At 39.3% G+C, this 115343-nt stretch carries 106 protein-coding genes, 2 tRNA genes and 8 pseudogenes (2 of these 116 cut by a window edge); 60 read left to right on the forward strand and 56 right to left on the reverse strand.

The genetic code is table 11. The annotated features are described in order from the left end of the window. The 9 genes from prfB to IC572_RS01405 form a co-directional block, all read left to right on the forward strand. On the forward strand, positions 1-968 hold the 3' portion of the coding sequence (prfB, locus tag IC572_RS01365) for a peptide chain release factor 2 (RefSeq protein ID WP_187854812.1). 124 nt of this gene lie to the left of the window's left edge; 968 of the gene's 1092 nt are visible here — the last part of the coding sequence; its start codon lies off the left edge, out of view; it ends in the stop codon at positions 966-968. 69 nt (positions 969-1037) lie between these two features. Continuing rightward, positions 1038-1769: a protein phosphatase CheZ gene (cheZ, locus tag IC572_RS01370; RefSeq protein ID WP_187854813.1), complete on the forward strand. Its 732-nt coding sequence runs from the start codon at positions 1038-1040 to the stop codon at positions 1767-1769. Between the two features lie 2 nt (positions 1770-1771). Further along, positions 1772-3040, forward strand: a complete 1269-nt coding sequence (locus IC572_RS01375; RefSeq protein ID WP_187854814.1) for a peptidase U32 family protein — start codon at positions 1772-1774, stop codon at positions 3038-3040. A gap of 46 nt (positions 3041-3086) precedes the next feature. Next, positions 3087-3350, forward strand: a complete 264-nt coding sequence (locus tag IC572_RS01380; protein WP_187854815.1) for a tetratricopeptide repeat protein — start codon at positions 3087-3089, stop codon at positions 3348-3350. After that, the gene (locus IC572_RS01385; RefSeq protein ID WP_187854896.1) at positions 3341-3817 is read left to right on the forward strand and encodes a CiaD-like domain-containing protein; all 477 of its coding nucleotides are present in this window, start codon (positions 3341-3343) and stop codon (positions 3815-3817) included. Before IC572_RS01380 ends, IC572_RS01385 begins: the two co-directional genes overlap by 10 nt. Before the next feature lie 235 nt (positions 3818-4052). After that, on the forward strand, positions 4053-4730 hold the full coding sequence (arsR, locus tag IC572_RS01390; protein ID WP_000573732.1) for an acid response regulator transcription factor ArsR: 678 nt from the start codon (positions 4053-4055) through the stop codon (positions 4728-4730). 23 nt (positions 4731-4753) lie between these two features. Then, entirely contained in the window at positions 4754-6121 is a 1368-nt protein-coding gene (gene arsS, locus IC572_RS01395; RefSeq protein ID WP_187854816.1) for an acid-sensing histidine kinase ArsS, read from the forward strand. Continuing rightward, the gene (gene hemB / locus IC572_RS01400; RefSeq protein ID WP_187854817.1) at positions 6106-7077 is read left to right on the forward strand and encodes a porphobilinogen synthase; all 972 of its coding nucleotides are present in this window, start codon (positions 6106-6108) and stop codon (positions 7075-7077) included. The genes arsS and hemB overlap by 16 nt, the downstream gene beginning before the upstream one ends. Continuing rightward, on the forward strand, positions 7078-7800 hold the full coding sequence (locus IC572_RS01405; protein ID WP_187854818.1) for a YebC/PmpR family DNA-binding transcriptional regulator: 723 nt from the start codon (positions 7078-7080) through the stop codon (positions 7798-7800). Positions 7801-8327: 527 nt separating this feature from the next. Here the strand turns inward: IC572_RS01405 and IC572_RS01410 are convergent. Further along, positions 8328-9248: a tetratricopeptide repeat protein gene (locus IC572_RS01410; RefSeq protein ID WP_187854819.1), complete on the reverse strand. Its 921-nt coding sequence runs from the start codon at positions 9246-9248 to the stop codon at positions 8328-8330. Positions 9249-9400: 152 nt separating this feature from the next. On the opposite strand from IC572_RS01410, the gene rfaJ reads away from it, so the two are divergent. Further along, the gene (rfaJ, locus tag IC572_RS01415) at positions 9401-10495 is read left to right on the forward strand and encodes an HP0159 family lipopolysaccharide 1,6-glucosyltransferase (protein ID WP_187854820.1); all 1095 of its coding nucleotides are present in this window, start codon (positions 9401-9403) and stop codon (positions 10493-10495) included. A gap of 4 nt (positions 10496-10499) precedes the next feature. On the opposite strand, the gene IC572_RS01420 is transcribed toward rfaJ, so the two are convergent. From IC572_RS01420 to recA, 6 genes are read right to left on the reverse strand one after another with little or no spacing between them, the layout of a single operon-like run. Beyond that, entirely contained in the window at positions 10500-11456 is a 957-nt protein-coding gene (locus tag IC572_RS01420; RefSeq protein ID WP_187854821.1) for a PDC sensor domain-containing protein, read from the reverse strand. A 21-nt stretch (positions 11457-11477) separates the two neighbouring features. Continuing rightward, complete coding sequence (locus IC572_RS01425) at positions 11478-11966, reverse strand: shikimate kinase (protein WP_001164281.1); 489 nt, start codon at positions 11964-11966, stop codon at positions 11478-11480. 4 nt (positions 11967-11970) lie between these two features. After that, a complete protein-coding gene (locus tag IC572_RS01430) occupies positions 11971-12567 on the reverse strand; it encodes an AMIN domain-containing protein (RefSeq protein WP_003014013.1) in 597 nt (198 codons plus the stop codon). A 16-nt stretch (positions 12568-12583) separates the two neighbouring features. Further along, positions 12584-12859 carry a hypothetical protein gene (locus IC572_RS01435; RefSeq protein WP_026938290.1) on the reverse strand — a complete coding sequence of 92 codons (276 nt, stop codon included), beginning with the start codon at positions 12857-12859 and terminating at the stop codon, positions 12584-12586. After that, positions 12852-14132 (reverse strand): phosphopyruvate hydratase, encoded by a 1281-nt coding sequence (gene eno, locus IC572_RS01440; protein WP_187854822.1) that lies wholly within the window; start codon positions 14130-14132, stop codon positions 12852-12854. Before eno ends, IC572_RS01435 begins: the two co-directional genes overlap by 8 nt. Before the next feature lie 11 nt (positions 14133-14143). Continuing rightward, entirely contained in the window at positions 14144-15187 is a 1044-nt protein-coding gene (gene recA, locus IC572_RS01445; RefSeq protein WP_000963114.1) for a recombinase RecA, read from the reverse strand. 97 nt (positions 15188-15284) lie between these two features. Between recA and IC572_RS01450 the strand changes: the two genes are divergently transcribed. Then, complete coding sequence (locus IC572_RS01450; RefSeq protein WP_187854823.1) at positions 15285-16148, forward strand: menaquinone biosynthesis family protein; 864 nt, start codon at positions 15285-15287, stop codon at positions 16146-16148. Here IC572_RS01450 and IC572_RS01455 read toward each other — a convergent pair. The 8 genes from IC572_RS01455 to ccoN all read right to left on the reverse strand — a co-directional run bounded on the left by IC572_RS01455 (position 16145) and on the right by ccoN (position 21782). Further along, entirely contained in the window at positions 16145-16912 is a 768-nt protein-coding gene (locus IC572_RS01455) for a hypothetical protein (RefSeq protein ID WP_187854824.1), read from the reverse strand. The two genes, IC572_RS01450 and IC572_RS01455, sit on opposite strands and share 4 nt — an antisense overlap. An 88-nt stretch (positions 16913-17000) precedes the next feature. After that, positions 17001-17582, reverse strand: a complete 582-nt coding sequence (locus tag IC572_RS01460; protein WP_187854825.1) for a hypothetical protein — start codon at positions 17580-17582, stop codon at positions 17001-17003. Positions 17583-17593: 11 nt separating this feature from the next. Beyond that, on the reverse strand, positions 17594-18178 hold the full coding sequence (locus tag IC572_RS01465) for a hypothetical protein (protein ID WP_187854826.1): 585 nt from the start codon (positions 18176-18178) through the stop codon (positions 17594-17596). A gap of 100 nt (positions 18179-18278) precedes the next feature. Then, the gene (locus IC572_RS01470; RefSeq protein WP_000670506.1) at positions 18279-18485 is read right to left on the reverse strand and encodes a DUF4006 family protein; all 207 of its coding nucleotides are present in this window, start codon (positions 18483-18485) and stop codon (positions 18279-18281) included. A gap of 10 nt (positions 18486-18495) precedes the next feature. Then, on the reverse strand, positions 18496-19374 hold the full coding sequence (gene ccoP, locus IC572_RS01475; protein WP_000346876.1) for a cytochrome-c oxidase, cbb3-type subunit III: 879 nt from the start codon (positions 19372-19374) through the stop codon (positions 18496-18498). A gap of 1 nt (position 19375) precedes the next feature. Beyond that, the gene (locus IC572_RS01480) at positions 19376-19594 is read right to left on the reverse strand and encodes a cytochrome c oxidase, cbb3-type, CcoQ subunit (RefSeq protein WP_001860815.1); all 219 of its coding nucleotides are present in this window, start codon (positions 19592-19594) and stop codon (positions 19376-19378) included. 10 nt (positions 19595-19604) lie between these two features. Then, positions 19605-20303, reverse strand: coding sequence for a cytochrome-c oxidase, cbb3-type subunit II (gene ccoO / locus IC572_RS01485; RefSeq protein ID WP_000490795.1), 699 nt, complete (start codon positions 20301-20303; stop codon positions 19605-19607). Positions 20304-20315: 12 nt separating this feature from the next. Then, the gene (ccoN, locus tag IC572_RS01490; protein ID WP_127966955.1) at positions 20316-21782 is read right to left on the reverse strand and encodes a cytochrome-c oxidase, cbb3-type subunit I; all 1467 of its coding nucleotides are present in this window, start codon (positions 21780-21782) and stop codon (positions 20316-20318) included. A 170-nt stretch (positions 21783-21952) separates the two neighbouring features. On the opposite strand from ccoN, the gene IC572_RS01495 reads away from it, so the two are divergent. Both IC572_RS01495 and IC572_RS01500 read left to right on the forward strand, forming a co-directional pair. Continuing rightward, entirely contained in the window at positions 21953-23401 is a 1449-nt protein-coding gene (locus tag IC572_RS01495) for a DASS family sodium-coupled anion symporter (RefSeq protein ID WP_078293360.1), read from the forward strand. After that, a complete protein-coding gene (locus IC572_RS01500) occupies positions 23402-24388 on the forward strand; it encodes an adenine-specific DNA glycosylase (RefSeq protein WP_187854827.1) in 987 nt (328 codons plus the stop codon). Between the two features lie 23 nt (positions 24389-24411). Here IC572_RS01500 and IC572_RS01505 read toward each other — a convergent pair whose 3' ends face one another. Further along, positions 24412-26067: an L-lactate permease gene (locus tag IC572_RS01505; protein ID WP_187854828.1), complete on the reverse strand. Its 1656-nt coding sequence runs from the start codon at positions 26065-26067 to the stop codon at positions 24412-24414. A gap of 57 nt (positions 26068-26124) precedes the next feature. After that, the gene (locus tag IC572_RS01510) at positions 26125-27774 is read right to left on the reverse strand and encodes an L-lactate permease (protein ID WP_187854829.1); all 1650 of its coding nucleotides are present in this window, start codon (positions 27772-27774) and stop codon (positions 26125-26127) included. A gap of 220 nt (positions 27775-27994) precedes the next feature. Between IC572_RS01510 and IC572_RS01515 the strand changes: the two genes are divergently transcribed. Genes IC572_RS01515 through IC572_RS01530 form a run of 4 tightly spaced genes read left to right on the forward strand, consistent with a single transcriptional unit; the run spans position 27995 to position 31293 of the window. Beyond that, positions 27995-28723 (forward strand): (Fe-S)-binding protein, encoded by a 729-nt coding sequence (locus tag IC572_RS01515; RefSeq protein ID WP_000867258.1) that lies wholly within the window; start codon positions 27995-27997, stop codon positions 28721-28723. Positions 28724-28751: 28 nt separating this feature from the next. Continuing rightward, complete coding sequence (locus IC572_RS01520) at positions 28752-30197, forward strand: LutB/LldF family L-lactate oxidation iron-sulfur protein (protein WP_187854830.1); 1446 nt, start codon at positions 28752-28754, stop codon at positions 30195-30197. Beyond that, positions 30190-30825: a LutC/YkgG family protein gene (locus tag IC572_RS01525; RefSeq protein ID WP_000032032.1), complete on the forward strand. Its 636-nt coding sequence runs from the start codon at positions 30190-30192 to the stop codon at positions 30823-30825. Before IC572_RS01520 ends, IC572_RS01525 begins: the two co-directional genes overlap by 8 nt. Before the next feature lie 9 nt (positions 30826-30834). Further along, complete coding sequence (locus tag IC572_RS01530; RefSeq protein ID WP_000412979.1) at positions 30835-31293, forward strand: peroxiredoxin; 459 nt, start codon at positions 30835-30837, stop codon at positions 31291-31293. Between the two features lie 223 nt (positions 31294-31516). On the opposite strand, the gene IC572_RS07865 is transcribed toward IC572_RS01530, so the two are convergent. Together IC572_RS07865 and IC572_RS01535 are read right to left on the reverse strand one after the other, a co-directional pair. Then, positions 31517-31651, reverse strand: a complete 135-nt coding sequence (locus IC572_RS07865; protein ID WP_001222899.1) for an HP0135 family lipoprotein — start codon at positions 31649-31651, stop codon at positions 31517-31519. Between the two features lie 288 nt (positions 31652-31939). Next, the gene (locus tag IC572_RS01535) at positions 31940-33289 is read right to left on the reverse strand and encodes a class II 3-deoxy-7-phosphoheptulonate synthase (protein ID WP_187854831.1); all 1350 of its coding nucleotides are present in this window, start codon (positions 33287-33289) and stop codon (positions 31940-31942) included. 180 nt (positions 33290-33469) lie between these two features. Here IC572_RS01535 and IC572_RS01540 point away from each other — a divergent pair, with 180 nt between their 5' ends. Then, positions 33470-34711, forward strand: a complete 1242-nt coding sequence (locus tag IC572_RS01540) for a serine/threonine transporter (protein WP_187854832.1) — start codon at positions 33470-33472, stop codon at positions 34709-34711. After that, the gene (locus IC572_RS01545) at positions 34711-36078 is read left to right on the forward strand and encodes an L-serine ammonia-lyase (protein ID WP_187854833.1); all 1368 of its coding nucleotides are present in this window, start codon (positions 34711-34713) and stop codon (positions 36076-36078) included. The genes IC572_RS01540 and IC572_RS01545 overlap by 1 nt, the downstream gene beginning before the upstream one ends. Before the next feature lie 646 nt (positions 36079-36724). Here the strand turns inward: IC572_RS01545 and IC572_RS01550 are convergent. Then, positions 36725-37582 carry a hypothetical protein gene (locus tag IC572_RS01550; protein WP_187854834.1) on the reverse strand — a complete coding sequence of 286 codons (858 nt, stop codon included), beginning with the start codon at positions 37580-37582 and terminating at the stop codon, positions 36725-36727. Here IC572_RS01550 and IC572_RS07980 point away from each other — a divergent pair. Next, positions 37506-37699 (forward strand): annotated as a pseudogene (locus IC572_RS07980) (hypothetical protein). The gene IC572_RS01550 and the pseudogene IC572_RS07980 sit on opposite strands and share 77 nt — an antisense overlap. Positions 37700-37988: 289 nt before the next feature. Here the strand turns inward: IC572_RS07980 and IC572_RS01555 are convergent. From IC572_RS01555 to IC572_RS07870, 7 genes are all read right to left on the reverse strand, one after another. Beyond that, on the reverse strand, positions 37989-38420 hold the full coding sequence (locus IC572_RS01555; RefSeq protein WP_187854835.1) for a DUF1104 domain-containing protein: 432 nt from the start codon (positions 38418-38420) through the stop codon (positions 37989-37991). Positions 38421-38774: 354 nt separating this feature from the next. Then, the gene (locus IC572_RS01560) at positions 38775-39635 is read right to left on the reverse strand and encodes an outer membrane protein (protein WP_000750179.1); all 861 of its coding nucleotides are present in this window, start codon (positions 39633-39635) and stop codon (positions 38775-38777) included. Between the two features lie 199 nt (positions 39636-39834). Further along, positions 39835-40185 carry a 50S ribosomal protein L20 gene (rplT, locus tag IC572_RS01565; protein WP_001264161.1) on the reverse strand — a complete coding sequence of 117 codons (351 nt, stop codon included), beginning with the start codon at positions 40183-40185 and terminating at the stop codon, positions 39835-39837. A gap of 94 nt (positions 40186-40279) precedes the next feature. Then, positions 40280-40474 (reverse strand): 50S ribosomal protein L35, encoded by a 195-nt coding sequence (rpmI, locus tag IC572_RS01570; RefSeq protein ID WP_001125542.1) that lies wholly within the window; start codon positions 40472-40474, stop codon positions 40280-40282. Next, positions 40455-41066, reverse strand: coding sequence for a translation initiation factor IF-3 (infC, locus tag IC572_RS01575; RefSeq protein ID WP_165508784.1), 612 nt, complete (start codon positions 41064-41066; stop codon positions 40455-40457). Before infC ends, rpmI begins: the two co-directional genes overlap by 20 nt. After that, positions 41063-42901 carry a threonine--tRNA ligase gene (thrS, locus tag IC572_RS01580; RefSeq protein ID WP_187854836.1) on the reverse strand — a complete coding sequence of 613 codons (1839 nt, stop codon included), beginning with the start codon at positions 42899-42901 and terminating at the stop codon, positions 41063-41065. The genes infC and thrS overlap by 4 nt, the downstream gene beginning before the upstream one ends. Before the next feature lie 39 nt (positions 42902-42940). Further along, positions 42941-43072, reverse strand: coding sequence for a hypothetical protein (locus tag IC572_RS07870; protein WP_001892720.1), 132 nt, complete (start codon positions 43070-43072; stop codon positions 42941-42943). A 185-nt stretch (positions 43073-43257) separates the two neighbouring features. On the opposite strand from IC572_RS07870, the gene ppsA reads away from it, so the two are divergent. The 3 genes and pseudogenes from ppsA (at position 43258) to IC572_RS01595 (ending at position 48173) form a co-directional block, all read left to right on the forward strand. Further along, complete coding sequence (gene ppsA, locus IC572_RS01585) at positions 43258-45696, forward strand: pyruvate, water dikinase (protein ID WP_187854837.1); 2439 nt, start codon at positions 43258-43260, stop codon at positions 45694-45696. Between the two features lie 96 nt (positions 45697-45792). After that, positions 45793-46809 (forward strand): annotated as a pseudogene (locus IC572_RS01590) (DUF874 family protein); the annotation flags it as partial. Between the two features lie 287 nt (positions 46810-47096). Further along, a complete protein-coding gene (locus IC572_RS01595; RefSeq protein WP_187854838.1) occupies positions 47097-48173 on the forward strand; it encodes a tyrosine-type recombinase/integrase in 1077 nt (358 codons plus the stop codon). Between the two features lie 63 nt (positions 48174-48236). Here IC572_RS01595 and IC572_RS01600 read toward each other — a convergent pair whose 3' ends face one another. The 3 genes and pseudogenes from IC572_RS01600 to IC572_RS01610 all read right to left on the reverse strand — a co-directional run. Next, entirely contained in the window at positions 48237-49439 is a 1203-nt protein-coding gene (locus IC572_RS01600) for a hypothetical protein (protein ID WP_187854839.1), read from the reverse strand. Then, a pseudogene (locus IC572_RS01605) lies at positions 49439-49972 on the reverse strand (hypothetical protein); the annotation flags it as partial. The pseudogene IC572_RS01605 and the gene IC572_RS01600, both read right to left, overlap by 1 nt. Further along, a pseudogene (locus IC572_RS01610) lies at positions 49957-50139 on the reverse strand (relaxase/mobilization nuclease domain-containing protein); the annotation flags it as partial. The pseudogenes IC572_RS01605 and IC572_RS01610, both read right to left, overlap by 16 nt. A 336-nt stretch (positions 50140-50475) precedes the next feature. On the opposite strand from IC572_RS01610, the gene IC572_RS01615 reads away from it, so the two are divergent. Then, positions 50476-50790: a hypothetical protein gene (locus IC572_RS01615; protein ID WP_000065296.1), complete on the forward strand. Its 315-nt coding sequence runs from the start codon at positions 50476-50478 to the stop codon at positions 50788-50790. Beyond that, entirely contained in the window at positions 50783-51064 is a 282-nt protein-coding gene (locus tag IC572_RS01620; protein WP_115044765.1) for a type II toxin-antitoxin system RelE/ParE family toxin, read from the forward strand. The genes IC572_RS01615 and IC572_RS01620 overlap by 8 nt, the downstream gene beginning before the upstream one ends. 224 nt (positions 51065-51288) lie before the next feature. Here the strand turns inward: IC572_RS01620 and IC572_RS01625 are convergent, their stop codons facing one another. After that, positions 51289-53013: a type IV secretory system conjugative DNA transfer family protein gene (locus IC572_RS01625; RefSeq protein ID WP_187854841.1), complete on the reverse strand. Its 1725-nt coding sequence runs from the start codon at positions 53011-53013 to the stop codon at positions 51289-51291. Next, positions 53014-53442: pseudogene (locus tag IC572_RS01630) on the reverse strand (hypothetical protein); the annotation flags it as partial. Here IC572_RS01630 and IC572_RS01635 point away from each other — a divergent pair. After that, positions 53439-53657: pseudogene (locus IC572_RS01635) on the forward strand (DUF874 family protein); the annotation flags it as partial. The pseudogenes IC572_RS01630 and IC572_RS01635 sit on opposite strands and share 4 nt — an antisense overlap. Before the next feature lie 143 nt (positions 53658-53800). Here the strand turns inward: IC572_RS01635 and IC572_RS01640 are convergent. Together IC572_RS01640 and topA are read right to left on the reverse strand one after the other, a co-directional pair. Further along, positions 53801-54727, reverse strand: a complete 927-nt coding sequence (locus tag IC572_RS01640) for a radical SAM protein (protein WP_187854843.1) — start codon at positions 54725-54727, stop codon at positions 53801-53803. Next, entirely contained in the window at positions 54720-56930 is a 2211-nt protein-coding gene (gene topA / locus IC572_RS01645) for a type I DNA topoisomerase (protein ID WP_187854844.1), read from the reverse strand. The genes IC572_RS01640 and topA overlap by 8 nt, the downstream gene beginning before the upstream one ends. 165 nt (positions 56931-57095) lie before the next feature. On the opposite strand from topA, the gene IC572_RS01650 reads away from it, so the two are divergent. Further along, on the forward strand, positions 57096-58640 hold the full coding sequence (locus IC572_RS01650) for a flagellin B (protein ID WP_000010011.1): 1545 nt from the start codon (positions 57096-57098) through the stop codon (positions 58638-58640). Between the two features lie 60 nt (positions 58641-58700). Then, complete coding sequence (locus IC572_RS01655; protein WP_187854845.1) at positions 58701-60584, forward strand: motility associated factor glycosyltransferase family protein; 1884 nt, start codon at positions 58701-58703, stop codon at positions 60582-60584. Between the two features lie 8 nt (positions 60585-60592). On the opposite strand, the gene IC572_RS01660 is transcribed toward IC572_RS01655, so the two are convergent. Then, the gene (locus IC572_RS01660) at positions 60593-60889 is read right to left on the reverse strand and encodes a hypothetical protein (protein ID WP_187854846.1); all 297 of its coding nucleotides are present in this window, start codon (positions 60887-60889) and stop codon (positions 60593-60595) included. A 20-nt stretch (positions 60890-60909) separates the two neighbouring features. Then, positions 60910-61548 carry a class II aldolase and adducin N-terminal domain-containing protein gene (locus tag IC572_RS01665; protein ID WP_050835522.1) on the reverse strand — a complete coding sequence of 213 codons (639 nt, stop codon included), beginning with the start codon at positions 61546-61548 and terminating at the stop codon, positions 60910-60912. 210 nt (positions 61549-61758) lie between these two features. Here IC572_RS01665 and IC572_RS01670 point away from each other — a divergent pair, with 210 nt between their 5' ends. Genes IC572_RS01670 through dnaK form a run of 3 tightly spaced genes read left to right on the forward strand, consistent with a single transcriptional unit; the run spans position 61759 to position 65054 of the window. Next, the gene (locus IC572_RS01670; RefSeq protein ID WP_187854847.1) at positions 61759-62589 is read left to right on the forward strand and encodes an HrcA family transcriptional regulator; all 831 of its coding nucleotides are present in this window, start codon (positions 61759-61761) and stop codon (positions 62587-62589) included. Next, positions 62589-63161, forward strand: coding sequence for a nucleotide exchange factor GrpE (grpE, locus tag IC572_RS01675; RefSeq protein ID WP_187854848.1), 573 nt, complete (start codon positions 62589-62591; stop codon positions 63159-63161). The genes IC572_RS01670 and grpE overlap by 1 nt, the downstream gene beginning before the upstream one ends. 30 nt (positions 63162-63191) lie before the next feature. Continuing rightward, on the forward strand, positions 63192-65054 hold the full coding sequence (gene dnaK, locus IC572_RS01680) for a molecular chaperone DnaK (RefSeq protein ID WP_187854849.1): 1863 nt from the start codon (positions 63192-63194) through the stop codon (positions 65052-65054). Positions 65055-65313: 259 nt separating this feature from the next. Here the strand turns inward: dnaK and IC572_RS01685 are convergent. Continuing rightward, a pseudogene (locus IC572_RS01685) lies at positions 65314-65875 on the reverse strand (hypothetical protein). Positions 65876-65995: 120 nt separating this feature from the next. Between IC572_RS01685 and IC572_RS01690 the strand changes: the two are divergent. The 6 genes from IC572_RS01690 to IC572_RS01715 all read left to right on the forward strand — a co-directional run bounded on the left by IC572_RS01690 (position 65996) and on the right by IC572_RS01715 (position 73177). Continuing rightward, a complete protein-coding gene (locus IC572_RS01690; protein WP_187854850.1) occupies positions 65996-66913 on the forward strand; it encodes a PLP-dependent cysteine synthase family protein in 918 nt (305 codons plus the stop codon). Positions 66914-66933: 20 nt separating this feature from the next. Continuing rightward, positions 66934-68076, forward strand: a complete 1143-nt coding sequence (locus tag IC572_RS01695) for a cystathionine gamma-synthase (RefSeq protein WP_187854851.1) — start codon at positions 66934-66936, stop codon at positions 68074-68076. Between the two features lie 37 nt (positions 68077-68113). After that, positions 68114-68572 carry an S-ribosylhomocysteine lyase gene (locus IC572_RS01700; protein ID WP_187854852.1) on the forward strand — a complete coding sequence of 153 codons (459 nt, stop codon included), beginning with the start codon at positions 68114-68116 and terminating at the stop codon, positions 68570-68572. 208 nt (positions 68573-68780) lie between these two features. Further along, entirely contained in the window at positions 68781-70457 is a 1677-nt protein-coding gene (locus IC572_RS01705; RefSeq protein WP_332246564.1) for a bifunctional metallophosphatase/5'-nucleotidase, read from the forward strand. A gap of 209 nt (positions 70458-70666) precedes the next feature. Further along, complete coding sequence (tlpB, locus tag IC572_RS01710; RefSeq protein ID WP_187854854.1) at positions 70667-72364, forward strand: methyl-accepting chemotaxis protein TlpB; 1698 nt, start codon at positions 70667-70669, stop codon at positions 72362-72364. Positions 72365-72394: 30 nt separating this feature from the next. Next, positions 72395-73177: a glycosyltransferase family 2 protein gene (locus IC572_RS01715; RefSeq protein ID WP_187854855.1), complete on the forward strand. Its 783-nt coding sequence runs from the start codon at positions 72395-72397 to the stop codon at positions 73175-73177. On the opposite strand, the gene IC572_RS01720 is transcribed toward IC572_RS01715, so the two are convergent. The 3 genes from IC572_RS01720 to tlpA all read right to left on the reverse strand — a co-directional run bounded on the left by IC572_RS01720 (position 73160) and on the right by tlpA (position 77265). Beyond that, entirely contained in the window at positions 73160-73921 is a 762-nt protein-coding gene (locus tag IC572_RS01720; protein ID WP_187854856.1) for an outer membrane beta-barrel protein, read from the reverse strand. The genes IC572_RS01715 and IC572_RS01720 overlap by 18 nt on opposite strands. 210 nt (positions 73922-74131) lie before the next feature. Next, on the reverse strand, positions 74132-75238 hold the full coding sequence (locus IC572_RS01725; RefSeq protein ID WP_187854857.1) for an epoxyqueuosine reductase QueH: 1107 nt from the start codon (positions 75236-75238) through the stop codon (positions 74132-74134). Beyond that, positions 75238-77265 (reverse strand): methyl-accepting chemotaxis protein TlpA, encoded by a 2028-nt coding sequence (gene tlpA, locus IC572_RS01730; protein ID WP_187854858.1) that lies wholly within the window; start codon positions 77263-77265, stop codon positions 75238-75240. The genes IC572_RS01725 and tlpA overlap by 1 nt, the downstream gene beginning before the upstream one ends. 200 nt (positions 77266-77465) lie before the next feature. Here tlpA and thrC point away from each other — a divergent pair, with 200 nt between their 5' ends. Then, the gene (thrC, locus tag IC572_RS01735) at positions 77466-78926 is read left to right on the forward strand and encodes a threonine synthase (RefSeq protein WP_187854859.1); all 1461 of its coding nucleotides are present in this window, start codon (positions 77466-77468) and stop codon (positions 78924-78926) included. A gap of 104 nt (positions 78927-79030) precedes the next feature. Next, a complete protein-coding gene (locus IC572_RS01740) occupies positions 79031-79744 on the forward strand; it encodes a hypothetical protein (protein ID WP_000725087.1) in 714 nt (237 codons plus the stop codon). A gap of 209 nt (positions 79745-79953) precedes the next feature. On the opposite strand, the gene IC572_RS01745 is transcribed toward IC572_RS01740, so the two are convergent. Then, entirely contained in the window at positions 79954-80898 is a 945-nt protein-coding gene (locus tag IC572_RS01745) for a D-2-hydroxyacid dehydrogenase (protein ID WP_187854860.1), read from the reverse strand. Positions 80899-80970: 72 nt separating this feature from the next. Between IC572_RS01745 and IC572_RS01750 the strand changes: the two genes are divergently transcribed. Together IC572_RS01750 and IC572_RS01755 are read left to right on the forward strand one after the other, a co-directional pair. After that, positions 80971-81501: a hypothetical protein gene (locus IC572_RS01750; RefSeq protein ID WP_038417147.1), complete on the forward strand. Its 531-nt coding sequence runs from the start codon at positions 80971-80973 to the stop codon at positions 81499-81501. Positions 81502-81586: 85 nt separating this feature from the next. Continuing rightward, positions 81587-82486 carry an alpha-1,2-fucosyltransferase gene (locus IC572_RS01755; RefSeq protein WP_187854861.1) on the forward strand — a complete coding sequence of 300 codons (900 nt, stop codon included), beginning with the start codon at positions 81587-81589 and terminating at the stop codon, positions 82484-82486. A gap of 6 nt (positions 82487-82492) precedes the next feature. On the opposite strand, the gene IC572_RS01760 is transcribed toward IC572_RS01755, so the two are convergent. The 3 genes and pseudogenes from IC572_RS01760 to IC572_RS01770 all read right to left on the reverse strand — a co-directional run bounded on the left by IC572_RS01760 (position 82493) and on the right by IC572_RS01770 (position 84621). After that, the gene (locus tag IC572_RS01760) at positions 82493-83329 is read right to left on the reverse strand and encodes a DNA-methyltransferase (RefSeq protein ID WP_187854862.1); all 837 of its coding nucleotides are present in this window, start codon (positions 83327-83329) and stop codon (positions 82493-82495) included. A gap of 3 nt (positions 83330-83332) precedes the next feature. Next, positions 83333-84311: pseudogene (locus IC572_RS01765) on the reverse strand (HTH domain-containing protein). Between the two features lie 218 nt (positions 84312-84529). Further along, a tRNA-Ser gene (locus tag IC572_RS01770) sits at positions 84530-84621 on the reverse strand. 130 nt (positions 84622-84751) lie between these two features. Between IC572_RS01770 and fabD the strand changes: the two genes are divergently transcribed. The 9 genes from fabD to tlpC all read left to right on the forward strand — a co-directional run bounded on the left by fabD (position 84752) and on the right by tlpC (position 95011). Beyond that, positions 84752-85681, forward strand: coding sequence for an ACP S-malonyltransferase (gene fabD, locus IC572_RS01775; RefSeq protein WP_001199001.1), 930 nt, complete (start codon positions 84752-84754; stop codon positions 85679-85681). Positions 85682-85691: 10 nt separating this feature from the next. Continuing rightward, a complete protein-coding gene (locus IC572_RS01780; protein ID WP_187854863.1) occupies positions 85692-86387 on the forward strand; it encodes a 5'-methylthioadenosine/adenosylhomocysteine nucleosidase in 696 nt (231 codons plus the stop codon). Between the two features lie 190 nt (positions 86388-86577). Next, positions 86578-88668: an RNA polymerase sigma factor RpoD gene (rpoD, locus tag IC572_RS01785; RefSeq protein ID WP_187854864.1), complete on the forward strand. Its 2091-nt coding sequence runs from the start codon at positions 86578-86580 to the stop codon at positions 88666-88668. Positions 88669-88687: 19 nt separating this feature from the next. Next, positions 88688-90061: an SH3 domain-containing C40 family peptidase gene (locus tag IC572_RS01790; protein WP_187854865.1), complete on the forward strand. Its 1374-nt coding sequence runs from the start codon at positions 88688-88690 to the stop codon at positions 90059-90061. A gap of 53 nt (positions 90062-90114) precedes the next feature. Next, positions 90115-91467: an FAD-dependent oxidoreductase gene (locus IC572_RS01795; protein ID WP_001947736.1), complete on the forward strand. Its 1353-nt coding sequence runs from the start codon at positions 90115-90117 to the stop codon at positions 91465-91467. A 6-nt stretch (positions 91468-91473) separates the two neighbouring features. Next, the gene (locus IC572_RS01800; RefSeq protein ID WP_187854866.1) at positions 91474-91662 is read left to right on the forward strand and encodes a DUF5408 family protein; all 189 of its coding nucleotides are present in this window, start codon (positions 91474-91476) and stop codon (positions 91660-91662) included. Between the two features lie 353 nt (positions 91663-92015). Continuing rightward, positions 92016-92441, forward strand: a complete 426-nt coding sequence (rplM, locus tag IC572_RS01805; RefSeq protein WP_000167675.1) for a 50S ribosomal protein L13 — start codon at positions 92016-92018, stop codon at positions 92439-92441. Next, positions 92438-92827 carry a 30S ribosomal protein S9 gene (gene rpsI / locus IC572_RS01810; protein ID WP_001227262.1) on the forward strand — a complete coding sequence of 130 codons (390 nt, stop codon included), beginning with the start codon at positions 92438-92440 and terminating at the stop codon, positions 92825-92827. Before rplM ends, rpsI begins: the two co-directional genes overlap by 4 nt. Positions 92828-92989: 162 nt before the next feature. Next, on the forward strand, positions 92990-95011 hold the full coding sequence (gene tlpC / locus IC572_RS01815; protein ID WP_187854867.1) for a methyl-accepting chemotaxis protein TlpC: 2022 nt from the start codon (positions 92990-92992) through the stop codon (positions 95009-95011). Between the two features lie 379 nt (positions 95012-95390). On the opposite strand, the gene IC572_RS01820 is transcribed toward tlpC, so the two are convergent. From IC572_RS01820 to rpsT, 5 genes are all read right to left on the reverse strand, one after another. Further along, on the reverse strand, positions 95391-97163 hold the full coding sequence (locus IC572_RS01820) for a dentin sialophosphopreproprotein (RefSeq protein WP_187854868.1): 1773 nt from the start codon (positions 97161-97163) through the stop codon (positions 95391-95393). A gap of 253 nt (positions 97164-97416) precedes the next feature. Further along, entirely contained in the window at positions 97417-99117 is a 1701-nt protein-coding gene (locus IC572_RS01825) for an outer membrane beta-barrel protein (RefSeq protein WP_187854869.1), read from the reverse strand. Positions 99118-99129: 12 nt separating this feature from the next. After that, positions 99130-99384, reverse strand: a complete 255-nt coding sequence (locus IC572_RS01830; RefSeq protein WP_187854870.1) for a hypothetical protein — start codon at positions 99382-99384, stop codon at positions 99130-99132. 413 nt (positions 99385-99797) lie between these two features. Beyond that, positions 99798-100856 carry a peptide chain release factor 1 gene (gene prfA, locus IC572_RS01835; protein WP_187854871.1) on the reverse strand — a complete coding sequence of 353 codons (1059 nt, stop codon included), beginning with the start codon at positions 100854-100856 and terminating at the stop codon, positions 99798-99800. 111 nt (positions 100857-100967) lie between these two features. Beyond that, positions 100968-101237 carry a 30S ribosomal protein S20 gene (rpsT, locus tag IC572_RS01840; RefSeq protein ID WP_001273615.1) on the reverse strand — a complete coding sequence of 90 codons (270 nt, stop codon included), beginning with the start codon at positions 101235-101237 and terminating at the stop codon, positions 100968-100970. An 89-nt stretch (positions 101238-101326) separates the two neighbouring features. On the opposite strand from rpsT, the gene glmM reads away from it, so the two are divergent. The 10 genes from glmM (at position 101327) to IC572_RS01890 (ending at position 109417) form a co-directional block, all read left to right on the forward strand. Next, entirely contained in the window at positions 101327-102664 is a 1338-nt protein-coding gene (glmM, locus tag IC572_RS01845; protein ID WP_187854872.1) for a phosphoglucosamine mutase, read from the forward strand. Further along, positions 102658-103131 (forward strand): signal peptidase II, encoded by a 474-nt coding sequence (gene lspA, locus IC572_RS01850; RefSeq protein WP_187854873.1) that lies wholly within the window; start codon positions 102658-102660, stop codon positions 103129-103131. The genes glmM and lspA overlap by 7 nt, the downstream gene beginning before the upstream one ends. 17 nt (positions 103132-103148) lie before the next feature. Further along, positions 103149-103224, forward strand: a tRNA-Val gene (locus IC572_RS01855). A 249-nt stretch (positions 103225-103473) separates the two neighbouring features. After that, complete coding sequence (ureA, locus tag IC572_RS01860; RefSeq protein WP_000779223.1) at positions 103474-104190, forward strand: urease subunit alpha; 717 nt, start codon at positions 103474-103476, stop codon at positions 104188-104190. Between the two features lie 3 nt (positions 104191-104193). After that, on the forward strand, positions 104194-105903 hold the full coding sequence (gene ureB, locus IC572_RS01865) for an urease subunit beta (RefSeq protein ID WP_000724295.1): 1710 nt from the start codon (positions 104194-104196) through the stop codon (positions 105901-105903). Positions 105904-106109: 206 nt separating this feature from the next. After that, entirely contained in the window at positions 106110-106697 is a 588-nt protein-coding gene (gene ureI / locus IC572_RS01870) for an acid-activated urea channel protein UreI (RefSeq protein ID WP_000901267.1), read from the forward strand. A 1-nt stretch (position 106698) separates the two neighbouring features. Further along, positions 106699-107211, forward strand: coding sequence for an urease accessory protein UreE (ureE, locus tag IC572_RS01875; protein ID WP_000583090.1), 513 nt, complete (start codon positions 106699-106701; stop codon positions 107209-107211). Positions 107212-107221: 10 nt separating this feature from the next. Next, the gene (locus tag IC572_RS01880) at positions 107222-107992 is read left to right on the forward strand and encodes an urease accessory protein UreF (protein WP_187854874.1); all 771 of its coding nucleotides are present in this window, start codon (positions 107222-107224) and stop codon (positions 107990-107992) included. A 28-nt stretch (positions 107993-108020) separates the two neighbouring features. After that, positions 108021-108620: an urease accessory protein UreG gene (gene ureG, locus IC572_RS01885; protein ID WP_000238762.1), complete on the forward strand. Its 600-nt coding sequence runs from the start codon at positions 108021-108023 to the stop codon at positions 108618-108620. Next, on the forward strand, positions 108620-109417 hold the full coding sequence (locus IC572_RS01890; protein ID WP_187854875.1) for an urease accessory protein UreD: 798 nt from the start codon (positions 108620-108622) through the stop codon (positions 109415-109417). The genes ureG and IC572_RS01890 overlap by 1 nt, the downstream gene beginning before the upstream one ends. Before the next feature lie 80 nt (positions 109418-109497). Here IC572_RS01890 and IC572_RS01895 read toward each other — a convergent pair whose 3' ends face one another. The 7 genes from IC572_RS01895 to IC572_RS01925 form a co-directional block, all read right to left on the reverse strand. After that, positions 109498-111930 (reverse strand): FtsK/SpoIIIE domain-containing protein, encoded by a 2433-nt coding sequence (locus IC572_RS01895; protein WP_187854897.1) that lies wholly within the window; start codon positions 111928-111930, stop codon positions 109498-109500. Further along, complete coding sequence (locus IC572_RS01900) at positions 111923-112270, reverse strand: hypothetical protein (protein ID WP_187854876.1); 348 nt, start codon at positions 112268-112270, stop codon at positions 111923-111925. Before IC572_RS01900 ends, IC572_RS01895 begins: the two co-directional genes overlap by 8 nt. A gap of 1 nt (position 112271) precedes the next feature. After that, a complete protein-coding gene (locus IC572_RS01905; protein WP_187854877.1) occupies positions 112272-112691 on the reverse strand; it encodes an SMI1/KNR4 family protein in 420 nt (139 codons plus the stop codon). Continuing rightward, positions 112661-113860, reverse strand: a complete 1200-nt coding sequence (locus IC572_RS01910) for an HNH endonuclease (RefSeq protein ID WP_415751471.1) — start codon at positions 113858-113860, stop codon at positions 112661-112663. Before IC572_RS01910 ends, IC572_RS01905 begins: the two co-directional genes overlap by 31 nt. A 166-nt stretch (positions 113861-114026) precedes the next feature. Then, positions 114027-114287 (reverse strand): type VII secretion protein, encoded by a 261-nt coding sequence (locus tag IC572_RS01915; protein WP_187854878.1) that lies wholly within the window; start codon positions 114285-114287, stop codon positions 114027-114029. 15 nt (positions 114288-114302) lie between these two features. Next, entirely contained in the window at positions 114303-114872 is a 570-nt protein-coding gene (locus IC572_RS01920; protein ID WP_165561206.1) for a hypothetical protein, read from the reverse strand. Further along, positions 114869-115343: the 3' end of a hypothetical protein gene (locus IC572_RS01925; RefSeq protein WP_187854879.1), read on the reverse strand. 1946 nt of this gene lie beyond the right edge of the window; only the last 475 of its 2421 coding nucleotides appear in the window; its start codon lies off the right edge, out of view; it ends in the stop codon at positions 114869-114871. Before IC572_RS01925 ends, IC572_RS01920 begins: the two co-directional genes overlap by 4 nt.

Consider the following 115343-nt stretch of genomic DNA (forward strand, 5'->3'; position numbering starts at 1 on the left):
ACCCTAATTTTTGGCAAGATGTCTTAAAGGCTAGAGACACCAATAAAGAAAAAGTACGCTTGAACCGCTTGCTAGAAACCTATCAAAAAACCAAAAATTCTTTAGATGAAAGCGTGGAATTGTTTGAACTCGCTCAAAACGATAACGATGAGGTTACTTTATCCTTACTCTATGAAGAGGCTCCTGTTTTAGAGCACAGCGTCCAAAAAGTAGAAATTGAAATCATGTTAAGCGGTGAAAATGACGCTTCAAACGCTATTATCACCATTCAGCCTGGAGCGGGGGGGACTGAAAGCCAGGATTGGGCGAGTATTTTGTATCGCATGTATTTGAGGTGGGCGGAAAGAAGAGGCTTTAAAAGCGAGATTTTAGATTATCAAGATGGCGAAGAAGCGGGCATTAAAGGGGTCGCCTTTATCATTAAGGGCGAAAACGCTTATGGCTATTTGAAAAATGAAAATGGGGTGCATAGGCTTGTAAGGATTTCGCCCTTTGATGCGAACGCCAAACGGCACACGAGTTTTGCGAGCGTGCAAATTAGCCCTGAATTAGACGATGACATTGATGTAGAAATTGATGAAAAAGATGTCCGTTACGATTATTATAGAGCCAGTGGGGCAGGCGGTCAGCATGTCAATAAAACAGAAAGCGCGGTCAGGATCACGCATTTCCCTACCGGTATTGTGGTGCAATGCCAAAACGACAGGAGCCAGCATAAAAACAAAGCGAGCGCGTTAAAAATGCTTAAATCCAAACTTTATGAATTGGAATTAGAAAAACAGCAAAGCAGCGCCAAAAATGAAGAAAAAAGCGAGATCGGCTGGGGGTATCAAATCAGAAGCTATGTCCTAGCCCCCTACCAGCAAGTCAAAGACGCTCGCTCCAATATTGCTTATAGCAATGTGGAAGCGATATTAGACGGCGATATTGATGCGATTTTAGAGGGCGTTTTGATTGCTAAAGCTTAAGTGCGCTAAAATGACAGCTAGGAATTATGGTTAAAAACGCTTTTTAAAACCAATTGGCAAGGAACAACAATGACACAAGAAGAATTAGACGCTTTGATGAATGGTGGCGATTTAGAAAATTTGGAAGCCTTAGAGGCTAAAGAAGAGGCTAAAGAGCCAACTAAAGAGAAAGAAGAGGCTAAAGAATCCAAAGAAAGCTCTAGCCAAAAAATGACCGTCAAAAAAGAAGACGCTGAAAAATACGGCAAGATTAGCCCTAATGAATGGCCTCCCCCTCCCCCCACTGAAGAGCATAAAGTCGTGCATCAATTAGACGATGTTACAAGAGATTCTGAAGTGAAAGCCACGCAAATTTTTGATCAATTGGATTTGATCGGATCTAGTGCTGAAAAGATCGCTAAAATGGTTAAAAAGATCCAAGAACCTTTGCAAAAACACCAAGAAATTTTTGACAATTTGCATGGCCATTTCCCCCATGTGGAATCTTTTAAAACCGCGCTCAACGAGCAACAAGAAATCCTAAACGCCCTTAAGAGCATTGAAGAAGAAGCCGCTAATTGCTCTGATAGCTCCATGCAAGCGATGGATATTATGCAGTTTCAAGATATTCACCGCCAAAAAATTGAACGAGTGGTCAATGTCATGCGAGCGCTCAGCCAATACATGAATTCGCTTTTTGAAGGCAAAATTGATGATTCTAAGCGCGTGAGTTCAGCGACTTTTATCACCGGCGATGATGATAAAGATTTAGCCAGCGCTGATGATATTGAAGCCTTGATCGCTTCTTTTGGAGCCAAGTAGTTTTGAACCAAGTTGAATTACTCTCTCCAGCCGGTAATTTAAAAAAACTTAAAATCGCTCTCAACTATGGGGCTGATGCGGTTTATGGGGGAGTGAGCCATTTTTCTTTACGCAATCGCGCCAGTAAAGAATTCACTTTAGAGACCTTTAAAGAAGGGATTGACTACGCCCATGCCTTGAATAAAAAAGTCTATGCCACGATCAATGGTTTCCCTTTCAATTCACAGCTCAAACTTTTAGAAGAGCATATTTATAAAATGGCAGAGCTAGAGCCAGACGCTTTCATTATTGCTGCGCCTGGTGTGGTGAAACTCGCTTTAAAAATCGCCCCACATATTCCCATCCATTTATCCACGCAAGCGAATGTCTTAAATTTGCTCGATGCGCAAGTGTTTTATGATTTAGGGGTTAAACGCATTGTGTGCGCTAGGGAATTGAGCCTGAATGATGCGATTGAGATTAAAAAAGCCCTACCTAATTTGGAATTAGAAATCTTTGTGCATGGGAGCATGTGCTTTGCCTTCTCAGGGCGTTGCTTGATTTCAGCGTTGCAAAAGGGGCGCGTGCCTAATAGAGGGAGTTGCGCGAATGATTGCCGGTTTGATTATGAATATTATGTGAAAAACCCTGATAACGGCGTGATGATGAGGTTGGTTGAAGAAGAGGGCGTAGGCACGCATATTTTTAACGCTAAAGATTTGAATCTCTCTGGTCATATCGCTGAAATTTTAAGCTCCAACGCCATTAGCGCGCTTAAGATTGAAGGGCGCACCAAGTCCAGTTACTACGCCGCGCAAACCACGCGCATCTATCGTTTGGCGGTTGATGATTTTTACCATAACACCTTAAAGCCGAGTTTTTATGCTAGCGAATTGAACACGCTTAAAAACAGGGGTTTTACGGACGGCTATTTGATGCGAAGGCCTTTTGAAAGATTGGATACTCAAAACCACCAAACAGCCATTAGCGAAGGGGATTTTCAGGTCAATGGCGAAATAACAGAAGACGGGCGTTTTTTTGCATGCAAATTCACCACTACCACTAACATGGCTTATGAAATTATCGCCCCCAAAAATGCGGCTATCACGCCCGTAGTCAATGAGATTGGCAAAATTTATACCTTTGAAAAACGCTCTTATTTAGTGCTTTATAAAATCCTTTTAGAAAACAACACCGAGCTAGAAACCATCCATAGCGGGAATGTGAATTTAGTGCGATTGCCCGCACCTTTACCAGCTTTTAGTTTTTTGCGCACCCAAGTCAGAGTCTAAAAATGGCGTTTAGAGATTAGGTATTACAAACGATTAAGAGGAACGCATGCCATTAGAAACTGTCACGCTCGCTCATATTTATGAAGAACAAGGGTTTTTTGAAGAAGCGTTGCAAATTTATACTAATATTTTAAAAAAAACCCCTGACCATACAGAGGCGTTAAAGCAAATGAAGCGTTTGGAAAAAATCCAAAAAAATTGCGCTCCTTTCAAACACGATGCATTGTTAGAGCGGCACTATTTAAATTTTATCAAAGGGGATCGTTTGAGCGTTGAGAATTTAGAAAAATGGCTGGTAGAATGGAATTGAAAAACATTATTTCAGAAACCCTTAATGAAATTGAAAAAATGGCTAAAACCATTGACGATGGTTTTAATACGGGGCAAAAAACGCCCTCTTTTTTCAAAACGCCCCCTTATTTGCAAAACACCAAAAACGCTGAAACGCCCCCAATGAGTAACACGGAGCCAAAAAACGCTGCTAAAATAGAAACGCAAGAAAAAATCACAGAAGAAAATACAGAAGAAAAAGAAGAGGCACCAGAAATCATTACAGAAGAAATCACGCCCAAAAACCCCACGCAAGTGTTAATTTCAAACGAGCGGGTTTTTTTAAAAAACTTACTAGAAAGAACCTTAGTGTTATTGAAAGGCATGCAAGCTTTAGAAGAAAAGGAAGCGCTGAAGCGTTTGGATTTAGTGGCGCGTTTCTTGCAATACCAATTGAGCGTGCTTGAAAAACGATTGGAATCTTTGGAGCGAGAAAACACGAAGTGAAAAACGATCAAAGGAATTTTTTAAAAACATTAAAAAATAAGACTTTAATTTTTAATATTCCATGAAAACAAAGCCTTAAATTCCCATTAATAACTATGATAATGTTTTGAATTTTTATTTTTAAGACATCTTTAAGGTATCTTTAGTAATAAAATGCTAAAATCAAGCCCTTAAAACATTAACAGAGTTAATCGTTTTTAAAGTTGTAAAAATCATTGAAGGAGTTAATTGAAGTATGATAGAAGTTTTAATGATAGAAGATGATATAGAATTAGCCGAGTTTTTGAGCGAGTTTTTGCTCCAACATGGCATTCATGTAACCAATTACGATGAGCCATATACCGGTCTTAGTGCGGCTAACACACAAAATTATGATTTGTTGTTGTTGGATTTGACTTTGCCTAATTTAGACGGGCTTGAAGTGTGTAGGCGCATCTCCAAACAAAAACATATCCCTATTATTATTTCTTCAGCAAGAAGCGATGTGGAAGATAAGATTAAAGCACTAGATTATGGGGCTGATGACTACCTCCCTAAACCCTATGATCCTAAAGAATTACTAGCTCGCATCCAATCCTTGCTCAGGCGTTCTCATAAAAAAGAAGAAGTGAGTGAGCCAGGCGATGCGAATATCTTTAGGGTAGATAAGGATAGCCGAGAAGTGTATATGCATGAAAAAAAGCTAGACTTAACTAGGGCTGAATATGAAATCCTTTCGCTTCTCATCAGCAAAAAAGGTTATGTGTTTAGCCGTGAAAGCATTGCGATTGAGAGCGAGAGCATCAACCCTGAAAGCTCTAATAAAAGCATTGATGTGATCATTGGCCGTTTGCGATCTAAGATTGAAAAAAATCCTAAGCAACCGCAATACATCATCTCTGTTAGAGGGATTGGTTATAAATTAGAATACTGATTCTAATGAGGAGTTAAGGGATTTTGCGTTTCTCTATCTTTTTTAAGGTTGTCGCTTTGTTTGTGATAACGCTCTTTAGCTTTGGAGCGTTCGCTTACTATTTCGTGTCTTCTCAAATCAACCACGAAAACTATCAAAACGAAGTGCGCCATTATCAGTTTGTTACCACTATCAATGAAATTTTAAATAACTACTCTGATTATAGAGCCATAGAAGATTACCTCTATAAAATCGGTTTTAGAGAAACCACAATAGAAAATTTAGAAAAGGTTTTAGCCAAAAGACGCCACCAGTTGCACCACAGAAATATTGGGTATGCTGAAGTGTTTAAATTCAGCGATATGGTTTTCATCCTTTTAAAAAAGGATGAGCATTTTGTGCTTTATAAAGATTTGCATTCGGTTTCTTATAGGAATTATTTCTTAGCGATTACGGTGGGTTTATTGTTGATTTTATTCCTCTTTTTATTTGTTTTGCAGAGTTTATTGCCCTTAAGAGAGTTGAGATCTCAAGTGAAGCGATTCGCTCAAGGGGACAAAAGCGTGAGTTGTAAAAGCAAGCAAAAAGATGAAATAGGGGATCTGGCTAACGAATTTGACAATTCCATCCAAAAAATCAATGCGATGAATGAATCTCGGGTTTTATTTTTGCGCTCTATCATGCATGAATTGCGCACCCCTATCACTAAGGGTAAGATACTAAGCTCTATGCTCAAAGAAGAATTGCCACAAAAACGCTTCATTTCCATTTTTGATCACTTGAACATGTTGATTGAGCAATTTGCCCGCATTGAGCAACTCGCTTCCAAAAATTATGGGAGCAATAAAGAAAAATTTTTAATGAGCGATTTGATAGACAAGATTGAAAAAATGCTTTTAATTGATGAGAATAAAGAAAGCCCTATCCATGTATCCTCTTCAAATTACATTATTGAAGCGGATTTTGAATTGTTTGCTATAGCGTTAAAAAACATGGTAGATAATGCGATCAAATACAGCGATGACAAACAGGTGTTTTTGGATTTCGTAGGAAATAATTTAGTGGTGTCCAATAAAAGCAAACCTTTAAAAGAAGATTTTGAAAAGTATTTGCAACCTTATTTTAAATCTTCTAACCCCAGCCAAGCCCATGGTTTTGGGTTAGGCATGTATATCATTAAAAACGCTTTGGAGGCTATGGGATTGAATTTGAGCTATCATTATAGCAATGGAAGAATTTGTTTCACTATCCATGATTGCGTTTTTAATAGTTTTTACGATTTAGAAGCGGATAATGAAGAGCTACCCCCCCCCCCAGAAAATTTGAGAGAGATGAAGGGAATGAAGGGGACAGAAAAAGCCAATTGTGGGGTTAAAGAAAAACAAAAAGAGAGAACATGTTCAAACGATTGAGAAGATTACGAAGCAGCGAAAATTTAAGAGCGATGTTAAGAGAAACGCGTTTAAATATTAATGATTTCATCGCTCCCTTATTTGTCATAGAAAGCGGTAGTTATATTAAAAATGAAATCAGCTCCATGCCTGGCGTTTATCAAATGAGCATGGAGCCTCTTTTAAAAGAATGCGAAGAATTAGTGGGTTTAGGCGTCAAAGCCGTTTTATTGTTTGGCATTCCTAAACATAAGGACGCTACAGGAAGCCATGCGTTAAATAAGGATCACATTGTTGCAAAAGCCACCAAAGAGGTTAAAAAACGATTTAAGGATTTGATCGTTATAGCGGATTTGTGTTTTTGTGAATACACCGACCATGGGCATTGTGGGATTTTAGAAAACGCTTCTGTGTCTAACGATAAAACGCTAGAGATTTTAAATCTTCAAGGGCTTATTTTGGCTGAAAGCGGTGTGGATATTCTAGCCCCAAGCAACATGATGGATGGCAATGTTTTAAGCTTGAGAAAAACGCTAGATAACGCCGGCTATACCCACACGCCCATCATGAGCTATTCCACTAAATTTGCGAGCAGTTACTATGGGCCTTTTAGAGATGCAGCAAACTCTGCACCGAGTTTTGGCGATCGCAAAAGCTATCAAATGGATTACGCTAACCAAAAAGAAGCGCTTTTAGAAAGTTTGGAAGATGAAAAGCAGGGCGCGGATATTTTAATGGTGAAACCGGCTTTAGCGTATTTGGATATTGTTAAAGAAATTAGAGATCACACTTTGCTCCCTTTAGCGCTCTATAATGTGAGCGGGGAATACGCCATGCTCAAACTCGCGCAAAAACACAACCTGATCAACTATGAAAGCGTTTTATTAGAAACGATGACTTGTTTTAAAAGAGCGGGAGCGGATATGATTATTAGCTACCATGCTAAAGAAGTGGCTAACTTATTACAAAGGAATTGAATGGGACGAGCGTTTGAATACAGAAGAGCGGCCAAAGAAAAACGATGGGATAAGATGAGTAAGGTTTTCCCCAAACTCGCTAAAGCGATCACTCTAGCGGCAAAAGATGGCGGGAGCGAGCCGGACACGAACGCCAAACTACGAACAGCGATTTTAAACGCTAAAGCGCAAAACATGCCTAAAGACAACATTGATGCAGCGATTAAAAGAGCGAGCAGTAAAGAGGGGAATTTGAGCGAAATCACTTATGAGGGTAAGGCGAATTTTGGCGTGCTAATCATCATGGAATGCATGACTGATAACCCCACTAGAACGATCGCCAACCTTAAAAGCTATTTCAATAAAACGCAAGGGGCGAGCATCGTGCCTAATGGCTCTTTAGAGTTTATGTTTAATAGAAAAAGCGTGTTTGAATGCTTGAAAAATGAAGTGGAAAATTTAAAACTCAGCCTAGAAGATTTAGAGTTCGCTCTCATTGATTATGGTTTGGAAGAATTAGAAGAAGTGGGAGACAAGGTCATTATTAGAGGGGATTATAACAGCTTCAAGCTCTTAAATGAGGGGTTTGAAAGCTTGAAATTACCCATTTTAAAAGCGGGTTTGCAACGCATCGCCACAACGCCCATTGAATTGAATGACGAACAAATGGAGCTTACCGAAAAATTACTAGACAGGATTGAAGACGATGATGATGTGGTCGCGCTTTATACCAATATTGAGTGAAAGGCTAAAAGGCTCAAAGTATTTTTAACAAAAACAACAAAAAGTTTTGTCGCTATAAGCTTGTAAAATCCTATAAAGAGTTATAAAACTCCTTTTTGATTGGATTTTTAATTTTATTTTGATTGAATAAAGGTTTTTTGTTTTTATCAAATAGGAATAAGCTTGATTCAATATTCTTTTTTAAAAAACTTATTTTTAAGCTTTTTTTATGGTTAATTTTTTTGTGGTGAAGTTATTTTTTAAAGCGGATAGGGGGATTTTGAAACAACACCCCCTTTAACCCCATTAAATCCCCTAAAGAAGCGCTTTAAAAATTATCGCTTGTATCTGGTGCAAGTCTTTTATATTTATTTTAAAAGGCCTTTGAGGATTTTTATTACCAATATGGGAACAAATCCAAACCCTAAATTTGTAGATTTTTAGTCTCAATGCCCCATCAATAGAGAAGATTAATCCCTATTTGAATAGCAAGAGAGGTGAAAGATTCCTATAAGATGAGTTTTAATCATTAGCCCCTAAACTTTAGCTTATTGCGTATTATCTTGCGTGTCGTTTTGCGCGTCATCTTGCAAATCATCAGACTTCTTGCCAACCACTTCTTCTAACACTTTACAGCTACCACTAAAGCCTAGAGTACACCCTTTCTTATAATACGAAATGGCTTTATCTAAATCCTTTGGAGTGCCCTTACCGGTGTAATACATCACCGCCACATTATGACAGCCGCTCCCTTCTTTTAAAAAACAACCCTTTTTATAAAGATTCAAGGCTTGCTCTTCATTTTGTTTGACATTCATACCGGCTTCATACATGTATCCTAAACTCACACAGCTCGCCCCGTCTTTTAAATGGCACCCTCTTTTAAAATTCGCAAGGGCTTTTTTCAAATCCTTCTGTACGCCTTTGGCGCTCCTATACATATACCCTACAAAGTTACAACTAATGCCATAATCCAAACTGCAAGCGTATTTAGAAAGAGAAAGGGCTTTGGCATAATTTTGTTTAACGCCCGTGCCATTAAAATACATAAAACCCAAACTCCCGCAACTCACCCCACCCTTTAAGTGGCACCCTCTCCTATAATAATAGATAGCCTTTGGAAGGTCTTTTTGAACGCCATCGCCATCTTCATACATAGAGCCTAGACTCGCGCAAGCGAGATGATTCCTTAAATTGCACCCTCTTCTGTAATAAAAAACGGCTTTTGGAATATTCTGATCCACGCCATCGCCATCTTCATACATAGAGCCTAGACTCGTGCAACTAACCCCCACCCTCAAATTACAGCTTCTCTTATAAAAAGCCACCGCTTTATGGTAATCCCCTCTCTTAAGGGCTTGATTAGCCATCTTAAAATATTTCTCACCGGCTGTAGCCACCAAATAACTGAAACAGCTTGCCATTAAAAATAAAATCAAAAACCACTTCTTAGTCCAACTCTTTATCATCTCATTCCTTACAAAACTAAGCCAAAGCTCACACAAAGAAAAATCAGTAAAACCCCAATCTAATTGGTTATTATAGTATAATATTGTCAAAAAATAAATTCAACTTTTGGATTAAATTTAATTAAAAACCTATTTTAGGGAAACCACTTAAAATGAGTATTACTATTCCTATTGTCATCGCTTTTGACAATCATTATGCCATGCCGGCTGGCGTGAGCCTGTATTCCATGCTCGCTTGCGCTAAAACAGAACACCATGATAAAAAACTTTTTTATAAAATCCACTGCCTGGTGGATAACTTAAGCCTTGAAAACCAACAAAAATTAAAAGAGACTCTAGCCCCCCTTGATGCTTTTGCGAGCGTGGATTTTTTAGACATTTCAACCCCTAATCTTTGCACCACTTCAATAGAACCCTCTGCGATTGATAAAATCCATGAAGCTTTTTTGCAACTCAACATTTACGCTAAGACTCGCTTTTCTAAAATGGTCATGTGCCGTTTGTTTTTGGCTTCTTTATTCCCGCAATACGACAAAATTATCATGTTTGATGCAGACACTTTGTTTTTAAACGATGTGAGCGAGAGTTTTTTTATCCCGCTAGATGGTTATTATTTTGGAGCGGCTAAAGATTTTGCTTCCGATAAAAGCCCTAAACATTTTCAAATAGCGCGAGAAAAAGACCCTCGTCAAGCCTTTTCCCTTTATGAGCATTACCTTAATGAAAGCGATATGCAAATCATCTATGAAAGCAATTATAACGCCGGGTTTTTAATCGTGAATTTAAAGCTGTGGCGTGCTGATCATTTAGAAGAACGCTTACTCAATTTAACCCATCAAAAAGGCCAGTGCGTGTTTTACCCTGAACAGGATCTTTTAACGCTCGCATGCTATCAAAAAGTTTTAATCTTACCTTATATTTATAACACCCACCCTTTCATGGTCAATCAAAAACACTTCATCCCTAACAAAAAAGAAATTGTCATGCTGCATTTTTATTTTGTAGGAAAACCTTGGATTTCACCCACTGCTTTATATTCTAAAGAATGGCATGAGACTCTTTTAAAAACCCCTTTTTATACTGAATATTCCGTGAAATTCCTTAAACAAATGACAGAATGTTTAAGCCTTAAAGACAAACAAAAAACCTTTGAATTTCTTGCCCCCCTACTCAATAAAAAAACCCTTTTAGAATATGTCTTTTTTAGATTGAAGAGGATTTTCAAACGCTTAAAAGAAAATTTTTAAACTCTTAGCGTTCTCGTTTGGGCAACACGCTATAAGCGAATTTAACATAAATCGCTAAACTTATCAAAAGCACCGCCACGCCGATAGCCAAATACACCGCATAAGTGATTTTATCCGGTTCGCTCACGCTGAATTTAAACACGAGCATTAACGCTTCAATGGCTAATGCGATAATGATAGAGCCTAAAAACCTGATCATCGTGCGGTGGATCGCATGGTGGTTGTCCCCGCTATTTTTACCCAAAACTTCCTCTTCAAAAATCGCCTTGACCAAATCAAAGGTGGCTAGGGCTAGGGTTAAAAGCACAATGGGGTGGAACACTTCTTTAATATCAAAACTGCTAAAATGCACGATCGCTGTCCAAAAGCTAGAAATGCATTTCACGAATAAAAGCAATGACACTAAAGTGAGCATGATAGAAATCATAAAATACATAACCATGCTCCCTTCGCTAAAGGTTTTAAAATACTTTGAAGGCGAGCTGATTTCAATCGCCACCCTCAAAGGGATTTGTAAGCACACCACAAACGCTAGATCGTTATTTTGATCATACACCGGGTAAGACGCGCTCACTACTAAATGGTTTCCTTTTTTAGAAGGATAGGGGTCCGTTAAAATGCAACGCTTTTCACTCACGGCTTGATAAAAATAATACTTATCGCTAAAACTGGCATGCGATTCTAATTCAATCCCTTCTGTTAAATCATGCTCTAATAGCCCTTCCTTATGCCCCTGCTCTTTAAGTTGGCTTGGCTTAAGAATTAGCATGCCCTTAGCGTCTAGCACAAAAAAACTTTTTGCCATTTTGATTTCAGCGTGCATTTTTCTGATCTGTTTGTTTAAATAATCCAAAGTGATTTCAGGGAGATGGTTGCGGATATTGTGCGAAAACAAATAGGTAAGATAAGCGTATAGCTCGGTGCGGATCTTGGAATATTGGACAATGTCTCTACTTAACATCAAAAGGCCTTTAAAAAAAATTTATGCGATGAATTGTAGCACTTGTTTTAAAGAATTATTTAAACCACCCCTTGCATCAATGATAAAGGAGGCGTTTTTTTCATAGAGAGCTTGGCGTTTTTCAAAAAGTTCTTTGGCTTGAGTGAGATCATTTAAAAGGGGGCGTTTTTCCCTTTCTTTTTGATTCAAACGCTTAATCAAGGTCTCAAAATCAATCTTGAGATAAAAAGTTGTGCCTAAACCCTTAAAGTTATCATGCATCACAATGCCCCCACCGGTAGAAATAACATGGGGGGTTTTGAGCGTTTTTAATTCATCAATCAAATTTTTTTCAAACATCCTGAAATTGTCTTCGCCAAGCTCTTCAAAAATCTCCCTCACGCTCAAGCCCACCCTCTCGCTAATGATCATATCCGTATCCAACACTTCCAATTTCAAAGCTAGCCCCAATTCTTGCGCTAAAGAGCTTTTACCGCTCCCCATAAAACCGATTAAGACTAAATGCTGCATGCTTTTATTTCAATTTCAATTCATACGCCCCGTTTTTTTCTTCCAAAAGATAGCGGTATTTCCCGTCTAAAATGAGCGTGATGCGGTAATAATCTTTGTGCGTGCCGACTTTAATGTGAGAAAAAAACTTCTGGTTTAAATCCATGTTTTGATAAATATCCAAAGGGCCTTTTTGCGTGTCTAACACGATTCTATAAGGATTGACTAGCACAAAAGAGCGCAAAATTTTATAAGGGGAGCGCAAAATCATCGTGTTGTTTGCCATTAAAAAATCAAAATCTTGGATCTGGTAGCGTTTTTCAAAAGCGGCTTGATTAAGGGTGTGTTGGGAGAGTTTTAAAGGGTAATGCCAATCAATGCTTTTATCAATGCCCACGACTTTAGAATGGATAGAGCCATCAATATCCTGGTAAGTGAGCGTGATTTGTTTTAAAATCCTAGCGCTCGTGGGCAAATCCACATGGATTTCTTTAAAATAACTATCATAGATCCCATTAAAGCCCCCTTGCAAATTCTTGGAATTGATTTCAGGCTCAAAAGGGTTGTCTCTAGCCAATAAAACGCTTAAAACCACCACCAAACCTATCATCTTTTTTAACACTGCCATTTCCTTAAATCTAATCTCTAGGCCGTAATTCCCTCAACTCAAACAAACGCTTTTGCAAGCGCACATTCTTGCTTTGCAATTCGGTGATTTCTTGTTGCAATCGTTCATGCTTGTCTCTTAAATCCAAATAAACTTCTAAAGAAGAACCCCCAAAAAGCAACTTCCCTAAATAATACCCAAACCCAAGCAGTAAAAGGAAAAAGACAATAAGGGAGCTATGGCTATAAAAAAAATCTCGTGCTTTGTTTTCTTTGATTCCATCGTTTTCAAAAAGGCCACTAGCCATGTTTAAACAACTCTTTGCCGATATAAATCCCTCCTTTTAATTCATGCTCAATCTCTAAAAGGCGGTTGTATTTGGCGATCCTTTCACTCCTTGCGGTGGATCCGGTTTTGATTTCTCCCGTATTCAATGCGACGGCAAAATCAGCAATAAAGCTGTCCTCACTCTCCCCGCTTCTATGGCTCATCACGCATTGATAGGCATGGTGTTTGGCTAATCTTATGGTCTCTAAAGTCTCACTAATGGTGCCGATTTGATTGGGTTTGATCAGAATGGCGTTCGCAATGTTTTTTTCAATGCCTTTTTGCAAGAGGCTGGCGTTCGTTACAAACAAATCATCGCCCACTAACTGGATCTGACGCCCTAATTCCTTGCTCAAAAACGCCCAACCCTCCCAATCGTCTTCGCTCAAACCATCTTCAATGGATACAATCGGGTATTTTGCCACCAACTCTTTATAATAAGCCACTAATTCATGCGAATCTAAAATCTTATTTTCACCCTTTAAATGGTAATTGAAATGTTCATCCACCAATTCGCTGCTCGCTACATCTAAAGCGAGCGCTATTTCTTCGCCTAATTTATAGCCGGCTTTTTCAATGGCTTGAGAAATGACTTCAAGGGGTTCTACATTGTTGTTAAAATTAGGCGCAAAGCCCCCCTCATCGCCCACGCTTGTGAGCTGATTCTTTCCATCTAAAAGTTTTTTAAGCGTGTGATAGACTTCCGCACTCGCTCTTAAGGCTTCTTTAAAACTCTCAAACCCTAAAGGCATGATCATGTATTCTTGAAAGTCTATGGAATTATTTGCATGCGTTCCGCCGTTGATGATATTGAGCATCGGCACAGGCAAAGTCAGAGCGTTAGCCCCCCCTAAATAGCGGTATAACGGCAGATTTAAAGCCTTCGCGCTAGCCCTTGCTAACGCCATAGAAACGCCCAAAACAGCGTTCGCCCCTAAATTAGCGTAATTAGGCGTGCCATCCAAAGCCCTTAACCTCTCATCTACAAAGGCTTGATTAGTCGCTTCAAGCCCTATTAAATGGTGTTTGATCACGCTATTGACATTTTCGCATGCCCTTAAAACCCCTTTACCCAAAAAACGGGTTTTGTCATTATCCCTTAATTCTAACGCTTCTCTTTTACCGGTGCTCGCCCCGCTAGGCACAATCGCGCTCGCCTTAGTGTTATCGCTCAAAATCACGCTGGCTTGAATGGTAGGATTGCCCCTACTATCCATCACTTCTAAAGCATGAATATCTTTAATGGTTAGCATCAAAATCCTTTTTATTCCATTTCTTCTAAAGGCTCATCGGGTAAGGGCATGATCTCTTCATTAGAGCCGATACTCTCTTTAATCTTAAGAGTGATTTCATTCGCTAGGGCTTTATCTTCTTTCAGTAAGGCTTTAGCGTTTTCTCTGCCTTGCCCTAGTTTTTTGTCTTGGTAACTAAGCCATGCCCCGCTCTTATCCACAATGTCTAATTTCACGCCGTAATCAATGATTTCGCCCTCTTTAGAAATCCCTTCCCCAAACATGATGTCAAATTCCGCTTCTCTAAAAGGCGGAGCGACTTTATTTTTAACCACTTTAGCTTTAGCCCTGTTACCGATATGCTGTTCGTTTTGTTTTAAAGCCGCAATCCTTCTAATATCAATCCTAACGCTCGCATAGAATTTTAAGGCATTGCCTCCGGTTGTGGTCTCTGGACTCCCATAACCCGTCATGCCAATCTTCATCCTGATTTGATTGATAAAAATGAGAGTAGTGTTCATCTTATGCAAAACACCGGTGATTTTCCTTAACGCATGGCTCATAAGCCTTGCTTGCAAGCCCACATGCTGATCGCCCATATCCCCATCAATCTCTGCTTTAGGCGTAAGAGCCGCCACTGAATCCACCACCACTAAATCAATCCCTCCGCTTCTGGTGATCGTTTCTAAAATCTCTAAGGCTTCTTCGCCTGTGCTTGGTTGGGAAACGAGTAGATTTTCCGTATCCACGCCCAATCTCTTAGCATAATACACATCTAGGGCATGTTCAGCGTCAATGAACGCGCACACACCGCCATTTTTTTGGCATTCTGCGATAATATGCAAGCTTAAAGTGGTCTTCCCGCTTGACTCTGGCCCATAAATTTCAATGATCCTGCCCTTTGGAACGCCCCCAATCCCTAAAGCCAAATCCAATCCTAACGAGCCTGTAGAAATAGCGTCAATCTTTTCTACTTGCTTATCCCCAAGGCGCACCAACGCCCCCTTACCAAAAACCTTATCAATTTGTTTGATCGCTAAAGAAATCGCTTTTTGTTTGTCTTCATCTATTGCCATAAATCACCTTATTGAATTTGATTTGTTTATTCTATCAAATCCTAGCCTAAAATCTATTATAATAAAAGGACTTACCCTATCACAAAAGGATTTTACTTTGATTAGTGTCGCTCATAGCCCTGATGCTGATGATATTTTCATGTATTATGCGATTAAGTTTGGTTGGATAGATTGCCCCATTAAAAACAAAACATTCCACAACATTGCTTTGGATATTGAAACCCTAAACCAAGAAGCCCTAAAAAACACTTATGATGTGAGCGCGATCAGCTTTGGGCTATACCCTAAAATTGCGAACGATTACGCCTTACTCCCCACAGCGACGAGCTTTGGGAATGGCTATGGGCCTAAATTAGTGAAAAAAAAGGGCGTGAAATTGAAAAAAGATTTTAAAGTCGCATTAAGTGGGGAACACACCACAAACGCCCTCTTGTTTAAGATCTATTACAAACACGCGCGCATCGCTTACATGAATTTTTTAGACATTGAAAAAGCGGTTTTGGAAGAAAAAGTGCATGCGGGCGTGCTTATTCATGAAAATATCTTGGATTTCCATGATGAATTAGAAGTGGAAAAAGAATTGTGGGATGTTTGGAAAGAACTCATTAAAGAGGATTTGCCCTTGCCTTTAGGGGGCATGGCGATTAGGCGCTCTATCCCCTTGTATCGCGCGATTTTGATTAAAAAGGCTTTGATTAAAGCGGTTGAAGCCGCTTTAAAACACCAAAATTTGCTCTCTAGCATGCTGTTAGAGCGCTCGCTCATTCGTGTGAATAAAGAGCGACTAAAAACCTATTTAAATTTGTATGCGAATGAAACTTCAACGCGCTTAAGCGAGATTCAAATTCTCGCCATAGACAAGCTTTTTGAGTTAGGCTATCAGCATGGGTTTTACGCTAGTTTGTTAAAGACTAAAGACTGCTTGCTCACTGATGAATACTTGCAATACCGCTTTTCTTAGTCCAATTCTAATTTATGCGTGAGCAAGTAACGGATCACCCCATACAATAAAAGGATTTTTAAAAAATCCACTCCCCATAAAAGATAGTATTTATTTTCTTGTAATTCTTGTTGTTGCAAGAAATAATAAAATCCTTCATTGATGCTTAAACTAGAGCTCATTAAGGGCAGTAACGAATTGAACGCTAATTCCAAAACAACCCCCACCAAAATGAATAACAGCCCCCCGAGTAAAAAACGCGCCTTTTTGATCCTAGCAGCGTTTAAAACGCTCAAAACAAATAAAAATTTCATTAAAACAAGCCCTAAAAACAGCGCAACGCCTATAGTTTTAGTGGGTTTTAACACAAAGGTTTTTAAAGCGGTGTGCAAGATAAACAACACGCTGGATTGCGCGTTAAAAAGGTAATAGCCCAAACGAACGCTCGCCACAAACCAGAACAAACTGAAGATAAAAAACACCATAGGGAGCAAGATTTTAGGGAGCAATAAAGATTCCAAACTAATGGGTAAGGAAAAGCTTAAAACCCCTCTTTTAGAAAAAAGCGCGTTGAGGTTTTTGATCGCTCCCACGCTGATTGCGACTAATAAAAACGCCCCTAAAACAAAAAAGAGCGTGTAGCTTAGGGTGAGCATGGTCGTTTCTTCAGCGCTTTGAGAGGAAAAACAAACCGCTAAAACAGTGAGCGTTATTAAGAAATTCCCTATAACAATATTCCCTAATTGCCCCAAGGCATCATGTTTAAAAACTTTTAAAAAACCCATGCGATTATTATACCCATTTGGATAGAAAATTCAGGCTTTTTAATGATTGAGTGCCAATAAAAAACGCTAAAGGCATTTTTTAAACGCACTACTTGAAAAAAGCCAGTTGCTCTAAAATCAATTCTTCTTTATTTTTAAAAACAAATTTAAAAAGGATCTTATAACGCCCCCTTTTATCGCTCTCTAACAAATCAAATTTTAAAGGCTCGCATGCACTTCTACAATCAAGCGTCCCCAATAATCTGGGCTGTGATGGGCTGGGATAAAACGCTAAATACACTTGAATATTTGGCGCATCTAAAGCGGGTTTGAGCGGTTGCAATTGCGCATAAAGCGTGTTAGATTTTTCCAAAATCAAAGCGTTGTTTAAAAGGGTTTCTTGGAGTTTTTTATCCCCATGCGTGCCTTTAGAAAAATAGGGCAAAATGGGGGTTTTAGGGCTTTCGGTAAGAGGCTTTAAACCCACTAAAAAACGATAATTGGATTTAAAGTTTTCATAAGTTTTAAGCATGTCGTTAAAGTTTAAATCCACTTCGTTATGACCCTTAAAATACACTAAATCGTTTTTAGGCGAATTTTTTAGGGCAAACACCACCAAAAACACCACGATCCCAAGCCCAAGAATAAGCACGCTCATGATCCCTAAAGGCCAAAAGTTTTTTTCTTTCATTGGTTTCTCTCTTAAGATTTTTTAAAAAAATAAAGCCCCAAAAACGCGCCTAAAAGCGTCAATAACAAAATATAAATGACCACCTTTACAAAAGTTACTCCCTTAGGAGCGTTAAAATTCTGCGCGATATTCACATGATATTTTTGTGCTAAAGCATCCACTGCGACCGAATAGCCGTTAATGAGCATGGCTGAAATCCTTTTAGGCGTGTATTCTTTAGCGTTTGTGGGGAGTAAGGGAGCGATTTTTTCAAAAAAGATTTTATCAGTATCCAACAAATCTTTAGGGTTAGCCACTAATTCTATTTTTTGAGCGTCATGGTAGAAAAAGAATACCACAAAAGGGGATTTGAGCTGTTTTAAAAAGCCCTCTTGATACTTTTGGCGTTCCTTTTTGAGTGCCAAAGCGATAGGATTTTTTTCAAAATCCGTCATATCAATCACAAAACGCACGCCTGTTTTAAGATAAAGCTCTTTAGAAACGCCCTCCACAAACGCAACGCTTTTTTCTACCAAACGCCCCTTAGAATTATTCAAAACATAATCATTAGCCCCCAAACAACAAACAAAGGCTATTACAAGCCATAAGATCCTCATGTGCTAAACAAAAACAAGTTAGGCACAAAAGAAATAACAATTGTCATTAAAATGGTCGCTACTACCATTAAGGCTAAGATTTTTTCTAAAGTCGTGAATTTCATTTTTTACTCCCTTGATTGACTAATTCATAGTTAGCCCGGTTTTGGGTGTTTTTTGTCTCTAAAGCGTTAATATCCTTATAGCGGTAATAATTGGTGGCTTGCTCTTTTTGGATATGGATCGCTTTGAGCGTAAAAAAAACGGCCACACACAATAAAATAACCACAATCAGTAAATTCCCTGCTAATCCGTTTAAAAATTTCATCTCTTTTCCTTTAATCTTCTAAGGGTTTTAGCGATTGGATAAATTCGGCTAACGCTTTAACTTGCAAATCGCTAAAGTTTTTATACTTGAATGATGGCATATGCCCTATATTGCCCTTTTTGCCATGCGTTAAGATATTTCTTAAAAAATTCTCTGTGCCGTAAGCGGTCAAATCGGCCGCAAACACTTGATTTTCTTGCAAGCCCTTACCATCATTGCCATGACAGCCTGTGCAACCCATGCTTTCAAACAATTCCTTGCCTTTATCAATGAGTTGAGGGTTTTTGGTTTTTTTAACGCTAGAAATTTCTGCCATCACATAGCTTGCGATCGCTTTAGCGTCTTTTTCGTCCAATTCCATAGCGGGCATTTCCCCAGCGAGATAATCCATGCCTTTAGAGCCATGCTTAATGGTGTCCATAATGCCCTCTTCTTTACCCCAGCGCACCAGATTTTGAGCGCTCCCATGCAAGCCTTCAGCGGTGATGCCATGGCATTGCGAACAATGGACTAAAAAGATGCCTTGACCCATATCCACCAATTCCTTTTGACCCAAATGCTTCCATTTGGCTTCAAATTTTTGGTTGTGCACTTTAACCTCTTCATTGTATTGCCCGATTTGAGAAAAGCTATTCAGCGGATACCCAAAGAAGAAATACCAAAAAGCCCACACAATCGTGCACATAAAGCTTGCGATCCAGCCTACTGGCACATTATTGGCAAACTCCCCTATCCCATCAAACAAATGCCCATTTTCTACAAGCTCACCCTGGGATTTGCTGTCGCGCATTTCTTTAATGAGCGAGCTGGATTCATAGATGGTTAAAACTAAAATCACAAGCGCTGCAATCAAGCCAAAAACATTTATATGGTCGTTTAAAAAATCCATTTCAACTTTCCTTTATGCCATTATCATGAACTTTTTTATGGCGTGGTTCAATCAACTCATCTTCTAAAGCGTCATTTAACGCTAAGTATCCGTATCGCTCATAATCCACGATGCCCTTTTTTTGCTTTCTATACATGCTAAAAATATAAGCGTACAAAAAGAGCGTAAAAAGAATGGTAAAAAACGCATACGCAAAACCTCTCAAACTTTCTAAATCCATCATTCACCCCTTATTTAGCGTTTTGATTGGCGTTGATCCTGGAATTACCCAAGCTATTCAAATAAGCGATCAAAGCCACAATTTCTAACACTTCGCCTCTTTGAATGGCGTCTAGCACCCTCTTGTCTTTCATGTCGGCTGTGATTTTTTTCGCTTCTTCTAAATAGGCTTTTTTCGCTTCTTCTACGCTCCCTAATTTCACGCCGTTTTCGGTGTCATAAGGCACGCCAAAAACCTTTTTTTGCGTCAAGGCTTCTGCATAGGCGGTGTCAAAATCGCTCTTTTTGATGAATAAATGCTTGTAAGCTGGCATGATGCTGTGCGGCACAACGCTTTTAGGATCCAGCATGTGCTTTTCATGCCAATCGGTTGTGCGATAATCCCCCACCCTGTGCAAATCAGGGCCAATCCTTTTAGAACCCCACAAAAATGGCCTGTCATACGCGTATTCCCCACTCAAACTATACGCGCCATATCGATCCACCTCAGCTTGGAAAGGGCGAATGAGTTGGGAATGGCAATGATAGCAACCTTCTTGGATATAAATTTGCCTCCCTGCTGTCTCTAAAACCGTATAAGGCCGTAAGCCTTCAATCGGGCGAGCGGATTTAAAGAAATTGGGCAAAATCTCCACCAAGCCCGCGATCGCAAACACAAAAATAAACGCAAGAGTGAAAAAGAACGGGTTTTTCTCTAAAAAACTAAACATTTCCAACCTCCCCTATCTGGCCATAGGCGTGGCGTAATTGGGCTCACGCTCTAATTTTTTGCCTGCTGTGATGGTCATAAAAATATTGTAAGCAAAAATAATAAATCCGGTAAAATACATAAGACCCCCAACGCCTCTAATATTGTAATAAGGGATTAGCACCTTAACCGTGTCAATGAACTGGTAAGTGAGATTCCCATACTGATCCACATCCCTCCACATCATCCCTTGCGTGATCCCTGCAATCCACATGGACGAAAAGTAAAGCACAATCCCTAAAGTCATGATCCAGAATTGGAAATCCACAAGCCTGCCTGAATAAATCTCTCTTTTGAAAAGCCTAGGCGTCATGTGATACATGCTCGCAATCAAAGTGAAGCCTACCCAACCAAGCACGCCGTCATGCACATGCCCTATAATCCAATCGGTGAAGTGCGCTAATGCGTTCACGCTCTTAATGGCTTGAATAGAGCCTTCTAAAGTGGAAAGCATGTAGAAAGTTGAAGCTAAAACTAAGAATTTGATCAAAGGGCTTTCTTTGAGCTGGTGCCACTGGCCCCTCATCGTTAAAAGCATGTTAATGGCTGTCCCCCACGAAGGCAAGATCAACACCACTGAAAACACGCTAGAAAGGGTTTGCACCCAATCAGGCACGGTGGAATAAATCAAATGGTGCCCGCCCGCCCAAATATAAACAAACATCAAGCTCCAAAAAGAAAACAAAGTGAGTTTGTAAGAGAATATAGGCTGGCCGCTCTCTTTAGGCAAGAAATAATAAATCGTGCCAATCACCCCACTCGTAAAGACAAAAGCGACCGCATTATGCCCCCACCACCATTGAATGAGTGCATCATTACTGCCTGAATACATAGAAATAGAATGCCAAACACTCCCCATATCAGCGACAAAATAGGTGGGGACAGAAAGGTTATTGAAGATATACATCACCGCTATACCCACATAAGTAGCGATGTAATACCATAAAGACACATAAATGGTATTTTCCCTCCTAACGCTCATGCTCCCAAACATATTAACCCCCCATAGCACCCATGCCACAACCACGATAATATCTAAGGGCCACATCAATTCAGCGTATTCTTTAGATTGAGTAAGACCAGCAAACAAGCTAATAACCCCTAGAATTAAAAGAAGAATCCAAAGCCAAAAATGCAATAACCCTACAATTTTCAAAAAGGGGTGTTGGTAATAAGTGATTTTAAGCACCCTTTGACCGATATAATACCAACTCGCCCAAATCCCCCCAAGAGTGAATCCATAGATCACCGCATTCGTGTGTAAAGGGCGTAAGCGGCCAAAAACGCCATACTCCCCTGCAATGTAATTCAAGTTAGGGAAAGACAATTCAAAGGCTAACACGATCCCTATTAACATGCCTATTATCCCAAAGCCAACCATCGCATAAAGAAACAATTTGCTAATGGAATAATCATAACTCAAAGGCACATTTTCTTGCATGCAATACTCCTATTTGTAGTAAATTCAACAAAGATAAACATAATTATAAAGTTTTATCTTTTTCAAAAAGCTTAATTTTTAATCTTTTTCTGTAACATTGTAATAACTCAATCCCATTTGAATGACATTTTTAAGCCAAATTATTACTATCTTTGGCTAAAGGCTACACTATGATTAAACAAACCCTCTCAATCTTTGCCCCTTTTCTCATCGCAGCATTATTGTATTTTTTAGGCGCACCGGATGGGCTAAACCCTAACGCATGGCTTTATTTTTGTATTTTCATGGGCATGATTATAGGGCTAATTTTAGAGCCGGTGCCATCAGGTTTGATAGCGTTGAGTGCGTTGGTGTTGTGCGTGGCGTTAAGAATTGGAGCGAGCGATGGAGTAGCGAGCGCTAATAAAGCCATTTCGTGGGGTTTGAGCGGGTATGCGAATAAAACGGTGTGGCTTGTGTTTGTCGCTTTTATTTTGGGTTTAGGGTATGAAAAAAGCTTGTTAGGGAAACGGATCGCTCTTTTACTGATTAGGTTTTTAGGGCAAACCCCTTTAGGTTTGGGCTATGCGATCAGCTTGAGCGAATTGTGTCTAGCCCCCTTTATCCCTAGCAACTCCGCTAGAAGTGGGGGCATACTCTATCCCATAGTTTCTTCTATCCCGCCCTTAATGGGTTCTACCCCAAACAATAACCCTAACAAAATCGGCGCGTATTTGATGTGGGTCGCTTTGGCTTCAACTTGCATCACTTCGTCCATGTTTTTAACTGCGCTCGCTCCTAACCCCTTAGCAATGGAAATCGCTACCAAAATGGGGGTGAATGAAATCTCATGGTTTTCGTGGTTTTTAGCGTTCTTGCCTTGTGGGGTGGTTTTGATCTTGCTTGTGCCTTTATTGGCGTATAAAACCTGCAAACCCACCTTAAAAGGCTCAAAAGAAGTGAGTTTGTGGGCTAAAAAAGAATTAGAAAGCATGGGGAGGTTTTCTTTAAAAGAAATTTTAATGTTGAGCCTCACTTTATTGGCTTTACTGGGTTGGATTTTTGGCAAACCTTTAGGCTTGCATGCGAGCGCGACGGCTTTGATTACCATGGTGTTAATGGCGTTTTGTAAGATCGTAAGCTATGAAGACATCATTAAAAACAAGAGCGCGTTCAATATTTTTTTATTACTGGGATCGCTACTCACGATGGCTGGCGGGCTTAAAAATGTGGGTTTTTTAAATTTTATTGGCAATGCGGCCCAAAATTTTTTAGAGCATGCTCACTTGGATCCGTTAATAGCGGTATTGTTTATTGTAGCCTTATTCTATCTGTCGCACTATTTTTTCGCTAGCATCACCGCTCATGTGAGCGCGTTATTCGCACTTTTTGTAGGGATTGGTTCGCATATTCAAGGGGTCAATTTGCAAGAATTGAGCTTGTTTTTAATGCTTTCTTTAGGGATTATGGGGATTTTAACCCCCTATGGCACAGGCCCATCCACCATTTATTACGGGAGCGGGTATATTCCAAGCAAGGATTTTTGGAAATTAGGGTTTATTTTTGGCTTTGTGTATTTAATCGTGTTTTTAAGCGTGTGTGTGCCTTGGGTTAAATTCATCGCTTATAGGTGGTTGTAGTTGGAAACTTTACACAACGCCCTTTTAAAATGGTATGAAGAATTTGGGCGAAAGGATTTACCCTTTAGGAATTTAAAGGGCATTAACGCTCCCTATGAAGTCTATATCAGCGAAGTGATGAGCCAACAAACCCAAATCAGCACGGTGGTTGAGCGTTTTTATTCCCCTTTTTTAGAAGCTTTCCCCACTTTAAAAGACTTAGCGAACGCTCAATTAGAGGAGGTTTTATTGCTTTGGAGAGGGCTTGGCTATTATTCAAGGGCTAAAAATTTAAAAAAAAGCGCTGAAATTTGCGTGAAAGAACATAACTCACAACTACCTAATGACTATCAAAGCCTATTAAAACTCCCTGGGATTGGCGCATACACGGCTAATGCTATTTTATGTTTTGGTTTTAGGGAAAAAACCGCATGCGTGGACGCTAATATCAAGCGCGTGCTTTTAAGGCTTTTTGGTTCGGATCCTAATATCCACGCTAAAGACTTACAAATTAAGGCGAATGACTTTCTTAATCCTAATGAAAGCTTTAATCATAACCAAGCCTTAATTGATCTAGGGGCTTTAATCTGCTCCCCTAAACCCAAATGCGCGATTTGCCCTTTGAATCCTTATTGTTTAGGTAAAAACCACCTAGAAAAACACACGCTTAAGAAAAAACAAGAGATCATTCAAGAAGAGCGTTACTTGGGCGTTGTGATCCAAAATAACCAAATCGCTTTAGAAAAAATAGAGCAAAAACTCTATTTGGGGATGCACCATTTCCCTGACTTAAAAGAAAATTTAGAATGCAAACTCCCCTTTTTAGGTGCGATCAAACACAGCCACACTAAATTCAAGCTCAATTTAAACCTCTATTCAGCTGCAATAAAGGATCTAAAAAACCCCGTTCGTTTTTATAGCCTTAAAGACTTAGAAACTTTACCCATAAGCTCTATGACGCTTAAAATCTTGCATTTTTTAAAACAAAAAAATTTATTTGGGGGCTAAACCCTGCCAAATCTAAAATGGCCCTACTTTATCGCAGGCACCACTTCAGGGATCAAATACGCAATCGTGCTAATCACGACTCCCATGATCGCTACAAAAATAAGGGAGTATTTAACGGTGAATTTGAACAAATCGCTCTCTTTCCCGGCTAACCCCACCGCCGCGCAAGCGATAGCGATGCTTTGAGGGCTTATCATCTTGCCCAAAGTGCCACCCACGGTATTAGCCGTTAGGGTTAAAATCTCAGGGAGGTGCAATCGTTGGGCGGTGAGTTGCTGTAAAGAGCCAAATAAAAGATTAGAACTTGTATCGCTCCCGGTTAAAAACACGCCTACCCATCCGATCAAGGGCGAGAAAAAAGTAAAAGCCAAACCCGTATGGGTGAGCGCTAAGGCTAGAGTGGAAGAAATCCCGCTGTAATTAGACACATAGGCAAAGCTTAAGACTAAACCAATGGTGAGAATGGGGTAACGCATTTCTTTTAAAGTCTCGCCAAAAACACTCACTGCATCGCTCACTCGCACCCTTAAAACGAGCATGCTAATAAGAGCAGCTAAAAAAATGGAAGTGCCAACCGTGTTGATTAAGAGAAATTTAAACACCACAGGAAAACTCACGCTTTGATTGGCTTCTACAAAGGGCGGGCTTTTAAAGATGTGGTTGCTGATGTTATTGAATTCAAAATAAAAATTAGAAAAAGCTAACAAGCCGTCTTTTTCAAACAAGGCTTTAAAAAAAGGCTGTATCCATAGCACAATGACTAAAACTAAAATCACAAAAGGAGACCAAGCGACATAGATTTTACAGATATGATGGTTAGTTTTAGTGAATGAAACCGCTTTGCCGTCGCTTCTAAAAATCGTTTTAGGCTGCCAAAATTTCAAAAAGAGCGCTGTCGCAACGAGTGAGACAAGGGCTGAAATAATACCAGGCAATTCTGGCCCTAAATAATTAGAGCTTAAAAATTGCGCGCCAGCGAAAGAAAAAGCCGCGATAAAAACGGCCGGAAAAGTTTCTTTAATCCCTTTAAAGCCATCCATTAAAAACACGATGAAAAACGGCACTAACAAGCTCACAAAAAAGAGGATTTTACCCGTCATGGCTGAAATTAAAATCGCTGGCACCCCTACCGCGCTCGCCATAGCGCTTATAGGGATACCCACCGCGCCAAAGGCTACAGGAGCGGTGTTAGCGATTAGGCACAATCCGGCAGAATATAAGGGGCTTAAGCCTAACCCCACTAAAATCGCTGCTGTTATAGCAATAGGCCCTCCAAAACCGATCGCTCCTTCTAAAAATGAGCCAAAACAAAAGCCAATCAAAATCACTAAAATCCTGTGATCTAAAGTGATGGACTGGACGCTTTCTTTTAAGATTTCAAAATAGCCGGATTTAACGCTGAGTTTGTATAAAAAAATCGCTGCAATAATGATCCAAGCGATCGGCCATAGGCCATAAAGAAAGCCGTAAAGAAAGCTTGAACCCACCATGCTAACAGGCATTTTATACACTAAAACCGCAATAACGGCTGATAAGGCCACGCTCAAAAAGGCCGCTGTATAACCTTTGAGCTTAAAAACCATTAAAGATAAAAAAAATAATAAAATCGGCAATAAGGCTACAAGAGCGCTCAGCCAAATATTACCCAAAGGATCATAAACTTGATGAAATTCTAGCACTAAAAAATCCCTTTTTAAAAATATTCTCTTAGCGCTAGATCTCTTTAAAAAACCCCCTTATTTAGGAATGATGGGGATAATAAAGGGGAAGACATAAGCAATAAGAGTGAAGACAATCCCCATAATGATTGCCAAAGCGACGGAGTATTTTACCGTAAATCTGAACAATTCGCTCTCTTTCCCCACTAACCCCACCGCCGCGCAAGCGATAGCGATGCTTTGAGGGCTTATCATTTTACCCACAACGCCCCCGGAAGTGTTGGCCGCTAAGAAAAGCACTTCAGGCAAGCCAAGCTGTGTGGCGATGAGCATTTGCAAAGAGCCAAATAAAAGATTAGAACTCGTATCGCTTCCGGTTAAAAACACCCCAAGCCAGCCCACCACAGGCGAAAAGAAAGTGAAAACATGCCCAGTATCCGCTAACGCTAAAGCGAGCGTGGCGCTCATACCGCTATAATTAGCCACATACGCAAACGCTAAAACCACGCCAATGGTTAAAATCGGCAAACGCATTTCTTTTAAAGTGGCCCCAAACACCCCTATCGCATCGCTGATTTTCACGCGCAACAAAAACACGCTTAAAAGAGCGGCTAAAAAAATGGAAGTGCCTGTCGTTAAAATCAAAGGGAGTTTGAACACCACAGGAAAATTAGTCACTTCAGTAACAATGGGAACGGTTTTAAAAATCTTTTGACTGATAGAATTAAATTCAAACGCAAAGCTAGAAAACGCCAAAGCCCCGCCTTCTTTAAAAAGCGCTTTAAACCAGGGTTGCGTCCATATAATAATCGTAATCGTGAGCAACACAAAAGGCATCCACGCCACGATCACCTTACAAATATGGTGTTTTTCTGTGCTGATTGTGGGCTCTTTGCCATTGCTGGTGAAAATACGCTTGGGTTGCCAAAATTTTAAAAACAAAGTGGTAGAAATCAATGACACTAAAGCTGAAATAATATCCGGGAGCTGCGGCCCTAGATAATTAGAGCTTAAAAATTGCGCGATAGCGAAACTAAACCCGGTAACAGCCACTGCAGGAAAAGTCTCTCTAATCCCTCTAAAACCATCCATTAAAAACACGATGAAAAAAGGAATACCAATGGAAAAAATGGGTAACACCCTGCCTACCATTTGAGAAATCTCTAATTCAGGGATACCCACCACGCTAGCCATCGCCGTAATAGGAATGCCCACCGCGCCAAAAGCTACAGGAGCGGTGTTAGCAATTAAGCACAACCCAGCAGCGTATAAGGGGTTTAGCCCAAGGCCGACTAAAATCGCCGCTGTGATCGCTACCGGGCCTCCAAACCCGATCGCTCCTTCTAAAAACGAGCCAAAACAAAAGCCAATCAAAATCACTAAAATGCGGTGATCCGGAGTTAGGGTTAAAATGCTTTCTTTTAAAATTTCAAAATACCCGGATTTCACTGAAAGGTTGTAAAGAAAAATCGCAGCGATCACAATCCAAGCGATCGGCCACAAGCCATAAAGAAAGCCATAGAAAAAACTCGCGCTCACCATTTGAGCGGGCATTTTATACACAAATAACGCAATAATGATTGAAAGCAATAAGCTTAAAAACCCAGCGCTATACCCTTTAAGTTTAAAGACAATAAGAGAAATAAAAAAGAGCGCAATAGGCGATAGTGCGACTAAAGCACTCAGCCAAATATGGCCTAATGGGTCATAGACTTGATAAAATTCCATAAATTTTCCTTGAATAATTAAAAGTATTTTTTTATCTTACTTAAAAGAAAAAACTAATTTTAAGTAGCATTTAATATTAAGTCAAATTTAATGGGTTTGTAGTTTATTTTAGTAACAATATTTAAGAGAGTGGGTTTATCAACTTGTGATTACAATCTTACTAATTTTGAGTATTATATTGTGTTTGAAACTCTTAATTTGGAATTTTAAGGAGCATTCTTTGAAAGTCAATTTCTTTGCTACTTGTCTAGGAGCAGCCATATATAGCAACGCATCGCTTAACGCTATCAAATTACTCCGCAAGGAAAATTTAGAAGTGGTTTTTAAAAAAGACCAGACATGTTGTGGCCAGCCAAGCTACAACTCAGGGTATTATGAAGAGACTAAAAAAGTCGTTTTATACAATATCAAACTTTATTCCAATAACGACTACCCTATTATCTTGCCCAGCGGTTCATGCACAGGGATGATGCGGCATGATTATTTGGAATTGTTTGAAGGGCATGCGGAATTTAACATGGTTAAAGATTTTTGCTCTAGGGTGTATGAATTGAGCGAGTTTTTGGATAAAAAATTGCAAGTCAAATACGAAGATAAGGGCGAACCCCTTAAAATCACATGGCATTCTAATTGCCATGCCTTAAGGGTGGCTAAGGTGATTGACTCGGCGAAAAATCTCATCAGACAGCTTAAAAATGTGGAACTCATTGAATTGGAAAAAGAAGAAGAATGCTGCGGGTTTGGGGGGACTTTTTCAGTCAAAGAGCCTGAAATTTCAGCGGTTATGGTCAAAGAAAAGATTAAAGATATAGAAAGCCGTCAGGTGGATGTGATTGTTTCAGCGGATGCTGGGTGTTTGATGAATATCAGCACCGCTATGCAAAAAATGGGTTCTTTGACAAAACCCATGCATTTTTATGACTTTTTAGCCTCAAGGCTTGGGCTTTAACATTAAAGAATTGTTTTAAGGAATAATCATGGAAAAATATCATAGCGACCAAGAATACGAAGAAATCATCACCGACCAATTAGGCGATACGCAATTAAGGGAAAATTTGCGTTCTGCAATGGACACCTTAAGGGCTAATCGTAAGAATCTCCTTAAAAATCGTTACAGCGAGTGGGAAAATTTAAGGGAATTGGGCAAAGAAGTCAAGCTCAAAATTCTATCCAGGCTTGATGAATATTTGGAATTGTTTGAAAAAAACGCCACTCAAAACGGCTTTAAAATCCACTACGCTAAAGACGGCGATGAAGCCAATGAAATCATTTACAACCTCGCCAAAGAAAAGAATATCAAGCGCATTTTAAAACAAAAATCCATGGCGAGCGAAGAAATTGGCTTGAACCATTACTTGAAAGAAAAGGGCATTCAAGCGCAAGAAACGGATTTGGGCGAATTGATTATCCAGCTCATTAATGAACACCCTGTGCATATTGTCGTGCCAGCTATCCATAAAAACCGCAAGCAAATCGGTAAGATTTTTGAAGAAAAACTCAACGCCGCTTATGAAGAAGAGCCTGAAAAGCTCAATGCGATCGCCAGAAAACACATGCGCAAAGAATTTGAAAGCTTTAAAATGGGGATCAGTGGGGTGAATTTCGCTATCGCTAATGAGGGGGCGATCTGGTTAGTGGAAAATGAAGGCAATGGCAGAATGAACACCACCGCATGCGATGTGCATGTCGCAATTTGTGGGATTGAAAAATTAGTAGAAAGCTTTGATGATGCGGCGATTTTAAACAATTTGCTCGCCCCGAGTGCTGTGGGTGTGCCTATCACTTGCTATCAAAACATCATCACAGGCCCTAGAAAAGAGGGCGATTTAGACGGCCCTAAAGAAGCCCACATCATTTTATTAGACAACAACCGCTCCAATATTTTGGCTGATGAAAAGTATTATCGCGCTCTTTCATGCATTCGTTGCGGGACTTGTTTGAACCACTGCCCTGTGTATGATAAAATCGGTGGGCATGCCTATCTTTCTACTTATCCTGGCCCTATAGGCGTGGTGGTATCCCCCCAACTCTTTGGCTTGAATAATTACGGGCATATCCCTAATTTGTGCAGCCTTTGTGGGCGTTGCACTGAAGTATGCCCTGTAGAAATCCCTTTAGCCGAACTCATTAGGGATTTACGAGCCGATAAAGTGGGCGAGGGCAGGGGCGTGGTTAAGGGGGCTAAAAGCACCCAACACAGCGGGATGGAAAAATTCTCTATGAAAATGTTTGCCAAAATGGCAAGCGATGGGGCTAAGTGGCGTTTCCAATTGAAAATGGCTCAATTTTTCTCGCCTTTAGGCAAGCTTTTAGCCCCCATACTGCCTTTAGTCAAAGAGTGGGCGAGCGTTAGGACCTTACCCAATATGGACACAAGCTTGCATGCCAAAGTCCAACACTTAGAAGGGGTGATTTATGAGTAAAGAGCTTATTTTAAAGCGCATTAAAGAAGCCAGAGCCAAGCATGCCATTCAGGGAGCAAACCCTGCTTACAGGAATATCATTAAAGTGGAGTTTGAAGACTTAGTGGAAGAATACAAGCATTTCCAGGTGTTGAATAAAGCTGAAGTCATTGAAAGCGCTAAAGAAAATTTAGAGCAAGCCATTTTAAAGGCTTTAGAAAATTTTCAAAGCAAAAAAGTCTTACACTCTACGGATTTAAATTTGAATTTTGAAGCGTTTAAGGATTTCACTTTACAACCTTATGACAAAGAAATTGAAGCGATGCGTGAAGAGTTGTTTGAGATTGATACGGCTTTATTGCATGGGGTTTGTGGGATTTCAAGCTTGGGCATGATCGGAGCGGTTTCTTCGCATGCAAGCCCACGATTGCTTTCACTCATCACCCTTAATTGCATCATTTTATTGAAAAAAGAATCCATTGTGCGCAATTTAAGCGAAGGCGTGCAAGCTTTAAAAAATCAAGGCCAAAACGGTGCATTGCCCACAAACATGCTCCTTATTGGCGGGCCTAGCCGGACAGCCGATATTGAATTAAAAACCGTTTTTGGGGTGCATGGGCCTCAAAAAGTCGCTGTCATTCTCTACTAAAGGATAAGGATGGAAAAATTAGAAGTGGGGCAATTAGCCCCTGATTTCAGGTTGAAAAACAGCGATGGCGTAGAAATTTCTTTAAAAGATTTGCTCCATAAAAAAGTGGTGCTGTATTTCTACCCTAAAGACAACACCCCCGGATGCACTTTAGAAGCCAAAGACTTTAGCACTTTGTTTAGTGAATTTGAAAAGAAAAACGCTGTTGTCGTAGGCGTAAGCCCTGATAACGCTCAATCGCATCAAAAATTTATCAGCCAATGCTCTTTGAATGTGATTTTGCTCTGCGATGAAGATAAAAAAGCCGCCAATCTTTACAAAGCTTATGGCAAACGCATGCTTTATGGGAAGGAGCATTTGGGGATTATCCGCTCCACTTTCATTATCAACACGCAAGGCGTTTTAGAAAAATGCTTCTACAATGTCAAAGCGAAAGGGCATGCTCAAAAGGTTTTAGAGAGTTTGTAATTTCGCTCTCAAGCCTTTTAATCCTCAAACTCTAAGGCTCTACTCTTTTCAAACATTGGTTGAGTCTTATTTAACAAAAACTTTTATTTTTTACGCTAAAACTCATAAAAAATAGGGTTATTTTGCGACAATAACCCCACAAAAACGCTTTTTAAACACTATTTACTAAAATCAAACCCTTTTAATTTGATGGTAAAAAACGCTTTTTAGCTTTTTTAAATTTTTATTTTTGTTCAGGTTGCCAAATGGTTTTTTCTGAAGGGGTGCTATCGGCTTCGTTTTGTAAGATTTGTTTTTTAGTTTCGTGGCAAGCCACAAACAATAACGCTAAAATTACAGCTAAAAGAGAAATTCTCATTTCAAGCTCCTTTGAATATTAAAATTCTTACGATAATTATAAAGAAAAAGAGTTAAAGATAGATTAATATTTGGCTCTGTTTTCATCAAATGTCGGCACTCAAAACCTTATTTAACCTTATTATCCTTTAATTTTTAAAACTTTATTTTATACAAAACTCATTCTCTTAAGGGGATAACTGGGGTATTTTGAAATAACTCCCCCCCTACAACCCCAACTAAATCCCCCTATAGAACGCATTAGAAGAAACGATCGCTTGACTAAAGCCTCTTATTATTTTGATTTCAATCAAGTGCGTTGTTTTTTAAGCATGTCAGCGATTAAAAAAGCGAGTTCTAGGGCTTGAGTGGCGTTTAGTCTTGGATCGCATTGCGTATAGTAATGGCAGCTCAAACCCTCTTCGGTGATCGCTTGCGAGCCACCAATACATTCTGTAACATTTTCTCCTGTCATTTCCAAATGAACCCCTGAAGCCAAGCTCCCTTCAGCCCTATGGATTTCAAAAAAGCTTTTCACTTCATCTAACACGCTATCAAAAGCCCTTGTTTTAACCCCCAAGTTGGTTTTGACCGTGTTGCCATGCATGGGATCAATGCTCCATAAAATGTGGCGTTTTTCTTTCAACACCCCTTGTAAAAGCTTAGGCAAACGCTCTTTAATGATATTAGAACCCATGCGCACGATCAAATTCAAACGCCCCTTAATGTTGTGCGGGTTTAAGACATCGCACAATTCTAACACTTCGCTCACGCTCGCATTAGGCCCAATTTTCACGCCAATAGGGTTACAAACCCCCCTTAAAAACTCCACATGCGCGCCCTTAGGATCTCTTGTCCTTTCGCCAATCCACAGCATGTGCGCGGAGCAATCATAAAACTGGTTAGTCAAACTATCCTTACGCACCAAAGGCTCTTCATAATGGAGCAGTAACGCTTCGTGGCTGGTGTAAAACTCCACTTCCCTAAGGATAGGCGTTCGCTCTATCTCCACCCCACACGCTCGCATAAACCCTAAAGCTTGCGTGATCCGGTCAGCGATTTGCTGGTATTTCTGTGCGAAATCGTTGTTTTTGACAAAATCCAAATTGAAACGATGCACTTGCTCCAAATCCGCTAACCCGCCTTGGGCAAAGGCTCTGATAAGATTCAAAGTCGCTACGCTTTGATGGTAGGCTTTAAGCATCCTTTCAGGCTTTGGCTCTCTTTCTTTTTTGGAAATCCCATTGATAATATCCCCTCTGTAACTCAACACTTCTTCATCATCCAGTATTTCAGTCGCATTGGAGCGAGGTTTGGCAAATTGCCCAGCAATGCGCCCCACTTTCACGATCGGTATAGAGCCAGCAAAAGTTAAGACAATCGCCATTTGCATCATCACTTTAAACATGTCCCTAATTCGGTTAGCACTAAATTGAGAAAACGACTCCGCGCAATCGCCCCCTTGCAACAAAAACGCCTTATTGTCAATGACTTGGGCTAAACGCTCTTGCAAGTTCCTCGCTTCGCCAGCAAACACTAAGGGAGGGTAGGAGTGCAATTCTTTTTTGACCCTTTCTAATTCTTGTTTATCTTTGTAAGTGGGGTGTTGCTCTATCTTAAAAGAATGCCATGAAGTGGGCGACCAAGTTGTGTTTGACATTTCTATAATCCTTTATTAATCTTTTTTTAAGCGTTATTATAGCTTGTGCGGGTTAAATCGTGGATTTTAGGGAATAAATGCGCGCCCAAAACCACCCCTTAATCTCAAAAAACCCCAATCATAAAAAGCTTTATGCTACAATGAGAACTCTTTAACACGATAAAAGGGCGGTTTAATAGCATGGCACAAGAAAAAGCGGTTCCAAGAGATCCTAAAAAACTCAATGCGTTTGATTTGCGTTGGATGGTGTCCTTATTTGGCACGGCGGTGGGGGCTGGGATTTTATTTTTGCCTATTAGAGCCGGTGGGCATGGGATATGGGCTATTGTGGTGATGAGCGCGATCATCTTCCCTTTGACTTATCTAGGGCATAGGGCTTTGGCTTATTTCATAGGATCTAAAGATCAAGAAGACATTACCATGGTCGTTCGCTCTCATTTTGGCGCTCAATGGGGTTTTCTTATCACTTTGCTTTATTTCTTGGCGATTTATCCTATTTGCTTGGTTTATGGGGTGGGTATCACGAATGTGTTTGATCATTTTTTCACTAACCAGTTGCATTTAGCGCCTTTTCATCGGGGATTATTGGCTGTAGTGTTAGTTTCTTTAATGATGTTGGTGATGGTTTTTAACGCTACGATTGTTACGCGCATTTGTAACGCTTTAGTGTATCCTTTATGCTTGATTTTATTGCTTTTTTCTTTGTATCTTATCCCTTATTGGCAAGGCGCTAATCTTTTTGTGGTGCCGAGTTTCAAAGAATTTGTGTTAGCGATTTGGCTAACCTTACCGGTGCTTGTGTTTTCATTCGACCATAGCCCCATTATTTCAACTTTCACTCAAAACGTGGGAAAAGAATACGGCGCTTTCAAAGAGTATAAACTCAATCAAATTGAATTAGGGACATCGCTGATGCTTTTAGGGTTTGTGATGTTTTTTGTGTTTTCGTGCGTCATGTGCTTGAGTGCTGATGATTTTGTGAAAGCAAGGGAACAAAATATCCCCATTTTAAGCTATTTGGCTAACACTTTAAACAACCCTTTAATCAATTATGCGGGGCCTGTGGTGGCTTTTTTAGCGATTTTTTCATCTTTTTTTGGGCATTATTATGGGGCTAAGGAAGGTTTAGAAGGCATTATCATTCAAAGCTTAAAGTTGAAAAAAGCTTCTAAAACCCTGAGCGTGAGCGTAACGATTTTTTTATGGCTGACTATCACGCTGGTGGCTTATATTAACCCCAATATCTTGGATTTTATTGAAAATTTAGGTGGCCCCATTATCGCGCTCATTCTATTTGTGATGCCCATGATAGCGTTTTATAGCGTTTCTAGTTTGAAGCGTTTTAGAAATTTCAAAGTGGATATTTTTGTGTTTGTCTTTGGGAGCTTGACGGCTTTGAGCGTGTTTTTAGGACTATTTTAATGGCTAGTTTTTCTATTTTATCCATTTTTAAAATCGGCGTTGGGCCTAGCTCTTCACACACCATAGGGCCTATGGAAGCGGGAGCGAGATTTTGCGAGTCGTTAAAAGGCGTTTTAGAGCAGGTTGTGCGCGTTCAAATCACCTTGCATGGCTCATTAGCCTTGACCGGTAAAGGGCATTTGAGCGATGAGGCGGTTTTAATTGGCTTGCATGGTATTTATGCTAACGAATTAGAAGTAACAACCAAAAAAGCCTTATTGCATGAAGCGCTTGAAAACAAAGTTTTAAAACTCGCTAACCAGCATCATATCCCTTTTGATTATGCTAAAGATTTGATTTTTGACAACAAACCTTTAGCCAGACACCAAAACGCTCTCATTCTAAAAGCTTTTAACGCTAAAAATGAGGTTTTAAAAGAAGAGACTTATTATTCTGTTGGTGGAGGGTTTGTCTATACTGAAAAAGAATTAGACAATTTGTCTGAAGAGGGCGGGAATGAAAGCATTGCCTATGATTTTTCAAGCGCTAAAGAGTTGCTAGAATTATGCCAAAAACACCAAAAAAGCATCGCTGAAATCGTGCGTTTGAGAGAAAACGCTCTCAAAAACCACCCTGATGCAACGATGACTAAAATCTATCATGCGATGCTTGAGTGTTATGATAATGGGGCTAATTCTAAAGAAAGGTATCTGCCTGGTTCTTTGAAAGTAACACGATTAGCCCCAAGCATTAAAACGCGCCTAGAAAAGCACCCCACAAGCGGGAAAGACCCCTTAGCGCTGATTGATTACATTTCGCTTTACGCTCGCGCCATTGCTGAAGAAAACGCCAGCGGAGGCAAGGTGGTAACCGCCCCCACTAATGGAGCGTGCGCGGTGGTGCCAAGCGTGCTTTTATACGCTAAAAACCATTTGTTTGAAAATTTATCGCAAAAGGCTATCAATGATTTTTTGCTCACTAGCGCGGCGATTGGCTATCTTTACAAAAAAAACGCTTCCTTGAGCGGCGCAGAAGCGGGGTGTCAGGCTGAAATTGGCGTGGCAAGCTCTATGGCTGCGGGGGGGTTAGCCCATTTGTGCCAAGCGACCACGCAACAGGTTTTGATCGCTAGTGAAATCGCTATGGAGCACCATTTAGGATTGACATGCGATCCGGTGGGGGGCTTGGTGCAAATCCCTTGCATTGAACGCAATGTTTTAGGGGCGATTAAAGCGATCAGCGCTTCTAAATTAGCCTTAGAAGATGAATACAAGCCTAAAGTGAGCCTAGATGAAGTGATTGCTACGATGTATGCGACCGGGAAAGACATGAATGAAAAATACAAAGAGACTTCGTTAGGGGGGTTAGCTAAGACTTTAGAATGCTAAGGGATAGCTCTAATCTTTAGGAGTTTTATTTCCTAAAAAAGGCTTTGTTTTTATCAAATGCAAATAAATCTTATCCAACTTTAATATCCTTCAAAAATTTTTAAACATAGGGTTTTAAAGCGTTATTACATCGTTTTGGATTCCATTTTGTAGTAAAAAGTTTATTCAAGCTCATAAGGGGATAGGAGGCCTTTTGAAATCATTCCCCTAACCCCCCAAAACTCCCCATAACCCTATAAAAGCGCGTCATGAGAAACTATCACTCGCTTTTTGCAAGCTTTTTTTAAATATGAAAAATACTCAAAGGCATCAATTTGATTACCAATACCCCACTAAAATAAAACCAAAAATTTTCACATGCTTTTATGTAAAATGCATTGGAATATCTTAAGGTTATTTTATCATGGCTCTATCCGTCATTATGTTTCAAAGATTTTTGCGTAACAAAAGAGCTAATCATTAAGCGTAAAAAGAGCTGAAAAGTTTAAAAACTTCAAAAAAGCGGTGGTTTTTAAAAGAGATAGTCCTAACCAATAGGACACAGAGCTTAGCGATAGAGAGCTATAAAGCCTAGAAAAGAAGCACTTAAGAGACTTATTTAAAGAAAGCCCCCTACTCAAAAAGGTAAGCTAGCTATTTTTCCTTACTATTTTTCAGACTCACTAGAGCCACTAACTTGCTTTTCAAACTCTTGTTGTAAGGCCTGTTGTTGCTTTTCTTTCTTTGAAAGGCGTCGTTTTTTCTTAGGCTTTTTTTCCTTTTTTGAAGAAGTCTCTGGCTCTTTTGAAGCTGTTTCTTTGAGCGTGTTAGCGTTAGTCATAGGGTCTAGATCTGGGTTAGAAGAATTCTGTGTCTTAGAAGAGCTTATAAATTCAGGGCTATCAGTATGGTTTTGAAGCTCCCCACTGCTCCTCTTTTGGAATGCTGCCTTAGTGTCTTTCTCAGCCTGTTCTTCCATTTTTTTAAGAACGATTGCATCCACTTTTCTAGCCTTTTCTTTTTGGCTCACCCTAACCATGCTGATCAAATATTTGATATACCCATCATACATATCCCCAAACTGCTCATGCAAAGCCCCAAAATCCGAGCCTTTGTAAAGCCAGTTAAACAAAGGGAGTGAAAGCTCTGTCCCTAAATCTTTAAGCACATGCTTATAAAACTTTTCTCTGTCATTCACCACAAAAGAAACCTTACCATCTTTATGCTCATAATAACAGACCTTTTGCTCCACACAGCTTTCCAAACTCCCCTTAAAGAAAGCTCCAAAAGCGGATAAATCGCCCTTACTCATCTTGGTTTCAGAATACTGGTTAAAATTCTTCACGCGCTCTTTTTCCAAATTAACCATACTCTTTAAAACCCTCTTGCGGTCCTTTTTCACATTCCCTGTGGAGCTTTCAGAAAACATAACATTGGGATCAACTGTAGTGTTAATAGTGGCAGAATCCGTCTCTGCTCTCAACAAAAAAGTCGTAGCCGCTAAAAAAAATAAAATCCGTTTCACACCAAACTCCTAATTAAAATATATAACCGCAACAAAAATAGATACCGTTCTTCATAAAAGCTCTCTTTTGAAATCTTTCTATTGATAAAAAACCACCTAGAATTCAAGCTGTTTTAGCCGTCTTAAAATACAGACTTTCAAAGGGTCTTTATTACTGGGTATGATACTATAAATATCCAAAAAATACAAACACTCCAAAAACTTTAACCCTAAAAATTTGAGACGCTCTCTACAGCTAAAGGATTTGAGAGCAACAAAGCCCACCCACCAAGCAAGTAGCCTCTATTTTAAGTGCTCAAACGCTATGACAATTATAACACGAAAACGCCCTAATCCCCACAGCCAAAAGCTAGGGGCTTATGGCGTATTTTTACAAAAATCAAAAAAAGTTAGCACACCTTAAGCGCTAATGCTTATGATGGCTTGGTTTTTTCCCTTTTTTCCCTTTTTTCTCATGATCGTGAAAAGGGCCTTCGCATGCGCAATCATGCAAATCCAACCCCTCTTCACGATACTCTTTCATGGTCATTGTTTTCTTTTTGTTAGCAATCACTTCAAGAATTTCTTTTTTACGCTTGTTGCGATCTTCTTGGCTTAAAGAAGCCAAATTCTTATCCATCGCTTTCTTAAAATTCGCTTTATAATTTTTACGCTCTTCTTCTTTCATCGCTTTTAATCGTTTATTGACTTCTGTGCGAAACTCCGGGACTTCGCTAGGAGCTACTTTCCCTGCTTGCTCTAATAGTTGCTGATTATCCATGCTCTTAAAATCGCTCGCATTCAAAAAAAGCCCCAAAAAAGTCCCTGTAAATAATAAAGAAACCGCTAATTTTTTCATCAAATGCTCCCAATTCAAAAATAAAAGACAGATTCTACCATCTGATTGATTAAAGATAACTTATAGCACTTTAATGGCCAATTGATTTTTAGATTTTATGATCAGCGCTCCATTAAAACAGCTAACCTATATTCCCTATCATTATTTTCAAAAATAATCAATTCATTTTTGATTTTTCAAAGATTTGTTTGTGTGCGGTTGTTGGTAAGTTCAATTGCTTGTAAGGATTGCGATTTCATTTTTGCTGAGTGGCCGTATTGATTAAACAACGGCTTTGATACAAGAAAGTCATAAAAGGCCATAAAGAGCAAAAGCCCTTTTCTATACCCCCCCATAAATTAACCCTAAAACACCTTAAAAGCTTACAATGTAACGCCAATAAAAGGCATAGGGGCGGTGAAAGGTGAATTTATAAGTAACCCCTTCAGGAACATTATCCGCACTAGCGGTATAGTAATTGTTGCGAATGGTTTGGATTTTCAAGCCAATTTCAAAACCTTGGTGTTTAGTGCCTAAGCGGATCCCGCCATTCACTAAGACCTGGAAATTTGATGGGTGGAAACTCCCTCTATATTCTTCAGCTAAGTCCTTAAAATAATAGTTTGTTGGACCCCAAGAGGTACCGCCGATCGCAACGCCAAGAAAAAACCCAAAATGCAAGTTCTCACGATTGAAAATAGCTGGGTTAAACAACACATCTGTGCCAGCCCCATAGCCAAACATGAAACTTTGAGAACCCTTGCGAGCGTCTCTCATGCCATAATCATTATAAGTGTAATACTTATAATAAGAGCTTGCAAAATCAAAGAATCCGTAATAACGCATTCCAAATTGTGGGGCTTTCTTAAAAAAATGCTTATACCCTACAACAAAACCAAAACCATTGATAGCGTATTGTTGGTTGCTTAAGCCCTTATACCCACGAGTCCCTAGAGCGCCATGGGTAAGCCCTCCTGTGGGGTTTGACGCTGTAGGCATGTTAGGCGTGTTAGAGCCATAAGCCCCACTTTGATTACCATTACAATTGCCATGGGAACAATTTTGAGCGGTAGTGCTAAGCATACCTAACTGGTAATCAATCCCTATAAAAGCAGCATTTCTTTCACCTTTTTTGGTAGGGCTAGTCTTAATAGCTTTTTCTTGCTTAGGGGTCTCTGCTGACAACAAGCTCGTCATTGCTAGAGAGATAGCACCTACTATAACAGATTTCTTCATGTATTCCTTCCTTCTACATTTTCTCTACTTGAGTTCTAAATGCTACATTCTACTATAAAATTGCTTTCTTTTTGATTAAATATAGCGAATGAATGAGAATAAATTGAAACAAAAATCAATTTTAGGAACTTTTTAGTAAAAATTCCTAAATCCTCTCACCTTTTTTAGGCTAAAACTAAAACCTAACAGCCAATAGAGATTAAAGATGCTCTTTCACGCTCTCTAACACGCTCTTAAAGGCTTGCATGTCATTCATCGCCATGTCTGCTAAAACCTTGCGGTCTAATTCAATGTTAGCCACTTTTAAGGCATGCATGAAGCGCGAATAGCTTGTTTCATGCATCCTGCAAGCCGCATTGATCCTTACCACCCACAAACTCCTGAACTCTCTTTTCTTTTGTTTGCGATCCCTAAAGGCGTAATACATGCTCCTTTCAAGCTGTTCTTTAGCCTTTCTAAAATGCTTTCTTCTGCCACTATAAAACCCTCTAGCGAGTTTTAAGACTTTTTTATGGCGTCTTCTGCGCACAACGCCTGTTTTAACTCTCATTTCTTTACCTTTCTTTTTAAAATATTTTTAGGTGCGTTTTTAAAACGACTTTCCCTTAAACAAGGGGATTAACTCCACTTTCTAATGAGCATTCTTAAGCCCTGCAAAGCAACGACATGACAGAATGCGCGTTAGTGTGATGCACATGTTTTGGCGCGTTCAAATTGGCTTTGCGCTTAGGGCTTTTTTTAGTCAAAATATGGCTTTTAAAAGCGCTGCCACGCTTGATCAAGTTTTTTTTGACTTTGAAACGCTTAGACGCGCCGCGATTAGTCTTCATTTTTGGCATGATTTTCTCCTTTCATAAGGTTAATACGATTAAAAGGCGGGTTATTTTCTTTGGTTTTCTTTTCGTTTTTGGGGGCTTCTTTAGCCTTAGGCACAAACATCCACGAAACAAAACGCCCCTCGGTTTTTGGCTCTTTTTCAGGGTTGGCTAAATCTTGCATCATCGTTTGGACTCTCAAAAGCACATCAAGCCCGGCTTTTGAATTTTGACTTTCCCTACCCTTTAAAACCACTTTGAATTTGACATGCTTATTGGCTTCAATAAATTCTCTCGCATGCTTGACTTTATAGTTAATATCGTTTTGCGCGATTTGAGTGGAAAGCTTGATCTCTTTGATTTCAATTTGCTTTTGCTTTTTCTTGGCTTCCTTGATTTTCTTTTCATTTTGGTAGCGGAATTTATTATAATCCATCACCTTACACACGGGAGGTTTCGCGTTCGCTGAAATCAAAACCAAATCCAAACCTAAATTTTGAGCGATATTGAGTGCTTCTTTAGAAGAAATAATCCCATACACTTCGCCACTATCGCCCACGCAACGCACTTCTTTAAAATTAATGTCTCCGTTTAACAACACTTCGCTTCTACTCAAAAACTAACCTCTTGCATCTTAGATTCAACCATGTTTAAAAACTCCTTTAAGGGCATTTTATACTGAGCTTGTTTTTCTCTGTCTCTAATGGATAGAATTTCGGTCTCCACCTCTTCATTCCCTAACACTAAAATCATAGGGATTTTTTGTTTTTCGGCTAATCGCACCTTTTTATTCAAGCTGTCGTTTTTATCCAACACTTCTACAAAAATATCGCGCTTTTTTAATTCCTCTTTTAATTTCAAAGCAAAAACATGATGCTCTTCATTAATAGGGATGAGAGCGATTTGAGTGGGCGCGACAAAGAAAGGGAAATTCCCCCCAAAATGTTCGCTCAAAATCGCAATAAACCTTTCAAACGAGCCTAAAATCGCTCTGTGGATCATCACCGGCTGTTCAGCGTGATTATGCTCATTGGTAAAAGCGAGCTTGAAGCGTTCAGGCAAATTCATATCCACCTGAATCGTGCCGCACTGCCATTTACGCTTTAAAGCGTCAGTGATTTTAATGTCAATCTTAGGCCCATAGAAAGCCCCTCCCCCTTCATCAATCTTATAATCAATGCGGTGCTCTTTTAGGGCTTCTTTTAAAGCGTTAGTGGCCTTTTCCCAAACTTCATCATCGCCTATGGATTTAGCCGGCCTTGTGGATAATTCCATTTCATAGCTAAAACCAAACGCTTGCATGATCTTATGCGTAAAATCTAAAATTGCGCTCACTTCACTTTGGATCTGTTCAAAAGAGCAAAAAATATGTGCATCGTCTTGGGTAAATTCCCTAACCCTTAAAAGCCCATGCAACACGCCGCTTTTTTCATGCCGATGCACCACGCCGTATTCATAAAACCTTAAGGGCAAATCTCTATAGCTGTGCAAAGCGCTTTGATAGACTTTAATATGCCCCACGCAATTCATAGGCTTTATGCCGTATTCTTGCTCATCAATCGTGGTGAAATACATGTTTTCTTTATAGTTGTCATAATGCCCGCTGATTTTCCACACATCGCTCTTTAAAATCTCAGGGCCTTTAACCGGCTCATAGCCTCTTAAAAGTAACGCTTGACTCAATAAATCTTCAATGCGCTTCCTAAGCCTTGCCCCTTTAGGTAGCCATAAAGGCAAGCCCGCCCCTATCTCATCATCAAAACTAAAAAGCCCTAGCTCCACGCCCAGCTTTCTGTGATCTCGTTTTTTCGCTTCTTCTATTTGGAAAAGATAGTCTTTTAAGCCCTCTTTGGTGGCAAAAGCGATGCCATAGATTCTAATGAGCATTTCATTGTTCTCATCGCCGCCCAAATAAGCCCCAGCCAATTTAGTGAGCTTGAAATGGTTTAAAAAACGGGTGTTTGGGAGGTGAGGCCCCTTACACAAATCTTCAAACTCGCCTTGTTTATACACGCCAAACGCATCGCCACTGATTTTACTCATCACCGCATGCTTTAATTCATCGCCCTTAAAACGCTCCAAGGCTTGCTCTCTAGTTAAAGTCTCTTTAGTGATAGCGAGCTTTAACTTCGCAAACTCTTTCATTTTCGCTTCAATTTTAGGCAAATCCTCTTCGCTGATTTTTGAAGAAGTCTTAAAATCGTAATAAAACCCCTCTTCTACCACAGGGCCTACAAAAAATTTCGCGTCCGGATAAAGGGCTTTCAAGCTTTGCGCAAGCAAATGCGCGCATGAATGCCTAATCACTTCTAAAGCCAAAGGCGAATCATCAAAAAATATCGGCTCGCTCCCTTTTAACGCTTTGATCCCATCGCTCAGCCCTAAGACTTTTGCGCTCTCTAAATCTATTATTTGCTCGTCTTTATAAACAGCAATCAGTTCCGCACTCATTCTTTAAAACTTATGTTTCCTTTCTTTAAACCTTAAAATTCAGCAATCTTTTGAGCCAAACCCGCATTGCACTTGCGAATCCACTTTCTCAGCTTTAGGGTCGCTCATAGGCTTTAAACACGCTTGTAAAAACACCATACAAAGCAAATTCAACAATAACCGCCTATACAAAACTACCCTTTCTATTCAAAAATACCTAACTAACCGCTCATTATACAATAAAATCATAAACCAAAAAGAATACGCCCCTTATTAGAAAGCTTAGAATACAAACTAGCTCAAACTAAAGCTCTATCATGCTATCATTATTATATTTTATGTTTTAAGAGACTTAATGATCATTTTAAGGGAGTTTTGTGCGATATATCAAGTTTTTCAAAGAGTTGAACAATAAGAATGTGAATCTAGTTGGGGGCAAGAACGCTAGCATTGGTGAAATGTTTCAAGAATTAGTGCCAATTGGTATTAAAGTGCCTGATGGCTTTGCGATCACGAGCGAAGCGTATTGGTATCTTTTAGAGCAAGGGGGGGCTAAGCAAAAAATCATAGAGCTTTTAGAAAATGTTGATGCCACCGAAATTGATGTGTTAAAAATCCGCTCCAAACAAATCAGAGAGCTTATTTTTGGCACGCCTTTTCCTAGCGATTTAAGAGATGAGATTTTTCAAGCTTATGAGATTTTAAGCCAGCAATACCACATGAAAGAAGCCGATGTGGCTGTAAGGAGTTCCGCTACTGCAGAAGATTTGCCGGACGCTTCTTTTGCCGGGCAGCAAGACACTTATTTAAACATTAAGGGTAAAACCGAATTGATCCACTATATCAAATCCTGTTTGGCGTCGCTTTTTACCGATAGAGCGATTAGTTATAGAGCGAGTCGTGGGTTTGATCATTTAAAAGTCGCCTTGAGTGTGGGGGTGCAAAAAATGGTGCGAGCGGATAAAGGCAGCGCGGGCGTGATGTTTTCTATTGACACCGAAACCGGTTTTAAAGACGCGGTGTTTATCACTTCAGCGTGGGGGTTAGGCGAAAATGTGGTGGGCGGCACGATAAACCCTGATGAATTTTATGTGTTTAAGCCCACTTTAGAGCAAAACAAACGCCCCATTATCAAACGCCAACTCGGCAATAAAACGCAAAAAATGGTCTATGCCCCAAGAGGTAGCGAACACCCTACCAGAAACATTAAAACCACCAAAAAAGAATGGCAGTCCTTTTCATTGAGCGATGAAGACGTGCTGATTTTAGCCAAATACGCCATTGAAATTGAAAAACACTACTCTAAAGAAGCCAAACAATACCGCCCCATGGATATAGAATGGGCTAAAGATGGCGATAGCGGGGAAATCTTTATCGTTCAAGCGCGCCCAGAAACCGTTCAAAGCCAAAAAAGTAAAGAAGAAAGTCAAGTCTTTGAAAAATTCAAATTCAAAAACCCTAACGAAAAGAAAGAGATTATCTTGCAAGGCAGAGCGATTGGGAGTAAGATCGGCTCAGGAAAAGTGCGCATCATCAATGATTTGGAGCACATGAATTCTTTTAAAGAGGGCGAAATTTTAGTTACAGACAATACCGATCCAGATTGGGAGCCTTGCATGAAAAAAGCGAGCGCGGTTATCACCAATCGTGGAGGGCGCACTTGCCATGCTGCTATTGTGGCTAGAGAAATTGGCGTGCCAGCTATTGTTGGGGTAAGCGGGGCGACTGATAGCCTTTATACCGGCATGGAAATCACGGTTTCTTGCGCTGAGGGCGAAGAGGGCTATGTGTATGCAGGCATTTATGAGCATGAAATTGAAAGGGTGGAGCTTTCTAACATGCAAGAAACTCAAACAAAAATTTACATCAATATTGGAAACCCTGAAAAAGCTTTTGGCTTTTCTCAGCTCCCTAATCACGGCGTAGGGCTAGCCAGGATGGAAATGATTATTTTAAATCAAATCAAAGCCCACCCCTTAGCTTTAGTGGATTTGCACCACAAAAAAAGCGTGAAAGAAAAAAATGAAATTGAAAACCTTATGGCAGGCTATGCTAACCCTAAAGATTTTTTTGTGAAAAAAATCGCTGAAGGCATTGGCATGATCAGTGCGGCATTTTACCCTAAACCTGTGATTGTAAGGACTAGCGATTTCAAATCCAATGAATACATGCGCATGCTTGGCGGCTCTAGCTATGAACCTAATGAAGAAAACCCCATGCTTGGCTATAGGGGGGCTAGTCGGTATTATTCAGAAAGCTATAACGAAGCGTTTTCATGGGAGTGTGAAGCCTTAGCGTTAGTGAGGGAAGAAATGGGCTTAACGAACATGAAAGTGATGATCCCTTTTTTGCGCACCATTGAAGAGGGTAAAAAAGTCCTAGAAATCTTAAGAAAAAACAATTTAGAATCCGGTAAAAACGGGCTTGAAATTTATATCATGTGTGAATTGCCGGTGAATGTCATTTTGGCTGATGATTTCTTAAGCTTGTTTGATGGCTTTTCTATTGGATCAAACGATTTAACCCAGCTCACTTTAGGCGTGGATAGAGACAGCGAATTGGTCAGCCATGTCTTTGATGAAAGGAATGAAGCGATGCTAAAAATGTTTAAAAAAGCGATTGAAGCTTGTAAAAGGCACAACAAATATTGCGGGATTTGCGGGCAAGCCCCAAGCGATTACCCTGAAGTAACAGAGTTTTTAGTCAAAGAAGGCATCACTTCCATTTCTTTAAACCCTGATAGCGTGATCCCCACTTGGAACGCCGTAGCCAAGTTAGAAAAAGAACTGAAAGACCATAGCTTAACTGTGCGTTGATAATGAATGGGTTGATCTAACTTGAGTGGGTTTCTCGTATTAGTTTCCATGATATAATTTTGAAAAGTGGGATTGTTTTTTGAAAAAAGGTTGGTAATAGAATCAGTAAAAACAGGAAAAACAAATAAAGTTGGCAAAAACACAGAGACAGCTGACACAAAGGCAAATAAAGAGGCTCATTTTAAACAAGCGAGCGCCATTACAAATACGCTCAGATCAATTGGTGGGTTTTTTACAAAGATTATGAAGAGAGTTAGAGAACTTGTAAAAAAACACCCCAAGAAAAGCAATGTGGCATTAGTAGTATTGACCCATGTTGCATGCAGGAAAGCGAAAGAATTAGACGATAAAGTCCAAGATAAATCCAAACAAGCTGAAAAAGAAAGTCAAATCAATTGGTGGAAATATTCAGGATTAACAATAGCGGCAAGTTTATTATTAGCCGCTTGTAGCGCTGGTGATACTGATAAACAGATAGAGTTAGAACAAGAAAAACAAAAGACAGAACAAGAACAACAGAAAACAGAACAAGAAAGACAAAAAGCAAATAGGAGTGGGATAGAGTTAGAACAAGAAAGACAGAAAACAGAACAAGAAAGACAGAAGACAAATAAGAGTGAGATAGAACTCGCTAATAGTCAAATAAAAGTAGAACAAGAAAAACAAAAAGCAAATAAGAGTGAGATAGAGTTAGAACAGCAAAAACAAAAGACAATTAATACACAAAGAGATTTGATTAAAGAACAGAAAGATTTCATTAAAGAAACAGAACAAAATTGCCAAGAAAAACATGGCCAATTGTTTATTAAAAAAGCAAGAATTAAGACCGGTGTTACTACTGGTATTGCTATAGAAGTAGAAGCTGAATGCAAAACCCCTAAACCTGCAAAAACCAATCAAACCCCTATCCAGCCAAAACACCTTCCAAACTCTAAACAACCCCGCTCTCAAAGAGGATCAAAAGCGCAAGAGCTTATAGCTTATTTGCAAAAAGAGCTGGAATCTCTGCCCTATTCACAAAAAGCTATCGCTAAACAAGTGGATTTTTATAAACCAAGTTCTATCGCTTATTTAGAATTAGATCCTAGAGATTTTAATATTACAGGAGAATATAATTATTTAGCTAGTTCTAAGCTTCTTAATCTTCTAATGCTAACTTTTTAAAAACTATTTCATGCATTCTACTATAAATTTTTAAAAATTTGTTTTTTTATAAATCGGAAAAATTTTTCTTTACAATTTTATTATTAATAGGGGAGAGAGATATTTATATAATTGCAATTACTATATTATATATATCTTTTTATTCTTTTTTTATAAATAGGCTCCTTATTATTGATTTTTTATAAATTACATTCTTTTTAATTTCTATTAAAAAAATTAATATTAAGAGGACTTTTATGAAAAAATCAAATGACAATAACGCACTCGCTAGAAGTCAAAGGGAGTTGTTTGTAGGGATTAGGGATTTTATTGTTTTTAAATTTAAGCGTATGGTTGTTTTTAATGGGGTAAGGGATTTTACAAAAATGAGATTTTTGTCAATAGAATTAGAAAAATGCGAAAATATTAAAGATTTGGAAAAATTATGTCATACAATTTATAATCAAGGCACAAAGCATATTTTGATGATGCGTGTATTGTTTTTATTTTTTGACTATTTTTGCAAGCATTTGAAAGTTAAGCGATTGAGACTACTCAATGAAGAAATGCTTGTGAATTTTTTATTTGAGTTAGCTAAACAAAGAAAGATTAATTCAATGGCAAAATATGTGATGTATATTAGGCAATTTTTTGATTACTTGGATAGGACTAAACATTATGAATTTTATTTTAGTCTTAAAAATATAGCCTTTGCTAAACACAAAGATAATTTGCCTAAACATCTAAATTCAAAAGATTTAAAATCTTTTATATATACTCTTATAAACTATAAAACTAGAAGCAGTTATGAAAAGAGAAATAAGTGTATTTTGCTCTTAATTATTTTGGGTGGTTTGAGAAAATCTGAGGTTTTTAATTTAGAATTGAGAAATATTGTTTTAGAAAAAGAGCATTATATCTTGCTTATAAAAGGCAAAAACAATAAAGAGCGAAAAGCGTTCATTAAACGAGAAATGCTAGAAAAATCTTTAGATGAGTGGTTGGGTGATAGCAAACGATTGAGTAGTTTTAATGGGCGTTTTGTATTTAAGAAGTCTCTGTCTCACTATACTCAAAAGCATTGTTCAATCAGTAATTTTGTGTTGAATATTTTTATGTTGAGTGGTATTGAAAATTTTAAACAATATGGTACAGGATTGCACTTATTTAGGCATAGTTTTGCCACTTTAGTCTATGCTGAGAGTAGGGATATTGTTTTGACTTCAAGAGCATTAGGGCATCAGTCCTTAAGCTCCACAAAAATCTACATTCACACCGCACAAGAATATAATAAACAAGTAGCAAGCATTTTTGATAATTTATTGAGTGAGTAAAAAGATGATTAATTCCTCATTCAAAAGTTCTTTAAAGGGTTGTTTTTTGATGTTTTTTGTAGCTTATCTCGTTGCTTTAGAACCAACATTAACAAAACCAACCGAAGTTCTTATATTTTCAGGCTGAGAGGCTCTGTTTTTGATGTTATTTACAGCATTGCCTATTGCACCTTCTGTTTTTACAAGAAAATTGCCAGTTCCTACAGAAGCGCCTTTAACGCCACCGCTTACTGCACTACCTACATTACTAGCAAAGCTTAAAAAACTTTGCGATCCAGCTTTTAAGAAGTTAGCTAAATCAACCGAACCACCTTGTGTTCCAAAAATGGTATTGATAATATTTGGAATATTGCTAATTAAAGCTGAAGTAATTGCTGAAATGATAATAATGCCGATAGTTTCTATGATATTTTGAGTAGGTTTAAATAATTCTAACCCAATAGAGTTTAGCATGGCAAATAAAAACACAAGAGGCGCATAAAAGGTTAGAGAAAAGACTTTTTTAATGTAAGAAAAGAAAAATCCTTGAGTTTGTTTAAAAAATAAACAAGGCGTCATAAAGATAAAGCATAGCAAATAAAAAGTTTTTTCTATAAAAATAATACAAATAAGATAAATTGTTTTAAATATAAGTAGGATTTGAAAAAACACAATAGCCACAAAAGATAGAGACTGCATAATGAAAACAAATGGTTTGCTAAAACCTGCATTATTTTCTCTAAAGCTTTCATAAAAAGCAAAAAGTTGCTTGGTTTGATTTTTAATAATTCCTTGTATATTCCCATTAAAACTTATAAAACTTTGATTTGTTTTATTTTGGGATTGATTTGATTGTTGTTGAGCTTTTTTGTAAAAAGTTTTTGTTGTTTCTTCAATGGCGTTATTGAGAATGACTGCAGGCGTTTCTACAAAAAACTCTACATATGAATGGAATTTTTTAGGACTATTCAAAGCAAAGTGCATTAAGGATAGAAGAGCAAGAAAAAAAGCAAATTGCGTGAAAGTTTTGATTTCAAAAAATTCATTATTTTTGTATTTTTTTACAGAATATGCAAAAATAAGTATTGTCCCTATAGAAACCATAGCAGGTGCGATTGTTTTTGCAATATTGTTGTATTTGTCTTTAAATTCATTGGTGAAATTTTGAAATACGCCTATAATACTACTATAAAGCCCATCAGTAGCCACATTGAGATTATCAGCTGGTATGAAATAAGAAATAATACCAATAGCAAGAGAAATACCACCCCAAACCAAATAAGGCATTATTCATCCCATCCTTGTGTAATATTGTTTTTCATTTGTTGAAACTTTTCTGTTGCTATATTCCCACCTTGTGTCATCATAAAAGATTTTTCAACATCAGGCAATTGTGAAGTGGGTAGTCCAAATTTATTTAAATTTGCTCTAAAAGCTTGACTTGTTTTTTTATTTATTTCTAAAAACTCTTTTTTAACGCTTTCAGGAGGGTTTAAAAATGATGGCATAATGATATTTTGTTGTTTATAATAAGTGTCTGAATAGGCACTTGCCATAAGAGACAGGGTTTGATTCATAAAGTTTAGGTTATTAGCAATATTAAGTAGAATTTGCGTGTTTAACATTTCAAATTTTTGTTTAAAGTCTGCATAGACTTTTGCTTTAGTTTCTTGATTGGTTGCTCCTTTAAGCCTTTCTATATACGAACTATTGTCTTTCTCAAAAGTGTTTATCAGTCGTTCAATTTCAAGTGTATTACTAAAACAATAATCCTTACCATCAATATTTTGTTTAGAGCAATACCCTTCTTTCGCATAGATTCTTCTTGTGTGAGTTGGGGTAAATTTTTAGCAAACTTTTCTGCTTCTTCATAATAGCGTTTAGCATAAGTGTATTGTATCTTAAGCGTCTTTTTAGGCTTAATGATCTCATAATCAAAAAGCTCATCGCTTTCAAAATCTTTACTATAACTTTTTTCTAACGCCATTTTATTGTAATTTTATTCTCCCAAAAACTTTCGCTTGTTTTAATTTTCTTAGCCCTTATTCTAACATTATTATCCCCCCTTTTCAAAGTGCAGGATAACACTTCAATTCCGTAAAAATTGAAGTCAATTTGACCTTACAGGTGGCTAAAACACGCACTTTTAAGATATTCTTAAATCAAACTTAATCAAAAAAACTTATTTTAAAACTTTCAATATGTGTGCGATTTTTTGATTGATGGGCAAAGACTCAATGCAAATAGCGCTAAAGGTTATGACAAGTTGCGCTAAAATGAAAACAAGTTACGCTAACTATCTTTTATTAAAAAGGAGTTCAATATGTCAAATATTATTACAGATTACTCGCAATACAATGAAAAGCAACTGCACAATTTCTTAAACTCCATTGAAAAACAATTGCTTAAGGCAGAAGGGGATAAAAATAAGGCGATAAAAAAAATCCAAGAGTGTGAATTGCAAGAACAAATGATCAGACAGGTTTTAGCCCAAAAACATTCTCAAGAAAAAGAACCCACGCAAAGCCTGTTAAATACGATCGCTTCAAAAGATGACCCAGAATGCGATGTTTCGTTTGGAGACTTCAATGATTTTTTGCAAATAGCAAAACAAGAAAGAGAAAGGCATAATGCTTAAAGTCAGAACTAAGAAAGATTTTCTTAAAGACTTTAATAAGCATATCTTGTCTGGACGTATTACAGAAAGCGATGTTACAAGCATTGTTGATTGCCTAAAAAAACAAAAACCACTCCAACAAAAATATTGCGACCACGCTTTGAGTGGTAATCTTAAAGGGCTGAGAGAATGCCATGTCAAGCCAAACTTGTTATTGATTTATGAAATCAAAAAACAAGAAAACGAACTTGTTTTATTGCGTCTAGACACTCATAGCGAGCTATTTAAAAAGTGATCCACACAACCATCTGTGCTAATTTTTAATTCAAATCGTGCTAACTTTAAAATAAAACATGCTAATTTCTAAAAATAAGCTATGCTAAGCCACAATACAAAAACGTTAATCTTTATTTTTTAAATCTTACTTATGCAAGTTTGCACTATAAATCAGCGTATTCCTTTTAATAACAAGGATAAAAAGTTGTAGAAAGCGATTTTCAAAAAGCAATTAAAAAACACTCATGCAAACTTTTTTAATTCATCAAACACTTCTTCATTGGGTTTGACTTCCCAGTTAATACGAGAGAGTAATTCTTTGTTTTTGAAATAATAATTCGCTTTTAATTTTAAGGGTTTAGCCTTATGGCCGCTTACTAAAATGATCACTTCATCTTTATCAATATTCATGATGTCTTGTGTGCTCAATAAATCCCACGCCTCTTTTCCTATACTAGAAGTCCCACCCATAATAAGCTGTCCTTTTTCTGTAGAATGGCTTCGTGTTTTTCTAGTCATCTTACCAATTTCTTCGCTCACTTGTTTAGCGTATTCTAAATCATCCATCTTGAAAATTACTTTGTAAGCCACGGTGCTATTAACAATTCTTGCATCTTCTCTACCATAATATTTTTCAATAAGAGCGTTGGATTGCGTAATAAAAATTAAAACCACACCATAGCTCCTGCTCAATGCGGGCATTTCTAATAAAAAAGGCAATTTACCAAAACGCACAAATTCATCTAAAAAGAGATAAACCCTTTCTTCAAATTTCTTACTCTCTTTCAATAGAAGATTTTTAGCAATACTTTCCAAAAGGATACGGATAAGCGGTGCGAGCGTGTCAATATCTGTTTGAGCGATCTTAATGTAGAGTGAAATATTGTCAGCCCTTAAATCCTCGTATTCAATAACTTGATAGCTTGTAAAGACTTGCATAAAACGGCTATAAATTGATTTAATGCTCGCAAACTCTTTGTCATTTGCTTTAGCCCATTTGTTCGCTTCGTTTCTAATAATAGGATCTAACATGCCCTCTTTCATTATAACATTGCCTTGATCGTCTTTTTCTAAATGATTCACAGAGCCATCATAATTTTTAGGATTTTCTGGGTCAGTATAGACTTGTTCGGCTACTTGTTTATACCATAGCAATTCCACATTGACATTAGGTTTCATTTTTTTAACGCCATTTTCTACTTTAGCCATATAACGCCCATTCTCTTTAACAAAACCATTATCGCTACTTTGACATTCATATAATTCAGTATAAAATCGGCTTTGTGGATTGATTAAGGGGACATAATTTTTTATAGGAGCGCTTGCAATTTCAAAAAAGGTGCTAGTGTTATGCACGCACAAATCATAAAGAGCGTAAAAGACAAATAAATTTTTAGCTTGCTGTGTCCAATGAGGGTCTTTATTTGCCCCATCTTCAGCAAAAATAGTATTACCCACTTCATCTACAAGCCTTCGCTTTCTGTTAAAATCTAATTTTTCTACGATGCGTTTGTCAAACGGATTGAATTTAAGCGTGTTATCATTTCCTAAGGGATTAAATACAAAAATTTTATTTTTTAAAACTTGTTGTCTGTAACCAGCCGTTAAATCAAACAACTCCCCTTTAATATCTAATACCACACAAGAGCTAGGCACATTTAAAAGATTAGGCACAGCCACAGCTGCGGTTTTACCACTTCCAGGAGGAGCGATGATTAAAGTAGAAAGCGGAGCATCATAATAAGTAGGCTTAAGCGAATTCACTCCTTTATATAGCCCCACACAAAAACCTTTGTTAAAATTTAAGGTCATAGGATAACTTTTAGAAGAACCTAGCGTAAAGACATCTTTGCAAGCCTTAGGAAGCATTTTAGTGTAATAATCTTTTTGAATGCTATTAAGCTTATGGAATAAATTGCTAGTTTTATCTTTGAATTTATCTTTTAATGTTTTTGACTTTTCTCTCATTTAAAATAATCCTTTTAGATATTTCATAAATGGCGTTAGTTTTACACTTAAAAATCCCCTAAATACAAAGATTAAGACACAAATCACTACTAAAAAGGATAAGATCGTAAAGAAAACCTTAGGTCTTTTCTTGGCAAATTGATAAACTTCATAAAATATACACCCTATAAAAACAAGCAATAGCGTAAAGCTAGAGACAACAAGCATTAGAGGTAAAATCAAAATTAAGAACAAGCCTTTAAAAATATTAAAAATATTGTATTCGTATTTAATAATATCTTTCATTTCAGCCCAAACTGCCTTGCCATGACTATCCATATTGCGCCCATTAAAAAATAAGTAGGCTGTCAAAAATAGCGGTAGTAACGCACAAAAAAATGAAAAATAAATCTCAAATTTAAAATGGGAAAAATTATGTAGATTAAGAATGGCGAAAAGAAAATTTAAAAATACGCTCTAAAGCTCAAGCTAAAATGCTTAAAATGAGGAATTTAAAACCATACCCACAAGCCCACCTTTCAACCTCTCAAAGCCTTTTGTTCGTTCAAAAAATATTTGCTGATATTAATAAAGAAATAAAAGCAGTTGCTAATACCGAGAAAAAAGTAGAAAAAGCGGGTTATGGTTATAGTAAAAGGGTGTAGGCATAAGAAAATAAGAACACCATAAAATCGTTTTTAGCTTATTTATGGTATTTTAAAAACTCTATGTTACCCAATTAGAACAGAGCCTTTTTAAAAGCTTAAGCTCACTAAAGTAAGGTAAAACTATGGGTTACAAATGGAGATTAAAACGCGCAATAAAACTCCAAAGAGCCGACTTTTTTAATCGTAATTTGCTTATGGTTTAACAAAGTTTCTAAATGCTTAAAGGCGTTAGGATCTAGTATTAAGGGGGCTTCTTCTGCGCTTAAAGGGCGCCTGGAAATCAAAGCGAGCAATTCGTCTATACCGCAAGAAATCAATTTTTTGGCTTGAGTAATGGATCGTTTAGGCAAACTCACGCAAAGCCCTTCAAAAAACAAAGAACATTTCAATAATTCATCTTCGCTCAATTTTGGGGCTTTAAAGCTTGAGGGCCTGTCTATGGTGCTTAAATCCACTCTGGCTATATTGATTTGTTTTAAAAAGGCAGCGATGAGCTTTAAATTATTCGCGCTATCATTCACGCCCTTAATTAACAGCACTTCAGCCACCAGTTGCCCTTGATAGATTTGAGAAAAGCGCAAAATCCCCTCTAAAATCTTGTTAATGTCTTTAGAATAGGGCTTATCCACTCTTTCAAAGGCTTTCAAATCAATAGCGTCTAAAGAAAATTTAACGATGTCAAATTCCTTTAAGGCTTGCTGGACTTTTGGCTCATAAAAGAGCGAGCCGTTGCTTAAAATCAAAGTTTTAACGCCCTTTAAAAAAGGCTTGATGCTTTGGATAAGCTCTAATAAATGAGGGTATAGCGTGGGTTCGCCATTAGCGGTAATGGTTAAAACATCAATGGGGGTGGTGAGGTTGTTTAAGGCGTTTTGAATGGCGTTAATCAAGGTTTCCACTTTGATCACTTCTCCCATGTACTCAATGGGCTTGGCTTTACCCAACTCGCAATAAATGCAATTGTAATTGCATTGTTTTTTAGAGGGCGATAAATCCACGCCCAAAGACTTCCCAAAACGCCTGGATAAAACAGGCCCAAAAACGACAGGCGGATTTTCTTTAGCCATTATTTTCCTCTAAAAACACGCGCTCTTTGCATTGGATGCATTCATGCGCCTTTTTTTTGCGATAGATTCTTTCACTCATCAAATAATGGCATTTCTCGCAACGCTTGTTAATGGGCTTATGGTTGGATAAAAAATTGCATTTAGGGTAATTGTTGCAGCCATAAAACGAGCCTTTCTTACTCCTTTTTAAGGCAATATCCCCTCCGCATTCTGGGCATTTCACGCCTTCTATTGTTTCTTTGGCGTTAGGGGTGTTTTTTAACGATTTGGTGTTTTTGCATTCAGGGTAGTTGTTGCAAGCCAAAAACGCCCCGTTTCTGCTGAATTTTTGCACCATTTCCCCTCCGCATTTTTCGCACAATTCTTGCTCGGCTTCATTATTAGCGGTTTCAGTTTGTTTGATGTATTTGCATTTAGGGTAATTGTTGCAAGCGATAAACTCCCCATAACGGCTATTCTTTTTGACTAATTCCCCCCCGCATTTAGGGCATGATTGGCCGGTTTTTTCATGCACTTTTTGAGAGATGATATTCTTTTTCCCAGATTCAATTTTATCCATAAAGGGGTAGTAAAAATCCTTTAAGACTTGCTGGTAGTCGGCTTTATTTTGAGCGATATTGTCAAGTTCTTCTTCTAAAGAAGCGCTGAATTTGGAATCCACAATCTCTTCAAAATGCTTTTCTAAAATTTCTATCACTTTAAAAGCGCTCTCTAAAGCGCTGATCTGCTTTTTTTCTACCTTGATGTAGTCTCTGTTTTGCAAAAGTGCAATCGTTGGGGCGTAGGTGCTGGGCCTGCCTATGCCTAAACTTTCTAAAACTTTAATCAAACTCGCTTCTGAATAACGTGCTGGAGGTTCTGTAACATGGGCATTGCTCTCTAGTTTTTCTAATTTAATGGGGTCATTTTCTTTCAAATTGGGGAGTAATTTGTCCTTATCGTCATTGCCTAAAATTTTATAATAGCCATCAAAAAGGAGTTTTCTCCCACTCGCTTTAAACTCGCCTTTTTCGCAAGCCACAACCACGCTCTGGCTTTCAAAAAGAGTGTCTTGCATTTGAGAAGCTAAGAAGCGTTTGTAAATTAAAGTATAGAGCTTTAATTCTTCAGGCTTAAGGTAGTCTTTTAAAGCGTTTGGCTCTAAAATAATAGAAGTGGGCCTGATCGCTTCATGGGCTTCTTGGGCGTTTTTATTCTTGCTGGAATAGACTTTGGCTTTAGGGGGTAAGTAGTCTTTGCCATAGTCTTTTAAAATCTTAGCTCTCGCTTCTTCTAAAGCCTCTTTAGCGATATTCAAGCTATCGGTCCTCATGTAAGTGATCACGCCCATAACGCCTTGCGGGGTGGCTACGCCTTCATATAATTTTTGAGCGATACTCATGGTTTTTGTGGGCGAAAAGCCTAAAAGACTGGAAGCGCTTTGCTGTAAAGTAGAAGTCATGAAAGGGGGCGGTGTGGGGGATTTTTTAGATTTTTTAACGATACTGGAAATAGTGTAGCTTTCTTTTTCCAATTCGTTTTTAATCTCTTGAGCTTTTTTTTCATCAATGAGTTCTTGGGCTTTGAGTTTGTTGCCCTTATAGCTGATGAGTTGCGCTTCTAAATGCGGCTCAAAGTAAGCGTCTAGCGTGAAGTAGGTTAAAGGCTTAAAGGCTTTGATTTCCCTTTCTCTATCAATCACAAGCTTTAAAGCCGCGCTTTGCACCCGCCCAGCGCTCAAACCTTTAGTGATTTTAGATGAAATCAACGAGCTGAGCTTGAAACCCACGATCCGATCTAAAAAACGCCTGGCTTGTTGGGCATTGACCTTAGACATGTCAATTTGTCGTGGGGTTTTTAGGGCGTTTAAAATCGCATTTTGCGTGATCTCATGAAAAACAATCCTAGGATAGCTCTCCAATTTCCCCCCAATCAAACATGCCACATGATAGCCTATCGCTTCCCCCTCTCTGTCTTCATCGGTAGCGATATAAGTAATAGATGCCTTTTTAGAAAGCTCTATGATCTGTTTGACAAGCTCTTTATGGTCTTTATCCACGACATAATTAGGAGTGAAGCCGGTTTCATCAATCTTAATGCCTAAAGCGAATTTGGACAAATCCCTAACATGCCCTTTAGAGGCGATGACTTCGTAATTTTTATCCAAAAAATTTTTAATGGTTTTGGCTTTTGCGGGGGATTCTACGATAATAAGGTGCTTCATTGAACGCCTTTAATAAAATGTTTATACCTATTAATGAATGATTGTAGCATAGAATTTTGACTAAACGCCCTATTGAACCATAAAAACTATAGCGGCACTAAAAATCAAAGAGTTGGAACACCCTTTGCTTGACTAAAATCAAATATCTATGCAAAGGATGCAAACATGAGTTTTAGGATAAATACCAATATCGCCGCTTTAACTTCTCATGCGGTAGGGGTTCAAAACAACAGAGACCTTTCAAGCTCGCTTGAAAAGTTAAGCTCAGGGCTTAGGATCAATAAAGCCGCTGATGATTCTAGTGGGATGGCGATCGCTGATAGCTTAAGGAGTCAAAGCGCGAATTTGGGTCAAGCGATCCGCAACGCTAATGACGCTATTGGTATGGTTCAAACCGCAGATAAAGCGATGGATGAGCAAATCAAAATCTTAGACACCATTAAAACCAAAGCCGTTCAAGCCGCTCAAGACGGGCAAACTTTAGAAAGCCGAAGAGCGCTCCAAAGCGATATTCAAAGGTTGTTAGAAGAATTGGACAATATCGCTAACACCACAAGCTTTAACGGCCAACAAATGCTTTCAGGAAGTTTTTCTAACAAAGAATTTCAAATTGGCGCGTATTCTAACACCACGGTTAAAGCGTCTATTGGCTCAACGAGCTCAGATAAGATTGGGCATGTGCGCATGGAAACCTCTTCTTTTAGCGGTGCAGGCATGCTCGCTAGCGCAGCGGCACAAAACTTGACTGAAGTGGGATTGAATTTCAAACAAGTCAATGGCGTGAACGATTATAAGATTGAAACCGTGCGCATTTCTACGAGCGCTGGCACTGGGATCGGAGCGTTAAGCGAAATCATCAATCGTTTTTCTAACACTTTAGGCGTTAGGGCGTCTTATAATGTCATGGCCACCGGCGGCACTCCCGTGCAATCAGGAACCGTGAGAGAGCTCACCATTAATGGCGTAGAAATTGGGACCGTGAATGATGTGCATAAAAACGACGCTGACGGGAGGTTGACTAACGCCATTAACTCCGTCAAAGATCGCACCGGCGTAGAAGCGAGCTTGGACATTCAAGGGCGCATTAATTTGCACTCCATTGACGGGCGCGCGATTTCTGTGCATGCAGCGAGCGCGAGCGGTCAGGTTTTTGGGGGAGGGAATTTTGCAGGAATTTCTGGGACACAGCATGCGGTGATTGGGCGCTTAACCTTGACGAGAACCGACGCCAGAGATATCATTGTGAGCGGTGTGAATTTTAGCCATGTGGGCTTTCATTCCGCTCAAGGGGTGGCGGAATACACCGTGAATTTGAGAGCGGTTAGGGGCATTTTTGATGCGAATGTGGCTTCAGCAGCTGGAGCGAACGCTAATGGCGCGCAAGCGGAGACCAATTCTCAAGGTATAGGGGCTGGGGTAACAAGCCTTAAAGGGGCGATGATTGTGATGGATATGGCAGATTCTGCACGCACGCAATTAGACAAGATCCGCTCGGATATGGGTTCGGTGCAAATGGAATTGGTTACCACCATTAATAATATTTCTGTAACCCAAGTGAATGTTAAAGCGGCTGAATCTCAAATCAGAGACGTGGATTTTGCTGAAGAGAGCGCGAACTTTTCTAAATACAATATTTTGGCGCAAAGCGGGAGTTTTGCTATGGCGCAAGCGAATGCGGTGCAACAGAATGTCTTAAGGCTTTTACAATAACAGCCCTTAATTTAAGGGGGCGTTAGCCCTTTTTATAAGTTATTTTTATAAGTTAAAATAATGGATATTTATCAAAAAAACTTACAAGCTCTTTTCAAAAAAGACCCCCTTTTGTTCGCAAAGCTCAAAGCCATTAAAGAAAACAAAAAATACGAAGTGTTTTTAGGGAATGATAGCGCGAATTTCAACCTCTTAGATAAAGAAACAAACACCCCCTTATTTGAAAAAAGCCCGCTAGATTCAAGCTTAGAGCTATACAAAAATAGCGAAATTTACATGCTTTATCCTTATTTGTATTATTTTGGCTTGGGTAATGGGGTGTTTTATCGCTTGCTTTTAGGCAATGGCAATTTAAAACGCTTGGTGGTCATTGAGCCTGAAATAGAAATTATTTTCATTGTGCTGAATCTTTTGGATTTTTCCACTGAGATTTTAGAAAATCGTTTGATTTTATTGCATGCAAGTTTTTGCAATTACAACATGATCGCTTCATTGTTTGATATGGATAAAAAGTCTCGTTTATATGCAAGAATGTATGATTTAAAACTTTTTAACGCTTATTATGAACGATACTCCCATCAAATGATAGAAATCAACCAGCATTTCACGCGCGCTTTAGAGCATGGCGCTATTAGCGTGGGCAATGACGCTAAAGACGCGCTTATAGGCATCAAACAGCATGCCGCTAATCTGCCTGAAGTCATCAAAAGCCCTAGTTTGGTGGATTTTGTGAACGCTTTAAAAAACAGAAACACCGCTATCATTGTCTCAACCGGGCCCAGTTTGAACAAGCAACTCCCCCTTTTAAAAGAAATCGCTCCTTACGCAACGCTTTTTTGCATAGACGCTTCTTTCCCTATTTTGGCTAAAGCCGGTATCAAGCCTGATATTGTGCTGTCTTTAGAAAGAGTGGATTTGACGGCGAAATTCTATGAAGAAACCCCCTTAGATTTTCAAGAAGGCGTTATTTTTGCTCTGACCTCCATTGTGCATAAACGATTGATTCAAGCGATTAAAAAGGGGGTTAAGCAATTCAGTTTCCGCCCCTTTGGTTACACCAACCTTTTTGATTTGCACCAGTATGGTTATGTGGGCATAGGCATGAGTGCAGCGAACATGGCGTATGAATTAGTGGTGCATTCTCGTTTCAAAAGATGCGTGTTTATCGGGCAAGATTTGAGCTTTTCACAAAGCGGTAACAGCCACGCTAGTGGGGCGATTTATGGCGATAGGGAGATCAAGCCTAAAAAAGATAAAGACAAGATTTTTATAGAAAAATACGGAGGTAATGGAGAAGTAGAGACCACTTTAGTGTGGAAACTTTTCTTAGAATTTTTTGAAAAAGATATTTTCAACACGCCCTATAAATTAGAAGTCATTAACGCTACTGAAGGGGGGGCTAGGATTAAAGGGACTAAAGAAATGCCCTTTAAAGAAGTGTGCGAAAGAATAGATAAATCCAAGCCAAAGCCTCCTATCAATCTTATTTATCCCACCCGATCAGAGCAAGATAAAAATTTAAAGATTGCCAAGCAAAAATGCGAAGAAATCATCAAATACGCCAATGAGAAAAAAACGCAAGTTGAAGAAACGTTTTTAAAGGTGGCAGAGTTTTTAGAAAAAGTGGAAAAGCTTCATGAAGAAAAAAAATTAGAAGAATTGGATTTTAAAGCATTAGAAAATTTGAGCGCTGAAATTGACAACGTTAAAGAGCTTTTTGATAACAAGCAATTCAATTCGTATTTTATGGATGCGATACAATCTTACATTTTCCACCAGGAATTGCATATCGCTGAAATCGTGTGTAAAAAAACGAGTAACGAAGACGAATTAAGGGCTAAGCAATTAGAATACATTTATGCGCACAAATACTGGCTTTTTAGTTTAGCGGGTGGGATGGATTGCGTGATAGAAGCGATCAAAATGGCTTTGAAAGAATGGTAAACCCCTTTTTAAGCGTATGTGTCTAGGTTGGAATAAATTTCAGGGGTATTTCCGCCATCAGCAAGGCTCTTCTCAACTTGGGATTTATCTTTAATCTCGCCGTCGTTATTGATAGCGTTTAAAGCTTGTAACCGGTCAAAATCAGGGGCGTTTTGCGTATTATTTTGGCTGAAACCATCTTGAATGCTGCTTTGTTGTAAATCCTGCTCCACTTGATTCCTATCTTTTATGGTTGCGTCATTATTGATATTGTTTAAGGTTTGGAGCTGTGTGAAATTGGGAGTGTAATGGGTGTTGATGGTCATGTTTTATCCTTTTTAGCTTTTTACACGCTCAATCGTGGATCATCATTATAGCAATAATCCATTAAATCGCCCAATCGTAAAACCTTGCATGAGTTTTCAATCAAATCAAAAACTTCCATGAGTTTAGAAAGCTCCCTATGGTAGGCAAAAATCCCGCACCCCTTAATGAAAACAAAATATTTCTTACTCTCTTGCAGTTGGCGTAAAATTTCTGTATCCGCTCTTTCTTGCCAGCTGTCATAGTCTTTGGGGTTAAAAATGGCGATTTCCTCACCCAAAGAACGATACCCTAAATAATCCCTAGGGAGCAATCGGTTGTGGCGCAAGGAATACGCTAGGCTATAAGGAGGGCGCGCGTAAGCGATGAATTTAGCGTCCAAAAACTCCCGATACACGCTCGCATGAATGGGCGAATCCAGGCTCGCTTCTTTCCAGCGGTAATCTATCTTGTCATGCAAGACCAGTAAGGTGTTTTCATTCAATTGATCAAAAACAGCGTTTCTTTTGTTGATCACAAACTGGTTAGCGCCAATGCGCGCTGAAATAGAGCCTTGATAAAGCCCAAAAAAACCCTTTCTAAACATGGATAATGAAATGCTTTGGAGCGAATGAATCAGATTGCTGTCAATGCCTCTTGTGTGTGTGTTCATGTTTAGCATGATAACAAGTTTTTTTAACAAAAGGTATTAGTTGCCCAATAGATCTAAATTAAATTAATTCTATAAAAAATCCTAATTTAATTCTAGTAAATAAATTTAGTGATACAGACTAAACTTTAAAGAAAAATCAGGTAATTTTTATCACTTTTTCAAAACAAGTGATAGATTATTAACTTTTTGCGCTATAATGCGAGAGTTCTTTCATCAAGAATGGTGATTGACGAGATTTTTCAAATAATGATGTTAAGAAGAATTAAAGTAGGTTCTGATTTGAATAAAAAAGAGAGTTTGTTAGATGCGTTTGTTAAAACCTATCTGCAGATTTTAGAACCCATTAGCTCTAAACGCTTGAAAGAGTTGGCAAACTTGAAAATATCTTGTGCGACGATCAGGAATTATTTTCAAATCCTTTCTAAAGAAGGCATGCTCCATCAAGCCCATTCTAGCGGCGCTAGATTGCCTACTTTTAAGGCGTTTGAAAACTATTGGCACAAGTCGTTGCACTTTGAAGTTTTAAAGGTGAATGAAAAACGCTTAAAAAGCGCGAGTGAAAATTTTGGGCTTTTTACGCTGTTAAAAAAACCCAGTTTGGAGCGTTTAGAAAGAGTCATTGAGTGCGAAAAACGCTTTTTGATTTTGGATTTTTTGGCGTTTTCTTGCGCGCTGAGTTACAGCGTTAAAATGGAGAAGTTTTTATTAGAGCTTGTGGGCAGGAGCGTTAAAGAAGTGCGCTTAATCGCTGCTTCTGTCAATGCGTTGAGTTTAGCCAAGCAATTAGAGCGTTTGGAGTATTCCAACACACAAATCACACGCTTTAATCTGATGGGGTTAAAAACGCTTTTAAACAGCCCTTTATTTTTTGACATTTTAGAGGGTAAGGTTTTGGAGCGTTTCAAAAAAGGGTTGCATTTTATAGAGCCTGATTGCATGCTGGTAATACGCCCCATAGAATTTCAAAACAAACGAATGCAACTACTTTGCGTGGGGAAATTGGAATGCGATTATGAAGGGTTTTTTCAAACGATTTCTAAGGAGGAATAATGAAAGATGAACACAACCAAGAACACGATTTAAGCCCAAAAGAGCCAGAATCTTATCAAAAGGCTTGCGCTTGCAAAGAACAACAAGGTGAAGAAATGCAAGAAGCACACGAAAAAGAAGGCGAGATCAAGGAAGATTTTGAGCTTAAATATAAAGAAATGCACGAAAAATACTTGAGAGTGCATGCGGATTTTGAAAACGTGAAAAAGCGCTTAGAAAGAGACAAGAGCATGGCGTTAGAGTATGCGTATGAAAAAATCGCATTGGATCTATTGCCGGTGATTGATGCGCTTCTTGGGGCTCATAAGAGCGCTGCAGAAGAAAATAAAGAGAGCGCTTTAACCAAAGGCTTGGAGCTTACGATGGAAAAGTTGCATGAAGTTTTGGCAAGGCATGGCATTGAGGGGATTGAATGCTTAGAAGAATTCGATCCCAATTTCCACAATGCGATCATGCAAGTCAAAAGCGAAGAAAAAGAAAACGGGAAAATCGTGCAAGTTTTGCAACAGGGCTATAAGTATAAGGGTAGGGTTTTGAGGCCGGCAATGGTGAGCATTGCTAAAAACGATTAAAACATTTATTTTAATAAGAAAGGATAACGCATGGGAAAAGTTATTGGAATTGATTTAGGGACAACCAACTCCGCAATGGCGGTTTATGAAGGCAATGAAGCAAAGATTATTGCGAATAAAGAGGGTAAAAACACCACTCCTTCTATTGTAGCCTTTACGGATAAGGGCGAGATTTTAGTGGGCGAGAGCGCCAAAAGACAAGCGGTAACCAACCCAGAAAAAACCATTTATTCTATTAAAAGAGTCATGGGTTTGATGTTTAATGAAGATAAGGCTAAAGAAGCTGAAAAACGCTTGCCTTATAAAATTGTGGATAGGAATGGGGCTTGCGCGATTGAGATTTCGGGTAAAATTTATACCCCTCAAGAGATTTCAGCCAAAATTTTAATGAAGCTCAAAGAAGACGCTGAAAGTTATTTGGGCGAGAGCGTTACTGAAGCGGTGATCACGGTTCCAGCTTATTTTAACGACAGCCAACGAAAAGCGACTAAAGAAGCTGGCACGATTGCAGGGCTTAATGTTTTAAGGATCATCAATGAGCCTACCAGTGCGGCGTTAGCTTACGGCTTGGATAAAAAAGAGAGCGAAAAAATCATGGTTTATGATTTGGGTGGGGGGACTTTTGATGTTACCGTGTTAGAAACAGGCGATAATGTCGTGGAAGTTTTAGCCACAGGGGGCGATGCGTTTTTAGGGGGCGATGATTTTGACAATCGTGTGATTGATTTCTTAGCGGCTGAGTTTAAAAGCGAAACGGGCATTGAAATTAAAAACGATGTGATGGCGTTGCAACGCCTGAAAGAAGCGGCTGAAAACGCTAAAAAAGAACTGAGCTCTGCGATGGAGACTGAAATCAATTTGCCCTTTATCACAGCGGACGCTACCGGGCCTAAACACTTGGTTAAAAAACTCACTAGGGCTAAATTTGAAAGCTTGACAGAAGATCTCATGGAAGAAACGATTTCTAAGATTGAAAGCGTGATCAAAGATGCGGGGCTAACCAAAAATGAGATTTCAGAAGTGGTGATGGTGGGCGGCTCCACTCGTATCCCTAAAGTCCAAGAAAGGGTGAAAGCGTTTATTAATAAAGAGTTAAATAAAAGCGTCAATCCTGATGAAGTCGTAGCGGTGGGAGCGAGCATTCAAGGGGGCGTGTTAAAAGGCGATGTGAAAGATGTGCTTTTATTAGACGTTACGCCTTTAAGCCTTGGGATTGAAACTTTAGGGGGCGTGATGACTAAAGTGATTGATAGAGGCACGACTATTCCTGCGAAAAAATCTCAAGTGTTCTCAACCGCTGAAGACAACCAGCCCGCTGTGTCTATCATGGTTTTACAAGGCGAAAGGGAATTGGCAAGGGATAATAAATCTTTGGGTAAATTTGATTTGCAAGGCATCGCGCCAGCTCCAAGAGGCGTGCCGCAAATTGAAGTAACCTTTGATATTGACGCTAATGGGATTTTAACCGTGTCAGCGCAAGATAAAAATACCGGCAAAAGCCAAGAGATTAAAATTTCTGGCTCTAGCGGGTTGTCTGATAGCGAGATTGAAAAAATGGTTAAAGACGCTGAATTGCACAAAGAAGAAGACGCCAGGAAAAAAGAAGTGATTGAAGCGAGAAACCATGCTGATAGTTTGGCGCACCAAACCCAAAAGAGCCTTGATGAACATAAGGCGAATTTGAACGAAAACGACGCTAATGAGATCCAAAACGCCATTAACGCCCTTAAAGATTGCATCAAAAACGACAACGCCACTAAAGCGGAGCTTGAAGACAAAACCAAAGCGTTAGCGCAAGCGGCTCAAAAATTAGGCGAAGCCATGGCGAATAAAAACAACGCCGAGCAGCCCAAGAAAAAAGACGATGATGTGATTGATGCGGAAGTGGAGTAAAATTTAGGCGCATTGAAAAACTTCTTTCAAGCGAGCGGTTTTAATCAAAACCCACTTGCTTTTTCATTATGCATCAATGGGATACCGATTACAAAATCTAAAGACACTCAAAGCGTTTTTTAATCCAAACATCAAAGAGCTTGATTTTAACCAAACGATAGCTTTTCAAGACTTAGTTTAAAAAGCGTTGGTGGGATTTTAGGAAAATCCCTTATGAGGGAGTTCTTTTTGGTATGGGGTTGTTTCATCAAGTTATTTCTTAATGGCTTGCGCTAGATGGCTCTAATTCAAAATACGCAGTAGGGATTTGATTGAATTCATTAACAAGGCGTAAAAAATAGTCGGTAATGTTTTCAAGATCGGATTCTAAATCGTCATAGCTCTCTTGATATTCGTCTCCATTAGGTTTAACGATCTTATGATACGCTTGGCATTTTTGACACTCTTTTTCCCCATCTTGCTCTATGGATCGACCTATGCAAAGATCAATTTTTTCTAAATCGTTGCGCCAATAGTAACTAAGCCAAATATAAAAACCTTTTTTGGGGGTTGGTTTCTCACCATTGACAAACCCTTCCCCTAAAATATCCTGACGGCAAAAGGCGATGGATGGCTCATGGGATAAACGCCCATGGCTGCCAGGACTGATTTTGCACGCATAACCCCATGGCGCTAAAAACTTGTTCAGCTCTCTTTGGTATCTTTGGGGTTTTGCCTGTTTGTCTCCTTTCTTGTGCTTTGGCGTCAATTGACGCTACAAACTCTCTTAACAAGTCTTGGAACGCTTTTCTTTGCTCTTCATTCCATTCTATCGTTTCCATTGAAAGCTCCTTGATCGATCTTAATAAGCTCAAATTTTATCCCAAATTTTACTCCATTTAATGAGTTTAGGCATAATCGCTGGAATTGAGTTATTTTTATTTTTATTATTAGGAGGAATCATGATCCTTACCGCAATGCAAGACGCCATAGGCCGCACCCCCATTTTTAAATTCACCAGAAAGGATTACCCCATTCCATTAAAGTCCGTCATTTACGCCAAACTAGAGCATCTAAACCCGGGAGGGAGTGTTAAAGACCGCTTAGGCCAATACCTTATAGAATCAGCGTTTAGAACGCACAAAATCACTTCCACAACGACCATCATTGAGCCTACCGCAGGCAATACCGGCATCGCTCTAGCTTTAGTGGCAATCAAGCACCATCTCAAAACCATCTTTGTTGTCCCGGAAAAATTCAGCGTAGAAAAACAACAAATCATGAGAGCTTTGGGGGCTACAGTAATCAACACGCCTACTAGCGAGGGGATTTCTGGCGCCATTAAAAAGAGTAAAGAATTAGCCGAAAGTATCCCTGATAGCTATTTGCCCTTGCAATTTGAAAACCCTGATAATCCCGCAGCCTACTACCACACCCTAGCTCCTGAGATCGTCCAAAAATTAGGCACAAACCTTACGAGCTTTGTAGCCGGGATAGGGAGCGGAGGCACTTTTGCGGGCATGGCTAAGTATTTGAAAGAACGCATCCCTAACATTCGCTTGATTGGCGTGGAGCCGGAGGGTTCTATTTTGAATGGGGGAGAGCCTGGACCTCATGAGATTGAGGGCATTGGCGTGGAGTTTATCCCTCCTTTTTTTGCAAACTTGGATATTGATCGTTTTGAAACGATCTCAGATGAAGAGGGTTTTAGCTATACTAGGAAATTAGCTAAGAAAAACGGCTTATTAGTGGGGAGCTCTAGTGGGGCAGCTTTTGCAGCAGCCTTAAAAGAGGTGCAACGCCTCCCTGAAGGCAGCCAGGTTTTAACTATTTTCCCGGACATGGCCGATCGTTATCTTTCTAAAGGTATTTATTTATAAATTCATCAAAAGGAAAAACCATGCGCATGCAAACCAAATTAATCCATGGGGGTATTAGTGAGGACGCGACAACGGGGGCGGTGAGCGTGCCTATTTATCAAACTTCCACCTACCGCCAAGACGCCATAGGCCGCCACAAGGGCTATGAATATTCTCGCTCAGGCAACCCCACGCGCTTTGCTTTAGAAGAACTCATCGCCGATTTAGAAGGGGGGGTCAAGGGGTTTGCTTTTGCCTCTGGTTTAGCCGGGATCCACGCCGTTTTTTCTCTCTTGCAATCAGGCGATCATGTGTTATTGGGCGATGATGTTTATGGGGGGACTTTCCGCTTGTTTAATAAAGTGCTTGTCAAAAACGGGCTTTCTTGCACCATTATAGACACTAGCGATATATCCCAAATCAAAAAGGCTATCAAGCAAAACACCAAAGCCCTTTATTTAGAAACCCCTAGTAACCCCTTGCTTAAAATCACCGATTTAAAGCAATGCGCTAGTGTCGCTAAAGATCATAATTTGCTCACTATCGTGGATAACACTTTTGCCACCCCCTATTGCCAAAACCCGCTTCTTTTAGGGGCGGACATTGTGGTGCATAGCGGCACAAAATACTTAGGCGGGCATAGCGATGTGGTTGCTGGGCTTGTAACCACCAATAATGAAGTACTAGCCCAAGAGATCGCTTTTTTCCAAAACGCTATCGGTGGGGTTTTAGGCCCTCAAGACAGCTGGCTGTTGCAAAGAGGGATTAAAACGCTAGCATTACGCATGGAGGCCCATCAAAAAAACGCTCTTTGCGTGGCTGAATTTTTAGAAAAACACCCTAAAGTAGAAAGGGTTTATTACCCGGGCCTTCCCACTCACCCTAATTACGAGCTAGCCAAAAAACAGATGCGTGGCTTTAGCGGGATGCTCTCTTTCACTCTTAAAAATGACAGCGAAGCGGTTGCTTTTGTAGAAAGCCTTAAACTATTCATTTTAGGCGAGAGTTTGGGCGGGGTGGAAAGTTTGGTGGGGGTTCCGGCGTTTATGACCCATGCGTGTATCCCTAAAGAACAACGAGAAGCTGCCGGGATTAGAGATGGCTTGGTGCGCTTGTCTGTGGGGATTGAGCATGAACAGGATTTGTTAGAAGATTTAGAGCAAGCATTCGCTAAAATAGGCTAAAGTTTCATTACAATTTATGAATGAAGGAGTTAAAAACATGAAAATGAATGTAGAGAGTTTCAATTTGGATCACACCAAAGTCAAAGCCCCTTATGTGCGCATCGCTGATCGCAAAAAAGGTGCTAATGGGGATGTGATTGTCAAATACGATGTGCGCTTTAAGCAGCCCAACCAAGATCACATGGACATGCCAAGCCTACACTCTTTAGAGCATTTAGTCGCTGAAATTATCCGCAACCATGCCAATTATGTCGTGGATTGGTCGCCTATGGGTTGCCAAACGGGATTTTATCTCACGGTGTTAAACCATGACAATTACACAGAGATTTTAGAGGTTTTAGAAAAGACGATGCAAGATGTGTTAAAGGCTAAAGAAGTGCCTGCCAGCAATGAAAAGCAATGCGGTTGGGCGGCTAACCACACTTTAGAGGGTGCCAAGAATTTAGCGCGCGCTTTTTTAGACAAACGCGCTGAGTGGTCTGAAGTGGGGGTTTGATGAATGGGGGGAATGATTTTACTCCCCTGTCCCCTTACCAATCTTACCCATAGGCGTTAAATTCTAGTAAAAACCATCACATCAGCGTTAGTTTCATGTAAAAATAGTGTTATGAAGATTTTTTTATGGAAGGATTTCAATGAAAAAATTAATTTTAGCCGTATTTTTCACGCTGGCGCTTTCAATATCTGCAAAAGAAGTCAAAATCGTGTTTTTGGAAACTTCAGACATTCATGGGCGGCTTTTTTCGTATGATTATGCGATTGGCGAGCAAAAACCCAATAACGGTTTGACAAGGATTGCGACTTTAATCAAAAAGCAAAGGGCTGAGAATAAAAATGTGGTTTTGATTGACAGCGGGGATTTGTTGCAAGGCAATAGCGCGGAGTTGTTTAATAATGAGCCTATCCACCCATTAGTTCGAGCCGAAAACGATTTGAAATTTGATGTTCGTGTGCTTGGGAATCACGAGTTTAATTTCAGCAAAGATTTTTTAGAGAAAAACATTAAGGGGTTTAATGGCGGTGTCGTGAATGCGAATATTATCAAAATTGCGGACAATAAGCCGTTTGTGAAGCCTTATATGATTAAAAAAATTGATGGCGTGAGGGTGGCGGTTGTGGGGTTTTTGGTGCCGCATGTCCCAACTTGGGAGGCTTCTACGCCTGAACATTTTGCAGGATTGAAATTTTTGGACGCTGAAGAAGCGTTAAAAAAGACCTTGAAAGAGTTAAAAGGGAAGTATGATATTTTGATTGGCACTTTTCATTTGGGGCGAGAAGATGAGAAAGGTGGCGATGGGATACCGGATCTAGCGAAAAAATTCCCGCAATTTGACATCATTTTTGCAGGGCATGAGCATGCGGTTTATAACACTAAAATAGGAAAGGTGCATACCATTGAGCCTGGAGCGTATGGGGCTTATCTGGCAAAAGGCGTGGTGGTGTTTGACACTAATACGAAGAAAAAAATCGTAACGACTGAAAATTTACCCACAAAAGATGCGCCAGAAGACGAAGAATTGGCGAAAAAATATGAATATGTGGATAAAAAATCAAAAGAATACGCTAATGAAGTGGTCGGCGAAGTGACAAAAACCTTTATTGACAGGCCTGATTTTATCACAGGGGAAGAAAAAATCACCACGATGCCCACCGCCGCCTTGCAAGAAACACCGGTGATAGAATTGATCAATAAAGTGCAAAAATATTACGCCAAAGCCGATGTTTCAGCGGCAGCTTTATTCAATTTTGGGGCGAATTTGAAAAAAGGGCCTTTCAAAAGAAAAGATGTCGCTTATATTTACAAGTTCGCTAATACGCTCATTGGAGTGCGTATAACGGGTGAAAACCTGTTGAAATACATGGAATGGTCATATAAATTTTACAACCAGTTGCAACCGGGGGATTTGACGATCAGTTTTAATGAAAACATTCGCGGCTATAACTTTGATATGTTTTCTGGCGTGAAATACCAGGTTGATGTTACCAAACCCGCCGGACAAAGAATCATTAATCCCACAATCAACAACAAACCCATTGACCCCAAAGCAATCTATAAATTAGCGATCAACAATTACCGATTCGGGACATTATCCACGACTTTAAAATTGGTTACAGACGCTGATAGGTATTATGATTCTTACGATGAACTGCAAGATAACGGGCAAATACGGGATTTGATCGTCAAATACATCACAGAAGAAAAAGGTGGGAAGGTAACCCCTGAACTGGAACATAACTGGGAAATCATCAACTACGATTTTAAAAACCCGTTGTTGGAAAGATTGGCAGAAAAATTAAAAGAGGGGAGCATCAAAATCCCCACTTCAAAAGACGGGAGGACTTTGAATGTCAAATCCATTAAGGAAAGTGAAGTTGAATAAGATTTTTTATTTTTATTATTTATTCTTTAAGCCTAACTTAAAAAGGAATGTTCTATAATCCTAGATTGTTGGCTTTTCACTTTGTTAGCGGTTTTCAAACAACCGGATTTTTAATCTTGTTTTGCGCCACTCATTTTTCGGGGGGGGGTGCATTTAGAAGCTGAACTCTAAAATTAGGGTTTGACTTAAAAATGATTGATAGGAGATAAATGATGTTTGCTTCAGTATTTGCTTCGCTAGGGACTCGTATTATGTTTGTCGTGCTAGCCGCTCTTTTAGGTTTAGGGGGGCTTTTTATTGGTTTTGTAAAGGTTATACAAAAAGATGTGTTAGCGCAACTCATGGAGCATTTAGAAACCGGGCAATACAAAAAGCGTGAAAAAACGCTCGCTTACATGACAAAAATTCTTGAACAGGGCATTCATGAGTATTACAAAAATTTTGACAATGCTACTGCAAGAAAAATGGCACTGGATTATTTCAAACGCATCAACGACGATAAGGGCATGATTTATATGGTGGTGGTGGATAAAAACGGGGTAGTGCTGTTTGATCCAGTCAATCCTAAAACCGTAGGCCAATCAGGGCTTGACGCTCAGAGCGTTGATGGGGTGTATTATGTTAGGGGGTATTTGGAAGCGGCTAAAAAAGGGGGAGGCTACACTTATTATAAAATGCCTAAATACGATGGAGGCGTGCCGGAGAAAAAATTCGCCTACTCGCATTATGATGAGGTGTCTCAAATGGTGATCGCAGCGACTTCTTATTACACTGACATTAACACCGAAAATCAAGCGATTAAAGAAGGCGTGAATAAGGTTTTTAATGAAAACACCGCAAAATTATTCCTTTGGATACTGACAGCGACGATAGCGTTAGTGGTTTTGACGCTCATATACGCTAAATTGAGGATCGTGAAACGCATTGATGAACTGGTCCTTAAAATCAACGCTTTTAGCCATGGGGATAAGGATTTGAGGGCCAAAATTGATCTAGGTGATCGCAACGATGAAATCTCGCAAGTGGGCCGTGGGGTCAATTTGTTTGTGGAAAACGCCCGCTTGATTATGGAAGAGATTAAAGGGATTTCCACTTCCAATAAAACTTCAATGGATAAATTAGTCCAAATCGCACAAGAAACCCAAAAGAGCATGAAAGATTCCTCAACCACCCTAAATTCCGTAAAAAACAAAGCCACGGATGTAGCGAGTATGATGAATGCTTCCATAGAGCAATCTCAAGGGTTAAGGAAGCGCTTGATTGAAACGCAAGGGCTTGTCAAAGAGAGCAAGGATGCGATTGGGGATTTATTTTCTCAAATCATAGAGAGCGCGCACACTGAAGAAGAACTCTCTAGCAAAGTGGAGCAGCTAAGCCGTAACGCTGATGATGTCAAATCCATTTTGGATATTATCAATGATATTGCCGATCAAACCAATCTTTTAGCCCTAAACGCTGCTATTGAAGCCGCAAGGGCTGGCGAGCATGGCAGAGGCTTTGCGGTGGTGGCTGATGAAGTTAGGAATTTAGCCGGGCGCACTCAAAAGTCTTTAGCCGAAATCAATTCCACTATCATGGTGATTGTCCAAGAAATCAATGATGTGAGTTCGCAAATGAATCTCAATTCGCAAAAAATGGAGCGCTTGAGCGATATGAGTAAAAGCGTGCAAGAAACTTACGAAAAAATGAGTTCTAATTTAAGCTCAGTCGTGCAAGACAGCAATCAAAGCATGGACGATTACGCTAAATCCGGACGCCAAATTGAAGCTATGGTAAGCGATTTTGCAGGAGTGGAAAAAGTGGCTTCTAAAACTTTAGCGGATTCTTCAGATATTTTAAATATCGCTACGCATGTGAGTGGAACGACCATGAATTTAGACAAACAAGTGAATTTGTTTAAAACTTAATTAGGGGGAGTTTATCAAAAAAGGGTTGGATTGTTAAAAGTTTCTGTGATCACGGCGTGTTTTAATAGCGAAAAAACCATTGAAGACACCATTCTTTCCGTGCTTCATCAAACTTATAAAAACATTGAATACATCATTATAGATGGGGCTAGCGCAGATAGCACTTTAGAAATCATTCAAAAATATAAAGATAGAATCGCTTGCGTGGTGAGTGAAAAAGATAAGGGCATTTATGACGCTATGAATAAGGGCATAAAGCGCTCTAGTGGGGATATTATCGCTTTATTGAATAGCGATGATTTTTACAAAGATGAGTTTGTAATAGAAAAAGTGGTGCATGAGTTTGAAAACAAAAATTGCGATAGCGTGTATGCGGATCTGGTGTTTGTCAAACCGGATCGTTTAGAAAAAGTGGTGCGTTATTATGAAAGCGGGGAGTTTAACCCTAAAACCTTGCTTTATGGCGTGGTGCCAGCCCACCCTACGCTTTTTGTCAAAAAAGCCATTTATGAACGCTACGGCTTATACAAAACCGATTATAAGATTTCAGCGGATTTTGAGATGATCATCCGCTTGTTTGTGGTGCAAAAAATAAGCTTTTCTTATTTGAAAGAAGTGTTAGTGGTGATGCGCACCGGTGGGGTTAGCACGAGCGGGTTTAAAAGCCTTTTATTAAGGAATAAAGAAAACATAAGAGCATGCCAAGAAAACGGCATTCAAGCGAATGTTTTTTCCATGCTTTTAAAATACCCTAGGAAAATCATGGGCTTATTTAAAAGGGGATCTAAAGGGGGATTAAAACGAAACGATTAAAGAAAGATTAGCGTTAAATCGTGGTTTGAATCTTTCTTGATGGTTGTTGTAGGTGTAAAAAACATTCCTCACTAAGGGTATTTCAATCCCTAATTGCAGGGACAAATAGCCGATAAAATCCACGATAAAACCAAAACGAAAAGGGGCTTGGAAAAAGGTTTTTTTGGTTCTTGGGATAATCGTTGTGATAGCACCTGGTTTAATCGTATCCACTAACAACACCCCTTGTTCTAAAGCGATACCCAAATAACTCCTAAAACGATAAATATTTTTATCTACAAAAATCCAAGAAAAATCTAACGCACCCCCATAATTTTGCACCATTAAGGTTTGAGGCTGAGAGAGGGAAACGGAATGGAAATAATTATAGACGCTAAAGATTCTAAAACCGACTTTAGGGTGGTTTCTTAAAAAATGCTCTAAACCGGTAGCGGTGTTAAACCCTATGCTATTGGCTACAAAAGTCAAGCTTTGATTAGAAGTTGAAAAAGTGGCTTGCGAATAGTTGTATCCAAAAATGAAAAAGAATTTAAGGCTTTTTTCTAAAGCCCTTTTTAAAATTTGCTGGTTTTTGTCTAGGGTTTTCTGTTTTTCATTGTTTTTATCAACAATTAGGGGTCTAGGTTTGTCGTCATCATTCTTGTTTTTAAAGTTTTCCAAGAATTTAGACCAAGTGATTTCATTAGCTTCTAAAAAGAGTGGGTTCAACGATAAAAAGAGATAAACAACAAACAGAGTTTTCAAATACAACCTTAATTTTTTTAATGTATTGTGCCTAATTATCTTAAATTAACTTTAAATTACTTGCATGTTTTTACTATAACCCCTACTCACACACAACGCTATATTTTAAAATACAATTTATTGAGGTTTTGTTCCCATCAAGCATGGATAACTAAAGCCAACTTTAATCATTTTTCATTGCAAGAATTTATCGCCTAATTAAAATTTAGCTTACAGCAAATAAAACACCTTTTCTTCTTGAAAAACGCTTTTAATTTCTACAAAAAGGGTCTTTTCTGTGCGTTCTTCTAGCACGATAATAGGGTTAATACTCTCGCTCCCGCTCACTAACGCCCTTAAAGACAACTCTTCTTCATAATTTAAGGGGTTAAGGTTTAACTCTTTTAAGTTATCGTAGTTTTTTGCCATAAGAGTATTAAGGCCTTCTAAAGTTAAAAACAAGGTTTCATCTCTTTGGCTATAACCCACTAGCGCGCTCAAACGCTGAGAAAAAACCCACCTTAGATCGTTGATCCTAACTTTAGCCTTACTTTTAGAGCGTGCTAGAATGCAGCAATTCAAGGGGTTTGAATTTTTAGAAAGCCACACGCCCCCATTTAATAAGCGGTAAGTTGCGATCGTTTTTTGGGCTAAAAAAGGCTTATTAGCGTCCTTTTTAGTTGCTTCTAATGTTCTAAAAACTTGCGTTCTTTCTTCAATACTTGCGGGTAAAATCTGGCGTTTTAAAGGCGAGTAAAGCTCAAAGGGGCTTCTGTTTTGGGATTCTTTTTGGATTTTTAAAGCGAATTGGCATCCGCAATAATTTTGCCGATAAAGCTCGTTTTCTCTCGCTAAAGCTTGCAAATTTAAATCCAACTCGCTCTTAAAATGTTCAAAATTATCGTTTCTAAACACAACAAATTCCAAATTGTGCCTTTGCGCGATGTGTTGTCCCTTAGCGATAAGTTGGTTAGGGTCTTTTTTAGGGCTTGTGAGTAAGGTGGTGGTGAATTTTTCTTCCCCTAATTCAAAGGCTTTCAACGCGCTCGCTTCTAAGCGTAAGTCAAAGCACTCAAAACAGCGCTCGCTTTTTTCCCCTAACAATTCCTTACCCTTAGCTTTATCTAAAAATTTTTCTAATTCATAATCGCCTTCAAGCAATTCAATTCCTAGCATCTCGCAAGTGCGTTTCACGTCTTCTAAACGCAACAAGTATTCGCTATAAGGGTGGATATTGGGGTTATAAAAAAACCCTATGATTTTTTCACCCGCAAAAGCCTCTTTAGCCTTTTTTAAAAAATAGAGATTATCCACTGAGCAACAAATATGAATGAGCATTAAAACTGCTTTTTATTCACGTCTTCTAAAATATCGTTAGAGACTTTGTCAATTTCTTGACTGATTTCTAAAGAATCGCTAGCGATTTTTAGATTGCCCTCAATAACTGATCTTAAGGCTTCAATAGAAGCGTTGATTTCTTCTACTTCTTTAACCTGGTTTTTAATGCTCTCGCTCGTGTCTGAAATGCTTTGAACTAAAATATTGATATTGGCTTCAATTTCGCTGAGCGATTTTTGCGTCCTTTCAGCGAGCTTTCTCACTTCATCAGCCACCACCGCAAAGCCTCTGCCATGCTCGCCGGCCCTTGCGGCTTCAATAGCAGCGTTTAGGGCTAATAGATTCGTTTGATCGGCAATATCTCTAATGATTTCTACAATGCTTTTAATGTCTTGCCCTTGCTCAATCATGGCTTCACTTTGAGAGCTCACGCCTTGAATGGAAGTGGTGATATTTTCTATCGTTTTGGAAGTTTCCATCAGGCTTTTGTGTTGGGAATTGGAAGCCTTTTCTAAATTCTGCACGCATTCTTTTAAATTCGCGCTATCGTTCGCTAGATCTTTGGCAAAATTAGACGAAGTTTCTAGCATTTTTTGGATTTCTTGCCCTAAAGCGTTAGTAACCAATTCCACCCTACCCGAAGCGTTTTGGATCCGGCCTCTAAAATCCAAACCAGAATAGCTTTCAAAGATTTTGAAAATGCTTGGCATGTGAGTCCCCACGCTTTCTTGCAAATAATCCATGATCCCGTTTAGCGCGTCCTTCAATTCTTTCAAATCAGGGCTTGCGGGATCAGCCGTGATGCGCACCGCAAAATTCCCTGCTTTCACGTCTGAAACCACTTTAATGGTGTCTTGGACGGCTTGCTTGTCTTCTTGCATGGTTTTTTGGGTTTGCAAGATATTTTTATTGATCGCTGTTTGCATGCGCCCTAATTCGTCATTGGATTTCGCTTCAATCAATTTAATATCGCTGGAATGGGCTTGATTGTTCAATAATTTAAAGAAATGAGACAAGGTGCTAGAAACGACTTCCAAACGATTGCTCACGATCGCTCGCATTAAGAGAGTGATCGCTATGATTAAGGCTAACACCATGATAGCGCTCGCTATGATCACCACAAAACGCACCGAGCCTACTTGCTCATAGACCTTGTCTTTTTCAATGATTAAAGCGATCATCCAATTAAGATTGTCTTTACTTTCTGTTTTGCCTAGCATTTTAAAGGTTTCAACGGCTAAAAAATTTTCCTTATGGCTAAAGGGATCCAGGTATTCTAAAGTCGCTTTAGAGCCGTTTTCTAAAATTGCCAGCACTTCGTTGGTGGCTTTAGGCACGCTCTTATAAATTTCGGCGATAGATTTGTCTTGCAAACTCTTATTCGCGCTCAAAAGCACTTTACCTTTAACGCCAATTAAAAATAAATCGCTCCTGTTTTTAGTGATTTCATTACTGAAGCTGTCAATGGAAATAAAAACCATCAAAGCCCCTACAACCTCTTGAGCGTTTTCATTCAATAAAGGTAAAAGAATATCAACCCCATAAACTTCCGCCCCATTAGGCATTTTCCTATAATAAGGCAAGCTTTTAGAAATTTCTTTATTTTTCATCGCTTTTTGCGCTAAAGGGCTATTCCCTAATGACGGATTTTCCATTAATTTAATCGTATCGTTATCCCTTAAAAGCGTTAATCTTAAATCTTCTCTGTTTTTAAAAAACATGCTCACCCCAGCGACATGCGAATTGGCTAAAATGAAGTTTTTTAACAAGTGGATTTTGATTTCTCTTTTGGTGTCTTTAGGGAGCATTTCTTTGACAATGCCCATGCTCGTATAGGTGTTTTCCAAAACCCCTTGCACTTCCTTAACCTTAAAATGCAAACTATCTTGCATAGAACGCAAGGTGTTTTCTTTTAAAATCTCTTTCACCCTGCTGTTCAAGGACACCCCTAAAATGCTCACGCACACGATCACAATCAACGCCACCCACAATATGATTTTATTACCGATACTCAAACCTTTAGACAAAACACAACCTTACTATGATGAATTTTTTGCCCATTTGCGGCAAAATTTTAAACCGCATTATAGTATTATAAGCATAAATCCAAAATTAAACTGAATTAAAAAGGCGATCAATCATTCTCATTAAAAACCATTTAAGGTTGCATTCGCTCTTTTAGGGTATGCTACGACTTGAAATTATCCAAATATAAAAAGGAATCATTATGCCTTTTGTCCCCACGCGTTCTTTGAAAGAAAAAAAGATTGATTTTATTGAAGCAATATTAAACCCCAACGCCCCCAAAGGCGGGCTTTACACTTTAGAAAATTTTGAAACATTAGAATGGCAAGATTGTTTGAATCTGAGCTATAACGAGCTAGTAGAATGCGTGTTTGAACGATTGGGTTTAGAGATTCCTAAGGGTTTATTGACAGACGCTTTAAAACGCTATGAAAATTTTGATAACCCTAAAAATCCAGCTCCTATTTTTGCGCTCAATGAAAGGCTTTTTGTCCAAGAACTCTACCATGGGCCTAGTTTGGCGTTTAAAGACATGGCGTTACAGCCTTTAGCGAGCTTGTTTTCTAACCTAGCGGTAGGGAAAAATGAAAAGTATTTGATGCTCGTTTCCACAAGCGGGGATACCGGCCCTGCGACTTTAGAAAGTTTGGCGGGCATGCCTAATGTTTTTGTGGTGTGTTTATACCCCAAAGACGGCACAAGCTTAGTCCAAAAGCTCCAAATGGTTACCCAAAGCGCTAGCAATTTAAAGGTCTTTGGGGTGAGTGGGGATTTTGATGATGCGCAAAACGCGCTCAAAAACCTTTTAAAAGACGATGATTTTAACGAAGCCCTAAAAACGCACCAATTGAAATTAAGCGTGGCTAATTCCGTGAATTTTGGGCGCATCGCTTTTCAAATCGTCTATCATATTTGGGGCTTTTTAGAATTGTATAAAAAAGGCGCGATCAATTCTAAAGAAAAAATCACCCTAGCCATACCCAGCGGTAATTTTGGGAACGCTTTAGGGGCGTTTTATGCCAAAAAAATGGGCTTGAATATCGCTAAAATCAAGGTCGTAACCAACAGCAATGATGTTTTAAGGGAGTTTATAGAGACAGGGCGTTACGATTTAACCCATCGCTCTTTAAAGCAAACTTACTCGCCGGCTATGGATATTTTAAAAAGCTCTAACGTGGAGAGGGTGCTTTTTAGCCTTTTTGGGTTTGAACGCACGCTAGAATTGGTGCAAGCTTTAGAAGAAGAGAAATTTTATGCCTTAAAACCTAAAGAATTGGCCCTTTTACAGGAGCATTTTTCTTGCGCGAGCTGCTCAGATGAAGCTTGTTTGAAAACCATTCAAGAAGTTTATGCAGAGCACCAATACCTGATTGACCCCCACACCGCCACCGCTTTAAACGCCAGCTTGAAAACCAACGAAAAAACCCTTGTTTCTGCCACCGCTTCTTATGAAAAATTCCCTAGAACCACCCTTTTAGCCCTGAATGAGCAAAAGAAAAACGATAACGATAAAGCCGCCCTAGAAACGCTTAAAAACAGCTACAATACCCCAGATAGTCAGCGCCTTGATGATTTATTTGAAAGAGGCATCAAGCATCAAGAAGTTTTAAAACTCAATGAGATCAAATCTTCTATCCTTTTGTGGCTAGAAAGCATTCATTGAAATCTTTTTAGCCCTTAGCCTTAACAAAAAGCCAAATTTTAAGTCAAACTACACTATAATAAGGAAATTCTAAACGAAAACTAAACTGAATGAAAGGAGTTTTAATGAAAAAAATCGTTTTAGTAGCGATAGCCTTACTGATAAGTGGTTGCGCGAGCTATAAGATCACGCCTGAACATGTTACTTCCTATAATAATGGGATTCAAGTGATGACCTCCACGCAAGCCAAGTCTAAAGTCCAGTTAGAAATCGCTCAAAGCAAATTGAAAGGTTTGAATGAATCCCCCTTAGTGCTGTATGTAGCGGCGCAAGTTATAGAGGGAAATCCTGTGGTGTTTAGCCGTAAAGCCATTTCAGTGTCTATCAACCAAACGAATTTACCGGTCTTAAGCCTGAGACAGGTGATGAAATCCAGTTTTGATTTTGAGGGCATTTTACAAAGCTTTAATATCAGCGTGCCGACCGCCCCTATTGATAATATCAATATGATCACCCCGCCTATGTTTTATTACGGGCAAGGGAGTTTTTTAGCTTATAACGGCATGATGTATGGGGGAATGGGCATGTATGGGCCGGGCTTTGGCATGATGATGATGGATGATGTAGAAGAGCAAGAGGTCATGCAAGAAAGCCGCCAGGCTTTAAAAATCCTAGCGATCAATTATCTTAAAAACAACACCCTTAATGTTGAAGGTAAGGCTAGGGGAGGGTTTGTGGTAGTGGATACCAAAAACCTTAAAACCCCGGGCGTGGTGGTGGTTAAAGTCTTTTTAGAAGATGAAATCCACACCTTTAAAATTGATATTTCTAAGATGTGATCGTCTCCTTTAATAGAAGCCTTTGGGGGTGGTTACTCAAAGGCTTTTCTTTTCTATTTAAAAAATCATCGCTTGATTAAAACAAACTCTTTTATTTTGCATTACATTAAAAAAATGCTTTGAGCTTTTTTATCATGCCATACTCAAAAACATTAAGCGTTAGCAGTAAAAAAACTCAAACGATTAAACCCCCCCCCTTTTTTTTGCGTTTATTTTTGAGAAGCTAAAAAATCCTGGATATTTTCTTTAGTTTTTTCCACTAAGGTTTTCAAGCTGTCGCTATACGCCCATGCGATGTGGGGGGTTAAAAGCAATTTGTTTTGGATCTTTGGGTTCAAAAACGCATGGTCTTTTTCAAAAGGCTCTTTCACAAACACATCGCTCGCGTAATACAAATCTTTAGTTTCTAAAATTCTAGCCAAATCCTTTTCATTCACAATGCCCCCACGCCCCACATTGATTAAAATCGCCCCTTCTTTTAGGCTTTGCAATTCTTTCAGAGCGATTAAATCGCATGTGCTTTCATTCAAGGGGGCATGAATGCTGACAATATCGCTTGTTTTAAGCAATTCCTCTAAACTCAAGCGCTCATACTCTTCTTTTTTATCTTTAGGGGAATAATACACCACCTTTGCCCCGAAAGCTTGAGCGAGTTTGGCGACTCTCTTACCGATTGTGCCTAAGCCAATAACCCCCCATTGACCCCCTTTAATAAGCCCCATTTTCATACCGCTAATGTGCGTAAAAATATCGCTTTGGCTGTATTCCCCGCTTTTGCAATAACGATCGTAATCATTGATCCTCCCCAACAAAGACAACGCGCACGCTAAAGTGTGCTGGGCTACGGATTCTGTAGAATAAGCGCTCACGTTTTTGACTTCTATGCCTAAAGCTTTCGCGCTTTTTATATCCACATTATCCGTGCCTGTAGCGGTGATGCAAATGAGTTTGAGTTTAGGCAATTGGCTTAAAACCTCTTCAGTAATCACGACTTTATTCAATACCATAATTTCAGCCTCAATTGATCGTTCAACGATTTGATTGGGCGAAGTAACCTCATAAAAATCAAAATCCGCCACTTCTTTTAAAACTTCTAGCGCTTTTAACCCCACGCTTTTAGCGTCTAAGATTACGCCTTTTTTGAATGTTTTCATCTCTTTACTCCTAGATTTAATTTTAAAGTTATATAATTAAACCACAAAATCCTTTTTTAAAAGAAACTAAACATGCCAAAACCCAAGAAAAACACCCTCCCCTGTAGCCTTTCTGTCAAAATGTCTTATTTCATGCGCCTTCTCATTAAATGGCGCACCCGCTCTTTAAGCCATAAGATGATGACTCTAGTTCAAATTTTAAGTATTTTAGCCTTAGCGAGCAAGGCCAGTGAAGATTTAGAAGAGCAGCTCAAAAAAATCAAAGATTACATTTATAGAACCCTAAACGCTAAAATCGCATCGGATGTGTATAGCCGAGTGCTTATTTTAGTGAATGAATATTGCGCTAATGAAGAATTGTTTGATAAAGAGAGCGTTAAAATTTCAGATTTACTCATTCAAGACATTCAGCTTTACGCTTTAGTGGATGAAATGCTTAAAGAAGATAAATACCAAGTCCAGCACACCATTTTAAAGGGCATCATCAAGCGCAAATACGACGAAGCCTACTCGCTCAATAGCGAAGACAGGATTCTTTTAGAATACCAAGAACGCTTGCTAGAACCCTCATACGCGTCTTTTTCAAATAAAAAATTCAAATGATTTGAAGGCGTTACCCCACTTTTTAGGTTTTTATTGAAAAAGGGCTTTAAAATGAGCGTTTTATTTGAAAATATAAAGGGATTGAATGGCTTTTAAGGTGGTGCAAATTTGTGGGGGGCTTGGGAATCAAATGTTTCAATACGCTTTCGCTAAAAGTTTGCAAAAACACCTCAATACGCCCGTGCTGTTAGATATTACTTCTTTTGATTGGAGCAATAGGAAAATGCAATTAGAGCTTTTCCCTATTGATTTGCCCTATGCGAGTGAAAAAGAAATCGCTATAGCTAAAATGCAACACCTCCCCAAGCTAGTAAGAGAGGTGCTCAAATGCATGGGGTTTGATAGGGTGAGTCAAGAAATCGTTTTTGAATACGAGCCTAAATTGTTAAAGCCAAGCCGCTTGACTTATTTTTATGGTTACTTCCAAGATCCACGATATTTTGATGCTATATCCTCTTTAATCAAGCAAACCTTCACCCTACCCCCCCCCGAAAATAATAAGAATAATAAAAAAAAAGAGGAAGAATACCACCGCAAGCTTTCTTTGATTTTAGCCGCTAAAAACAGCGTGTTTGTGCATATAAGAAGAGGGGATTATGTGGGGATTGGCTGTCAGCTTGGTATTGATTATCAAAAAAAGGCGCTTGAGTATATGGCAAAGCGCGTGCCAAACATGGAGCTTTTTGTGTTTTGCGAAGACTTGGAATTCACGCAAAACCTTGATCTTGGCTACCCTTTTATGGACATGACCACTAGGGATAAAGAAGAAGAGGCGTATTGGGACATGCTGCTCATGCAATCTTGCAAGCATGGCATTATCGCTAACAGCACTTATAGCTGGTGGGCGGCTTATTTGATAGAAAATCCAGAAAAAATCATTATTGGCCCCAAACACTGGCTTTTTGGGCATGAAAATATCCTTTGTAAGGAATGGGTGAAAATAGAATCCCATTTTGAGGTAAAATCCCAAAAGTATAATGCTTAAAGCGGCTTAAAAAAAGGGGCTTATAAGATTTAAATCTTTGATTTTAGATCGGATTTCTTTATAGCGAGCGTCTAATTCTGATTTTCTGTTCATGGATATTTTGATAAACCCGCTTTCTTTTTCTATGCCGATAAATTCCCTTTTCAAAAGATTAGCCGCAATGCCTGTGGTAGAGCTCCCGCTAAAAGGATCGCCAATGAGGGAATTTTCATCGCTCGCCATTAAAAGCAAGCGCACTAATAAAGCGAGGGGTTTTTGAGTGGGGTGCTTGCCATTAACTTTTTCCCAAGGAGCGATCGATGGGAAACTCCACACATCACGCATTTGTTTATCGTTATTGATCTTTTTTAAAACCTCATAGTTAAAAACATGCTTGTGTTTGCGGCTTTTTCTCGCCCAAATGATTTGCTCAGCCGAATGCGTCAAATAACGGCAGCTGAAATTGGGAGGAGGGTTGGTTTTTTGCCAGGTGATGAGGTTTAAAATCTTAAAATCCAATTTTTGTAAAATACGCCCCAAAGAAAAAAGGTTGTGGTAAGTCCCGCTGATTAAAAGGCTTCCTGTGTTTTTTAAAGCCTTTTTGGCGTTGTTAATCCACTGGTAATTGAACTCATCAATATCGTTAATCCCATTTTCTTTATCCCAATCGCCTTTATTGACGCTCACGATTTTACCGCTCTGTATGCTTAAGCCGTCATTAGAAAGGAAATAAGGCGGATCAGCAAAGATCAAATCAAAAGCATTTTCAAATTGGGGCAAAACCTCATTACAATCCCCTTGATAAAGGGTGAAAAGCTGGTCTGTGCTTTTAAAAATGGGGCGAGAAAGATAAGGCGCTCCCATTTTTTATTCTGCTTTAATGCCTTTATCTTTAATGTATTTTCGCATTGCTTCATCATCAAGTACTGGATCAAAAAACTTCTCCATATCCACTGCCGTATCAAGTCCTGTTTTAATTTGCTTGTTAATCTTTTCCATAAAAGGCTCAAAATCTTTCGGACTTTGTTCTATAAGCATGTTAAGTGTGGGTATATCAATCTCTCTTTCTTTAGCTGGCAACAAGATTTTGGAGTTTGAAATTTCAGATTCCAGCTTGATAACCCCTATACCAAAGCTTTGGTTGAGCCGCCTTAATTCGCCCAAAACTTTATCTTTAATCTCTTCAAAAACCACCAAATACCCCTCATTAGCCCAAGTAGAATTGCTCACCGCTTGGAAATAGCTTTCTTTTAAATTGGAAAAACTAAGCTCTTTTTTAAGCTCAAAGGAAAAAAGCTTGTGTTTTTCTTGACCGGTATGGTGTAAAAATTTCAAAGTTTCTTCTTTATATTTTATTGTAGGGAAAATACACGCCCACGATGTCAGGATAATTCCACTTGCATTCGCCCCCTTCGCCTTTTTTACATTCTTCATGGCGGATGGTTTTGCATAGGAGCTTGAAATTTGGATCTTCGCTGAGGAATTTCACAAGCAGTGGGTGTAAAACCCTTTCATGAAAAGAGTTTTTTTGTTTTTTGGCTGTGCCTGAACACTCGCTCTGTTCATCATCTTCGGTGTTTGAGGTTTCTTGTGGTGGAAATTCTCTTTCACGAGATTTGAGCCAATAGAAAAAGGCTCCTCCCTCTTTGCGTGCAACATAAAATTGCTTCCTTTCTTTAGAAATATCGTGCTCACCAAGCTGACTTCCAAGACTATGAGAAAGTATTTTTCCGTCCTTGCATTCTTTATCCAATCCCATTTCACAAGCTTTCTCAAAAATTTCTTCAGCGCTCAAAGGCTTCTCTGCTTGTTCTAAAACTTTTTTACCTAATTCTCTGTAAGTCATGTTCTTTCTTTTTTGTGATTATGAGCAGAAGCAATTATACTCAAAATGTTTGAAAATACCGCAGTGGATTGATAGGGTTTAGGCTGGGTGTCTCTCTTCACCCAACCTAAAATTTGTATTTGTAAAATCTGTAAAAGGAGTGTCGTAAAAGGAATGCTTAGAAACTATGGTGTCTCGTTAATACATTCTAAACAAAAAGTTTTTAAAGGCAAAAAGGCTGGCGGACAGGGAGGGATTCGAACCCTCGGTAACCTTGACGGCTACGCATCCTTAGCAGGGATGTGGTTTCAGCCAACTCACCCACCTGTCCTCATTCACAAAGTAGAATTATAGTAAAAATAAGTTAAAATAAACCTTAAACTTTAATGGTTTCTAAACAAAACTAAGGGCTTTTATATTACAATTTTAAATTATGGATTAATAAACTTTAAAGGATAACCATGCAATACGCGCTATTATTTCCAGGGCAAGGCTCGCAATGTATAGGAATGGGAAAATCGTTCTATGAGAGCCACACCCTAGCTAAAGAATTGTTTGAAAGGGCTTCTAACGCGCTTAAAGTGGATATGAAAAAAACGCTTTTTGAAGAAAACGAGCTTTTAAAAGAGAGCGCTTACACCCAGCCTGCCATTTATTTAGTGAGCTATATCGCTTACCAATTACTCAACAAGCAAGCAAATGGGGGGTTAAAACCCGTTTTTGCTTTAGGGCATTCGCTCGGCGAAGTGAGCGCGGTGTCTTTGAGTGGGGCGTTAGATTTTGAAAAAGCCCTTAAACTCACGCACCAAAGAGGCAAAATGATGCAAGAAGCGTGCGCGAACAAAGACGCTTCCATGATGGTCGTTTTGGGCGTTTCTGAAGAAAGCCTTTTAAGTCTGTGTCAAAGAACCAAAAACGTGTGGTGCGCGAATTTTAATGGTGGCATGCAAGTGGTTTTAGCCGGGATTAAAGACGATTTGAAAGCCCTAGAGCCGACTTTAAAGGAAATGGGGGCTAAAAGAGTGGTTTTTTTAGAAATGAGCGTGGCGAGCCATTGCCCTTTTTTAGAACCTATGATTTTTAAATTCCAGGAATTGCTAGAAAAAAGCCTGAAAGATAAATTCCATTTTGAAATCATCTCCAATGCGACTAATGAAGCGTATCACAACAAAGCCAAAGCCGTTGAATTATTGAGCTTGCAACTCACTCAGCCGGTGCGTTATCAAGACTGCGTGAAATCCAACAACGACCGAGTGGATGTCTTTTTTGAATTAGGCTGTGGGAGCGTGTTAAAGGGGCTTAACAAGCGATTGAGCAATAAGCCTACTATAAGCGTGGGGGACAATAAAGGGCTTGATGAAGCCATTGAATTTTTAGAAGAATACGTGTGATTAGGAGAAAATGGTGCAAAAAATTGGCATTTTAGGGGCGATGAGAGAAGAAATAACCCCTATTTTAGAATTGTTTGGTGCTGGTTTTGAAGAGATCCCTTTAGGGGGGAATGTTTTCCATAAAGGCGTTTATAATGATAAGGAAATCATTGTCGCTTATAGCAAGATTGGCAAGGTGCATTCCACTTTAACCACGACGAGCATGATTTTAGCGTTTGGCGTTCAAAAGGTGCTTTTTAGCGGGGTGGCTGGAAGCTTAGTTAAAGATTTAAAAATCAATGATTTGTTAGTGGCTCAAAAATTAGTCCAACATGATGTGGATTTGAGCGCGTTTGATCACCCTTTAGGGTTTATCCCCGAAAGCGCGATTTTTATTGAAACGAGCGAAAGTTTGAACGCTTTGGCTAAAAAAGTCGCTAATGAGCAACATATCGCGCTCAAAGAAGGTATCATCGCATCAGGCGATCAGTTTGTGCATAGCAAAGAAAGGAAAGAATTTTTAGTTAGCGAATTTAAGGCGAGCGCGGTGGAAATGGAGGGGGCGAGCGTGGCGTTTGTGTGCCAAAAATTTGGCGTGCCATGCTGCGTGTTAAGGAGTATTAGCGATAACGCCGATGAAGAAGCCGGTATGAGTTTTGATGAATTTTTAGAAAAAAGCGCTCAAACTTCAGCGAAATTCTTAAAAAGCATGGTGGATGAGCTTTAGGTTTGTTTTTATAGAGGGGTGGAATGGAGAGGTGGAATGTAAAAAAGCTTTTTAGTATTTTTTACATTTTGTGATGAATATTTAATAAAGCGGGGAAAAATTCCAATAATATAATTAGAATTTAAGCTATCTTTTAGTAAAATAACAAAGGATTAGATGTATCTTATAGACCTAGCTTTTGATTGAAAGCATGGGTTCTTATTTTATGGAGTGTCCAATGAAAAAGAAAGCTAACGAAGAAAAAGCCCCCAAAAGAGCTAAACAGGAATCCAAAACAGAAGCCACACAGGAAAATAAAGCTAAAGAAAATAATAAGGAAAACAAAAACAATAAAGCCAAAGAGGGCAAAATTAAAGAAACTAGAACCACAGAAAGCAAAGCCAAAGAAAGCAAAATTAAAGAAGCTAAAGCTAAAGAACCTATCCCTGTTAAAAAGCTCAGTTTCAATGAAGAATTAGAAGAATTATTCGCTAATTCCTTAAGCGATTGCGTTTCTTATGAGTCCATCATTCAAATCAGCGCAAAAGTCCCCACTCTAGCCCAAGTCAAAAAAATCAAAGAATTGTGCCAAAAATACCAAAAGAAATTGGTCAGCTCTTCAGAATACGCTAAAAAACTCAATGCGATTGACAAGATTAAAAACACCGAAGAAAAGCAAAAAGTTTTAGATGAAGAATTAGAAGACGGCTATGACTTTTTGAAAGAAAAGGATTTTTTAGAGTGGAGCAGAAGCGATAGCCCGGTGCGCATGTATTTGCGTGAAATGGGGGATATAAAACTTTTAAGCAAAGATGAAGAAATTGAATTGAGCAAGCAGATCCGCTTGGGTGAAGACATTATTCTAGACGCGATTTGCTCGGTGCCGTATTTGATTGATTTTATTTATGCGTATAAAGACGCCTTGATCAATCGTGAAAGAAGGGTTAAAGAGCTTTTTAGGAGCTTTGATGATGACGATGAAAATAGCGTGAGCGATCCTAAAAAAGATGATGACAGCGAAGAAGACGAAGAAAACGAAGAAAGGAAAAAAGTCGTTTCTGAAAAAGACAAGAAGCGCGTTGAAAAGGTCCAAGAGAGTTTTAAAGCCCTAGACAAGGCTAAAAAAGAATGGCTTAAAGCCCTTGAAGCCCCCATAGATGAAAAAGAAGACGAATTGGTGCGTTCATTGACCCTAGCTTACAAACGCCAAACGCTTAAAGACAGACTCTATGATTTAGAGCCTACCAGCAAACTGATTAATGAACTAGTCAAAACGATGGAGACCACTTTAAAGAGTGGCGATGGGTTTGAAAAAGAGTTGAAACGCTTGGAATACAAACTGCCCTTATTCAATGACACTCTCATCGCTAACCATAAAAAAATCCTTGCCAATATCACTAACATGACTAAAGAAGACATTATCGCTCAAGTGCCAGAAGCGACTATGGTGAGCGTGTATATGGATCTCAAAAAACTCTTTTTGACTAAAGAAGCGAGCGAAGAGGGCTTTGATTTAGCCCCTAACAAGCTAAAAGAAATTTTAGAGCAAATCAAAAGAGGGAAATTGATTTCTGATCGCGCTAAAAACAAAATGGCTAAATCCAATTTAAGGTTGGTAGTGAGCATCGCTAAACGATTCACGAGCAGAGGCTTACCCTTCTTGGATTTGATTCAAGAGGGCAATATTGGCTTGATGAAAGCGGTGGATAAGTTTGAGCATGAAAAGGGTTTCAAGTTTTCTACCTATGCGACCTGGTGGATCAAGCAGGCTATCAGCAGAGCCATAGCCGATCAAGCCCGCACTATCCGCATCCCCATTCACATGATTGACACGATCAATCGCATCAATAAAGTCATGCGCAAACACATTCAAGAAACCGGCAAAGAGCCTGATTTAGAAGTGGTGGCTGAAGAAGTGGGGCTTTCGTTAGATAAAGTGAAGAATGTGATTAAGGTTACTAAAGAGCCTATCAGTTTGGAAACCCCAGTCGGCAATGATGATGATGGCAAATTTGGGGATTTCGTGGAAGATAAAAATATCGTTAGTTCCATTGATCACATCATGCGCGAAGATTTAAAAGCGCAAATTGAAAGCGTTTTGGATCAGTTGAATGAGCGAGAAAAAGCGGTGATCCGCATGCGTTTTGGGCTTTTGGACGATGAAAGCGATCGAACTTTAGAAGAAATTGGCAAGGAATTGAATGTTACGAGAGAAAGGGTGCGCCAGATTGAAAGCTCTGCGATCAAAAAATTGAGAAGCCCGCAATACGGGCGCATTTTAAGAAACTATTTGCGCATTTGACATTAAGGTTCTCTAAAGCATGCGTTATTTTCTTGTAGTTTTCTTGTTTTTGTTTGTGGGTTGCATGAAAAAGGATTTCACGCTCAAAGATTTATCCTTGCCCCAAGAGGCTTCAAGCTATCTTGCAAGCTCTCAAAATGGCAGTCATAATAACCAAAGCATTGACCCCCAAGCGTTAAGAGAAAACCTAAAAGAGAGCTACCTCAAAGCGTGGTATTCCCCATGGCTAGATGCGAAAGTCAAAAGCAATAAAAAAGAAGTGTTTTGGATCCTTAAGGAAATGAATAAATCCACCGGTTATGGCGAAGATCTAAAACCCAACGCAAAAGCTTTCAATGATGAGCTTATTAAAAGCATGGATATTGAGCATTACCCGAGCGCTAAGATTAAGGCTGTTGTGGTGCGAGATAGCGATGTTAGGGCTGTGCCTACTAACAAACCTTTTTATCTTTCTCAAAAAGGCTATCCTTTTGACAGGTATCAAAATTCGCTGATTTTTCAAGGCACGCCGGTTTTAATCACGCATTTTAATCTAGATAAAACTTACGCCCACATTCAAAGCAGTTTTGTTTATGGCTGGATTAAAGTTAGCGATTTAGCCTACATGCATGATAAAGACATAGAGCTTTTAACCAAGCTTAAAAACTATGTCATGCCTATAAAAGATAAAATCCCCCTTTATACAGACTATGGGGATTTTTACACCAATGCTAGGGTGGGCGAATTGTTCGCTCTCATCCCTCAAAGTCAAAAAACACCTCAAAAACCCCAAAAAAAGGAATTGAAAGCCTATGGTTTTTTGAGAGACGCTAAGGGTTATGCAACTTTACAAAGCGTGATCTTAGATGAAAAGGATTTTTTTGTTTTCCCTAAGGCTTTTAACAGCGAGAACATGGCGTATTTTATAGACACCATGCTAGGGCAAAAATACGGCTGGGGGGGGCTATTAGGTAACAGGGATTGCTCGGCTTTCACCAGAGATAGTTTCGCTAATTTTGGTATTTTGCTCCCCAGAAATTCCTACGCGCAAAGCCGTTATGCGAACAATTATGTGGATTTAAGCTCCATGAAAGCTAAAGAAAAAGAAGATTATATCCTTAAAAACGCCACGCCTTTTGGAACGCTCATCTATTTAAAAGGGCATATCATGCTCTATTTAGGCGCACACAACCATCAAGCGATAGTCGCTCACAGCATTTGGTCGGTGCAAACCCAAAAGCATTTTAAAACCTTGAGCCATAAAATAGGGGGCGTGGTGATCACTTCATTATGGTTAGCCGAAGAACATAATGGGGCGTTTTCTAAAAAGAAATTATTGATTGATAGGGTGCTTGGAATGAGCGATTTGAAAGATTTTGTCCATAAAACTTCAAGCCCTTTGAATGCGAATTGATTTTCTTATACTATGATTACGATTTATCAATTTAAAACATTTGGAGAAAGACAATGAGTATGGAATTTGATGCTGTTATTATTGGAGGTGGGGTTTCAGGGTGCGCGACCTTTTATACTTTGAGCGAATACAGCTCTTTAAAACGCGTGGCTATCGTGGAAAAATGCTCTAAATTGGCTCAAATCAGCTCCAGCGCTAAGGCTAATTCGCAAACTATTCATGATGGCTCTATTGAAACAAATTACACTCCCGAAAAAGCTAAAAAAGTGCGTTTGAGCGCTTATAAAACCAGACAATACGCGCTCAATAAAGGCTTGCAAAATGAAGTGATTTTTGAAACCCAGAAAATGGCTATAGGCGTGGGCGATGAAGAATGCGAGTTCATGAAAAAACGCTACGAATCTTTTAAAGAAATCTTTGTGGGGTTGGAAGAATTTGACAAACAAAAGATTAAAGAATTAGAGCCTAATGTGATTTTAGGGGCTAATGGCATAGACAGGCATGAAAACATTATCGGGCATGGTTATCAAAAAGATTGGAGCACCATGAATTTTGCGAAGTTGAGCGAAAACTTCGTTGAAGAAGCTTTAAAATTAAAGCCCAACAACCAGGTGTTTTTGAATTTTAAAGTGAAAAAGATTGAAAAACGAGACGACACTTACGCCTTAATTTCTGAAGACGCTGAAGAAGTGTATGCTAAATTCGTGCTAGTCAATGCCGGTTCTTACGCTTTGCCTTTGGCTCAGAGCATGGGTTATGGCTTGGATTTAGGGTGCTTGCCTGTGGCGGGTAGCTTTTATTTTGTGCCTAATTTATTAAGGGGTAAGGTTTATACCGTTCAAAACCCCAAACTCCCTTTTGCGGCCGTGCATGGCGACCCTGATGCCGTCATTAAAGGAAAAACACGAATCGGGCCTACCGCTTTAACGATGCCTAAATTAGAGCGCAACAAATGCTGGCTTAAGGGCATTAGTTTGGAATTACTAAAAATGGATTTGAATAGAGATGTGTTTAAAATTGCGTTTGATTTGATGAGCGATAAAGAAATCCGTAATTATGTGTTTAAAAACATGGTCTTTGAATTGCCCGTTATCGGTAAAAGGAAATTTTTAAAAGACGCTCAAAAAATCATCCCCTCTCTTAGCCTAGAAGATTTAGAATACGCTCATGGTTTTGGTGAAGTGCGTCCGCAAGTTTTAGACAGAACCAAGCGAAAGCTGGAATTAGGCGAAAAAAAGATTTGCACCCATAAAGGCATCACTTTCAACATGACTCCCTCTCCAGGCGCGACGAGTTGCTTGCAAAACGCCCTTGTGGATTCCCAAGAAATCGCTGCGTATTTGGGTGAGAGCTTTGAATTAGAACGCTTTTATAAAGATTTATCCCCAGAAGAATTGGAAAATTAAAAACGCATGCAAAAAGAACAAGAAGCCCGAGAAATCGCTAAAAAAGCCATTCAAATCGTATTTTTTTTAGGGATTGTAGTGGTGCTTTTGATGATGATAAACCTTTACATGCTCATCAATCAAATCAACGCGAGCGCTCAAATGAGCCAACAAATCAAAAAGATAGAAGAAAGGCTCAATCAAGAGCAAAAATAGAGGCTTTGGCTTATTAAGCATAAGTAACAAAATTAAAAAATGCTCAAAGGCATTTTTTAAAATAAATACAATAAAAGAGCTTGCGTAAGCAAGTGATAGCCTCTTTAAAAAGCGATCTTTTGGGGTTAGGGGGTTTTTAGTTGGGGGTTGTAGGAGAGGGCTATTGTAAAATACCCCCCTATCCTCTTAAGGAAATGCGTTTTACTTAAGAAATGAGTTTGACCATAAAATCAAAAGCAATCAAACAAATTTTTTAAAAAACCCTATTTTTAAACTTTAAACTTTCCTTAAATTCAGCAATATTTAAGTTTATTTCCTTATAATGAGTGCTTTAATTTTATCAAAGGATTCTTATGACAAAGACCGCTAAAGTCAATGACATCGTTCGTGATTGGGTCGTTTTAGACGCTAAAGACAAAGTTTTTGGCCGCTTGATCACTGAAATCGCTGTGCTTTTAAGAGGGAAACACCGCCCTTTTTACACCCCCAATGTGGATTGTGGGGATTTTGTGGTGGTTATCAACGCCAATAAGGTTAAATTTTCAGGCATGAAATTAGAGGATAAAGAGTATTTTACCCATTCAGGCTATTTTGGCAGCACTAAGAGCAAGACTCTCCAAGAAATGCTAGAAAAAACCCCTGAAAAGCTCTACCACTTAGCCGTTAGGGGCATGCTCCCTAAAACGAAATTAGGGAAAGCGATGATTAAAAAACTCAAAGTTTATCGTGATGACAAGCACCCTCACACCGCACAAACTAGCAAAAAGGACGCTAAATGAGAAAAATCTATGCTACCGGTAAAAGGAAAACCGCTATCGCTAAAGTGTGGCTCACTCCGGGTAAAGGCGAATTGAATATCAATGAGCAGAGCCTGAATCAATGGTTGGGCGGGCATGAAGCCATTAAAATGAAAGTCATGCAACCTTTACTTTTAACCAAACAAGAACAATCTGTGGATATTAAAGCGGTGGTTTTTGGTGGGGGCTACTCAGCACAAGCGGAAGCCTTAAGGCATGGCATTTCTAAAGCTTTGAACGCTTATGATATTGCTTTTAGAGCCATTTTAAAACCTAAGGGCTTGCTCACCAGAGATTCAAGGGTGGTTGAACGCAAAAAATATGGTAAAAGAAAGGCCAGAAGAAGCCCACAATTCTCTAAAAGGTAATTTTTATTTCTTTTTCTCTTCTTTGGGGGAGTTTTGGAGGGCTTTGGCTCTCCTTTATTTTCTGCTTTTTTATTCTCTTTTTTGTTCTCTCTTTTTTATTAAAATTTCAAAATAATGTATAATAATCATTCTCTATCAATTCGTTTTAAAAGGGCAAAGAGAATGAAATCTACAAGAATTGGTTCTAAAATCGTCATGATGGTGTGTGCGGTTGTTATTGTCATTAGCGCTGTTATGGGCGTTATTATCAGCTACAAGGTTGAAAGCGTGTTGCAAAGCCAAGCCACAGAATTGTTGCAAAAAAAAGCTCAGTTAGTCAGTTTTAAAATTCAAGGCATCATTAAGCGCATTTTTATTGGCGCTAACACCCTTGAAAAATTTTTAAGCGATGAAAATAGCGCTATCAACGACACCCTAAAAAGACGCATGCTCTCTGAGTTTTTGCTGGCAAACCCTCATGTGTTATTGATTAGCGCGATTTATACGAATAATAACGAACGAATTATCACTGCCATGAGCATGGATTCAAAAATCGCCTACCCTAATACCGCGCTCAATGAAAACATGATTAATCAAATCCATTCGCTCAAAAGTATAACCCGTTCAGATCCCTATTATAAAGAGGTTAATGGCGATAAAATCTATGGCATGGATATTACCCTCCCCCTAACGGGTAAAAATCAAAATGTGATAGGCGCACTGAATTTCTTTTTAAACATTGACGCTTTTTATACCGATGTGGTAGGCAAGAAAAAGAGCAACACCTTTTTAATGGGGAAAGATGGCAGGCTTTTAATCAACCCTAATCGTGAGATCCAAGATAAGATTTTAAGCGCTATCAATCCAGATAGAAGAGTCGCTAAGGCTGTGGAGTATTATGACAAAAACGAAGCGGGCACTTTGAGCTACCATTCATTGAGCGGGAATACAGAAACCTTTTTAGCCATACAGCCCTTTGATCTTTTTGAAGAAAAAGGGAATAACGGCAACCATTGGCGTTGGGCAATTGGGAAATATGTCAATAAATCTTTAGTCTTTAAAGAAGCGACAAACACCAAATTCATTATTATCACCACTTTGATTTTAGGCGTGCTGGTGTTAGCCTTTTTAGTCTTTATCATTATTTCTAGTCTTATAACCAAACGCATCGGTAGGGTCAATAACACCCTAAATGATTTTTTCAACTTGCTTAACAACCCCAAAAATAACCATGTCATAAGCTTAACGCCCCCAAGCGCTTATGATGAAATCGGGCAAATGCAAGCTTCTATCAATAAAAACATTCTTAAAACCCAAGAAAGCATTCAAGCCGATAATCAAGCCATTCAAAACAGCATTGAAGTAACAAACCATGTGGAAAATGGGGATTTCACGCAAGAAATCGCATGCGTGCCTAAAAATAAAGATTTGCAAGCCCTAAAAAATACGATTAATAGCATTATCCAGTATTTCCGCAACCAAATTGGCGCCAATATTGAAGCCCTAAACAACGCCCTAGAGCATTATAAAAACCTGGATTTCACCCACCACATCCAAAACCCTAAAGCCAACATGGAAAAAGCGCTCAACACTTTAGGGCAAGAAATTTCTAGCATGCTTAAAGCTTCTTTAGGGTTTGCGAACGCGCTCAATCATGAATCCAAAGATTTAAAAACTTGCGTGGATAACTTGACTAAAACCGCCCACAAGCAAGAAAGAAGCCTGAAAAACACCACCCAATCCTTAGAAGAAATCACTAATATTATTACAACGATTGATTCTAAAAGCCAGGAGATGATCTCTCAAGGCGAAGACATTAAAAGCGTGGTGGATATGATTAGAGATATTGCCGATCAAACGAATCTATTAGCCCTAAACGCCGCTATTGAAGCCGCAAGGGCCGGTGAGCATGGCAGAGGCTTTGCGGTGGTGGCTGATGAAGTGAGAAAGCTCGCTGAAAGGACGCAAAAATCCCTCAGCGAGATTGAAGCCAATATCAATATTTTAGTTCAAAGCATTGCCGATAACGCTGAGTCTATCAAAATGCAAAACAAGGGCGTAGAAAACATCCACAATTCCATTAACGCCTTGCAACAAGATGTGCAGGATAATTTGACTATCGCTAACCATTCCTTACAAGTCAGCGCAAAAATTGATGGGATCTCCCAAGACATTTTAGAAGATGTGAGCAAGAAGAAATTTTAGTTTCTGCTTTTAATTTGAATGTCTGAAACATGAAACCGCCCCTTTTTCTAAAGCAAGGGGTTTTTTTAACTAAAGCACCCTAACGAACGCTAATGCGAAAGACTCTTTAAGGTCTGCATGGGCATTTCTTACCCTAAAAAGACTAGAGGTATTTTGTTAGCTTGAATATAGCCTAAGCGCTTACATCTTGCACCCTAAAGGACGGAGTTTTTTGCACTAATTTGATAAAAAGCTTTGGTTGGATTTTTAAAAGCGTTCTTAGGGGGAGTGTTAGTTTTGGGGGTTAAAGGGGTATCAAAATATCCCCCTATCCCCCTTAAAAGAATTATAAATAAAAATATTAAGTTTTGGCTATCACTCTTTGATATTGGGGTTAATCTCAATTCCCCATATCGCCACCCATATCCCCCATGTCTCCCATATCGCCACCCATGTCATCGTTCATGTCCCCCATATCGCCCATGTCATCGTTGCTATTACCCATGTCGTCGTTCATGTCGTTCGCGTTATTCATGTCATCGCCCATGTCGTTGCTATTACCCATGTCGTCATTAGTGTTACCCGTATCATCGTTGCCATTGTTCATGTTGCTCATATCATCAGTGTTACCGGTATCGGTGTTGCCGGTGTCCGTATTGCCGGTGTCGGTGTTGTTCATATCGCCGGTATTGTTGCCGCCAGCATCTTTATCATCAGTGGGGGTGTCGTTTGCGTTGCCGGTGTCAGTGGTGTTAGTATCCATGTGATCATCGTTGTGATCATCGTTGGTAGTGTTGTTAGGGTTTATGAGCGCGTTACCCCCTTGATCTTTGCTGTCATTTGCATGGGTGTTGTCCATGTTGTTGGTGGGCGTTTGTTGCGCAGATTGTTGCATAGGGTTATTGATCGCATCATTCAAATCGTCTCTATCATCGCCATCAATTTTCAAACTCCCGTCTAAATAATTCCCCACCACATCGCTGCTATGGCTTAATTGTTGCACGCTGTCTAGGGCTTTATCCACTTGGGCTTGCTGCTCGCTTGAAAGCCCTTTTTGATCTTTTAAGTCATTGTCCAATTGGTTGAGGTTATTGTCTAATTTGTCCCTCACTTCCATAGCTTTATCAACAACTGAATCAATCTTACTAGGACTCGCCCCGTCTTGCTTCATCTCTTTGATTTGCCCCACTAAATGGTTAAGCTCTTTAGCTTGAGAAGTGATCGCATCCACGCTTTTAGTGGGCATGGCTTTAGTGTGGAAGAGCGAATTGTCTTTGAGCATGCGGCTGTTGTCTAAATTGACTAAGGCGCTATTCAAGCGGTTGGTTTGAATATCCTTGCTGAATTTAGGATCACGATAAAAGCTCATGAGATTTGCTGGTTGCGAAGATTTATCGTCTTTATCGTCTCTGTCATCATCAGTAGGCGTATCAAGTTGGTTGATGGAAGCGTCATGGTCTAAAATCTCTTCTTGATCGAGCGCATACATGTAATTTTCTAACATCAAGTAGTCTTGAACTTGCATCATGAAAAACATGTTAGGGTAGAACCCATACATGCCATCATAAAAGTCATAAAAATCATACATGCCCATGCCATACATTCCATACATGCCCATTCCATACATGCCATACATACCATAATAAGGGCTATAGTAGGAGTTGTAATAGTTGTTGCTCCTGTAATAAGGGCTTTGAGCCTTTTCATTCTCCTGTTGCTTTTTAAGATACGCCCCTACCACGCTCAAATCAGCGAGCATTTTTTGGGCCGTTTTTTGATCTTTTAAAGAAATGCCTAAGGGGATATAAATACCGGTGCGGTAACTATAAAAAGAATCCCTAGCGATGATTTTAAGGCAATATTTCAAATTCTTTTGCAATTTTAGGGCTTGCCTCAAACGCGCATGCGCTCTAAAATTCCCCAAGATGCCAGAGTTAAAACGCATTTTTTCCACTAACGCGCTGAATTTTTTCGCATCGCCATTAGCCGCATTGATATAGTTTAAAGCGCTAGCCCCCCACTCTATGGTGCTGCTTTTATAACCTCCAAAATTCACTATTTTTGGCGTTAATTCCCCTTTTAATTGCGAATCTTTTAAGTCAAACAACGCCCTATTCACGCTGATAGCGTTCAAACTGAGTGTCATTATAAAAAGTATTTTTATAGCTTTCATTGATAACCTTAAAAAATATCTCTTGCGAGCATTATAGACTATTTTTAGAAATCAAAATGATTTTTGAAAACAAGCCCAAGTAAAAAATCAAATCCCAAAACAAAAGGTTCTGTTTTAAACGCTTCTTTAGTTTTTAAAAAACTTTCTTAAACAAAAACCTAACCCCCCCCAACACAACAAAACAAACATCGCAAAAAAAAGAAAAAAGAAACCAACAGAGAGAAAACCCTCTAATTGGAAAGAAGAAAAAGGTTTAGAAGTTGATCATGTAGTTAAAATAGATAGAGAAGTTCCTTTTATAGAACACGTCTACTGATCCATCTACGCCCCTTTCTTTATAGAATTGGTTGGTGAATAAAGGCAATTTAAGGCCCACCTCAATCCCGCTGTGTTTAGAGAAATTGCTCCTGAAACCAAATTCAACAGGCATTTGAAAATAGCTCGTGTTCATGCTCGCTGAACAGCCTGCGGTGTCATTGCAAATTTGCATTTGAGATTTTAAGTAGCTCTCTCCTTGAACGATAAACGAATCCCCTCCTAATCCAAAGCCTAAGAACAACCCTGCTGTGTTATAGCCCTCTTTGCTTTCATAGAAGTTATAGAGCGCATCAAAGCCCACGCCATAAGTGAAGTTATTCACTTGAGACGCGCCTTCCATGATTCCAAGCTGGCTCCCCACAAAGCTTAAATTCGCATGGTTATAGCTGTAGTATCCATAAGACCTAAAGCCAAAGCGTTTCTTTTTGCCAAAGAACCACTTATACCCTGCCATCGCATCTACCCCATACATTTGCCCGTAATTATTGGTGTTGATCACGCTTGGCGTATAGGTTGCTTGGGCTTGAGCGACAGCAGTTTGAATGTTTTTATGCACGCTTATGAAAGCGTCTTTTTGAGCCATTAGATTGGTTTTTAGCGCGTTTAAGAAATTGATGGCATCTGTCGTTGTCGTTGCGCTATCACTAGCAGCCACAAGCGCAACGGCTTGCGTTTTTTGCGTATCAGCTGTAGAAAGATCGGCTAGAGCCATATCCACTTGATTGATAGCTTTATCTAACGCGCCCACGACCGCATTAGAGCCGTTTGTCAATTGCCCAATCGTCGCGCTAGAAGAATCCAAATAGCCTTTTAAAGTGTTTTGAGCGCTTTCTAATGCGCTAAACGCGCTGTTTAGCCCTTGAGCGTTAGGAATCACACTGCCTAAATTAGGATTACCGCTTAAAAGAGTGCTGATCGTTGCGGTTTGTTTAGACATGGTTTCTACCCCACTTAAAGTGGTGTTCATGCCACTCACGCTCACGCTCTTAAGATTATTAACCATAGTGGTATCTTTGGTTAACTGGCTTGCCACGGTGTTCCCGCTAGTGCCACCACTTGTTTCATCTTTTTTAGCTGGTGGGGTTGGTGTTTTCGTCTGATCTTGTAAATCTGTGTTTAAAGCGTTTTGATCGTTAGTGAGCTGTTCTTCAGCCTTTTGTAAATTTGTTTCAGCGGTTTGCTCTGCTTGTTGATCGGCTTTAAAAGTGGTTTCATCAAAATCTTTAGCGCTAGCATCAGCTTGAACTTTAGCTACATCTGTTTTTAAAGTTTTTTCATCGTTTTGAACGGCTGCGTTATCGGTTTCTACTTGTTTAGCCGCATCAGCTACGGTAGCTTCAGTGCTTTTTGTATAAGTTTCATCAGCTGTGGCGGTTTGGCTGTCATTTGAAGCGGTGTTTTCAAGCGTTGTCGCTTCTTGGCTGTCGCTTTGAGCTTGAGTTTGGGCTTGTTGTTGCGTTGGTGAATCGCTCGATAATTCGCTACCTTTATTACTCTTTTTAGCATAATTACCAAAAACATGCGATGGTTTTTGCAACGCTGCGTAAGTTTCTAAATCGGTAGCGTTCATGCTCCCTAAAAGCACGCTACTGGCCGCTAAAGAGAAAAAGCCTAATTTTTTGAATGACTTTTTCATGACTTCCTCCCCTTATTTTTTCATCCAAGCACTTGGATTGACTTTAGTGTCCGGTTTGGAAGCGCTTTGCGTTTCTTGGGCTGGAGCCGCTTGATTGTTGCCAAACATTGAAGTGTTTATTGGGGTGTTATTGTTAGCGCCTGGGGTGCGGGTGGTGTTTTGGTTTTCTAAATTAGAATATTGAAACCCTCCTCCTAAAAACGCGCCGCTTTTTTCTGCCATGGACATACTAAAGGCTAATGCCATACCTAAAAAAACCTTTTTCATTTAAAACTCCTTAATGTGAGAAATCCTAAGGATTTCTTTTTTTATTGCATTCATGCTATGGCACAAAAATATAGGGAGCTATCAAAATTTGAGAGTTGTCCTTGAATACATTCGCTTCTACAGAATACAATTCGCTCTTACAAATATTAAGCTTTGGAGTTATACCACAAAAAAGTGAATTTTTTGTTAAGAATATGTTAAATAAATCGTTTTATTTTTTAAAAGTGCATTTATATATATAAATATATATAGAATTTAAAATTATATTTATAACTAGCTTTTATGGGAACTCTTACGCTGTTTTTTGTGGGGCGAAAATTAAGAACATGTTAGGGTTTTTAGTGGTAGTGGGTGGCTATCTTAAAAAACGCTTGAGCGTTTTATCCCTTTGTTTTATCGTTTTAGTGGGGGTTTTATTCAAACTGGCTTTGGGCGTGAGCGATTAAAGGGTTAATCACTTCATCTAAATTCCCTGAAAGCATGATTTCTTCTAAACTATACAAAGTTAAATTGATTCTATGTTCGCTCAAGCGGTTTTGCGGGTAATTATAGGTGCGGATCCTTTCGCTCCTGTCCCCACTACCCACTTGCTCTTTTCGGTCTTTGGCGTTAGCGAGTTGTTGCTCTTCAATTTGTTTTTCATAAAGGCGCGCTTTTAAGATTTTTAGGGCTTTGTCCTTGTTTTTATGTTGGGATTTTTCATCTTGCATGCTCACGCTGATATTGGTGGGGAGGTGCGTGATGCGGACGGCGGAGTCTGTGGTATTGACGCATTGCCCCCCATGCCCGCCAGCGCGAAACACTTCAATCTTTAAATCGCTAGGGTTGATAGAAACTTCCACATCATCCACTTCAGGCATGATCGCTACTGTGATAGCGGAAGTGTGGATGCGCCCTTGAGATTCTGTCTCGGGGACTCTTTGGACTCGATGCGTGCCTGCTTCAAATTTGAGCCTTGAATACACGCCCTTGCCCTTAATCAAAACGATGATTTCTTTATAGCCCCCTACGCTGTTTTCGCTAGAGCTCACTACCTCTACTTTCCATTTTTTCAAATCCGCATAACGGCAATACGCCTTAAACAAATCCCCTACAAAAATGCCCGCTTCATCGCCCCCCGTGCCGGCCCTTAACTCTAAATAGATGTTTTTATCATCGTTAGGATCTTTGGGAATAAGGAGTTGCTTAATGGCAGTTTCTAACTCGCTTTTTTGGATTTCTAAAATTTTTAACTCTTCTTTAGCCAGTTCGCTCAATTCCTTGTCTTCTAAAAGCTCTTTATTTTCTTTGATATTCTCTAAAACGCTCAAATACTCCTTACTCGCTACAGAGATTTCTTCAATGGAGCTTTGCTCTTTACTCAATTCGGTGAGTTTTTTAATATCGCTAATTACTTCAGTGCTAGAAAGCAACGCTGTGAGTTCGTCGTATCGTTTGAGAATGGAAGAAAGCTTTTCGGCTAGAATAGACATGCAAAACTACCTATAAAAAGATGCAACAATCTAAAAAACGCAAAACTTAAAAAGAAGCCCAATAATAAAAACCCATTACTGAGCTTAAAGAAGTTAAAAAACGCCTTAAAACTAAGCGAGAGCGATTTTTTTCACTGAAGCGTTAAGCCTTGAAACTTTCCTAGAAGCGGTGTTTTTCTTTAAAATCCCTTTGCTGACAAATTTATGCAACTCTTTATTAGCGATCTTCAAACGCTCTTGAGCTTTTGCTACATCATTGACAGCGACCGCTTCACGCACGGCCTTAATGATATTTTTAATTTTAGTTTTATAGAACCTGTTGCGTTCGGTTCTCTTAATGGTCTGTCTGATTCGCTTTTCTGCGGACTTATGATTTGCCATAGCCTTGTTTTAATCCCTTTGTAATGTAAAATTTGGCATAATTCTATCTAAAAATTGATTAAAAATAGTTTAAAAGGTATTTTATAACGATGAAAATTTTTGGGACTGATGGCGTGAGGGGTAAAGCAGGGGTGAAACTCACCCCCATGTTTGTGATGCGTTTAGGCATTGCTGCCGGGTTGTATTTTAAAAAACATTCTCAAACGAATAAAATTTTAATCGGTAAAGACACCAGAAAAAGCGGCTATATGGTAGAAAACGCTTTAGTGAGCGCTCTCACTTCCATAGGCTATAATGTGATCCAAATAGGGCCTATGCCTACCCCTGCGATTGCGTTTTTAACCGAAGACATGCGCTGTGATGCGGGCATTATGATAAGCGCGAGCCACAACCCTTTTGAAGATAATGGTATTAAGTTTTTCAATTCTTATGGTTATAAGCTTAAAGAAGAAGAAGAAAAAGCGATTGAAGAAATCTTTCATGATGAAGGATTACTGCATTCTAGTTATAAAGTGGGCGAGAGCGTCGGTAGCGCTAAAAGGATAGATGATGTCATAGGGCGCTATATCGTGCATTTAAAGCACTCTTTCCCCAAACATTTGAATTTACAGAGTTTAAGGATCGTGCTAGATACGGCTAATGGCGCGGCTTATAAGGTGGCTCCGGTCGTTTTTAGCGAGCTTGGAGCTGATGTGTTAGTGATTAATGATGAGCCTAATGGGTGTAATATTAATGAGCAATGCGGGGCTTTACACCCTAACCAATTGAGCCAGGAAGTGAAAAAATACCGCGCGGATCTGGGCTTTGCTTTTGATGGCGATGCGGATAGGTTAGTGGTGGTGGATAATTTAGGGAATATCGTGCATGGGGACAAGCTTTTAGGGGTGTTAGGGGTTTATCAAAAATCTAAAAACGCCCTTTCTTCTCAAGCAATTGTCGCTACAAACATGAGCAATCTAGCCCTTAAAGAATACCTAAAATCCCAAGATTTAGAATTGAAGCATTGCGCGATTGGGGATAAGTTTGTGAGCGAATGCATGCGATTGAATAAAGCCAATTTTGGAGGCGAACAAAGCGGACATATCATTTTTAGCGATTACGCTAAAACGGGCGATGGCTTGGTGTGCGCTTTGCAAGTGAGCGCGCTTGTGTTAGAAAGTAAGCTTGTAAGCTCTGTTGCGTTAAACCCCTTTGAATTATACCCCCAAAGCCTAGCGAATTTGAATATCCAAAAAAAGTCTCCTTTAGAAAGCCTGAAAGGTTATAGCGCTCTTTTAAAAGAATTAGACAAACTAGAAATCCGCCATTTGATCCGTTATAGCGGCACTGAAAACAAATTACGAATCCTTTTAGAAGCTAAAGATGAAAAACTTTTAGAATCCAAAATGCAAGAATTAAAAGAGTTTTTTGAAGGGCATTTGTGCTAAAAACCACTAAAAAAAGCCTATTGGTTTTTATAGGGGTTTTTTTTCTTATTTTTGGCGTGGATCAAGCGATTAAATACGCTATTTTAGAGGGGTTTCGCTATGAAAGTTTGGTTATAGATATTGTTTTAGTATTCAATAAAGGCGTGGCGTTTTCCTTGCTCAGTTTTTTAGAGGGGGGTTTGAAATACTTGCAAATCCTTTTGATTTTAGGGCTTTTTATCTTTTTAATGCGCCAAAGGGAGCTTTTTAAAACCCATGCGATAGAGTTTGGCATGGTGTTTGGTGCTGGGGTTTCTAATATCTTGGATCGGTTTGTGCATGGGGGCGTGGTGGATTATGTGTATTATCATTATGGCTTTGATTTTGCCATTTTTAATTTCGCTGATGTCATGATAGATGTGGGCGTGGGCGTTTTATTGTTAAGACAATTCTTTTTTAAGCAAAAACAAAACAAAATTAAGGCATAATTACCCTTTTTAATAAAGGTCGCGTAGCTCAGTTGGTAGAGCACTACCTTGACATGGTAGTGGCCGCTGGTTCAAGTCCAGTCGTGGCCACCATTATCACTCCAATTTTAATTCTCATTTTTTTGTGGGTTTTTGATCTTTATAAATTCTAAAGGGGTATTAAACGCACTTCCAATAACGCTTTTATAGCACTTCAAAAATATAACACTAATTCATTTTAAATAATAATTAGTTAATGAACGCTTCTGTTAATCTTAGTAAATCAAAACATTGCTACAATTACATCCAACCTTGATTTCGTTATGTCTTCAAGGAAAAACACTTTAAGAATAGGAGAATGAGATGAAACTCACCCCAAAAGAGTTAGACAAGTTGATGCTCCACTACGCTGGAGAATTAGCTAAAAAACGCAAAGAAAAAGGCATTAAGCTTAACTATGTGGAAGCGGTAGCTTTGATTAGTGCCCATATTATGGAAGAAGCGAGAGCTGGTAAAAAGACTGCGGCTGAATTGATGCAAGAAGGGCGCACTCTTTTAAAACCGGATGATGTGATGGATGGCGTGGCGAGCATGATCCATGAAGTGGGTATTGAAGCGATGTTTCCTGATGGGACCAAACTCGTAACCGTGCATACCCCTATTGAGGCTAATGGAAAATTAGTTCCTGGTGAGTTGTTCTTAAAAAATGAAGACATCACTATCAACGAAGGCAAAAAAGCCGTTAGCGTGAAAGTTAAAAACGTGGGCGACAGACCCGTTCAAATCGGTTCACACTTCCATTTCTTTGAAGTAAATAGATGCTTAGACTTTGACAGAGAAAAGACTTTCGGCAAACGCTTAGACATTGCGAGCGGGACAGCGGTAAGGTTTGAGCCTGGCGAAGAAAAATCCGTAGAGTTGATTGACATTGGCGGTAACAGAAGAATCTTTGGATTTAACGCGTTGGTTGATAGGCAAGCCGATAACGAAAGCAAAAAAATTGCTTTACACAGAGCTAAAGAGCGTGGTTTTCATGGCGCTAAAAGCGATGACAACTATGTAAAAACAATTAAGGAGTAAGAAATGAAAAAGATTAGCAGAAAAGAATATGTTTCTATGTATGGCCCTACTACAGGCGATAAAGTGAGATTGGGCGATACAGACTTGATCGCTGAAGTAGAACATGACTACACCATTTATGGCGAAGAGCTTAAATTCGGTGGCGGTAAAACCCTAAGAGAAGGCATGAGCCAATCTAACAACCCTAGCAAAGAAGAACTGGATCTAATCATCACTAACGCTTTAATCGTGGATTACACCGGTATTTATAAAGCGGATATTGGTATTAAAGATGGCAAAATCGCTGGCATTGGTAAAGGCGGTAACAAAGACATGCAAGATGGCGTTAAAAACAATCTTAGCGTGGGTCCTGCTACTGAAGCCTTAGCCGGTGAAGGTTTGATCGTAACGGCTGGTGGTATTGACACACACATCCACTTCATTTCACCCCAACAAATCCCTACAGCTTTTGCAAGCGGTGTAACAACCATGATTGGTGGCGGAACTGGTCCTGCTGATGGCACTAATGCGACTACTATCACTCCAGGTAGAAGAAATTTAAAATGGATGCTCAGAGCGGCTGAAGAATATTCTATGAACTTAGGTTTCTTAGCTAAAGGTAACGCTTCTAACGACGCGAGCTTAGCCGATCAAATTGAAGCCGGTGCGATTGGCTTTAAAATCCACGAAGACTGGGGCACCACTCCTTCTGCAATCAATCATGCGCTAGACGTTGCGGACAAATACGATGTGCAAGTCGCTATCCACACAGACACTTTGAATGAAGCCGGTTGTGTAGAAGACACTATGGCAGCTATTGCCGGACGCACTATGCACACTTTCCACACTGAAGGCGCTGGCGGCGGACACGCTCCTGATATTATTAAAGTGGCCGGTGAACACAACATTCTTCCCGCTTCCACTAACCCCACTATCCCTTTCACTGTGAATACAGAAGCCGAACACATGGACATGCTTATGGTGTGCCACCACTTGGATAAAAGCATTAAAGAAGATGTTCAGTTCGCTGATTCAAGGATCCGCCCTCAAACCATTGCGGCTGAAGACACTTTGCATGACATGGGGATTTTCTCAATCACCAGTTCTGACTCTCAAGCGATGGGCCGTGTGGGTGAAGTCATCACTAGAACTTGGCAAACAGCTGACAAAAACAAAAAAGAGTTTGGCCGCTTGAAAGAAGAAAAAGGCGATAACGACAACTTCAGGATCAAACGCTACTTGTCTAAATACACCATTAACCCAGCGATCGCTCATGGGATTAGCGAGTATGTCGGTTCTGTAGAAGTGGGCAAGGTGGCTGACTTGGTGTTGTGGAGTCCAGCATTCTTTGGCGTGAAACCCAACATGATCATCAAAGGCGGATTCATTGCGTTAAGTCAAATGGGCGATGCGAACGCTTCTATCCCTACCCCACAACCGGTTTATTACAGAGAAATGTTCGCTCACCATGGTAAAGCTAAATACGATGCAAACATCACTTTTGTGTCTCAAGCGGCTTATGACAAAGGCATTAAAGAAGAATTAGGGCTTGAAAGACAAGTGTTGCCGGTAAAAAATTGCAGAAACATCACTAAAAAAGACATGCAATTCAACGACACTACCGCTCACATTGAAGTCAATCCTGAAACTTACCATGTGTTCGTGGATGGCAAAGAAGTAACTTCTAAACCAGCTAATAAAGTGAGCTTGGCGCAGCTCTTTAGCATTTTCTAGGATTTTTTAATTTTCTAAGGTTTTAGGAGCGTTCCTCCTTAAATCTTAGGTTGTAGGCTCTCTAACTTTTTTATTAAAAGTTAAGAGCTTATTTTTTTGTTTTATTTTTTGTTAATTTACTATTTTTCTTTATGATTAGCTCAAGCAACAAAAGTTATTCGTAAGGTGCGTTTGTTGTAAAAATTTTGTTTTGGAAGGATAAGGCAATGCTAGGACTTGTATTGTTATATGTTGGGATTGTTTTAATCAGCAATGGGATTTGCGGATTAACCAAAGTCGATCCTAAAAGCACTGCGGTGATGAACTTTTTTGTGGGCGGGCTTTCCATTGTTTGTAATGTGGTTGTCATCACTTATTCCGCGCTCCACCCTACAGCCCCTGTAGAAGGTGCAGAAGATATTGCTCAAGTATCGCACCATTTGACTAGTTTCTATGGGCCAGCGACTGGGTTATTGTTCGGTTTTACCTACTTGTATGCGGCTATCAACCACACTTTTGGTTTGGATTGGAGGCCGTATTCTTGGTATAGCTTATTCGTAGCGATCAACACTGTTCCTGCTGCGATTTTATCCCACTATAGCGATATGCTTGATGACCACAAAGTGTTAGGCATCACTGAGGGCGATTGGTGGGCGATCATATGGTTGGCTTGGGGTGTTTTGTGGCTTACCGCTTTCATTGAAAACATCTTGAAAATCCCTTTAGGGAAATTCACTCCATGGCTTGCTATCATTGAGGGTATTTTAACCGCTTGGATCCCTGCTTGGTTACTCTTTATCCAACACTGGGTGTGAGATGATCATAGAGCGTTTAGTTGGCAATCTAAGGGATTTAAACCCCTTGGATTTCAATGTGGATCATGTGGATTTGGAATGGTTTGAAACGAGGAAAAAAATCGCTCGCTTTAAAACCAGGCAAGGCAAAGACATAGCCATACGCCTTAAAGACGCTCCCAAGTTGGGTCTCTCTCAAGGGGATATTTTATTTAAAGAAGAGAAGGAAATTATCGCCGTTAATATCTTGGATTCTGAAGTCATTCACATCCAAGCCAAGAGCGTGGCAGAAGTAGCGAAAATATGCTACGAGATAGGAAACCGCCATGCGGCTTTATACTATGGCGAGTCTCAATTTGAATTTAAAACACCATTTGAAAAGCCTACGCTAGCGTTATTAGAAAAGCTAGGGGTTCAAAATCGTGTTTTAAGTTCAAAATTGGATTCTAAAGAACGCTTAACCGTGAGCATGCCCCATAGTGAGCCTAATTTTAAGGTCTCACTAGCGAGCGATTTTAAAGTGGTCATGAAATAGAAAAATACAGATGGATAAAGGAAAGAGCGTGAAAAGCACTAAAAAAAGCGTGGGTACGCCCCCAAAAACCCCAAAGACAGACGACAATACCAATAGTCATGTAGATAATGAATTTCTGATCTTACAAGTCAATGATGCGGTGTTCCCCATTGGATCTTACACGCATTCTTTTGGGCTAGAAACTTACATCCAACAAAAAAAGGTTACCAATAAAGAAAGCGCTTTAGAATATCTAAAGGCCAATCTTTTTAGCCAGTTTCTTTACACGGAAATGATGAGCCTGAAATTAACCTATGAAAGCGCCCTCCAACAGGATTTAAAAAAAATCTTAGGGGTTGAAGAAGTCATTAGGTTATCCACAAGCCCCATGGAATTACGATTAGCCAATCAAAAGCTAGGCAATCGTTTCATTAAAACCCTACAAGCCATGAACGAATTAGACATGGGCACCTTTTTTAACGCTTACGCTCAAAAAACCAAAGATCCAACCCATGCCACTAGCTATGGCGTTTTTGCGGCGAGTTTGGGGATTGAATTGAAAAAGGCTTTAAGGCATTATCTTTATGCGCAAACTTCTAACATGGTGATCAACTGCGTTAAAAGCGTCCCACTATCTCAAAACGATGGGCAAAAAATCTTATTGAGCTTGCAAAGCCCTTTCAACCAGCTCATAGAAAAAACCCTAGAACTAGACGAAAGCCACCTGTGTGCGGCAAGCGTTCAAAACGACATTAAGGCGATGCAGCATGAGAGTTTATACTCGCGCCTTTATATGTCTTGAATTTTAATCTCAAATTGAAAGGAATTTTATGGTAAAAATTGGAGTTTGTGGTCCTGTAGGAAGCGGTAAAACCGCCTTGATTGAAGCTTTAACGCGCCACATGTCAAAGGATTACGACATGGCGGTTATCACTAATGATATTTACACTAAAGAAGACGCAGAGTTTATGTGTAAAAATTCGGTGATGCCACGAGAGAGGATTATTGGCGTAGAAACGGGGGGCTGTCCGCACACCGCCATTAGAGAAGACGCTTCTATGAATTTAGAAGCGGTAGAAGAAATGCATGGCCGTTTCCCTAATTTGGAATTGCTTTTAATTGAAAGCGGAGGCGACAACCTTTCAGCGACTTTCAACCCAGAGCTAGCGGATTTTACGATTTTTGTGATTGATGTGGCTGAGGGCGATAAAATCCCCAGGAAAGGCGGGCCAGGAATCACGCGTTCAGACTTGCTTGTCATCAATAAAATTGATTTAGCCCCCTATGTGGGAGCGGACTTGAAAGTCATGGAAAGGGATTCTAAAAAGATGCGCGGCGAAAAGCCCTTTATTTTTACGAATATCCGCGCTAAAGAAGGCTTAGATGATGTGATCGCTTGGATTAAGCGTAACGCTTTATTGGAAGATTGATGAACACTTACGCTCAAGAATCCAAGCTCAGGTTAAAAACCAAAATAGGGGCTGATGGGCGGTGCGTGATTGAAGACAATTTTTTCACGCCCCCCTTTAAGCTCATGGCGCCCTTTTACCCTAAAGACGATTTAGCTGAAATCATGCTTTTAGCGGTAAGCCCTGGCATGATGAGGGGTGATGCGCAAGACATGCAATTAAGCATCGGTCCAAATTGCAAGCTAAGGATCACCTCGCAATCCTTTGAAAAAATCCATAACACTGAAGACGGGTTTGCCAGCAGAGACATGCATATCGTTGTGGGGGAAAACGCCTTTTTAGACTTCGCGCCCTTCCCTTTAATCCCCTTTGAAAACGCGCATTTTAAGGGCAATACCACGATTTCTTTACGCTCTAGTTCTCAGTTGCTCTATAGTGAAATCATTGTCGCTGGGCGAGTGGCGCGTAATGAGTTGTTTAAATTCAACCGCTTGCACACCAAAATCTCTATTTTACAAGATGAGAAACCCATCTATTATGATAATACGATTTTAGATCCAAAAACCACCGACATGACAAACATGTGCATGTTTGATGGCTATACGCATTATTTGAATCTGGTGCTTGTCAATTGCCCCATAGAGTTCTCTGGTGTGCGAGGATTGATTGAAGAGAGCGAAGGAGTGGATGGAGCCGTGAGCGAGATTGCTAGTTCTCATTTATGCCTAAAAGCTTTAGCGAAAGGTTCAGAACCCTTATTGCATTTAAGAGAAAAAATCGCTCGCCTAATCACGCAAACCATCACACAAAAGGTTTAAAAGCGCTTCAAAAAGATTAAATTCCTTTAGTCTTTTTACCCCCCCTTTTTTTAACTCTCTTTTTTTAACCCCCCCTTTTTTTAATCTTGTAAGCTGAAGGGCCTAAACTCAGTGCGGCTGTCTTTAGAAAGCTCTATCAATAGCGCGTTGAGATTATTGAGAGCGCTTGGTGGAGGTAAATTGTTTTTGATAGCGTTTAAGTTTTCCTCATTGCACCTAAAGGCCAGGCATTGCTTGAAGTGGTTGTTTAACAATTCTTTTAACTTGTCAAAATGGTAATTAGTTTTAATTTGTTTGAAGTCGTGCACAAAGATGATGCAATACTGCTCGTTGTCTGTGGCTTTTTCTAAAAACGATTTTAATTTTTCCGCCCCTACTTTGTCGTGCAATTCTTTCGCTTCGTTGAGATTGTCTATCACAAGCGCGCTGTTAGGATTCATAGCGGTGTCTAAAACGCTTAAGATATTTTCTACAGGCGTGATGCCGTATTCTCTTTGCACATCAAAAAACCTTATCAGGCGTTTTTCTTTATTGCAAAAAACCAATTCTTTGTTCGCGCTTTTGATGTTTTGGAATAAGAGTTTCATTAAAGCGATGCGAGCGTTTAAATCTTGGCTCACCACCAACAAATGCGATTCGTTACTTTCAAACTCCACTATCAGATCCTTTTGCTCATAATCCACTTTTTTGCCCAGATGCAAACGCATTTCATTAGTCTTAAGGGTGTTGGGCATTTTTAAAGCCGTTTCGCCATTATAGATTTTACGCTCTATGGGCGCGAGATTTCTTTGATTAAATTCAGTGTGTATTTTTGTGAGAAAAGATTTGAAATCATCAGGGGCTTTAGGGATACTCATCTTGGTGTGGAATTTTTGATGCCCTCCGTTGTTGTTGAAAATGGCTTCTGGCCTGACAAGCTCACAAGCTACATCATCGTCCAAAATTTTAGTGCTGTCGTCTGCATCCATAGGCAAAGCGATGCGGTTAGCGATTTGAGCCTTAAAGCTTGAATCAATTTCACCGCCGCGCATGGTCTGAGTGGCTAAAACTAAATGCACCCCATAGCTGCGACCCTTTTTAAGCAGAGTGTTTAAATGCCCCTCCACCGCTTTAGTGGATTTATTATCGCCAAAAAGCACCTGAAATTCATCAACCACTACGATCAGTCTGGGCATTTTTTCATGTTTTCGGTAATCGCTTAAATCTTTCACCTTAAATTGCTTGAACAGATTGGCTCTTTCTTGCATTTCTTTACAAAGCCACCTTAAAAAACTCATGCCAAAACCCACCGAACTCGCCACGCTCACCAACCTCGCATGCTCTAAAATCGGATCTGTGTATGCGTTAAATTCCACCCCCTCTTTATAGTCTAATAAAAAGAGTTGGACTTCATCGGGCGCGTAGTAGAAGGCTAGATTTTGGATCAACACATGCAAGAAATTGGATTTCCCGCTCCCGCTGTGGTCGCAAATGAGCGTGTGGTTTTGCGCGTTACCGATTTCAAAACACACTTCCTTATGGTTAATATCCCACCCCACCGGCACGCTCACTTCATGCTGAGAGCTTTCAGTCCAAAATTTTTCGTCTTTTTGTAAGGCTTTCAACTCGCTTTTGACTACTTTCTTTTTCTCGTAATACGCTTTGATTTTATCAGCGAAGTCTTTCATGTGCTGGGATTTAATACCTTGATCGTTGATCACTTCTACGCTAAGATATTTTAAGCACTCAAAACTTGTCCTGTCTTTAAAAAACTCCGCATGTTTTTTCAGATCTTCTGCGGATTTATTGTTTTTTTCGCTCTCCAAATTGACAAAGCTCAAAACCCCATTTTTAGAGCCAAAACGCATGATTTTTTCCAAATAATAAAGCGCGTCTTTACTCAAAGCATCTACCCCGCTTAAAAAAAGCGCTTTTAAAGGCAAGGGGTCTTTGGCGGTTTCATTATAATGCGCAAAACCTCTAAAACCGGCTAATTTTTCTTGCAAATTAACCTTTAAATATTCATACAAATGCTTTAGGGCTTCTTCTATTTCCTTGCTTTCGGTCAAAATCCTTCGCTGGTAAATAAAGTCATTGTCTTTATTTAAAAGCCTTCTGGCCAGATTGAAAATGCCCCCCAAACTCAACGCATCAATCAAAATCACTTCCAGTTGCACTAAAGGCGCGCTGGAGAGTAAGCGCATGAGCATTTCTCTCAAAAACTGCCCGTCTTTTTCATGCTCTATATACAAGCTTTTAGGGGGGAAAGGATAAACTTTAGGCAATAAAAATTCCATGTTAGTGCCATTCTTGCCTTTAATTTCCAATAAACCACAGCTTAAAAATTGGGGGTAAGTGGTCGTTTCATTGAACTTTGGCGCGTCTGTGAATTGTGCTTGAACTTGCCTGATACTCTTTTGATAGTCCTCTATTTGTGAGACGATCGGCTTGAGAAAACTCTCTGGCTCTTTTTTAGCAACAACTTTATCTAAGGCGTCGTCCAGTTCTTTTAATAAATTACCCGCATCAATCATCTTTATCCTTAAGATATTCATCATAGCGCCTCTTGGCTTCTCTTTCATGCTCTTTGGCTTCACGCATAAGCCTATCGATCTCGCTTGATGGATGGAAATTCATATCAATTCGCCTCTCCAAAGACTTGGCTTCTTCAAGTTGCTCGTTGATTTTTCTTCTTTTGTATTGAGTGTCTTGCTCTAAATTTTCTAATTCATGTGCAATTTTTAGCATCTCCTCTAGCGCCTCACTTTTAAGTTTCTGCCCTAAATCATCTTGCATGGCGTTTTCTACGAAATAGTCGCAAATCCTTCTTAACTCATTGGTGCAACCCTCCAAAAAAACTTTATGAGAAAACATTTTAACCCCTTGATTCCAGTTTTTTTAAAAACATTTTAAGATTTAATAGCGCTTTTTTTGAGCCATTATCGGTGTCTAAAAACAGCACCACATCAGTGGTGGTATTCCAAAGATAATACCCCCCATACCCGTCATTAGCGAATACGATTTCTTCAGGCTCTAACCATTCTTTTAAGCTTTGCATGAAATCAATGAACAAGCCCTCTAAATTGAAATTCAAAACATGTTTGAACGTGTAGGATTCATTGCCCACCATGAAATAACGCCATTGGCTAAAACCATAGTTCGATCGTTTGATGAAGTCCTTAAATTCATCACTAAAGCCTATTTTCAACCGCTCTTCTAGATCGCTCAACGCATTTTCATTGAGCGGCTCTACAAATTCCCAATTCAATTCTGTTTCTGTAGAAATTCTGTCCATAGTGAATATCCTTTCGTGTGTTTCACGCCTAATAATAATTCTTCTCTCACCAACGCCACATTCCCTAAAACATTCGCGTCAAAATGCCATAAATAGCCCCTAGGGATGAATCCTTTTGCGATCTGTTCTAGTTCTGTCGCATCAAAGCCCAAATCGTTGTCTTTAAGCGCGGCTTGTAAAGCCTTTAGGGCATGATGAGCGCATGCGGTTTTACTTAAATCTTCTAAAGGCGCAATGGCGCTAAAAACGCTATCAAATTCCGCCAAACGCAACCCATTAAAGCGGACTTCTTCCGGATAAGGGTTTTTTTCATCTACCATAAAGCCCTCTTTACGGCTTTCTAAAAACTCCCTATACTCCAACGCTTTTTGCGTATAATTTTCATTCCGTTCTAAGACGGGCGCTATTTTTTGGCTCAAATTTTCTGTAGCACGCTCCAACTCTGTTTCCAAATTATCAAAAGCTTCGTTCATAGCGTTCAAATCGTTGGGGGATTCTTTGATTTTTTCTGCAAAATCCTGTAAAGCTTTCTTGCAATTTTTAACGCAATGTTTTTTGGCTAACGAAAAGCTCTCAAAATCAACGCTCATCAAATCCAATCCATGCTCTTTAGAAGTTGTTGCGCGATCCCTATGAGAAAAAGCGTTGATCTTGTCTTTCAAATCAGCGTATAAAGAAGCACTAAAATCTTCCATCAAATCTTTCAATCGCTCATTAAAAACGCTTTTTTTAGGGTTATAAGAGAAAGTAGGCCGTTCAAAATCGTATTCCATTAAAACGCCTGGGGTTGGAAAGTTGTATTCGTTATCTATCGCCGCGCTCGCATAGTTCAAACGCCTGATAAATTCCTGGTGCTTATCGGTATAAAAATGCAACCTCTTTTTAACGCCCTCCCAAGCTTGATTCACAAGATCCACGCTCGCTTTGGCTTGAGTGGAGTAGATTTCAAGTGTTTGTTCTAATAACCTTACATTGTGTTCCCATTTTTCTATATTGTCTTCCATAAGGTTTAAGCCCTTTTCACAAAGTTCAGCGCATAATTTAAAAGGGGGGATAACCGACCCTACCGCATTACTAAAACTTCTCCCAATCTCCCCAAGAAATCCCCAAAAACCACTTCGCTCCTTTTTGGCTGCGTTTAATTCTCCTATGGCTTTTTCCAATTGCATTTCAATTTTTCTGCGTTCTACTATGATTTTTAGCGCGTAACTATCAAGGTCTTTGATAAAACCACCACACCTTTTTTCCTGCAGGGATTCTTTAAAATCCCTGCATTTTTCAACAACCTTTTTGACTTCTTCTGTGTCCGTTTTTCATTCAGCCATAAACCACCCCTTAATAATCTTCTTCTAAAACCCTAATCCTCTCTTTAAGCCATGCGATTTGCTCTTGCGCGGCTTCATCAAACTCGTTGAAAGTGCCTTTCAAGTTATCCACCACCTCGCTAAATCTCTCTCTTTTAGCGTCTTGCCATGATTCTAAATTATGGAAATGGTTGCTCAAGCTGTTCACTTCCTCGTTTAGTAACTCTTTAAAGCGTTCTAAATGCCCTACAAATTCCCTGACCTCTTCGGTATCCATTTGCACTCTGCTCATCGGTTGTCCTTTCTTTTAAAAATTTTCTTCATTAGAATCAGGCTTTTTATTGCCGCTGATTCTAATGCTCCCACCCCCATAGCTAGGGGGTGTTGTGGGGCGAATCTCTAGCGTTTCGCCTCTTTCTCTTTTGTATTTTTCTTGCTGGCTTTGGTGGTATGTTTTCATGCTGTCTATCACGATTGCTTTGTGGTTGCTCCCTAAATCAGCGTTGGTGAGCAATTTTTGAGTGCCATTACCTAGGCTATTGGAATGCCTGTCTTCTATCTTAAGAGACAAATTCAAGCCCTTAAAACCCTCCAAAGCCTCCACTAACGCTACCACAAGCTTTCTGTCCCAAATGGAATTTTTCAAATCCTTACACAAGGAAAAAACCTCGCTTGAAAACTGGTAGTCATACAAAAACAAAAGGTCTAAATTTTCTAAAAATTCCAGATTGCAACGCTCTTTAAAATTTTTCAAAAAGCCCTCTTTTAAAGGCGCAAAGCCTTCAGTGATAGGGATTAGCCCCTTGTCTTTGGCGCGTTTAAACACCATAACGCTTTTTTCAATCACGACAAACGCATAAGCGTTCTTAGTCATCATAATTTTTCTGCCTCGCTTTCATAGATTAATTGGTCGTCTTTAAACAGCCCCACTTTAATGCTTTGGGAATCCACGCAACACACCTTCACGTCCACTTCTTCATGCTCTTCTAGTGCTATGGAAATCATTTGCGTGTCTTGAATGTTTAGAGTGTTGGTATTGGCGAGAGATTTATCGCTATAGCGTATCTCTAGCTCATCAAAGCCTCCCCATTCCTCTTTAGTTTGGAAAATCTGGTATTCATTAGGCTTTAAAGAATCCCTATGGATTTTAGCGTGGAATTTCCCCTCTATCTCAATGCCTAAATCGTATTTAAACACAGGGTTGGAGCTTATAGAGGGCCTTTCAATCCCTTTAGCCTTGTCCCTGCTCTCTAAAAGCCCAAAAGCCACCCCGGTTTTGCAAGTAGGCTTCAAATAAGCGGGCGTGTTAGAAACATCTTCTCCGGTAAGCTCTAAAATCTGTTTGTCT

The sequence above is a fragment of the Helicobacter pylori genome (genome assembly GCF_014496485.1).
GTDB lineage: Bacteria > Campylobacterota > Campylobacteria > Campylobacterales > Helicobacteraceae > Helicobacter > Helicobacter pylori_DD.

Bases quoted from the DNA above. Each gene is read 5' to 3' on its own strand.
- cheZ (WP_187854813.1), top strand. From the start codon at position 1,038: ATGACACAAGAAGAATTAGACGCTTTGATGAATGGTGGCGATTTAGAA.
- IC572_RS01380 (WP_187854815.1), top strand. From the start codon at position 3,087: ATGCCATTAGAAACTGTCACGCTCGCTCATATTTATGAAGAACAAGGG.
- IC572_RS01385 (WP_187854896.1), top strand. From the start codon at position 3,341: ATGGAATTGAAAAACATTATTTCAGAAACCCTTAATGAAATTGAAAAA.
- arsR (WP_000573732.1), top strand. From the start codon at position 4,053: ATGATAGAAGTTTTAATGATAGAAGATGATATAGAATTAGCCGAGTTT.
- hemB (WP_187854817.1), top strand. From the start codon at position 6,106: ATGTTCAAACGATTGAGAAGATTACGAAGCAGCGAAAATTTAAGAGCG.
- IC572_RS01405 (WP_187854818.1), top strand. From the start codon at position 7,078: ATGGGACGAGCGTTTGAATACAGAAGAGCGGCCAAAGAAAAACGATGG.
- IC572_RS01410 (WP_187854819.1), bottom strand. From the start codon at position 9,248: ATGATAAAGAGTTGGACTAAGAAGTGGTTTTTGATTTTATTTTTAATG.
- rfaJ (WP_187854820.1), top strand. From the start codon at position 9,401: ATGAGTATTACTATTCCTATTGTCATCGCTTTTGACAATCATTATGCC.
- IC572_RS01420 (WP_187854821.1), bottom strand. From the start codon at position 11,456: ATGTTAAGTAGAGACATTGTCCAATATTCCAAGATCCGCACCGAGCTA.
- IC572_RS01425 (WP_001164281.1), bottom strand. From the start codon at position 11,966: ATGCAGCATTTAGTCTTAATCGGTTTTATGGGGAGCGGTAAAAGCTCT.
- IC572_RS01435 (WP_026938290.1), bottom strand. From the start codon at position 12,859: ATGGCTAGTGGCCTTTTTGAAAACGATGGAATCAAAGAAAACAAAGCA.
- eno (WP_187854822.1), bottom strand. From the start codon at position 14,132: ATGCTAACCATTAAAGATATTCATGCTTTAGAAGTGATGGATAGTAGG.
- recA (WP_000963114.1), bottom strand. From the start codon at position 15,187: ATGGCAATAGATGAAGACAAACAAAAAGCGATTTCTTTAGCGATCAAA.
- IC572_RS01455 (WP_187854824.1), bottom strand. From the start codon at position 16,912: ATGGGTTTTTTAAAAGTTTTTAAACATGATGCCTTGGGGCAATTAGGG.
- IC572_RS01460 (WP_187854825.1), bottom strand. From the start codon at position 17,582: ATGAAAGAAAAAAACTTTTGGCCTTTAGGGATCATGAGCGTGCTTATT.
- IC572_RS01465 (WP_187854826.1), bottom strand. From the start codon at position 18,178: ATGAGGATCTTATGGCTTGTAATAGCCTTTGTTTGTTGTTTGGGGGCT.
- IC572_RS01470 (WP_000670506.1), bottom strand. From the start codon at position 18,485: ATGAAATTTTTAAACGGATTAGCAGGGAATTTACTGATTGTGGTTATT.
- ccoP (WP_000346876.1), bottom strand. From the start codon at position 19,374: ATGGATTTTTTAAACGACCATATAAATGTTTTTGGCTTGATTGCAGCG.
- IC572_RS01480 (WP_001860815.1), bottom strand. From the start codon at position 19,594: ATGGATTTAGAAAGTTTGAGAGGTTTTGCGTATGCGTTTTTTACCATT.
- ccoO (WP_000490795.1), bottom strand. From the start codon at position 20,303: ATGTTTAGTTTTTTAGAGAAAAACCCGTTCTTTTTCACTCTTGCGTTT.
- ccoN (WP_127966955.1), bottom strand. From the start codon at position 21,782: ATGCAAGAAAATGTGCCTTTGAGTTATGATTATTCCATTAGCAAATTG.
- IC572_RS01495 (WP_078293360.1), top strand. From the start codon at position 21,953: ATGATTAAACAAACCCTCTCAATCTTTGCCCCTTTTCTCATCGCAGCA.
- IC572_RS01510 (WP_187854829.1), bottom strand. From the start codon at position 27,774: ATGGAATTTTATCAAGTCTATGACCCATTAGGCCATATTTGGCTGAGT.
- IC572_RS01520 (WP_187854830.1), top strand. From the start codon at position 28,752: ATGGAAAAATATCATAGCGACCAAGAATACGAAGAAATCATCACCGAC.
- IC572_RS01525 (WP_000032032.1), top strand. From the start codon at position 30,190: ATGAGTAAAGAGCTTATTTTAAAGCGCATTAAAGAAGCCAGAGCCAAG.
- IC572_RS01530 (WP_000412979.1), top strand. From the start codon at position 30,835: ATGGAAAAATTAGAAGTGGGGCAATTAGCCCCTGATTTCAGGTTGAAA.
- IC572_RS07865 (WP_001222899.1), bottom strand. From the start codon at position 31,651: ATGAGAATTTCTCTTTTAGCTGTAATTTTAGCGTTATTGTTTGTGGCT.
- IC572_RS01535 (WP_187854831.1), bottom strand. From the start codon at position 33,289: ATGTCAAACACAACTTGGTCGCCCACTTCATGGCATTCTTTTAAGATA.
- IC572_RS01540 (WP_187854832.1), top strand. From the start codon at position 33,470: ATGGCACAAGAAAAAGCGGTTCCAAGAGATCCTAAAAAACTCAATGCG.
- IC572_RS01545 (WP_187854833.1), top strand. From the start codon at position 34,711: ATGGCTAGTTTTTCTATTTTATCCATTTTTAAAATCGGCGTTGGGCCT.
- IC572_RS01555 (WP_187854835.1), bottom strand. From the start codon at position 38,420: ATGAAAAAATTAGCGGTTTCTTTATTATTTACAGGGACTTTTTTGGGG.
- IC572_RS01560 (WP_000750179.1), bottom strand. From the start codon at position 39,635: ATGAAGAAATCTGTTATAGTAGGTGCTATCTCTCTAGCAATGACGAGC.
- rplT (WP_001264161.1), bottom strand. From the start codon at position 40,185: ATGAGAGTTAAAACAGGCGTTGTGCGCAGAAGACGCCATAAAAAAGTC.
- rpmI (WP_001125542.1), bottom strand. From the start codon at position 40,474: ATGCCAAAAATGAAGACTAATCGCGGCGCGTCTAAGCGTTTCAAAGTC.
- thrS (WP_187854836.1), bottom strand. From the start codon at position 42,901: ATGAGTGCGGAACTGATTGCTGTTTATAAAGACGAGCAAATAATAGAT.
- IC572_RS01595 (WP_187854838.1), top strand. From the start codon at position 47,097: ATGAAAAAATCAAATGACAATAACGCACTCGCTAGAAGTCAAAGGGAG.
- IC572_RS01600 (WP_187854839.1), bottom strand. From the start codon at position 49,439: ATGCCTTATTTGGTTTGGGGTGGTATTTCTCTTGCTATTGGTATTATT.
- IC572_RS01615 (WP_000065296.1), top strand. From the start codon at position 50,476: ATGTCAAATATTATTACAGATTACTCGCAATACAATGAAAAGCAACTG.
- IC572_RS01620 (WP_115044765.1), top strand. From the start codon at position 50,783: ATGCTTAAAGTCAGAACTAAGAAAGATTTTCTTAAAGACTTTAATAAG.
- IC572_RS01625 (WP_187854841.1), bottom strand. From the start codon at position 53,013: ATGAGAGAAAAGTCAAAAACATTAAAAGATAAATTCAAAGATAAAACT.
- IC572_RS01640 (WP_187854843.1), bottom strand. From the start codon at position 54,727: ATGGCTAAAGAAAATCCGCCTGTCGTTTTTGGGCCTGTTTTATCCAGG.
- topA (WP_187854844.1), bottom strand. From the start codon at position 56,930: ATGAAGCACCTTATTATCGTAGAATCCCCCGCAAAAGCCAAAACCATT.
- IC572_RS01650 (WP_000010011.1), top strand. From the start codon at position 57,096: ATGAGTTTTAGGATAAATACCAATATCGCCGCTTTAACTTCTCATGCG.
- IC572_RS01655 (WP_187854845.1), top strand. From the start codon at position 58,701: ATGGATATTTATCAAAAAAACTTACAAGCTCTTTTCAAAAAAGACCCC.
- IC572_RS01660 (WP_187854846.1), bottom strand. From the start codon at position 60,889: ATGACCATCAACACCCATTACACTCCCAATTTCACACAGCTCCAAACC.
- IC572_RS01665 (WP_050835522.1), bottom strand. From the start codon at position 61,548: ATGCTAAACATGAACACACACACAAGAGGCATTGACAGCAATCTGATT.
- IC572_RS01670 (WP_187854847.1), top strand. From the start codon at position 61,759: ATGGTGATTGACGAGATTTTTCAAATAATGATGTTAAGAAGAATTAAA.
- grpE (WP_187854848.1), top strand. From the start codon at position 62,589: ATGAAAGATGAACACAACCAAGAACACGATTTAAGCCCAAAAGAGCCA.
- dnaK (WP_187854849.1), top strand. From the start codon at position 63,192: ATGGGAAAAGTTATTGGAATTGATTTAGGGACAACCAACTCCGCAATG.
- IC572_RS01690 (WP_187854850.1), top strand. From the start codon at position 65,996: ATGATCCTTACCGCAATGCAAGACGCCATAGGCCGCACCCCCATTTTT.
- IC572_RS01695 (WP_187854851.1), top strand. From the start codon at position 66,934: ATGCGCATGCAAACCAAATTAATCCATGGGGGTATTAGTGAGGACGCG.
- IC572_RS01700 (WP_187854852.1), top strand. From the start codon at position 68,114: ATGAAAATGAATGTAGAGAGTTTCAATTTGGATCACACCAAAGTCAAA.
- tlpB (WP_187854854.1), top strand. From the start codon at position 70,667: ATGATGTTTGCTTCAGTATTTGCTTCGCTAGGGACTCGTATTATGTTT.
- IC572_RS01725 (WP_187854857.1), bottom strand. From the start codon at position 75,238: ATGCTCATTCATATTTGTTGCTCAGTGGATAATCTCTATTTTTTAAAA.
- thrC (WP_187854859.1), top strand. From the start codon at position 77,466: ATGCCTTTTGTCCCCACGCGTTCTTTGAAAGAAAAAAAGATTGATTTT.
- IC572_RS01740 (WP_000725087.1), top strand. From the start codon at position 79,031: ATGAAAAAAATCGTTTTAGTAGCGATAGCCTTACTGATAAGTGGTTGC.
- IC572_RS01745 (WP_187854860.1), bottom strand. From the start codon at position 80,898: ATGAAAACATTCAAAAAAGGCGTAATCTTAGACGCTAAAAGCGTGGGG.
- IC572_RS01750 (WP_038417147.1), top strand. From the start codon at position 80,971: ATGCCAAAACCCAAGAAAAACACCCTCCCCTGTAGCCTTTCTGTCAAA.
- IC572_RS01755 (WP_187854861.1), top strand. From the start codon at position 81,587: ATGGCTTTTAAGGTGGTGCAAATTTGTGGGGGGCTTGGGAATCAAATG.
- IC572_RS01760 (WP_187854862.1), bottom strand. From the start codon at position 83,329: ATGGGAGCGCCTTATCTTTCTCGCCCCATTTTTAAAAGCACAGACCAG.
- fabD (WP_001199001.1), top strand. From the start codon at position 84,752: ATGCAATACGCGCTATTATTTCCAGGGCAAGGCTCGCAATGTATAGGA.
- IC572_RS01780 (WP_187854863.1), top strand. From the start codon at position 85,692: ATGGTGCAAAAAATTGGCATTTTAGGGGCGATGAGAGAAGAAATAACC.
- rpoD (WP_187854864.1), top strand. From the start codon at position 86,578: ATGGGTTCTTATTTTATGGAGTGTCCAATGAAAAAGAAAGCTAACGAA.
- IC572_RS01790 (WP_187854865.1), top strand. From the start codon at position 88,688: ATGCGTTATTTTCTTGTAGTTTTCTTGTTTTTGTTTGTGGGTTGCATG.
- IC572_RS01795 (WP_001947736.1), top strand. From the start codon at position 90,115: ATGAGTATGGAATTTGATGCTGTTATTATTGGAGGTGGGGTTTCAGGG.
- IC572_RS01800 (WP_187854866.1), top strand. From the start codon at position 91,474: ATGCAAAAAGAACAAGAAGCCCGAGAAATCGCTAAAAAAGCCATTCAA.
- rplM (WP_000167675.1), top strand. From the start codon at position 92,016: ATGACAAAGACCGCTAAAGTCAATGACATCGTTCGTGATTGGGTCGTT.
- rpsI (WP_001227262.1), top strand. From the start codon at position 92,438: ATGAGAAAAATCTATGCTACCGGTAAAAGGAAAACCGCTATCGCTAAA.
- tlpC (WP_187854867.1), top strand. From the start codon at position 92,990: ATGAAATCTACAAGAATTGGTTCTAAAATCGTCATGATGGTGTGTGCG.
- IC572_RS01820 (WP_187854868.1), bottom strand. From the start codon at position 97,163: ATGAAAGCTATAAAAATACTTTTTATAATGACACTCAGTTTGAACGCT.
- IC572_RS01825 (WP_187854869.1), bottom strand. From the start codon at position 99,117: ATGAAAAAGTCATTCAAAAAATTAGGCTTTTTCTCTTTAGCGGCCAGT.
- IC572_RS01830 (WP_187854870.1), bottom strand. From the start codon at position 99,384: ATGAAAAAGGTTTTTTTAGGTATGGCATTAGCCTTTAGTATGTCCATG.
- prfA (WP_187854871.1), bottom strand. From the start codon at position 100,856: ATGTCTATTCTAGCCGAAAAGCTTTCTTCCATTCTCAAACGATACGAC.
- rpsT (WP_001273615.1), bottom strand. From the start codon at position 101,237: ATGGCAAATCATAAGTCCGCAGAAAAGCGAATCAGACAGACCATTAAG.
- glmM (WP_187854872.1), top strand. From the start codon at position 101,327: ATGAAAATTTTTGGGACTGATGGCGTGAGGGGTAAAGCAGGGGTGAAA.
- ureA (WP_000779223.1), top strand. From the start codon at position 103,474: ATGAAACTCACCCCAAAAGAGTTAGACAAGTTGATGCTCCACTACGCT.
- ureB (WP_000724295.1), top strand. From the start codon at position 104,194: ATGAAAAAGATTAGCAGAAAAGAATATGTTTCTATGTATGGCCCTACT.
- ureI (WP_000901267.1), top strand. From the start codon at position 106,110: ATGCTAGGACTTGTATTGTTATATGTTGGGATTGTTTTAATCAGCAAT.
- ureE (WP_000583090.1), top strand. From the start codon at position 106,699: ATGATCATAGAGCGTTTAGTTGGCAATCTAAGGGATTTAAACCCCTTG.
- IC572_RS01880 (WP_187854874.1), top strand. From the start codon at position 107,222: ATGGATAAAGGAAAGAGCGTGAAAAGCACTAAAAAAAGCGTGGGTACG.
- ureG (WP_000238762.1), top strand. From the start codon at position 108,021: ATGGTAAAAATTGGAGTTTGTGGTCCTGTAGGAAGCGGTAAAACCGCC.
- IC572_RS01890 (WP_187854875.1), top strand. From the start codon at position 108,620: ATGAACACTTACGCTCAAGAATCCAAGCTCAGGTTAAAAACCAAAATA.
- IC572_RS01895 (WP_187854897.1), bottom strand. From the start codon at position 111,930: ATGATTGATGCGGGTAATTTATTAAAAGAACTGGACGACGCCTTAGAT.
- IC572_RS01900 (WP_187854876.1), bottom strand. From the start codon at position 112,270: ATGTTTTCTCATAAAGTTTTTTTGGAGGGTTGCACCAATGAGTTAAGA.
- IC572_RS01905 (WP_187854877.1), bottom strand. From the start codon at position 112,691: ATGGACAGAATTTCTACAGAAACAGAATTGAATTGGGAATTTGTAGAG.
- IC572_RS01910 (WP_415751471.1), bottom strand. From the start codon at position 113,860: ATGCAATTGGAAAAAGCCATAGGAGAATTAAACGCAGCCAAAAAGGAG.
- IC572_RS01915 (WP_187854878.1), bottom strand. From the start codon at position 114,287: ATGAGCAGAGTGCAAATGGATACCGAAGAGGTCAGGGAATTTGTAGGG.
- IC572_RS01920 (WP_165561206.1), bottom strand. From the start codon at position 114,872: ATGATGACTAAGAACGCTTATGCGTTTGTCGTGATTGAAAAAAGCGTT.